Below are 113780 nucleotides of genomic sequence, written 5' to 3'. Positions count from 1 at the left end.
TGCGCGAGCACGTAGATGCCGTGGACCTGACCGAGGGCGAAGCCGAGCGGCTGGTCGTCGGAGGCATCGAACGAGGGCGCGGCGCCCGCGGCGAACCGGGCTGAACCGCGCGATATCGGATCGTACGGCGCGGTCGTTTCGCTAGCGGAGTCGCGTGCTTCGAACAGCGACGCGCCTTCCATCGGACCCGCGAGCGGATCCTTGCGGCCGAACAGCGCGTCGTAGCCGGCGAGCGGTTGCGCGACCGGCAGCGTGCCTTGCGTCATGCGCGCCTGGCGCATCCAGGTGTTGCCGGCCTGCGAACCGCTTGGCGAGCCGCCGAAGCCGCCGCGGTTGCCCGCCGAGCCGAAGCCGCCGCCCGACGGCGCATAGCCCGAGCCACCGCCCGAGCCGCCGAGGCCGGCGCCGCCGAACCCCGAACCGAACCCGCGCGCACCGCCCGCATCACCCGCAGCGCCGGCCCCGGCACCGCCCAACGGCGTCGCCCCGAACGAAGCCGGCCCGCCGCCCGACGGCGCCAGATGCGCGGCATGCCCGCCCGCGGTGGTCTCGGGCGACGCGCCCGCGTGCCGCGCGAGCGCGCGTTGCACCGCATGGAACACGAACTGGTGAATCGAACGCGAATCGCGGAAACGCACTTCGATCTTCGACGGATGCACGTTCACGTCGACACCTTCCGGCGGCAGATCGAGAAACAGCACGTACGACGGATAGCGCTCGCCGTGCAGCACGTCTTCGTAAGCGGCGCGGACCGCGTGCGTGAGCAGCTTGTCGCGCACGAAGCGGCCATTGACGAAGAAGTACTGCTGATCCGCGCGGCCGCGGCTCGCGGTCGGCAGCCCCGCGCAGCCGTACACCGCGAGCGGGCCGGCCGCTTCGTCGAGCGGCAGATGGGCGGTCGCGAACGTGTCGCCGAGAATCTTCGCGACCCGCACCGGCGGCTCGCTCGCGTTCCAGTGCTCGACGGCCTTGCCGTTGTGCAGCACCGAAATCGCGACGTCCGGGCGCGCCAGCGCGGCGCGGCGAATCTGTTCGAGGCAGTGGCCGAGTTCGGTCTGTTCGCTCTTCAGGAATTTGCGCCGCGCGGGCGTATTGAAGTACAGCTCGCGCACTTCGATCGTTGTGCCCTGGGTGCCGGCCGCGGGGCTCAGCACGCCGGTCTGCGCGTCGATGCGCACCGCGTGCGGCGCGTCGGCGGTGCGGCTCGTGATGCTCATTTCCGCGACCGATGCAATCGACGCCAGCGCCTCGCCGCGGAACCCGAGCGTGCCGACCGCTTCGAGCTCGGCGAGCGAGCGGATCTTGCTGGTCGCGTGGCGCGTGAGGGCGAGCACGAGTTCGTTTTCGGGGATCCCGCAGCCGTCGTCGGTGATCGAGATGCGTTTGACGCCGCCCTCGTCGAGCAGGACGCGCAGCGTTTGTGCGCCCGCGTCGAGCGCGTTTTCGACCAGTTCCTTGACCACCGAGGCCGGCCGCTCGACCACTTCGCCGGCGGCGATCTGGCTGATCAACTGGTCGGGAAGGGGCTGGATCGCGCGCAATGGGCGCGGTGCGGGGGCCGCCACAGGCGCCGCCGTGGGAGCCACATTCGACGCGTCTGGGAGCGCGGCCGCTGCGGCGGGGCCGGCAGGCGTTTCGGAGAATTCGGACATGGCGAAATTATAGCGATTCACCGAATTGTGCCTATCCGCACGCTTGGCGCGGCAGAATTTAAATTGCCTTAAGGCACTTTCTGTATGATGTCGCGGGCAATTTGCGGCGGTCTTTCCGTTGCCTGCCGTTGTTTCCGGACAGGCGGCGCGCCGGCCATTTTTCCACGCACCTACAGGTTTAAAAGGACATTCCTTGGATACGCTGCTTCATTTCGCCAACCTTGTCCTGCACATCGACAAGTTTCTCGGTGACTTCATTCACGTGTACGGCGCCTGGGTCTACGCGGTGCTGTTCCTGATCGTGTTCGCCGAAACCGGGCTCGTCGTCTTGCCGTTTCTGCCGGGCGATTCGCTGCTGTTCATCGGCGGCGCGTTTTGCGCGACCGGGCAGATGCATCTCGGTCTGCTGATCCTGTTGCTGCTGGTCGCGGCGATCGCGGGCAATACGACCAACTACATGATCGGTCGCGCGATCGGGCCACGCGTGTTCAATTCGCACATTCCGGTACTCGAACGTTTTCTCGATCGCGCCGCGTTGCAGAAGACCCATAACTTCTACGAAAAGCACGGCGGCAAAACCATCGTGCTCGCGCGTTTCATTCCGGTCGTGCGGACCTTCGCGCCGTTCGTCGCGGGTGCGTCGGCGATGACGTGGAGCCGCTTCCAGATGTTCAACGTGCTCGGCGCGCTGTTGTGGGTGCTGCTGCTGGTGCTGCTCGGTTACTTCTTCGGCAACATTCCGTTCATCCGTCAGTACCTGAATGTGATCGTGCTGGTCGGTATCGGCGCGGCGATCGTGCCGGTAGTGCTCGGCGCGCTGTGGAAGATGCTGCGCAAGAACGGCGCGAACGCGGGAAGCCGTTGAGGAGGATCGCGGTGCTCGTGCTGTAGAAGTGTTGAACTGTTGAACTGTGGGGCTGTGGGGCTGTGGTGCCACGGCCAGCTTAAAAAATGAAAAGGCGTCGCGAATCTCGCGACGCCTTTTCTGTTTATGGCTGCCCGTTTATCCGCTGGCGAGACTCGCGGTCTTCGCCCGAACACGGCGCGCGTGCAAGCGAACCGTCAATCGCGCGTGACCGCGCGCGGCGCGAGCGGCGTTTCCGGCGTCGGGTAGCCGGCGTCCTTGAAGGTCTGCACGATCGCGCGGTTGGTGTCGAAGTAGACCTGCCAATAGTTCTCGTTCGACGAGTACGGACGCACGCACAGCAACGGTCCTTCCGGTGTGAAGCTGAGTACTTCGATATCGGGCGCAGGGTTTTCGGCCACGTTCGGAATCTTCGCGATCGCGGCTTTCAAACGCGCGATGGCATCGGTCGGATCGACGCCGTTCGCGATCTTCGCGGTCAGCTCGACCCGCCGGAACGGCAGCACGCTGTAGTTCGAGATCGTATCGGAGAAGATCTTGTTGTTGCCGACGATGGTCGTCACGTTGTCCGGCGTGACGATCGTGGTACCGAACAGACCCAGTTCCGTGACCGTGCCGGTGACGCCCGCGGCGGTCACGAAGTCGCCGACCTTGAACGGCCGCAGCACCTGCATGAACACGCCGGCCGCGAAGTGAGCGAGCAGGCCGCCCCACGCGGTGCCGATCGCGAGGCCGAGACCGGCGAGCAGCGCGGCGAACGAAGTGGTCTGGACACCGAAGACCTGCAGGATCGCGAGAACCAGCAGCAGGTTCAGCAACGCGCCGAGGATCGATGCAAGGTAATGGGCGAGTGTCGGATCGACCCGGCCGTTGCGCGCGAGCACCTTGCGCAGCAGGCTCGAAATCAGCCCGATGACCCAGCGTCCGATGATCCACAGGGCGATTGCGCCGATGATCTTGATGCCGAGGTCGACGCCCCGGGTCATGATGAATGCACGTACGGCTTCGATATCCACGATGTTTCCTTCGTTATTGGTGATCATCAACGGATTGAACGACGGTGGTGCAATGACCGGCAACGCGTGGTCTTCGGGAGTTATAGCCGACGGCGCGCGGCTGCGCAAGGACCGTTCCTGGTCGCCGTGGCATTGATCGGGGGCGTGCGCATGCCGCCTCGCGGTCCGCGTTGCATGGAAAAAAGCGTAGGACTCCAACCGGATTGACTGTCCGCTTTAGAACCGATATGAAACGCCGATCTGCAGCGTCGGATACCACCGGTAAGGCGACACCTTGTCGCGCACCTGCTGCAAACCGGTGTTGGTGATCTGCTGACTCATCTGCGGACCCGCGGCCTGGGCAAGTGCCGGCGACAACGTGTATGAAGCTCGCGGAATGCCGTAGGCGACGCCGAGGTCGACCACCAGACCCCACCCTTTGGCGCGCGGATGCAGGCCGTAGCCGATGCCCAGATACGGCATCACGGTCGGATATTTGGCGCTCGCGGTCGCGTATTCACCCGGAAAAGCCGGCGTCGCCTTGCCATTGAACATGTACACGCCATTGGTCGGAACGGAGTTGCCGCTGATCTCGTTGTCGGTCACGCGAAAGCCGGCCGTTACGCGAAAGCCGCTGCCGGACCACGGAAACAGATCGCCGTAGAGGCCGCCCTGACGCAGCCAAAGATCGTCTTCATAGCGATTGCCGCCCACGTTGAAGTTGCGCGACAGCTTGATCGCATTGAAGTCCGCATGCACGCCGAGCCACGGCGTGATGTTGTACGCAGCGCCGACGCCGATGCCTAGCGTGCCGCCCTGCAGATAAACTTCCTGCGCATGCGAGGTCTCGATCGCGCACGCCACCCCCACTACCCAGATTACCTTTGCAGCTTTCATGGGTACCCCTTGTACGGCGGGGCACCCAGCCTGTTTCCGATTCGGGTTGCGCTCGCCTTGTAGTTGTCTCGTTCTCTCTTGTGCTTTCACGGCGCTCTGTTGGCGCTATGGGTCGATGATGCGAGCGGACGCTGTCAGCAGTCTGTGAGGTGGCGAACGAACAAAGGAGGAAGGGGCGACGCCAGTTATGGCGGAAGTGCGGAGGTTCCGGCGCGGCTTAGGTGGTCTGAGGTGGTGGCGCACGACGCGTGCGCTGTCGAGCGTTCCAGAACGGCGCGCTGCTGTCGATAGAACGGGCTACTGATTAAAAGGCCGCGTTTGAATCCGTAGTGATGGCCCGCGGGCAAAGGCGCGTCAGCGCCTCTCAAGGCGCGATCGTGTAGCGCAGGATCCGGTCGCGCCACGATTCGAGCAGCCGCGTCATCGCGGCGGCGGCCGCGTCGGCTTCGCGGCTTACGATATGCCGGCGCACCGCATCGTGCAGTTCCAGGTCTTCGCTCGGCTGGGCCGCCTGGCGCTGCATCATTTCCGACGACACGCGCAGCGCGGCCTTGATCGCATTGCCGATCGTGATGAACATGCCGTTTTGCGAGGCCGTGATGATCGCGAGATGAAACTCGAGATTCGCGTCGGCGGCCGCGCGAATGTCCGTGGCGCCATGCGGGGCTGCCGGGTCGCAGGCGGCCGCGAGTTCGAGGTAGCGCCGCTCGATGATCTGGAAGGTTTCTTCCTTGCCGTGGCGCGCGGCCAGAAAACTCGCGCGCGGCTCGAAGCAGATGCGCATTTCGAAAATGTCCTCGACGATCTTCGAGTCGAATTGCGCGTTGAGCCGCCACGCGAGCACGTCGCGGTCGAGCAGGTTCCAGTCGGAGAAAGGCAGGACACGGGTGCCTATTTTTGGCGACACCGCAATCAGCCGTTTGCCGGCTAGTTGCTTGATCGCCTCGCGCAGCGTGGTTCGACTCACGCCGTACGCGCTGCACAGCTCGCTTTCGACCGGCAGCGCGTCCCCCGGCGCGAACTCGCCCGAGACCACGCGCATGCCGATTATCTTGGCGATCTGCGTCGTGATATTGCCAACGATCGGTTCGCGCTCGAACATCACTTCCCCTTCGTAGGCATCGTGCACAAGCGTGTCCGTGCCGCGTTATCTGGCGCTCGTCACGATCACGTTCCACGAGCCCGGCTTGAGCTTAGCGCGCACGCGTTCGCCATCGACCGACACGGCCTGGTTCACTGCCGGCGCCACTGTAGTAGGCGCATCCACCGTGTTCACCGCCTTCATGTTGGGATGATACAACTCGATCGCGTGATCGAGCGTGCGTTCGCGGCCGAGTCCGCGCAACTCGATATCGAGTTCCATTTCGTCGCTCAGATGACGGTTCAGCGCGAACACGGTCGTCGTGCCGGTCGCGCGATCGTCGACCACCGCCGCGCACAGATACGCGATCTCGGGGAATGTTTCCGCTTCGTAGCTGGCCGACTGGATCACCGGTTTGAGGACGCGACCGTGGCCGAATTTCGACGCATGCGCGAACGGGTGGAAGATCGTCTGGCGCCACGCGCGGCCGCCCGGTTCGGTCATGATCGGCCCGATCACGTTGACGAGTTGCGCGAGACAGGCGGTCTTCACGCGATCGGCGTTGTTCATCATCGTGATCAATGCGCCGCCCACGACGATCGCGTCTTCGTGGTTGTAGACCTCTTCGATCAGACGCGGCGCCTCCGGCCAACCCGGCTTGCGCAGATCGTTGATCGTGCGCGCCTTGTACCAGACGTTCCATTCGTCGAACGACAGCATGATGCGCTTGGACGAATGCTTGCGCGCCGCGACGCTGTCCGCGACCGCGACGATCTCCTTGATGAACAGGTCCATCACTTCGATGTTGCCGAAGAACTCCGCGGTCGAGTCGCGGCGGTTTTCGAAGTACGTATGCAGCGAAATGAAATCGACCTGCTCGAAGCAGTGATCGAGCACGCGCTCTTCCCATACGCCGTACGTGGGCATTTCGTGGGTGGACGAACCGCACGCGGCAAGCTGGATCGTCGGGTCGACCGAGCGCATCAGCTTGGCCGTCTCGAGCGCGGCGCGGCCGTATTCCTCGGCAGTCTTGCGACAGATCTGCCACGGGCCGTCCATCTCGTTGCCGAGGCACCAGAACTTGATGTCGTGCGGTTTTTCGTAGCCGTGCTCGCGGCGCAGATCGGACAGCGCGGTGCCGGCTGGATGATTGCAGTATTCGACGAAGCGGCGCGCCTCGTCGGGCCCGCGCGTGCCGAGGTTCACGCCGTACATCGGTTCGATGTCGAGCGCGCGGCACCAGTCGATGAACTCGTTGGTGCCGAACTGATTGGTTTCGGTCGAGTACCACGCGAGGTCGAGCCGGCGCGGCCGCTGCTCGCGCGGACCGACGCCGTCTTCCCAGTTGTAGCCCGACAGGAAATTGCCGCCCGGGTAACGCACGATGGTCGGGCCGAGTTCGCGGGTGAGGTCCATCACGTCCTTGCGGTAGCCGCGCTCGTCGGCTTGCGGATGGCCGGGCTCGAAAATGCCGGTGTACACACAGCGGCCCATGTGCTCGACGAATACGCCGAACAGGCGGCGGTCGAGTTCGGAAATGACGAAGTCGCGATCGACGATGAGGCGGGAAGCGATCATGGTGTTCCTTTATTCATCCTGCAGCTGTATGAAGTGATGCGCCTGTATGAAGAAGGCCGCGCGCTTGCGCCAGCCTTTTGCGGCTTTAACGCGCGAGCAATGCGTTGGTGCGTTGTTCCGCTTCCTTCTGCACGTCGCCGACCGGTTTGCCGGTCGACAGCATGTTGCTGATCTCTTCACCGACGATCTGCTGGATCGCGAACTGGCGCGGCACCGTATTGGGCAGCGCGTAGCCGGTGCTGGAGATCTCCTTGATGGCCGGGCGATGCGGCAACGCGTTGAACGTGTCGCTCGTGATGATCGACTGGCGCGCGGGCAGGTGACCGGTGCGAGCCCAGTCGCCGTCGTGATCGGACAGGAACTTGAGGAACACGAAAGCCGCGTGGCGGGTCTTCTCGTCTTTCGCGCCGCCCTTGAGCATCACCCACGAGTGACCGTCGGCCCACACCGCCTTCTTTTGATACAGGTTCGGGAACGGCACGACGTCGTAGCCGTTGGCAAGCGCGGTGCCCGGTTTCTTCGACAGATTCGTGAAGTCCTCGATCACCCACGTGCCGCACATCAGCACGCCCGCCTTGCCGTTTTCGAATGCCTGGTTGGCCGCGCCGTAGTCGAGCCCCTGCGTGAGGTCGCCCGCTTTCGTCAGCTTGTCGTAGAGCGCGAGCGCGTTGGCGGCGGCCGGCGTATGCATGTCGATCTTCGTCGGGCCGGCGGGGAACAGCGTGCCGTTTTGTTGGTAGACCCAGGTATAGAAGGAGCGCGTTTGCGCGGCCGATTCATTGGCGATCGGCACCGCGAAGTACGGCAGCCCGGTTTTGTCCTTGAACTGTTTTGCCTGCGCGAGCAGTTCGTCCGGCGTTTTCGGCAGGATCGGCTGACCGCTCGCATCGACGAGGCCCGCCTTTTTCAGCAGATTCACGTTGATGTGCCACAGCCACGAATGCGTGTCGAACGGCAGCGCATAGGTCTTCTCGCCGAAGGTGACCGCGCGGTGCGCCTGGCCCGTGAAGTCTTTCGTGTCGACCCCGACCGATTTGAACCCGTCGTCGAGCGGTTCGACCAGGTTGCGCTTCACGTAATCGCCCAATACGGCCTCATGCATGACCGAGATGGTCGGCACGTCGCGGCTTAGAATGCGCGCGTCGAGTTGCGTGTAGTACGGCGTCCATTCGATGATCTGCGGTTTCACGACGATGTCTTCCTTGTTCGTCGCGTTGAACTGGTTGACCAGTGTCGTGATGATGCCGCACTCGCCGGACGCCTTGCTGACGTCGTTGACTTTGCCGTATTCGGCGTCGCAGGCGCCGAAGAAACGCGACAACGTGATTTCCGTTTTGGCCTGTGCGGGTGCCGCGAGGCTTGTCGCGAGGCCGAACGCAGCAAGCGCGATTGCGCGACGCACCAACGATCTGCTCATGTCTGTCTCCTGGGAAAGCCCACCGTACGCGCTGCATGCGTGTGCATGGGCGAATGTTATTGGTACTGCGAATCAAATCAGATCGGTCGACACATTGCTTGCCATGCACGTGTTCGACTCGACCGGTGTTCTGGGACGTTTCGGCCGCCGCGCGGTTAGCGCGCCGCGGTGCCGGAGACGGCCGCCACGATGTACTTCTGGAAGAACAGGTACAGCACGAAGATGGGCAGGCCGGCGAAGATCGCCTGCGCCATCAGATAACCAATGCCTTCGGACTGCGCGAAATTGCCTTGGGTGGACGCGAGCCCGATCGTCAGCGTGTACATCTCGGGCTTCGATGCGGACACCAGCGGCCACAGATAGTCGTTCCATGCGCTGAGGAACGTGAAGATCGCGAGCGTTGCCTGCGCCGGCAACGACAGCGGCAGCACGACGCGCCAGAACACCTTGAAGCGGGAAGCGTTGTCGAGCAACGCGGCTTCCTCGATCTCGATCGGCACCGCCTTGAAGTACTGCGTCATCAGATAGACGCCGAACGGCGACGCGAGACGCGGCAGGATCAGCGCGCCGTAGGTGTTGTGCCAGTCGAGCGTCGCGAACAGGTGGTGCAGCGGGATCACCAGCGCCTGCTCGGGGACCGCGAGCCCGCACAGGCAGAGCACGTACAGATAGCGCCGGCCCGGAAACTCGGTGCGCGCGAAGCCGTAACCGGCGAGCGACGCGATCACGAGCGTGAGCAGCGTCTGGCCGATCGACACGATCAGACTGTTGACGAGCCAGCCGCCGACCGCCGACGTATCGACGATGTTCGTGTAGTTCTGCAATGTGAACGGCGGCGAGAACAGCACGTCGGTGTGCTGTTCGAGAAACGCATTCGGCTTGAACGACAGGCACAGCACCCACAACAGCGGCGTGATCCACAGCAGCGCGAGCACGACTACCGCGCCGAGCATCAGGCGGTCGCCGAGGCGCCCGCTCAGCGAGCCACGCGGACGGGTTTCGAAAGCGAGCGTGCTCATGCCTTCTCCTTCTTGCGCAGCAGCAAGGCCTGCGCGACCACGCCGATCAGCATCAGCGCGAACAAAACCTGCGCCGCCGCCGCGGAATAGCCGAACGACCATTGCTTGAAGCCGGTTTCGTAGATGAATTGCACCAGCGGGCGGGTCGAGTTGTTCGGGCCGCCGTCGGTGAGCAACTGCGCCTGGCCGAACAGCTGGAACTGCAGCACCGCTTCGATGACGGCGACCAGCGCGACGGTGCGCCAGATCGACGGCAGCGTGATTTTCGTGAAGGTGCGCCAGCGGCTCGCGTTGTCGAGTGCCGCGGCTTCGTAAAGCTCCTGCGGAATCTGCTGGAGCGCGGCGAGGAACAGCATCATCGGCAGGCCCATGATCCACCAGACCGTGACGACCGCGATGGCCGGCAGCGCGGTGGCTTCGTGCATCAGAGGCATGAATTCGGGCAGGTGCAGTGCGTGGCTGATGTCGGCGAGCAGGCCGTTGCCGGGCATCATCACGAGCTTCCAGACGAGCGTAACGATTGTGACCGATAACACCGACGAGCCAAAAAACAGCGCGCGCAGCGCCGCGCCGAAGCGACCCGGACGATTGAGCACCAGCGCGAGCGCGAGACCGAGCAGCACGAACACCGGCACCGTCAGGATGACGAAATAGAACGTGTTGCGCAGCGCGCCGCGGAAGATCGGATCGAGCGTCAGATCGAGATAGTTGCGAATGCCGATGAAGTCGCTGGTGCCGGCGAGCAGATCCACGCGTTGCAGGCTGAGCCACCAGCCGAAGCACAGCGGCACAATCAGCAGCAGCACGTAGACGATCACGAACGGCAGCACGAACAATGCGTTCGACCACGGCGCGTGAAGATTGCGCCGCCAGCCCTCGCGGGTTTTCGGCAGCGGAAGCGCGAACGAGCGGTTAGAGGCCATGCCAGGCCTTGCCGGTTTCGTCGAACAGATGCAGGTGCGCGGCGTCGAGACTCATGCGGATCGTGTCGCCGGTCTCGATCTCGAGTTCCCGCGCGCGCGGCAATTCGGCGACCAGCAACTGACCGTTGGGCATGCTCACATGTGCGAGCGAACGGTCGCCGAGCCGTTCGATCACTTCCGCGCGACCGGTCAGCGGCCCGTGCGGATCGAGTAGCACGTGTTCCGCGCGCACGCCGAGCGTGAGCTTGCCTGCGGGCAGGCTCGCGCTTTCGATGGCGGTGGGCGTTTGCACGCCGTCGAACGGCAGCGCGACGATCAGCCGGCCGCCGTTGTCCCCCGCGCGTTCGATGTCGAGGAAGTTCATCGCCGGCGTGCCGATGAAGCCCGCGACGAAGCGCGTCGCGGGTCGCTTGTAGATGTCGAGCGGCGCGCCGATCTGCTCGATGCGGCCGCGGTTCATTACGACGATGCGGGTGGCGAGCGTCATCGCTTCCACCTGGTCGTGGGTGACGAACACCATCGTGGAGTGCAGGCGCTGATGGATGCGCGCGAGTTCGAGCCGCGTGCGGGTGCGCAGCGCGGCGTCGAGATTGGACAGCGGTTCGTCGAACAGGAATGCTTCGGGCTCCTTGACGACTGCGCGGCCGATCGCGACGCGTTGGCGCTGGCCGCCGGAAAGTTGGGCCGGGCGACGCTGCAGCAGCGGGCCGAGTTCGAGCATGCGGGCGGCCTCGTTGATGCGCTGGTCGACTTCACCCGCCGCGACGCCGGTGTTGCGCAGACCGAACGCCATGTTGTCGTAGACGGTCATGTGCGGATACAGCGCGTAGTGCTGAAACACCATCGCGACGCCGCGCTTGCCGGGCGGCTGTTCGTTCACGCGCCGCTCGCCGATGCTGATCTGACCGTCGCTGACGGATTCGAGCCCGGCGATCATGCGCAGTAATGTGGATTTGCCGCAGCCGGAAGGGCCGAGAAAGACGAGGAACTCACCTGAATGAATGTCGAGGTCGAGGCCGGTGATTACCTCTGTTTCGCCATACCGCTTTGTTACGCCGCTCAATCGGATGCCCGTCACGGTGCCTCCAGTGGAGTAGTCTCGTATCGCCGCATTCAGTGCGTTGATATTATGAAAAGAACACCCCTGTGACCCTTCGTGTAAACACTGACAATCCGATTCCCAGATATTGAGTTTTCCTGATTGATTGATGCGGGTGATGCAAATTGGTTCGCGCGCTTCTCGTCACGCGATGAGATGGTCGATTCGCGGGTGCGCGAAGAACCAAGGGCTGAAGGCGCTGAGGAAATGCGCGTGGCAGTGCTGCGAGGAGGGGGCTGAAGAGCTTTCCGAACGTGATGGCGCGAGGTTCGGAAATACTCTGTCGTGATGTTAAGTATCCTAACTAATCGACGAAGCTGCGCAAGCGCTCGTCATTGCCTAGGACATGATCGATCACGTTACGTTGAGGGAGTGTTTGGATTGATGAGCAGCGACATATGAAGGTCGCCCGCGCAGCGTCGATGGCCACGATGGCCTGATACGCAGCGCAGACCGACCACCTGGATCACGCGAAACCGACGCCGAAAAAACAAAGGGCCTGCGTGAGCAGGCCCTTTGTTCTACAGCAAATCTTTGGTAGGCCGTACGGGATTCGAACCTGTGACCAACGGATTAAAAGTCCGCTGCTCTACCAGCTGAGCTAACGACCCAAAAGAGAAGCGAAATTATATCGGCGGCCTTATGGCCTGTCAACCCTAGGCGGCCAACAAAGTTATCGGGATTTCACGCGCCGCCCCAGCACCTCACTACGGCAAAATCCGCTGCCCCAAAATGAAAAGCCCGGGCATTGCTACCCGGGCTTTCCAGCGAGAGGCGCGCGTGGCTATCACATCGGACACTGCGCGTTACTGCCAACAACCACCATCGACTACTTGATCTGCGACAGCTTGCTCTGCGCGGTCTGCGCGACATCGGAGCCGCCATACTGCGCGAGGATCTGCTCGAGCGTCTTCCTGGCCGCGGCCTTCTGACCTTGCTCGAGCTGATTGTTCGCGATCGCCAGCAGCGCTTCGGGCGCCCGCGGATGCTGCGGGTATTTGGCCACCACACCTTGCCAGGTCGCCGTCGAACCCTTGTAGTCGCGCAATGCATACAGCGCGTTGCCGAGCCAGTACTGCGCGGTCGGCTGATAGGGGCTCGTCGGATACTTGGAGATGAAGCTGCGGAACGACGCCGCCGCGCTCTTGAAATCGCCGCTGCGGAACTGCTGCGAAGCCGCGTTGAACGCTTCGGTTTCACCCGGCTGCACCTCGCCCTGGACGCCGTCCACCGTCTGTTGCTGCGGCTCGAATTTCTTCAGGCGCGTGTCGAGATCGGTGTAGTAGTCCTTCTGCTGCTTTTGCAGCGTCGCGAGCTGGTTCGCCATGTCCTCGTTCTGTCCGCGCAGCGTCGCGACCTGCTGGTTCAGCTGGTCAAGACGGTTGGACTGATCGAGGATCGTGCGCTGCGCGGCCGACAGCTGGCTCGACAGGCTATCGGTCTTCGAACGCAGATCGAGAATGGCCTGGCGGGCCTGATCGTCGTCGAAGATGCCCGCATGGGCGGGCACGGCCGCGAGGGCCGTGCCTGCGACGCAGGCCGCTGCGGCAAGCCGCAGCCAGGAGAAACGATGCGTCATTCGGCTCATCACACGTTGACTTACTGTTGGTACGCGAGGTCGGCGCGGCGGTTCTGTGCCCACGACGCTTCGTCATGACCGGTTGCCTGCGGCTTTTCCTTGCCGAGGCTCACGGCTTCCATTTGCGAGTCGCCCACGCCCATCAGCGACAGCGAACGACGCACCGCTTCAGCACGCTTCTGGCCGAGTGCGAGGTTGTATTCGCTGGTGCCGCGCTCGTCGGTATTGCCCTGGATCAGCACGTGACGCTGCGGGTGGCTCTTCAGGTACTGCGCGTGTTGCTGCAGCAGCGGCTGGTAGTCGTCCTTCACCGAGTAGCTGTCGAAGTCGAAGTAGATGCTGCGCTTCGCGAGCGGGCTGTTCGGATCGTTCAGCGGGTCGACATTGACCGTCGCGACGTCGTTCGGGTTCGGTTGTGCCGAGCCTGCGCCCTTGTTGGCGTTCTCGTCGAGCTTGACGCCCGAGTGACAGGCGGCCAGCGCACCGACCATCGCGACGGCGAATGCGAAACGAAGTTTGGACATCATTTGATTACTCTCCTTGTGTTATTGCATCAACGTTATTGCATAAACGGGCCCCAGGACGGTTCGCGGACGCTACCACCCTGAACGGACAGGACCTGCCGAGTACGACCATCGGTCGATACTGCGGCCAACACGCCACGGCCGTTCACCTGAGTGGCGTAAAGAATGTACTGACCGTTCGCCGCGAAGCTCGGCGATTCGTCATGTGTCGTGTCCGTCAGGCCCGTGGCGGATCCGCCTTGCAGGTCCTGGAGATACAGCTTGAAGCCACCGCCGACGCGCGAGATATAGGCAAGCTGCTTGCCGTCAGGACTCACACGCGGGCTGGTGTTGTAGCTGCCCGTAAACGTGACGCGTTGCGCGGCGCCGGCGCTCTCGCCCTGCGCCGGCATCTTGTAGATCTGCGGTGCGCCGCCGCGGTCGCTCGTGAAGTAGATCGACTGGCCGTCCGGCGAGTAGGCCGGTTCGGTGTCGATCGCGCTGCCTTGCGTGAGGCGGCGCAGACCGCTGCCGTCCGCGTTGACCGCGAAAATCTGCGTATTGCCGGTGCGCGACAGTGCGACGGCGAGCGTGCGGCCGTCCGGCGACCACGCCGGTGCGCTGTTGTTACCCTTCTGGTCCGAGACGACCGTACGACGACCGGTGGGCAGGTCGTGGATGTAGACGATCGGCTTCTTCTTTTCAAACGAAACGTACGCGACCTTGGTGCCGTCAGGCGACCACGCCGGCGAGATGATCGGCTCGGGGCTCGACAGCGCGATATGCGCGTTCTGACCGTCCGAATCCGATACCTGCAACTGATAACGGCCGCCGCTGCGAATCACGTACGACAGGCGCGTCGCGAACACGCCGCGGGTGCCCATCAGCTTCGCGTAGATGTAGTCGGCGACCTTGTGCGCGCTCATGCGCAGACCGCTTTCCGGGCTCACCAGCACGAGGCCGCCGAGGTTTTCACCCTTGACCGTGTCATACAGCTTGAAGCGCACTTCGTACTGGCCGTTCGGCAAACGGTTCACGCTGCCGGCGACGAACGCGTTGGCGCCCTTGGCCTTCCACGCGCCGAGGTCGACCGAATCGGCTTCCGACACCGGCGTCGAGCCCGCGTCGATATTAGTGAATTTGCCGCTGCGTTGCAGGTCCTGGCGCACGATCGCGCTGACCTGTTGCGGCGAGTTCGCTTCATTGGCGAAGGTCGCCGTTGCGATCGGAAACTGGGTGGATCCGACGCCCGTCACGAGGACGTTGAGTTGTGCGTTGGCGGCGCCGCCGACGGCGATCAGGCACGTTGCCACGAGTGTTCGCAGGCCTAGCTTGGTCATCAAACTCATGCTGTATGGATTCCTCAAAACGGTTTTACTCAATACTTCGCGACGACAGACAGACCGGCAAACGGCTAATTCGTTCCCACGCACCGCCGCTCCGCAAAGGGCAGCGCGGTGGCCGTCAACCGGCTGTCAGCCGGCACCTTAACCAGCCGGACGCAGCGTGATGTAGAAGCTTTCCGGCGCCTTGCCATTCACGTCGAGCGGCATCGGATCCGAACGCTGCACCGCGCGCAACGCCGCGGCATCCCAGGCGGCATTGCCGCTGCTGCGCGACACGTTAGCCCCCAGCAACGTCCCGCTCGGCGAGCAGCGCACGGCGATGACTGTTTCCAGTCCTTCCGTTTCACCGCCCCACGAGATGTTCGGCCGCACCGCCCGGCGCACCTTGTCCGCGTAACCCGGCGAAGCCGCCGTGCCACCCGAACCGCTGCCCGTGCCGCTCTTGCCGAGACCGTTGCCGGTCGAGCCCGGCGGGCCCGCCATTCCCTGCATCTGTGCGAGACGGGCGCGGCGTTCCGCGTCCAGCTGCTTTTTCGCCTGCGCGGCCGCTTCGGCTTGCGCCTTGGCCTTCGCCGCTTTTTCCGCGTCGGCCTTCTTCTGCGCTTCCGCCTGAGCCTGCTTCTGTTGCTGCTCCTGCTGAGCCTTCAGTTGCTGTTGCTTCTGCTGCTCGGCGAGTTGCTGCTGCTTTTGCTGTTCGGCGAGTTGCTGTTGCTTCAGCTTCGCGGCCTGCTGCTGCTCCTGCTGTTGCTGCTTGAGCTTGGCGGCCTTTTGCGCGGCGAGCTGGGCCGCCTGGTCGGCCGCCTGCTGTTCACGCTTGGCTTGCTCTTCCTGCTGCTCTTTCAGTTTCTGCTGACGCTGCTGCTCGGCCAGTTGCGCTTCGCGCGCCGCCTGCTGCTGTTGGCGTTTCTTTTCCTGCAGCGCGATGTCGGCCTGCTCGTCGCGCACCGGCGGGGCAGGCGCGACCGGCACCGGGGGCGGCGGCGGAGTGACAGGCCGCGGCGTCGCCACGTTCGGCACTTCGGTCCACAGTTCCGCTTCCGCGCCCTCGGGCGTGCTGTTCTGCCACTGGATGCCGTGGTACAGGAAGAACCCGAGCAGCGCGTGCATCACCAGCGCGAACAGGAACGCTCGCCCGGTGCCGCGTTCACGCGGCGGCTGAAGCGGGTATTCGGAGTTCTTGCGGATCATTGCGATTTGACGAGCAGGCCAACGCGCTTGACGCCCTGAGCCTTCAGCTCGGACATCACGTTCATCACGATTTCGTACTTCACCGTTTTATCGGCGGCGATCACGACCGGCTGATCCGGGTGCGATTCCGCCCGGTCGGCGATAAAGCTCTTCAGCTCGGCCTTCGTCATGTCTTCCTGCTGCTGCGCGCCGGCGTCGTCCTTGTACTTGACGCTCATGTTGCCGTCCGCGCGGATGTTGACCATCACGGGCGGCATCTGCTGTTGCGGCGCGGCGCCGCCGACGGTCGGCAGATTGACGATCGACGGCGCGACGAGCGGCGCGGTCACCATGAAAATCACGAGCAGCACGAGCATCACGTCGATGTACGGCACGACGTTGATGTCGGCCATTGCGCGACGCGAGCGCGAACCGCGCATGCTGGAGCGGGAGCCTGCCATCGTGGCCTCCTTACTGTGCCTGACGCTGCAGGATGTTCGAGAATTCCTCGATGAAGGTCTCGAAGCGGATTGCCAGCCGGTCGATGTCGTGCGCGTAGCGGTTGTACGCAACGACCGCCGGAATCGCGGCGAACAGGCCGATCGCGGTCGCGGTCAGCGCTTCCGCGATGCCCGGCGCGACGTTCGCGAGGGTGGCCTGCTGCACGTTGGCGAGGCCGCGGAACGCATTCATGATCCCCCACACCGTACCGAACAGACCGATATACGGGCTGACCGAACCGACCGACGCGAGGAACGCGAGGTTCGCTTCGAGCACGTCCATTTCGCGCTGGAACGCCGCGCGCATCGCACGCCGCGCGCCGTCGAGAATCGCGCCCGGATCGTTCAGGCGTTTTTCCTTGCCCTTCAGGAATTCGCGCATGCCGGATTCGAAAATCCGCTCGAGCGCGCCGATCGTGTGGCGGTTGTTCGCGGCGCTCTGATAAAGCGCCTGCAGATCGCCGCCCGACCAGAAATCACGCTCGAAGCGTTCAGTTTGCGCGCGCGCCCGGCGAATCGCAAACCACTTGCGGAAGATGAAAGTCCACGACAGCAGCGACAGCAACAGCAGCAGAGCCATGACCGCCTGGGCGAGCAGGCTTGCGTTGAGTACTAGTGAAACGATCGACAGATCTTGTGTAGTGTTCATAAAGATTCTTGTTAACGTCCCGGAAAGGGGGCGTCCGGCTGCAAGGCCGCATCAGGCTTGCCGTGGGCAAAACGGCAGCTTCGGCGACGCGCGAGGCCGAACCATGCTTTGTGTTGCGTGATCGGTACGAGTTCACCGGCCCCGTAACAACGAGCCAGGGTAATTGTGCGTTGACATGCTGCTGCCGTTCAGTCCACCCCGTGACTGACGCCCGGCCCGCGCCGCAGGGCGGCGAGAACCGGCGCGGGAATTGCCGCCGGCCGCAACGCGGCGCGGTCCACGCAACCGATCCGGATCGAGCCGGTAGCAAGCAACGTGCCTTCGCGCCACGCTTCCTGCACGAAGTCTACCGAAGCGCGGCCAAGTCGCTCGATCCGGCTGACGATTTTTACGATGTCGTCGAGACGCGCCGGCGCCCGGTAGTCGACCGCGGTGCTGCGCACGATGAAAATCGCGCCATTTTCTTCCGCGAGCCGGTGCTGGTCGACGCCGCACGCGCGCAGCCATTCGGTCCGCGCCCGTTCGAAAAATTTCAGGTAATTGGCGTAAAACACGATGCCGCCGGCATCGGTGTCTTCGTAATACACGCGGATCGGCCACGTGTACCCGATTTCCGTTTCCGGCTGACTGGTCGACATATTCATGCGGCGCATTCTACCGGAACGTATACCCTGGGGTCTGTTTCAAAGTGTGCGCCCCGTTTGGCGGGCCTGAGCGGGCATCTGGCGTGGGTAAAGCGCTGCCTGGCGGGCGCTCGCGGCATCCGGGGGCAACCAGGAACCGGCTCCCGGCAGGGCCGGTTGCGCCGGGCGGCGGTCATGACTGACCGTCATGAACCGCCGCCCGCGCCGTCAGCTTAACCGCGATGTACGGTCAAGCCGCCGAACGACTGCGCGACCGGCATCAGCTCGATCGTGTTGATGTTCACGTGGGCCGGCCGCGTCGCGATCCAGTAGATCGAATCGGCGATGTCCTCGGCCGTCAGCGGCTGGACGTTCTCGTAGACCTTCGCGGCCTTGTCGTCGTCGCCGCGATAGCGCACGTTCGAGAATTCGGTGCCGCCGCACAGGCCCGGCTCGATATCGGTCACGCGCAGCGCGGTGCCGGTGAGGTCGGCGCGCAGGTTCAGGCTGAACTGGCGCACGAACGCCTTGGTCGCGCCGTACACGTTGCCGCCCGCGTACGGCCAACGGCCGGCGACCGAGCCGAGATTGAAGATGTGCCCGCGATTGCGCTCGATCATGCCGGGCAGCAGCGCATGCGTGACCTGCACGAGGCCCGTGCAGTTGGTCTCGATCATCGTGTTCCACTCGTCGAGGCTGGCTTTGTGCGCCGGCTCGGTGCCGAGCGCGAGGCCGGCATTGTTGACGAGCACGTCGAGCGCGGCGAATTCGGCCGGCAGCGAGGCCGGCACGGCTTCGACGGCGGTGCGGTCGCGTACGTCGAGTTCATACGGCAGCAGCTTGTCGCCGAGCTCGTCGGCGAGTGCTTGCAGGCGGTCTTTGCGGCGCGCGGTGGCGACGACGCGATGGCCGCCCTTGACGAAAGCGCGGGCGATGGCGGCGCCGAAGCCTGCCGACGCCCCAGTGACGAACACGATCATTGCAGTTCCCTGGTCGGTAAACGAGAAAGGCCCCAAGCCTACTTCCAATGCGGCGCTGCGGCAAGGATACGGGAGCTGGACTTGCGGACACGGCAAGCGCCTGCAACGGGCTCGCGCGACGGTTTCAGCGCTTTCGTCCGACGTCATTGAAAGGGGTGGCGTGGCTACGCTGCAGGCCCCGCCAGCCGGCGCCGGAGCGCCCCGCCGCAGGTTGCCTATTCGAGCCTCTTCCAATACACTAACGCGCTCGACCCTGCGTGACTGGCGATAGAACCGAGTCGTCCGACTCAACCGATTCAGCATCAACCAATCGGGTTCAAGGTGGAACAACCCACCGTGAAGCGCAGGGTGCCGTTTTGCCGTTCGCCTGGGCAGCCGTGAGCCGCGCGCATTGATCTGCGCTGACGGTGGCTGGCTTGCCTCGCGTGTGCGGCGACTCTCCATTCGCCACATCAGGGCAGGCCTCGCCGCCTGCAGCGCTGCGTACCCCCTACGCAAGATTCGGCGCACGATCCGGTCAACCTGAACACACTCAACGGAACCCGTATGTTTGACAGAGCCCAAAGCACCATCGCCAACGTCGATCCTGAACTCTGGAAGGTCATCGAGCAGGAAAACCGCCGTCAGGAAGAGCACATCGAACTGATCGCGTCGGAAAACTACACGAGCCCGGCGGTGATGGCCGCGCAAGGCTCGCAGCTCACCAACAAGTACGCGGAAGGCTATCCGGGTAAGCGCTACTACGGCGGTTGCGAATACGTGGACATCGCCGAGCAACTGGCGATCGACCGCGTGAAGCAGATCTTCGGCGCGGAAGCCGCGAACGTGCAGCCGAACTCCGGCTCGCAGGCGAACCAGGGCGTGTTCTTCGCGATGCTCAAGCCGGGCGACACGATCATGGGCATGAGCCTCGCGCACGGCGGTCACCTCACGCACGGCTCGCCGGTCAACATGTCGGGCAAGTGGTTCAACGTGGTGAGCTACGGCCTGAACGAAGCCGAAGACATCGACTACGACGCAGCCGAAAAGCTCGCGCAGGAGCACAAGCCGAAGCTGATCGTGGCCGGCGCGTCGGCGTTCGCGCTGCGTATCGATTTCGAGCGGCTGTCGAAAATCGCGAAGTCGGTCGGTGCGTACTTCATGGTCGACATGGCGCACTACGCGGGCCTGATCGCCGCGGGCGTGTATCCGAATCCGGTGCCGCACGCTGACTTCGTCACCACCACCACGCACAAGAGCCTGCGCGGCCCGCGCGGCGGCGTGATCCTGATGAAGGCCGAGTTCGAGAAGCAGATCAACTCGGCGATTTTCCCGGGCATCCAGGGCGGTCCGCTGATGCACGTGATCGCCGGCAAGGCGGTTGCGTTCAAGGAAGCGCTGTCGCCGGAATTCAAAACGTATCAGCAACAGGTCGTCGAAAACGCGCGCGTGCTCGCCGAAACGCTGGTCAAGCGCGGTCTGCGCATCGTCTCGGGCCGCACCGAAAGCCACGTGATGCTGGTCGACCTGCGCGCGAAGAAGATCACCGGCAAGGCCGCTGAAGCCGCGCTCGGCGCGGCTCACATCACGGTCAACAAGAACGCGATTCCGAATGATCCGGAAAAGCCGTTCGTGACCTCGGGCATCCGTCTCGGCTCGCCGGCAATGACTACGCGCGGCTTTGGCGTGAAGGAAGCCGAGCAGGTCGGTAACCTGATCGCCGACGTGCTGGATAACCCGGAAGACGCGGCGACGATCGAGCGCGTGAAAGCGCAGGTCGCCGAGCTGACCCAGCGTTTCCCGGTCTACGGCTAAGCTGTCATGCATTGCCCGTTCTGCCGCCACGCCGATACGCAGGTCGTCGACTCGCGCGTATCCGAAGACGGCGCGACGATTCGCCGGCGCCGCCGCTGCCCGGCCTGCGACAAGCGTTTTACGACGTATGAGCGGGTCGAGCTGGCGTTGCCGTCGGTCGTCAAGAAGGACGGCACCCGCACGGAATTCGATCGCCGCAAGATCGTCGCGAGCATGCAACTGGCGCTGCGCAAGCGCCCGGTGGCGGCCGACGCGATCGAAGCGGCGGTCGTCCGTATCGAGGATCAACTTCTCGGCAGCGGCGAGCGCGAGGTGCGCAGCGAGCGGCTCGGCGAACTCGTGATGAACGAGTTGCGTGCGCTCGATACGATCGCCTACGTGCGGTTTGCTTCCGTGTACCGGCGCTTCGAAGACGTCTCCGAGTTCGAGGACGTGATCGAGGAATTCCGCCGCGCCTCCTCTCCGAAGCCTTCCCGCAAACGTTAAAGACGCGCGCGCCGCGCATCGCCCGCGCGCCGTCGGCTGCGCCGTTGCGCGCAATTCAGACGTTGTTTCCCGCATCGCCACCCCCGCTTCCGTGATCGAACATCGCGTGCATTGTTGCGTGCGATAGCGTCTGCACGCCACCTGGCCATTCGGCCGATGGCGGCTTCATTCGCAAATCGCTAGATTGACTGCATCCGTTCGAATGCTCGGGAGTGCAGATGAAATCCAATGCGATTGACCGGCCGACATACGCCGGTTTCACGCTCGTCGAAACGCTGGCCGTGATAGCGCTGCTCGCGCTGATGGCCGTGCTGGCGATGCCGTCCTTCGCTGCATGGCACGTGCGCGATCAGGTCGATGCGCGCTCGAAAGCGTTGTTGTCGACGCTCGCGTATGCGCGCAGCGAGGTACTTCGACGCGGCACGCGCGTGACGGTGTGCCGGATCGGTGCGGCGCGTTCCTGCCTCGCCGCGGGGCAGCCTTGCGCGGATGGCGTCGCCGACTGGGGCTGCGGTTGGGCGGTGTTCGCCGAGCGCGGCGGCAAGCTCTCGCTATTGCGCGCGCAAGCGCCGCTCGCGGCGGTGAGCATCACCGGCGTGCAAACCGATCTGAGCTTCACGCCGCCCGCCGGTCAACTGATCGGCGCGTTCCGCAGTTTCGAGATCGCGCCGCGCAGCCCATCCGGCGCGATGCATGGCGACCCGTGGCGACGCTGCATCCGGATCGCGGCGGGTGGGCGCGCACGCATCTCCGAGGGCGCTTGCGGAGCGGCGTCATGAAGCCAGTCTCATTGACCCCCCGGTGGCGTGCCGGTGCGCCGGTCTGCGGCGGCAATTCGCTGATCGAGGTCATGGTGGCCGTCGCGCTGATCGCGGTGACTGCGCTGGGTTTGCTAGCCGGCCAGCTGTGGACCGCCCGCGAAGCCCGCGCGATGGCGCTGCGCGAGCAAGCCGCGTGGATCGCCGATGCGGTGACCGAGGCGTTCGCGACATCTGCGACCGGCGATGCCGCGCTCGGACAGTGGCGTGCACGGGCAGCTGTACTGCTGCCGCGCGGCGAAGCTTCGATCGTGGGCAGCGGCGCGGTGACGAGCGTGCGCGTCACGTGGGCGTCGGTCCGCGACCGGCCGGCTGACGGCGAGGTGATCGACAAGCCGGAATCATGCGGCGGCGTCGAGACGCCCGCCGGGTTTTCCTGCGTTGCGTTGGCGTTCGCGCGATGAGGCGGCGGTTTGTCGCGCACGGCCATACGCTCGTCGAGTTTCTGATCGCGACGGCGCTGGGACTGCTGGTGACCGCGGGTGCCGTCTCGCTGTACACGACACAGCGGCAAGCGTTCGAGCGCGCGAGCGACGACCTGCGGATTCGCGAAGCCGGCTTGACCGCGCTGATGCTGATCGGCCAGCAATTGCAGATGGCCGGCTTCGTGCCTGCCGACGTGGTCGGCTACAACAGGCCGCCCCCGTTGTTCGGCTGCTCGGGCGGCCGCCCGACGGGCGCCGACGACAGCCTCGGCTGCACCACGTTGAACACCGGTTCGGACGGTATCGCGATCCGTTACGTCGGCGACATCGTATCGACGTGGCCGTCGTCGAGCGGGCAGGTCACCGATTGCGTCGGCCAGGCGGTGAAATCGGCCGACGCCGCACTCGGCGATCAGGGCGCGCCGGTGGTCAACCGCTATTTCGCAACGCTCAGCGGCTCGACCGGCGAGCCGGAGCTGTACTGCGAAGGCAACGGCAATCCGGGGGCGGCGCAGCCGCTGGTCGATGGCATCGAACGGGTGCGGCTGCGCTACTGGCTGGAGGGCATACCGGATGCGCTCAATGCGTCGGCCGTGTCGGCAGAGCAATGGACGCAAGTTGTCGCGGTCGATCTGTGCGTGCTCGTGCGCGGCGCGGCGCAACGGCAGCGCTCGCGCTATACAGACTGCGACGGCGTGAGCACGCTCAGCGCCGATCTGCGGACCCGACAGGCGTTTGCGCGTCGCGTTGCGGTACGTGGCAATCGCGCGGAGGTGTCGTTGTGACGGTTCTCCATGCTGCGAGCAGGTGCGGCCGCCGTCGCGGTCGTATGGAACGCATGAGCGATGCGCGGCGCGACCAGTTCATTTATTCAGGGTCGCTAAGCAACCGCCTGCGCACCCGGCCGCGGCTGCAACGCGGTGTCGTGCTACCCGTCGTGTTGTTGCTCGCGGCGATGCTGCTCACCACCTCGGCGATCTGGTTCGAAACCTCGCTAGCGTCGGCTCGCGCGGCGAGCAACGTGCGTGACTATCTGCAGGCTTTTCATGCGGCGGATTCTGCGCTGACCGTATGCGAGCGCGAAGTTCTCGCAGCGGCTAGCGATGCGAGCGCCGAGCCATTCGCGCAAGGGCAGCCGCGTCAATGGCAGCTCGAGACAGTGTTCGATGCAGGTGCCGTTACCCCGATCGCCGCGTGGCCCGGCTCATCGCGCGCGCCGCAATGCCTGATCGAACCGTGGCGTCTCGCGAATCGCACCGACGCCACCGCGTGGTTGTTGACCGCGCGCGGCTTTGGCCGCAGCAGCGAAACGCAGGTGTGGCTGCAAAGCGAACTGGCGATCGAGGACGGCGCGATCGAACGTCATTGGCGACGCGTCGCCGCGCAGCCGTTCTAGGCGATGTATCGAAGGGAGAGGCATGACGAGGTCGAACACATCCGCATTCACGCTGCTAGAACTGGTCATCGTGCTCGCGATCGCGGCCACGCTGGCCGCCTTTGCTATTCCTTCCTATCGCAGTCATATCGCGCGCGCGCATCGGATCGATGCTGCGTCCGCGTTGTATCGGGCCGCGCAATTCGTCGAGGGCGCGCCGAGCGACAGCGCGACGACGACTTTGCCCACTGGTCTCGACCAGGCGCCGCATTTCGGCACGGCCGTGTACCGGTTACGCGTACTGTCCGCGGATGATACGAATGGCGGCTATGCGATCGAAGCGACCCCTGCGCAAGACGGTCCGATGCGTGACGACGCATGCGGCACCTTTACGCTCGATGCGACGGGCTCGAGAAGCAATAGAAATGACGGGGGTGGTTCGACGCCTGCGAATAGCGAATGCTGGAACACGGGCTAGATCAACGGGCCACAACAACGCCCGTCAATACCCGCTCTGCGTAGAGTCAACCTGCTCAGCGGCGGACTGCGCGGCGGTCGCCGAAGTCGCGGAACCCGCAGCCGCCGCTCGACCGGCGGCCGCTTCGTTCTTCATCTGCTGCCAGATCCGGAACGCTTCCCAGCCAGCGAGCGCAATGCTGCCCCACTTGAGCACGGGCTTCGCGCCGGACACGACGGTGGTGCGCAGCGGCTTGGCGAGCAGCATCGATGCAATCGAGCTGACGACCGGATACTGCTTGAGCAGCGCGCCGATCGTTCCAGCGCTGAGTGCGCCCGCCTTGCCGCCCTTGCCCATGCGTACCGCGGCGAAGCCCGGAATGATGAACTTGAGCCAGCTGAAATGTGTGACCGCCTCACGCAGCTCTAAGGTGGCCTGCGCAAGTTCCACGCGCTCCACATCCGCGCGCACCAGCAGCAACTCCTTGCGCAGCGCACGCAGATGCGGCGCGCTCAAATCTTTCGACGGATAGCGCTTGTGACGGGCAGAGGTATCGGAACGAGGCTGATTCATGGCGTGTCGGCGGCAGTGGAGGTGGGACGATCAAACACGGTGTCGGGCACGACGTCAGTCGCGGCTGCGAAACGCGTCGCGGTCCTTTTCGAATTCGGCGATAGTCGCCTCGAACACGAGCGGCGCATTGCGCAAACCGCTGCGCGCTTTCAAGCCACACGCGAGGCCGGCAAGCGCATATACCGCGGTAATGCCGCCGAGCGCCTGCAAGCGGTAGGTATCCCAGAAGGCTATAGCGATCAGCGCGGTCAGCGCGATCAGTGCCATCGCGACTAGCGTCATCGCGGCGAGGCCGAGAAACAGGACACCTAACAGTCGATCTTTTTCTTCGGCGAGTTCGATGCCTACCAGTTCGAGCCGCGTCTGCAAAATCGCGAACACGGAACCGAGGATGCGGCGCAACGGACTGTGTTCTGCGCGCTGCGAGTGAGTTTCGGTCGTCATAGCTGTGAGCGTTGCGCGTGAGGAACAAATCGGCGCGCACGCGCGCCAGCGGAAGTGGACCGGCCAGACTCGCGCCGGTCCGCCCGACATGCTAATGCACCGGCCATGCCTGGCCGGTAATTACGGCGGCTTTACTTGCGATTGATCAACAAGCCGACGAGCACGCCGACACCAGCGGCGATGCCGATGGATGCCCACGGATGCTCGTGCACGTAGTCGTCGGTGGCGCGAGCGGCTTTTTTGCCTTTCTCGACCACCACGACCTGTACGTCGGCCGCCTTTTCCTTGGCCTGTTTCAGACGCGACAGCGCGGTCTCGCGCAGTTCCGAGGCGCGCTCGCCGGTAGCGCTCGCGGCCTGTTTCAGCAGGTCTTCAGCGTCCGCGAGGACGGTTTTGATATCCGACATCAATCTCTCCTTGTTGACTTCCGACATAGACAGCTCCCTCTTGGTCTCACGCTACGCGTGAATCGTAACCAAAGAAACGGCTGCTGGCGAGCACAGTACCCCGGTTGCTGCCAGCTACCGCACGAACCGTTCCCGGCGCCACCTGGCGTGGGGACGACCGTTTGAGCGCAGTCTGCTCCAGACCGGTATCGAATTGAGTTGATCTGTCCCGCAAAGTTTCGCCGAAATGGGAGAAAATTACAAAAGCGCATAAAGTACTGACGCGATATTGGTTAGGCGTATAGCGCCACCGTCGTATGCTTGATCGTTAGTGGGCGGCGCGGGCAGCGATTTGCAGGGCCGTTTGGATCATTTTTCGAATATTTGTCAAACAGTTACAAGGAGATGCACGATGAGTCTACGTCTTGGCGACGTTGCACCGGATTTCGAGCAGGACTCGAGTGTCGGACGGATCCGCTTTCACCAGTGGCTGGGCGACAGTTGGGGCGTGCTGTTCTCACATCCGGCCGACTTCACGCCGGTCTGCACGACCGAGCTCGGCCTGACCGCGAAGCTCGCGGACGAGTTCGAAAAGCGCAACGTCAAGACGATCGCGTTGTCGGTCGACAGCGCGCAGTCGCACAAGGAGTGGATCAAGGACATCAACGAGACCCAGGCGGCCAACGTCGGCTTTCCGATTCTCGCGGACATCGATCGCAAGGTGGCCGAGCTGTACGACATGATTCATCCGAACGCGAACGAGACCCTGACGGTGCGCTCTCTGTTCGTGATCGACCCGAACAAGAAGGTGCGTCTGATCATCACGTATCCGGCCAGTACCGGCCGCAACTTCGACGAAGTGCTGCGCGTGATCGACTCGCTGCAACTGACCGATCATCACTCGGTCGCGACGCCGGGCAACTGGAAGCAGGGCGATGACGTGGTGATCGTGCCGTCGTTGAAGGACGAGGAAGTGATCAAACAGAAGTTCCCGAAGGGCTACAAGGCGCTGCGTCCGTATCTGCGGATAACGCCGCAGCCGAACAGATAACGCGGCGCTTCGTGACAGGTTTGCCGTAATCCGGCGCCAGGCGCAAAAGCAGAAAAGCCGGTTCCACGGAACCGGCTTCAATGCGATGGTCACGCCAGAACGAAAACAGCCCGATCAGCGTAAGCCGATCGGGCTGTTTCATTGCGAGGCGCGACTCAGCTGCAATCGCGCCGAGGCAATCAGAAGAACGCCTGAATGCCCGTCTGCGCGCGGCCGAGGATCAGCGCGTGCACATCGTGCGTGCCCTCGTACGTATTCACGACTTCGAGATTGACCAGGTGACGCGCAATGCCGAACTCGTCCGAAATGCCGTTGCCGCCGAGCATGTCGCGCGCGAGGCGGGCGATGTCGAGCGCCTTGCCGCAGGAATTGCGCTTCATGATCGAGGTGATCTCGACGGCCGCGGTCCCTTCATCCTTCATGCGGCCGAGGCGCAGCACGCCTTGCAGCCCGAGCGTGATTTCGGTCTGCATGTCGGCGAGCTTTTTCTGAATCAGCTGGTTCGCGGCGAGCGGACGGCCGAACTGCTTGCGATCGAGCACGTACTGACGCGCAGTGTGCCAGCAGGCCTCGGCGGCGCCGAGCGCGCCCCATGCGATGCCGTAGCGCGCCGAATTAAGACAGGTGAACGGCCCGCGCAGACCGCTGACGCCCGGCATGATGTTCTCTTCCGGCACGAACACTTCGTCGAGCACGATTTCGCCTGTGATCGAAGCGCGCAGGCCGACCTTGCCGTGAATCGCGGGCGCCGATAGACCCTTCCAGCCCTTCTCGAGGATGAAGCCGCGGATCGAATCCTTGCCGTTTTCCTCGAGCTTCGCCCACACGACGAACACGTCGGCGATCGGCGAGTTGGTGATCCACATCTTCGAGCCCGACAGCGAATAGCCGCCGTCGACCTTCTTCGCGCGGGTGACCATGCTGCCCGGGTCGGAGCCGTGGTTCGGCTCGGTCAGACCGAAGCAGCCGATCCACTCGCCGCGCGCGAGCTTCGGCAGATATTTTTCCTTCTGCGCGTCCGAGCCGAATTCGTAAATCGGCACCATCACGAGCGACGACTGCACCGACATCATCGAGCGATAGCCTGAATCGACGCGCTCCACTTCACGCGCGATCAGCCCGTACGCGACGTAGTTCAAGCCGGGGCCGCCGTACTGCTCGGGGATGGTCGGGCCGAGCAGGCCGAGCTCGCCCATCTCGCGGAAGATTTCGATGTCGGTCTTTTCGTGGCGGAACGCTTCGAGCACGCGCGGCAGCAGCTTGTCCTGCGAGTAAGCCGCAGCGGCGTCGCGCACCATGCGTTCGTCTTCGGTGAGCTGCTGATCCAGCAGCAACGGGTCTTCCCAGTGAAACTGCGCGGCTACGGCCATGACGTATCTCCTGATCTCTGCTCGGAACAAGCTTGACTTGAGTTCCGCTTAGCGAAACAATGTTTTGCAAACGACGACCGAGTGTACACCGTTATGACGCCGCTAGCCACTTCCACCGAACCCCTCGACGAACGCAAATTCGTGGTTGCCCTTGCCCGCGGACTAGACCTGCTGCGCGCGTTCCGGCCGGGCGACACGTTGCTCGCCAATCGGGATTTCGTCGAACGCACGGGTTTGCCGAAGGCCACCGTGAACCGCCTCGCTTACACGCTGACGGTGCTCGGCTATCTGCGGCTCGACCAAACGCACGGCAAATATGCGCTCGACGCGGGCGTGCTGTCGCTGGGTTTTGCGCTGCTGTCGGGCAACGACACGCTGGAGCTCGCGCGCCCGCATCTGCGCAACTTTGCGCGCGAGGTCGGCGCGGCGGTGTCGCTCGGCTGCCGCGATGGGCTCGACATGATTTATCTGGAGACGATCCGAAGTGAAACCGTGCTGACGCTCGGCCTCGCATCGGGATCAAAACTGTCGATGCTGACCAGCTCGATGGGACGCGCGTATCTCGCGGTGCAACCGCCCGACGTGCGCACCGCGCTGCTCGCGGAATTGAAAAAGGCGGCCGGCAAAGCGGGGCCGTTACTGGTTGCCGACGCGCAAGCGGAGATCGCCGCGTTCGCGACCGAGCGCTGCTGCTACTCGTTTCGCGCGTGGCACGACGACGTCAACGCGGTCGCAGTGCCGTTTCGCGAGCCGCGCGACGGGCGCTGGCTGGTGCTCAGTTGCAGCGGGCCGGCGTCGTCGATGGGGGAGGACGTGTTTCGCGACAACGTGGCGCCGCGTTTGAAGGAGCTCGCGCGGCGCCTCGGCGAGCCCGGCTGAGCGCGGTGCAACGGGCTTACGCGGCCCGGTCGTGATAATGCGCGGTGAACAGCGGCCCCTGCACGAATCTCACGTCGTACTGCTGTAACGCGAGAAACTGCGCTTCATCCATCACCCGATTGAAAATCAGCGGCACCCGCAAGCGGCTCGCGTAGCCGACCAGCGGCTTGACGGTCGCGTCGCGCAGCGCGATCGCCGCATCCATCTTGATGTAGTCGAGCCGCGCGGTCTCCGATACCGACAGAATCTGCCCCGCGTTCGACAGATTGCCCGCCACCTTGAACCCATAGTGCTGATAGCTGCGCGTCAGGTAGCCGAGAAAAGTCTTGTGCGCGACCGCCGCCGCCGGCAGCTCGATCACGATGCGCGCCGGACTGAGCCCGAACGACGTCAGCACGCTCGAAAAATGCCGGCCGTGGTCGTACTTCACGCTCTTTAGCAGCCGCTCGTGCACGCGCAAAAACAGCAAACCGTGACGCTGCGCGCCGAAAAAGTTGATCGCATGCAGCGCGCGCGACATCCGGTCGAGCGCGACCAGTTGCTGATCGTCGGCGATCCGGTCGAACGGATCGAACACGTCGAACGGCGCCGAGTCGAGCCGGTGCGTGACCGCCTGAAACCCCAGTTCGTCGCCGAACCGGTCGACCCCTTCCGGGCCGCATGACAGCGACTGCGCCAGTGCGTGCACGCTGATGTCGAAGATCGGTTCATACGCGCTGGCCAGTTCGATACCGCCGAATTGCGCGAGCGCGATGCCGCTGTGTGCGCCTTGCCCCATCGCCAGATGCTCGCCCAGGAACGGGTGATGAGCGGCGCGAGCGATCAGATCGGGGATGGTCGGCGAAATCATGTGGGCGAGTGTTGGGCGACGATGAAGGCGCGGCGAGCGCGGCGACGCGGCCCGGGTTGCGTATTCCTTGATGGTAGCAGTCCGCGTCGCACGGACATTAACAAAATCCTCATAACCTTATGGGTCGAACGCTTGTAGGACGGGGCTGAGCGGGCGTCCGCGCGCATTTTGCCGGGTGCCTCCAGGGTATACGTTAGTTTCACTATTCATAACTCGTTTTACTATACGTAACTCACAGCGCAAGCTGATCAAAATTAAACCGATCCTGTCAGGGATGAGGGGACGCCCTATGAGTGCCAAACCCGCCGCGGCGTTTGCCGCCGCTAACGTGATCGAAGTCGAGCGCGTGCTCGCCGACACGCATCGCCCGGCTTTTCAGGCGATGCTGCTGGCGCTGTGCGGGCTGTGTCTGCTGATCGACGGTTTCGACGCGCAGGCGATGGGCTACGTCGCCCCCAGCGTGATCGCCGAGTGGCACGTCGCCAAGACCTCGCTCGGCCCGGTCTTCAGCGCGAGCCTGTTCGGCATGCTGATCGGCGCGACCTTGTTCTTCTCGCTGTCGATGCTGGCCACGCCGTTCGTATCGACGATTCCCGCGCTGTTTCATGCGGCCGTCGTGCCGGTGCTGTGCTCGGCGCTACTGGTGATCGCGCTCACCGGCGCGACGCGGCAACGCGGCCGCGCGAGCGGCGTGGAACTGGCCTGACAGAAAAGCTCACGTATCAATCGAGGACTTTGCGGAGAATCTGTATGGACACCTCAACACGTACCTCGGCCGCAAATTCGCGGCCGGAAATCGAACCGGGCTATCAATCCGGGTTCGCCAACGAGTTCGCGACCGAGGCGTTGCCCGGCGCGCTGCCGAGCGGCCGCAATTCGCCGCAGCGCGCGGCCTATGGTTTGTACGCCGAACAGATTTCCGGCACCGCGTTCACCGCGCCGCGTGCGCACAATCGCCGCTCGTGGCTGTACCGGATTCGGCCGGCGGCGGTGCATCGGCCGTTCACGCCGATGGCATCCGAGCGGCTCGTCGCGAACTTCGCCGAGGTTCCGCCGACTCCGCCGAACCAGCTGCGCTGGGATCCGCTGCCGATGCCGAACGTGCCGACCGATTTCATCGACGGCTGGGTGACGATGGCCGGCAACGGTTCGGCCGACGCGATGAGCGGCTGCGCGATTCATCTGTACGCGGCGAACCGCTCGATGCACGAGCGCTTCTTCTACAGCGCGGACGGCGAACTGCTGATCGTGCCGCAACAGGGGCGTCTCGCGATCGCGACCGAAATGGGCCGGCTCGACGTCGAGCCGTTCGAGATCGCGGTGATTCCGCGCGGCGTGCGCTTCGCGGTGAGCCTGCCGGACGGCAGCGCGCGCGGCTACATCTGCGAGAACTTCGGCGCGCTGCTGCGGCTGCCGGACCTCGGGCCGATCGGCTCGAACGGTCTGGCCAATCCGCGCGACTTCCTGACGCCGCACGCGGCCTATGAAGACCGCGAAGGCGCGTTCGAACTGATCGCGAAGCTGAACGGCCACCTGTGGCGCGCGGAAATCGGCCATTCGCCGCTCGACGTGGTCGCGTGGCACGGCAATTACGCGCCGTACAAATACGATCTGCGCCGCTTCAATACGATCGGCTCGATCAGCTTCGACCATCCGGATCCGTCGATCTTCCTCGTGCTGCAATCGCCGAGCGATACGCCGGGCGTCGATACGATCGACTTCGTGATCTTCCCGCCGCGCTGGCTCGCCGCCGAAGATACGTTCCGCCCGCCGTGGTTCCATCGCAATGTCGCGAGCGAGTTCATGGGCCTCGTGCACGGCGAATACGACGCGAAAGCCGAGGGCTTCGTGCCGGGCGGCGCGAGTCTGCACAACTGCATGACGGGCCACGGCCCGGACGCCGACACGTTCGAGAAAGCGTCGCACAGCGATACCTCGACGCCGAAGAAAGTCGCCGACACGATGGCCTTCATGTTCGAGACGCGCACGTTGATCAAGCCGACCCGCTTTGCGCTCGAAACCGCGCAATTGCAGGCGCATTACTACGAGTGCTGGCAGGGTCTCAAGAAGCACTTCAATCCGGAGCAGGCATGAACGCGGTGAACGATTTCCAGGCGACGCTCGATCCGTCGCGCAAAGGCTGGCTCGACTCGGCCAACGATCCGGCCAGCGATTTCCCGATCCAGAATCTGCCGTTCGGCATCTTCAGCGACCGGCGCAACGACGCGCGGCGCGTCGGTGTCGCGATCGGCGATCAGATCGTCGATCTCGCCGCGTTGCAGGCCGCCGGTCTGCTGAGCGCGCCGGGCCAGCAGGTGTTCGCCCGCGATGCGCTGAACGATTTCATCGCGCTCGGCCGCGCTGCGTGGCGCAGCGTGCGCATCCAGCTGAGTCTGCTGCTGGCGCGCGACACGCCCGCGTTGCGCGACGACGCCGCGCTGCGCGCGAAGGTGCTGGTCGCTCAGGCCGACGCGCGCCTTTATCTGCCGGTGCAGATTCCCGGTTACACCGATTTCTATTCGTCGAAGGAACACGCGACCAACGTCGGCGCGATGTTTCGCGATCCGAAGAATGCGCTGCTGCCGAACTGGACGGAGATGCCGATCGGCTACAACGGCCGGGCCTCGTCGGTGGTGGTGAGCGGCACGCCGGTGCGCCGTCCTAACGGTCAGCTGAAGCTGCCGGATCAGGAGCGGCCGGTGTTCGGCGCGTGCCGCAAGCTCGATATCGAGCTGGAGATGGGTTTTATCGTCGGCGGCGGCAATGCGCTCGGTGAACCGATCGCGAGCGCCGATGCCGAGGCGCATATCTTCGGCATGGTGCTGCTCAACGACTGGAGCGCGCGCGACATCCAGCAATGGGAATACGTACCGCTCGGCCCGTTCAACTCGAAGGGCTTCGCGACCACGATCTCGCCGTGGATCGTCACGCTCGACGCGCTCGAACCGTTCCGCGTCGCGCAGCCGCTGCAGGAGCCGCAGCCGCTCGCGTATCTGCGCCACGAAGGCGAGCACGCGTTCGACATCCATCTCGAAGTGACGCTGCGGCCGCAACATGCGCGCGAGGCGAGCACGATCACGCGCACCAACTTCAAACACATGTACTGGACGATGGCGCAGCAGCTCGCGCATCAGACGGTATCGGGCTGCAATACGCGGGTCGGCGATCTGATGGGCTCGGGGACGATCAGCGGGCCGACCGATGATTCGTTCGGCAGCCTGCTCGAACTGACGTGGAACGGCAAGAAGCCGCTCGAACTGAAAGAGGGCGGCACGCGGGCGTTTATCGAGGACGGCGATGAGCTGACGCTGACCGGATGGTGCCAGGGCGACGGCTATCGGGTCGGCTTCGGGCGCTGCGCGGGCGAGATTCTGCCGGCGCGCTCGTAAGTGCGGCAAGCAGTACGGGGAACAGGCGAGGGCCGGCATGGTGTGCCGGCCCTCTTCGTTTATGGACGCCGGGCCGCGCGCGAACTCGCGCGCCGCGTTCGTCAACCGCCGCTCAGCAGTCCGAACACCGCCACGCCCTTCGTGGTCCCCACATACACCTTGCCGTTCGCAATGGTCGGCGTGATGAACTTGTTGCCCGCGCCGAACTGATCGCGGGTGCCCATCTGATTGCTGTTGTACAGCTCGGCGAGCGTGACCGGATCGAACGCATGCAGCGCGGCGACGCTGCCGTTTTCGGCGGCCCACACGATGCCGTTCGCGCTGCCGTTCGCCGAGATGCCCGGCGTCGTGCCCGGGTACGGGAAGCTCATCGCGCTCTGCGCGGTGGGCGTCGTCGACAGCAGCGCGTTGGTTAGCGTGAATGCCTTCAGATGATCGCCGACCGAGCCGAAGTAAACGCGGCCGTTGAAATACGCGGGCATGCCGAACTCGCCGCCGACCAGTTGCGCGGCGATCTCCTGATGGATGTTGTCGCCCGAAGGATTGAATTTGCCCATCGAGTCGCGATTGACCACGTAGATGATGTTGTCCTTGCCGGCGCCGAGCGCGAGGTGCTGCACGGCGCCGCTCGCGTCGGCGAGGTCGGGCAGCACGAGCGCGCCGCCCGAGCCGAGATCGATGTCGTCGCGCGCTTCGTTGACGACGTTCGACATCGCGAAGTAGTCGGTCACGGTCAGACCGTTGGTCGTGCCGATCTTCAGGAAAGCGTTGCCGAAGTCGCTCTGGTTCGGAAAGCCGGCTGAGGTGAGCGTGGTGTCGAAGGTGCCGTTCGCATCGAGCAGATAGATCGACGAGCCGTCCGACGCCGGTCCCGCGCCGCTCATCCAGATCGCGCCGCCGAGGCCGTTCGGCGTCACGTTCAGCACGTTGTTCTGGCGCAGCGTGCCGGCGTCGTAGCCGATGATCCAGCCGGTGTAGCCGCCCTTGTCGCAGTGCGAGGTCCACGACGTGTACAGCGTGCCGCCCAGCAACAGCAGGGCCGCGCGCTCCGCGTACAGCGCCGGTGTGAACGACATCGTGCCGTTGATATTGCCGGCGCCGGTCCCGCGATAGGTCGCGGCGACTTCGGTGGGACCGTTCAGCAGTTCGGCGCCGGTCGCGAGGTCGAGCGCGTGAACCCGGTGATGGTAGCCGCCACTCGCGTCCTTCGACATCGCGACCACGTAGATCGCCCCATGCTCGCCGCGCGAACGGTCGATTACCGGCGTCGAGGTGATGCCGATCGTCGTGACGATCTGGCTGCAGCCGAGATCGTCGCTGGGCGTCTCGCCGGTGTTCAGCGTGCGCATTTGCCAGAGCGTCGCGCCGCTGTCGGCGTCGAATGCGTAGACGCTGTCGTTTTCGGTCGCGACGTACAGCACGTTGTGCGTGCCGCCCGCGATCGCCAGCGCGCCAACATAGAGCGGTTGCGCGTCGACCTTGCCGTCGACGCTGAAAAAGCCGAGCTTGCCGAACGTCGAAGAATTCACGTTCGCGGGCGTGAGGGTGGTTTCGTTCAGGTTCTGCCCGGTGCGGGCGATATCGTTGTGGTAGGTGAGCATGTCGTGCGTGGGCGATACCGTGGTGCCGCCCGACGCTGGGCCCGAGGCGGGGTTGCCGGCGTCGGTACTGCCGGTGTTGGTGCCCCCGCTGCCGGTCCCCGCGCTGCCGCTGCTGGCGCCGCCTGGCGCACTCGCTCCCGCGGCGGCGCCGCCGGCACCGCCGCCGGTGCCCGCTGCGGTCCCTGAGCCGCCTGCGCCTCCGCCGCCGCCGCCGCAGTTCGCGGCCGCGATCGCGGCGATCAGAACCGCCGCGCCTAACAGGCAGGCACGACCCAACACGCGCACAGTGACCATGACGGACTCCCGATTGCTTGCGGCGCGCGGCCGAAACTTCGCGGTTTAGCGAAACGCCGCGCGACGTGGGAGCAAGGTTAGCACCGGGCGTCTGGCGCGCAACGCCAGCCGTTAGTGTGGATTCGTCAATTGGTGGGGGCGGGTATCGGCCGGCGCCTCTCCCACCACACCGCTCCCAGAAACGCGAGCGCCGCGCACAGCAGCACGCCGACCATCGCATCGTCACCGACGCTTTTCATCAACGCGCCGGCCACCAGCGGCCCGCCGAAGCTCGCGGCACTCCACGACGCGCCGATCAGCGAACTCGCCGACACCAGCGCGACCCCGCGAAAACGCTCGCCGCACGCGACCAGCGATAGCGTATAGATCGCCCCCGCCGCCGCGCCGAGCACGAACAGCAGCGGCCAGCGCAGCCATGGCGAGCCGACCGCCCACGGCAGCAGCGGCAGCAACGCGACCACCACGATCGCGCAGCCGATATGCACCCGCTCGCGCCCGAGCCGGTCCGCGAGCCAGCCGATCGGGAACTGCATCGTCGTATCGCCGAGCAGCAGCGCCGACGCGAACAGCACAGCGACTTCGCTGGGGATGTCGTGCGCCATCGCGAACAGCGGCAGCAACGACAGCGCGATCGTATCGAACAGCGCGAAAAAGCCGGTGCCGATCACGAGCGCGGGCATTTGCGGCAACACGCGACGCCAGCCGCCGTGCTCGGCGTGCTCGTCGCTGGAGCCGTGCGGCATGCCGCGCAGCGTCGCGAGCAGCGGCAACGCGAGCAGGAAAATCGCGCCGCACAACAGGAAGCGCCCATGCGTGTAGCCGGCGATCTGGCTCACCAGCACCGGCCCCGACATCTGAAACAACGTGAAATTGGTCGCGTAGATCGCGATCACGCGACCGCGCGATGCATCGTCGGCAAGCTGGTTGACCCACGCTTCACTGATCGTGAACAGCAGCATCAGCGCCGCGCCGCACAGCACGCGCAGCAGCGCCCAGAGCCACAGATCGGTGGTGAACTGCATCAGCGCGGTCGCGCACGCGACCACCAGCACCGCGCCGACGATCACCTGGCGGCCGCCGCAGCGCGCGGCGATCCAGCCGGCGAGCGGCACGATCGCGAGACCGCCGCCGGCCTGAGCGGCGGTCAGCAGGCCGACCACGTCGGTGCCGTAGCCCGCTTGCGTGAGCGCCAACGCGGTAAGCGGCAGGGTCGCGCCGCTGCCCAGGCCGACCACGGCGACGCTCAGAATCAACGCGAGGAAATCGCGGGTGAAGATGACTTTCATCGGCGGGGATGCTACTACGGGCGAAGGGGGCGTGCATCCTGCCGAGACGGATTTTGTAATTCGACGGGCCCCTAACGACGCGCCGGCATCGTCAGACCGTCCACGCGAATCTGCGCGAGGCGCTTGTCTTCAGCAACGCCTACCGCCAGCGTCGACGCAATCCCGTACCAGGCGGACGCCGGTCCCCACGAGAAATAGAGGGTGCCGCCGCTAGGTTCGTAGAACACCTGCGGCGCATCGAGGTCTGCGGCGTGTCCGTGCGCGTCGAATTCAGCATCGATGTGCGGCGTGACTGTGGTCGGGTCCGCCAACCGGGTCCCGCATGCGATCCACTGCTCGGGATTCGTGTAAAAGTCCAGGCCGATAAGCCGGCGTTCCCGGTCGAGCAGCATCGATAGTGTGCCGGCGGTCAGAACGTAAGACGGCGCGGCAATACCGAGCTGCGCGTCCAGTTTGTCACTGAGGCGGCTTTGTGGCGGATGTGCCGGCGAGTAGTGCACCTCGCACGACACGGTCGAACTTTCTTCGTCCCAGTGCGCAGTGGCGCGGGTGCTGGTAGCGGGGGCGGTCGTATGGACGGTGACGGGCTTCATCGAATGGGTCTGTAGACGAAGTGGAGAATGGTGTGATCGCTTTCCCGCACGACGACTTCGGGTCGATAAGGCATACCGTTGCGAGTAATCGGATAGGTGTATTGAAACACGCCCCTATGCCCTGCGGGGTCGACGCTACGTTTGCCGTATTTCATCGCAAGACGAAGGATATGGACGGGAACGTGCCGCGCAGGATTTTGCATATGCGCGAGCGGAGCGGCGGCAAAACGTATCGGCTGCCGGGTCAGCGCCCTGTACCGGGTGCGCAGGCCCGACAGCGTTGTCTGGCCGATCGCGGAACCAAGGCCTCTCAGCCCCCACCTCGTGACGCTCCAGGTGCCGGCTTTCCAGATGCCTCCCACCACAAACAGTACGTCGAAAGGATCGATCAGCGGAGCTTCGAGCGGCTTTTCGCTGAGCGATTCCCGGCCGTCCAAAGAGTAGATGCGAAATACGCCGCTTATTTCGTGCTGGTATCCAATGATGCAGTCGAGCTCGTCGTCGTAAATAGGTTTGGCATCACGCGGAACGGTGGGAGGCCGCGCATCGAAAAGCCCCGTGGCGCGTGGCTGGTTTCCGCTCCAGACGAACGACGATTCGGTGGCTGTGTAAGCAAAAGGTGTGGACATCTTCGGCTGGTCTCGCTGGACGTGGGATGGATGGTGGCGGTAACGATTCTTCGTTGCTGCCTGACGCGTTCAAGCGTCGCCCTCGAGCCTGGATGTATTGATTATTGTTCGGGCAACATAACACGGCAGCCAGCGCGCCAGTGCGCCGAACCGCTGACCGCAATAGCTGTATTACCGGGGAAGCGAGAGGGCCAGCCGATGGTGGCCAGTTCCGCGGAAAGCGAGATCTGTTGCAGATCGTTTCCGTTCGCTGGCTAAAAATTACCTCAACCGGGCGCACTCCGGTCCTGCTTCCAATTGCAGGAAGCCATCACGCCTGGCCGCATCGCCGCGGCGAACACCTTGCCGCGGACCTACACGACCGCAAACAAAGGCAAATGAAGCGGTCAGACCGTCCGCCATCGCGAACAGCCCGCAATCCGCAAACTTACCCCGCCACGGCCATCCGCCTTTCCATCGACACCGACCACAGCGTCAACAACAACGCCCCAATCGAAGTCGCGACGCCGACCCACGGCAGCGTCGTCAGCGGCGCGCCGGCGCCGATCGCCATTCCGCCCAGCCATGCGCCGGTCGCGTTGCCGAGGTTGAACGCGCCCTGGTTCAGCGTCGACGCCAGATTCGGCGCGTCGCTCGCGCGATCGACGATCAGCATCTGCAGCGGCGGCACGATCGCGAACGCGAGCACGCCCCACACGAACACCGTCAGCATCGCCGGAATGCGCGCGTGCATCGTGCCGGCGAACACGCACAGGATCACCACGATCGCCATCAGGAACGCGATCAGCGACGGCATCAGCCGCCAGTCCGCGAGCTTGCCGCCGAGCGTGCTGCCGACCGTCAGGCCCAGGCCGAACAGCAGCAGCACCAGCGTGACCGCGTGCGGCGTGAAGCCGGTCACGTCTTCGAGAATCGGCGTGATGTAGGTGAACGTCGAGAACAGGCTCGCCGACGCCAGCACGCTGATGCCGAGCACCATCACCACCTGCGGGTTCTTCAGCACGCCGAATTCGCGCACGAGGCTTGCCTTCTGCATCTCGATCTTCGCGGGCAGGCACACGGCGAGCGCGAGCGATGCGAGTACGCCGATGCCGGTCACCGCCCAGAACGTCGCGCGCCAGCCGACCGCCTGCCCGAGCGCGGTGCCAAGCGGCACGCCGAGCACGTTGGCGAGCGTGAGGCCGGTGAACATCAGCGCGATCGCCTGCGCGCGCCGGTTCGGCGCGACCAGTCCCGCCGCGACCACCGAGCCGATGCCGAAGAACGCGCCGTGGCAGAACGCGGTGACGATCCGCGCGGCCATCAGCACCGCGTAGCTGGGCGCCACCGCGCACAGCAGATTGCCGACGATGAACACGCCGATCAGGCTCATCAGCGCCTTCTTGCGCGGCATGTTGGCGACCGCGATCGCGACGATCGGCGCGCCGATCGTGACGCCGAGCGCATACGCGGACACCAGCATGCCGGCGGCCGGAATCGACACCGCCAGATCGCGCGCGACGTCGGGCAGCAGCCCCATGATGACGAACTCGGTGGTACCGATTCCAAACGCGGCAACGGCGAGGGCAAGCAGGGGCAAAGGCATGGTGATGATGGGATGGTGACGCGGGAGGCGGCGCGAACCAGGGAGCGCCGGGCGGCGCGCGGACGTCGTTGAAGCGGGAGCGACAACGCCTGCGCCGGATCAGGGCAAAACAGTAGGGGATTCTACCTAACTCAAAACTGGCGTGCGGGCCGTCGCGGGGGCTGTTGTTTTTTGCGGAAAGGGACGGCTCAGTGGCCAACGCCCGCGAACAGCACGGCGACGTCGGCCGGCTCGCGCAGTGCCGACCACGCGCGTTGCGCGCTGGTGTCCACAGGGATGTCGCGGTAGATCGTAGCCATCGCCGTGCCTCCTTTCACTTCACTGATCAAACCCCGTCCCATGGCGCCCCGCGCCATCGAGAAACCGCACCGCGCCCGCCACCCCTTCCGCGAACACCGCCGCATAACCGCCCGCGCCTTCGCGCCGCAGCGCTTCGGCGAAATCGTCGAGCGCGCTGTTCTCCAGCGCCGAACGGCGGTCGGCGAGCAGCGCCGCCTGCGGCAACGCCGCGAGTTCGGCCGCCAGCTGCTCGGCCGCCGCGCGCGCGGTGCCGTGCGGCACCACCCGGTTGGCGAGGCCGAACGCGAGCGCCTCGCTGGCATCGATCGCGCGGCCGCTCAGGATCAGATCGAGCGCGCGCGACAAGCCGATCAGCCGCGGCAGCCGGACCGTGCCGCCGTCGAGCAACGGAATCCCGATGCGCCGGCAGAACACCCCGAGCACCGCGTCTTCCTCGACCACCCGCAGATCGCAGAGCGCGGCCAGCTCCAGGCCGCCGGCTACCGCATGGCCGGCGATCGCCGCGATCACCGGTTTGCTGAACGCCATCCGTGTCGGTCCCATCGGACCGGGGCCGCTGCCGTCGGCATGCACCTCGTTGCGGCGCGCGTCGTCGGCGAGCGCGGAGAGGTCCGCGCCCGCGCAAAACGTGCCGCCCGCACCGAACAGTACCGCCGCCCGCCAGCCGGGCTCCGCCTCGAAGCGGCTGAACGCGGCGCGCAACGCATCGGCCATCGGCCGGTCCACCGCGTTACGCCGCGCGGGACGATCGAGCACGATTGTTGCTATGCCTTGTTCGTCGTTCGATTCGATCCGCACGTGGTCGTTGAAATGATGGGTAGTGGTCGTCGTCATAAGTATTGAAGTTCGGTGCTCGACTGTCGTAATCCACGGTATGTCGCAGCACTTTTATGCCGCGCAATTAATCGGGGACGTTGACATGCTTCTTTCACATTCGACTCGTAGCGTTAGCGCTCTATTTTTACGCTGGCGACTGTTCGCCGGCTTGCCGAGTCTGCCTTTGTCCTTGCCCCTGCCAACTTCATCGCCGGCCGCCGCGCCGGGCTGCGCCGAAATGGTGTGGACCGTCCCGTTGCATGAGCATTCATGGTACGACCACGTGCGCCTGAAGCGCGTGTTCGTCACCGACGGCACCCGTCATCAGGTCGTGCTCGTCGATCTGCGCAAGCTGCTGCTGTGCGCGGATCGCGACAACACCGATTACGTGCTCAAGCCGGTCGCCGAATGGCACTCGGGCAAGGTGCGCGGCATTCGCGAGTTTCTCGATCCCGACAGCGCGCGCATCCCTCAGATGCCGTACGTGACGATCTCGACGCGGCGCGCGCCGGGGCTGCTTGGCTGGATCGGCATCGAGCGCGAGGGGGTGGTGTCGTTTCGCAACGGCCAGCATCGCGCGCGCTATCTGGCCGACGCGGGCGCGCGCTGGTGCCCCGTCGAGGTTCACGAGCGCGAGGCGAGCCTGCTGCGCGAGTTGTGCGGCGCGGCCGACGACGCCCGCACGGTGATTCGCGCGACCCAGCTGGGCGGCGACAGCCGCGTCTAGTAGTGCGACGGCCGGCGTGGCCGGCCGCTTGCTTTGTCCGTCATCCCGCCCGCACCACGTTGCGCGGCGTGCCCGCCTGCCACGCCGCGACGTTCGCGAGCGTGGTCTGCGCGATCTCGGTCATCGCCTCGCGCGTGAAGAACGCCTGATGCGCGGTGACGATTACGTTCGGGAACATCAACAGCCGCGCGAGCACGTCGTCCCGCAGCGGCAGATTCGAGTGATCCTCGAAGAAGATCCCGCCTTCCTCCTCGTACACGTCGAGCCCGAGGTGGCCGAGCTGGCCGTCCTTCAACGCGCCGATCAGCGCGTTCACCTCGACGAGCCCGCCGCGGCCGGTGTTGATCAGCATCGCGCCGCGCTTCATCTTCGCGAGCGCGGCGGCGTCGATCAGGTGATAGGTATCGGACAGCAGCGGGCGGGGTGCGCGCGCGGCAGGCGGCGATTTAGCGCGAGGATCAGCGTCTCCAGTGTGGCCGCAGTGACCTGATCGTTGACGAACGGACACACCACCTCGTAGCCGTGCGCGAGGACCGCGGTGTCGCTGTCGAGATTGGCTTCCAGAAAATGCAATTCGTAGCCGTGTCCGGCGTTCGCTTCCGTAAAGGTGTCGTTGTCGTATTGACGGCTGCTAAATAGCATGATGCGCATATCGGGCTCCGAAATGGCGGGTTTCGAATGTTTGGCGACGGAGGCTTTCAGAATCAAAAATCATATTGACAGCGTCATTCAACTGCAATATCGGTTGACAAGTATTCCGAATCAAAGCGCGTCGAGCGCACTTCGCATCGCGTCACGTCGCACGCTTCGAGCTTTACGCGTCAGCAGGAATCATTCGGTATCAGGCGGTTCGATACGGTTTTTCGAGCACTAGCGGCCTTGCTCTCTGCTTTATCAACCTGTTAATCGGCGGTCCTACATGATTGGCGAATTGCTGAGGTCGCAGCCGGAAATCGCATTATTTACGTGTCTTGCGATCGGCTATCTGATCGGCTCGATCAGGCTCGGGCCGATTCAGCTCGGCGGCGTGTGCGGCACGCTGATCGTCGCTCTGGTGCTCGGGCAAAGCGGCGCGCGCCTCGCGCCCGATCTGAAGAACATCGCATTCGCGCTGTTCATCTTCGCGCTCGGCTTGACCGGCGGTCCGCAGTTCTTCGCCAATATCGGCCGCGGCTGGCGCTACGGCGTGCTGTCGCTGATCGAAATCGTCGCGGTGCTCGCGCTGATCATGATCGCGGTCAGCGTGATGCGGCTCGACGCCGGCACCGCGGCGGGCTTGCTGGCGGGCGCGGCGACCGAGTCGGCGGTGATCGGCACCGCCTCCGAGGCGATCGCGCGGCTCGGTCTCGGCGATGCCGAAACGCTGCGTCTGCAGGCCAATATCGTGACCGCGTACAGCGTCAGTTATCTGTTTGGCCTGATCACGATCGTGCTGTTCACGAGCCAGTTCGCGCCGCTGCTGCTGCGCGTCAATCTGCGCGACGAGGCCGAGCGGGTGTGGCGCAAGCTCGGCGGCGCGGGCGCGTTCAGCGAAGGCCAGCGCGCGGCCGCGCCGGCGCTGGTCGGCCGCGCGCTGCGCATCACGGGCGGCGCCGGGCTCGGCGTGCGCGAGCTGGAAGAACAGTACGGCTACAACCTGACGGTCGAGCGTATCGAGCGCGCCGGCGCGAATCTGCCGGTCGAGCCGCAAGTGCGTGTCGCGGCCGGCGATCTGGTGCTGCTGGCCGGGCGCCGCGCGGCGGTCGTCGAAGCGGCGGCGCGGCTCGGCGACGAAGTGGCCGGCGGCGCGTTTGGCGAGCTGTCCGTCGAACGTGTCGATGTCGTGCTGACGCGGCCCGACGCGCACGGTATGACGGTCGCGCAACTGCGCGCGCAGGCCCAGCCGGAAAACGCGCGCGGCGTCTATATCGCGGCGGTCACGCGGCTCGAAGCGACGATTCCCGCGCTGCCCGGCACCGAACTGAACCGCGGCGACGTGCTGACGCTGGTCGGCGCGAAGGCCGATGTCGAGCGCGGCGCGAAGCGGCTCGGTTACGTGCTGCCGGCCACCGAGAAAACCGACTTCGTGTTTCTGGGCCTGGGCGTGCTGGTCGGGATGGCGATCGGGCGGCTCGGCGGCACGGTCGGCGGCGTCACGCTCGCGCTCGGCACCGGCGGCGGCTGTCTGCTGTCGGGGCTGCTGTTCGGCTGGATCCGCTCGCGCCATCCGCTGATCGGCTCGCTGCCGTCGGCGGCCGCGCAGATTCTGAAGGACTTCGGGCTCGCCACTTTCATCGCGGCGGTCGGACTGTCGGCCGGGCCGGACGCGATCAAGCTGGTGCGCGAGTACGGGCTCGCGCTGCCGCTTGCGGGAATTCTGATGGTGCTGGTGCCGGGGCTGCTGTCGTTGTGGATCGGCCACGCGTTTCTGAAGCTCGAAGCGCCGATGCTGCTCGGCGCGATCGCGGGCCAGCAGTGCAGCACGCCGGCGATCAGCGCGCTGGTCGGCGTCGCCGGCAACTCGACGCCGGTGCTCGGCTACACGATCACCTACGCGCTGTCGAACATCCTGCTGCCGCTGATGGGCCCGGTGGTGGTCGGCCTCGCCGGCAAGCTCGGCTAGTCCGGCTAGTCCGGCGCGCGGGCCGGGCCGGTTGTGCGCGAGCCGCGGCAGGCACGCAGGCATCCGGCAACTGCATAACGAAAGAAGGTGGAACTCAAGGCGGCCGCGCTACGAGCGCGCGCCGCCCCGGCTAACCGGCACTGCCAACCAATCGACGAGGGCATGATGGACTGGCTACACAGCATCTTTCACAAATCCCCCGAGATGGCGTTGTTCCTGTCGCTCGCGGCGGGCTACTTCATCGGCCAGATCAACTTCGGCAAATTCCAGCTGGGCGGGGTCGGCGGCTCGCTGCTGGCGGCGGTCGTGATCAGCCAGGCAGGCGTGACGATCGACAACGGCGTGAAGTCGGTGATGTTCGCGGTGTTCATCTACGCGGTCGGCTACGACTCCGGGCCCGGCTTCTTCAACTCGCTCAATCGCAAGACGCTGCGCGAGATCGCGATGGCGGTGTTCCTCGCGGTCAGCGCGCTGATCACCGTGGTGGTGTGCGCGAAGCTGTTCCATCTGAACAAGGGGCTCGCGGCCGGACTCGCGGGCGGCGCGCTGACCCAGTCGGCGATCATCGGCACCGCCGGCGACGCGATCGCGCGGCTCGGACTGCCGGCCGAGGAGGTCAAGTCGCTGCAGTCGGACGTCGCGATCGCGTACGCGGTGACCTACGTGTTCGGCTCGCTCGGCGCGATCATCGTGTGCGTGAACATCCTGCCGAAATTCATGGGGCAGGGCCTGCGCGAGGCGTCGCTCGAAGCGGAGCGCGAGCTATCCGCGGGCGGGCCGTCGCGCGGGCCCGGTCAGGTGCTGGCGTTGCCGGAACTGGTTGGGCGTGCTTACAAAATCGACTTCAGCGCCGGCAAGACCGTCAAGGCGGTCGAGTCGCTGCACGAGGACGGCCTGACGATCGAGCGCATCAAGCGCGGCGGCCAGCCGCTCGAGCCGGCGCCCGACGTGGTGCTGCGAGCCGACGACATCGTGCTGGTGGTGGGCCGCCGCGAGGCCGTGGTCGCGTTCGGCGCGCACGGCAACGAGGTCGGCGACGCGGAGGATTTCGGCGCGGTGATGCAAACGCGCGAAGCGGTGTTCACGCGCAAGGGAATGAATCACACGACGATCGCCGCCGCCCGCGCGATGCTCGATCGCGACCTGCGCCACGGCGTCTACGTGCAGAGCGTGTCGCGCGCCGGGCAGCCGCTACCGGTGCTGCCGGAAACCGAGTTGCAGCACGGCGACGTGATCACCTTCTACGGCTCGCCGAAAGACACCAAACGCGCGGTCGAGGCCGCCGGCTACGAGTTGCCGTACAGCAACAAGACCGACTTCATCTACATGGGCGTCGGTCTCGTGATCGGTCTGCTGATCGGGCTGATCGTCGTCAACGTGGGCGGCGTGCCGCTCACGCTCGGCTCGGGCGGCGGCTGTCTGCTCGCGGGCCTGCTGTTCGGCTGGATGCGCGGCAAGCATCCGATGTACGGCGCGATGCCGTCGGCCGCCTCGCAGTTGTTGAAGGACTTCGGGCTCGCCGCGTTCGTCGCGGTGGTCGGGCTGAACTCGGGCTTGCAGGCGGTCGTGACGGTCAAGCAGAGCGGCGTGACGATCTTCCTGCTCGGCGTGTTCGTCACGCTGTTTCCGCTGCTGCTGACGATGCTGTTCGGCCGCTACGTGCTGCGCTACAACAACGCGGCGATCCTGGCCGGCGCGCTGTCGGGCTCGCGCAGCGCGAACCCGGCCTTCGGCGGCGTGCTCGACAAGGCCGAAAGCGCGGTGCCGACCGTGCCGTTCGCGATCACCTATGCGATCGCCAACGTTGCGCTGACGCTGCTCGGCCCGCTGGTGGTCGGGCTGGTGTAAGCGTCTTTACCTCTTCATTGGAGAACCCATCATGGCAAAAGAGAAGGGCGAGAAGAAACGCCCGGACGCGGCGGCGCAGGCCGGTCTGGCCGCGCTGAGTCCGTTCGAGCTGAAGGACGAACTGATCAAGGCGGCGGGCGGCGGCGCGGTCGAGCGGCCGGCGAACGTCGCGATGCTCAATGCCGGCCGCGGCAATCCGAATTTTCTCGCGACGATCCCACGCCACGGCTTCTGGCAGCTCGGCCTGTTCGCGATGCGCGAGTCGGAGCGCTCGTTCGCATACCTGCCCGAGGGCGTCGGCGGCTTTCCGCGCCGCGACGGTCTGGAAGAGCGCTTCGACCTGTTCCTGCGCGAGAACCGCGGGGTGCCCGGCATCGACTTTTTGCGCGGCGCGGTGTCGTACGTGCGCGACCAGTTGGGGCTGTCGGCCGGCGACTTCCTGTACGAGATGTGCGAAGGCATTCTGGCGTCGAACTACCCGGTGCCCGACCGCATGCTCAAGCTGTCCGAAATCATCGTCGGCCAGTACCTGCGGCGCGAGATGATCGGCAAGCATCCGTTCGTCGGTGAATTCGACATCTTCGCGGTCGAAGGCGGCACCGCGGCGATGACCTACATCTTCAACACGCTGCGCGAGAACCATCTGATCAAGGCCGGCGACACGATCGCGCTCGGCATGCCGATCTTCACCCCGTACATCGAGATTCCGCAGTTGAACGACTATCAGCTCAAGGTCGTCAATCTCGAAGCCGATGTCGCGAAGGACTGGCAGTACTCGAAGCAGGAACTCGACAAGCTGCGCGATCCGAAGGTGAAGGCGTTCTTCCTCGTCAATCCGAGCAATCCGCCGTCGGTGCGGATCGACGACGAAAGCCTCGAATATATCGCCGACATCGTGCGGGAACGCCCCGACCTGATTCTGCTCACCGACGACGTGTACGGCACCTTCGCCGACAACTTCGTGTCGCTGTTCGCGCTCGCGCCGAAGAACACGATCCTCGTCTATTCGTATTCGAAGTATTTCGGCGCGACCGGCTGGCGCCTGGGCACGATCGCGACCCATCGCGACAACGTGCTGGACCGGCTGATCGGCGAGTTGCCGGCCGAGCAGAAGAAGCAGTTGCACCATCGCTACGAATCGATCACGACCGAGCCCGACAAGCTGAAGTTCATCGACCGGCTGGTGGCCGACAGCCGCACTGTCGCGCTCAATCACACGGCCGGTCTGTCGACACCGCAGCAGGTGCAGATGGTGCTGTTTTCGCTGTTCTCGCTGATGGACACGCCCGACGCGTACAAGAACGCGCTCAAGCGGCTGATCCGCAAGCGCAAGCAGGCGCTCTACGAAGAGGTCGGCATCTCGTTTCACGACGACGATCCGAATCAGGTGGACTACTACACGATTCTCGACATCGAGTTCCTCGGCGAGCGGGCGTTCGGGCGCAAGTTCGTCGACTGGCTCAAGGAGAACACCGAGCCGACCGAGCTGCTGTTCCGGCTTGCGCGCGAGGCGCGCGTGGTGGTGCTGCCCGGGCGCGGCTTCGGCACCCAGCATCCGTCGGGACGGGTGTCGCTCGCCAATCTGAACGAGGCCGACTACCGGCAGATCGGCCGCGCGATCCGCCGGCTGATCGAGGAATATGTCGAGCGCTTCAACGCGGCGACCGGCGAAAAGCTCGACAAGACGCGCGTGAAGTGACGCAACTGTACCGGCGGCCCGGACGGTACGGTATCGGGCGGCGCCGGTTGCATGGTACTTGCGCAATCGCGTGGTTAGGTGAATGATCGGCCGGACGGCCTCGCGGGCTTCATCGCCGCGAGGCCGTTTGTTCCTTTGCGCTCGTTCCTTTGCGTGGGTTCCTCCGCACCAGACCCTTCACCCGTACCGATCATGCCGATTTCCACCACCACGACCCTCGCTTCGTCCGTCCCCTGTCCGGTTGTCGAATCGCTCGACGCCATCCTGCCCGAAGAGCCGCTGCTGATGATGGGCGCCGGTCCCGTGCCGATTCCCGCCGCGGTCGCCAAGGCCAATGCGATCGTGATCAACCATCTGGGCAGCACGATGGCGAAGGTGGTGAACCAGGTGAAGACGATGGCGCGCTACGTGTTCCAGACCGAGTCGAAATGGGTGCTCGGCGTCGCCGGCCCCGGTTCCGCGGCGATGGAAATGGCGATTTCGAACCTCGCTTGGGAAGGCACCCGCGTGCTGTGCATCAAAAACGGCTTCTTCAGCGACCGCATGGGCGAGATGGGCCGGCGCGTCGGCGCGCGTGTGAGCACGCTCGAAGTGGCCGACCGCAGCGTCGTGAGCGTCGAGCAGGTCGCCGAAGCGATTCGCCGCGAGCGTCCCGAGATGGTCACGATGGTGCAGGGCGAAACCTCGAACACGGTGTGGAACCACCACCTGAAGGAGATCGCCGCGCTCGCGCGGGAAGCCGGCGCGCTGGTGATCGTCGACGCGGTCTGCACGCTCAGCACGATGCCGCTGGAGATGGACGCGTGGGGCATCGACGCGGTGATCACCGGCGGCCAGAAAGGCTTGTCGTCGATTCCCGGCGTGTCGCTGATCGCGTTCTCCGAGGCCGCGTGGGCGCGCGTGAAAGGGCGCACCGCTCCGAATACGCACTGGTGTCTTGACGCGTCGCTGGCCGAAAACTTCTGGCACAACGCCGGCTATCACTACACCGCGCCGGTGTCGGGCGTGCTCGCGCTGCACGAGGCGTTGCGGCTGGTCTGCGCGGAGACGCTCGAAAAACGCTTCGCGCGTCACCTGAAATGTTCGCTCGCACTGCAGCAAGGGGTCACCGCGCTCGGCCTGCAACTGTATGCGCCTGAGCATTGCCGGCTCAATTCGGTGATCGGCATCGAGATGCCCGCCGGCCCGAGTCCGGCCGAAGTCTGCGCGCATATTTCTCGGCAGCACGGCGTGGAGATCGCCGGTTCGTTCGGTCTGCCGATCGTGCGGATCGGCCAGATGGGCGAACAGTGCCGCGAGCACAACCTGTTTCGCACCGTGCACGCGCTCGGCCGCACGATGATCGACCTGGGCGTCAAGGTCGATCTGCCGGCCGGCGTCGCGGCGCTCGAACGAGGTTTATCGGAAGGCAAATAAAAACGTTTCGATCACGCGCGCCGCGGAGGCAATTTCGCGGCGCGGCTTTGTGCGTTCCAGCACTTTATAGTCGGATAAGGAAGTCGTATTCCGCCATTATCGCGTGGCGTTAATCGCGCGCTTCTCCATGCTTTTACATAACAATTAAGCATTCCTCCGAAACCCTTACGGCGTAAGGATCTGGGCCTTTTCGTCGGGATTTAACGTTTTCTTACTTTTGCTTGCCCTCTGTGCGCCGCCGCACGTATTCCGTCCCGGTGGAAACGTAGAGTAATTCACGTCGGGAGCAGCGCAATGCTCCCGCTGCGGTAATCGAAAAGCTCATGTTCGACACACGGCGCGTGGCCGAACGCGCCTGCCGCGCTCATGCAGGATTTCGCCGATACAAAAAAGCAGGAAACGCCAAAGCGCCCCCGCGAGGCGACAAAACGGGTTTCTATCCAATTCGACTTTCGATCGCGTGGTTTCTCGAAGCCTGGCTTCGAGGGATCACACACGTACGAAGCAAGGAAATCGAGACTATGGCGAGTGCATACGATGCAGAGCAATCGGCTGGGGTAATCGTTGGTGCGGAATTGAATGGACTGGGGGTCGCGCGTTCGCTAGCGCAGGCTCATGTGCCGGTTGTGGCTGTGGATACGAGAACGCGCGCGGGGACCTGGTGCCGCCATGTTCACGCGCATCAGGTGAAAAGCTTTGTCGGCAAGGTATTCGTCGACGAGATGATCGAACTGGGCAAACGCTTCGATCGTCCGCCGGTGCTGATTCTGACCGACGAAGACGCGGTTCATGCGGTGTCGGAAAACCGCGAGCTGTTGTCGCACTGGTTTCGCTTCCGCCTGCCGGTCGACGATACCGTGAAGATGCTGTCGAGCAAGGCGCGCTTTCATGAATTCGCGCAGCAGCATCACTTTCGGGTCCCGCATTCGGTGGTGCTCGACAGTCTCGGCGACATCGAGCGGCTGGCCGAATTGCGTTACCCGTGCGTGCTGAAACCGGACGACAAGCGCAACGTGCTGCGCGGCGAGAAGGACCGCGCGGTGCGCGTCGACACGCTGGCCGCGGCGCGCGCGATGGCGGTCGCGATGCTTGCGACGCCGGGCGGCATCATCGCGCAGGAATGGATCGAAGGGCCTGACAGCAACATCCATTTCACGCTGTTTTACCGCGGCAGTGGCGGGCATATGGTCAGCATGTTCACCGGCCGCAAGGTGTTGAGTTCGCCCCCGGGCACCGGCAATACCGCGATCTGCGTGGCCGCGCCCGAGGCGCGCGAGCAGCTCGAGCCGCTCACGCGCGCGTTCGCGGAACAGGCCGGTTTCGAGGGGATGGGCAGCATCGAATACAAGTGGGACGACAACTACAACGAGTTTGTGATCGTCGAGCCGACGGTCGGCCGTACGGACTGGCAGGAGGAAATCGCGACGCTCTGCGGCGTCAACATTCCGCTCGCCGCGTACCGCCATGAACTCGGTTTGCCGCAGTTGCCGGAACGTCAGAGCCGGGTGCCGGTCGCGTGGCGCGCGACCTTCACCGACCGGCCGCCGCGCGAGTTGCTGAGCGCGCAGACGAAGATCGTCGACGGCTATTTCCGTTGGAGCGATCCGTTTCCGGCCTTGCAGCACTATGTGGTAATGAACCCGCTGCGACGGATGAAGCGCAGCCTGAAAAGAGCGCTCGGAGCGCCGCAATCGCGCCAGGCAAAAGCATGACTGGAGACCAGCAATGACCGATACGATCATTATCGGTGCGGGGCCGTATGGGTTGTCGTTGGCCGCGCATCTGAAAGCTGCGGGGATCGACCATCAGATCATCGGCGAGCCGATGGGCGCGTGGCGCCACTACATGCCGCCGGGCATGATGCTGCGCTCCGAAGCGTTCGCGTCGAGTCTGCAGGCGCCGCGCAGCGGCTTCACCGTCGAGGATTACTGCCGCCTCAAAGGGCTGGCGTACAGCGCGCTCGGGATGGCGCTGCCGCTCGAAACCTTCGTCGACTACGGTCTGTGGTTCCAGGCGAATCTGGTCGGCGAGACCCAGCAGGCCGACGTGCTGTCGCTGCGTCGGGTGGACGACGAATTCCAGTTGCTGCTGACCGACGGCCGCGCGCTCACCGCGCGCAAGGTCGTGATCGCGCTCGGCCTGAAGGGCTTCGCGCAAACACCGCCGCCGCTACAAGGGCTGCCCGCGCGCTATGCGTCGCATTCGGAGCGCTACGGCAATCTCGAATGGGCGAGCGGCAAGGACATTGCGATCGTCGGCGGCGGCCAGTCGGCGCTCGGCCTGTCCGCGCTGCTGCACGAACTGGGCGCGCGCGCGCACGTGCTGATGCGCGAAGACCTCGTGGTCTGGCATGAGCGGCCGCAGGGCGGCCGCCGTTTGCTGGCGCGTCTGAAGACGCCCGACGCGGGGCTCGGGCGCGGCTGGCGCTCGCTGTTTCTGTCGGAATGCCCGGGCCTGTTCCATCGGCTCGATCCGGCCCGGCGCCGCCTGATCATGGATCACTCGTATGGCGCGTCCGGCGCGTGGTGGCTGCACGACCGGGTGGTCGACAAGGTGCGGATCTCGCATCGCACGGTGGTGAACAGCGCGGCGATCGAAAACGAACGGGTCGTGCTGGACGTGCTGAGCGACGGCAGGCAGGAGCGGGTGAGCGCGGATCACGTGATCGCCGCGACCGGTTTTCGCACCGACATGCGCCAGCACGCGTTCCTGTCGCGGGAACTGGCGGAGGCGCTGTCGACCCAGGGCGGCATGCCCGAACTCAACTCGCACTACGAAACACGCGTGAGCGGCCTGTATGTGATCGGACCGGCGTCCGCGCACAGCTTCGGGCCGGTGATGCGCTTCGTGTATGGCACCAAGCACGCGTCGCCGACGGTGGCGCGCCATCTATCCGGCTCGCTGAAGGCGGATGCGCGGCAGCGCGCGCCTGCCCGCCGTCCGCGCGCCGCTGCCGGAGCATCCAGGTGAGCAAATCCAATGCAATGGGCGCCGGGAGCAGCCCGGCGATGGGCCCGCACGACGACTATCGCCGCAGCCGCATCAAACGTTTCAAGGGGCTCGTCAAGGAACTGCTGGCGGCCCTCGTGGTGGGCTCGGGGCTAGCGTGGCTCACGCGGGTGGCGCTGTGGCGCGACCGCGTCGCGGTGCTGCTCTATCACGATCCGGATCCGGCCACGCTCGATCGCCATCTGACCTATCTGAAGACCCTGTGCGAGCTGGTGCCGCTGACCGACGTCAGTGCGCCGAGCCGCGGCCGCCGCCGCGCGGCGATCACGCTCGACGACGGCCACGCCGGCAACGCGGCGCTGCTGCCGGTGTTCATCAAGCACAACGTGCGGCCGACCATTTTTCTGTGCAGCCGCATCGTCGGGCGCAACCGCAGTCACTGGTGGCTGCATCCCGGTTCGCTGCGCGCCGGTCACGAGCAGCTCAAGCAGATGACGAACCAGCAGCGTCTCGCCGCGCTGGCCGCGCAAGGCTACCAGCAGGACGGCGACGACCGCGCGACCGGTCTGTCGCTCGAGCAGATGCAGGCGATGCGCGCGCACGTCGACTTCCAGGCGCATACCCGCTTTCATCCGATCCTGACCAAATGCAGCGACGCCGAGAGCGCGACGGAAATCATCGAAAGCCGCCATGAAATCGAGGCGATGCTGCAGCAGCCGTGCGAGCACTTCGCGTATCCGAACGGCAACTACGGCGAGCGCGAAGTCGAACTGGTGCGCCGCGCGGGCTTCACGAGCGCGCGCACCTGCGATATCGGCTGGTGCGACCAGCGCAGCGATCCGCTGCGGCTGCCCACGATCATCATCGACGACCGCGCATCGACGCTGCGCTTTGCCGCGCAGCTGAGCGGGGTCGCGTTGTTTCTGCGGTATCTGAAAGCCGGCGGGGGCTGGCGCGGCAGGTTTCCGCAGTTCTGAACAGACAGTCCGTTCGCATCACCGTCCTGGCCTTCGGGTGACGGTTGCAGGGGCATTCGACAGGAGAGCAGCATGCAGCGTTGCCGGGTACTGGTGATCAACGATTTCGTCGAGAAGGGCGGTGCGGAAGTGGTCTATCAACAATGCGCGGCGCTGTTGGCCACCCTGCCGGGCGTCGAGGTCGAACGCTTCGACGACAGCCGGTTTTGCGCGCGCTCGACCAAGCTGACCCGGTCGTGGAACACGAGCGCCGCGCGCGCGCTGGAAAAGACGCTGCTGCGTTACCGGCCGCACCGGATCATGGTGCACAACTATCACAACCTGCTGTCGCCATCGATTCTCGCGGTGCTCGCGCGGCACCAGCGCGAGCTGCGCTACCTCGTGTATCACACCTGCCACGATTACCACCTCGTGTACTACAACCCGTCGCTGCAGTACTTCGATCGCCAGGGACACCCAATCATCCTGCCGCTCGACGCGCTGCGCACCCGCGCGGTGTTCATGTTGCGGCCGACCCCGAAGGGGCTGGTGCACGATCTGATGACCAAGGCCTGGTGGCACGCGATCCGGGCGATGTATCAGCCGGCTCGCGTGTTCGACAAGATCATCTGTCCGGGCGAGTTCATGGAGGAAGCGCTGCATCGCTGCGGGATCCGCAACACGGTGCTGGTGCGCAATCCGTCCGCAGTGCCCGACGCGCTGCCGCCGGTGGTGGTCCGCGACAAGCAGCGCTTCAATATCGCGTTCGTCGGCCGCATTTCGCCGGAAAAAGGCCTGCTGCAATTTCTGCAGCTCGCGCAGGCGACCGGCTTCGAGCGGATCGGCTGTATCGGCGTGTATGGCGACGGGCCCGATCGCGCGACGATCGAGCAGCGCTACGCGCAACTGATCGAGCAGCGCAAGCTGATCCTGTTCGGCAGCATGCCGCAGCAGCAGCTGTTTCCCGCGATCCGCGAGTTCGCCGATGCGATCGTGGTGTCGTCGGTGGGCGCGGAAAACGCGCCGCTGGTCGTGATCGAAGGGGCGATGCTGGGGCTGCCGGTGCTGATTCGCGACGGCGGCGCGATGGCCAATACCGCGGAAGGGGTCGGCAACAAGATCAAGTTCCACTTCGATCCGGCCAGCCTCACGCGCGCGCTCGACGAACTGGCCGTGCATCTGGCGGACGACACGAGAAGCTACAACGTCGGCGACTATCGGCCCGCGCATTACGCGCAGCGGCTCGCGGAAATCATGCACATCGGCGAGAAACCGGCCCCTTTGGTGGCAAGCGGCCGGCCGCCGCGCTTCGCCAATAATCCGCGTCCGGCGCCATAAAAGGTATTTGCAGATGATAGGAAAAATGACGTCGATAAAACGCGCGGTATTAGCCGCCAATCGCGTCATTTTTTAGTGCGGTATTCGTCTGAAGCAAGCGGCACCGGGTAATGGCTTTTGTGTGCGCTGCCGAACGTTGAAATCAGGGTAACTCTGAATAATATGATGGCCAGAGAAAGGCGTTATTCACGCGCTGAAGCGCGAAACGTGACACGGCAATAGCAACAAGCAATAGCAATGCCGCAAGCCCGGCGCCGACCCCGGTAATGGTCGGATTAATGGCCGGGAGAAGGCCAGTGGTTATCAAAACAGTGGTATGAGCAGGTCGTGACGTTGGCGCGACGACGCGCACGGGACTCGACTGAGCGGGGAAACTTCGTCACCAAGGCCCGGCACCCAGTCGATCCCACAAAAGAGCGTGGCCGCACGAGCGGCCACGGTGAAACGGGGAAATCCGGCAGTGAGCGCTCAGCGCACGCTGTACGGATCGGAGGTCTGGGGAGACGCGTAGGTCTGGTCTGAATTCCACAAATCGTTGCTGTAAGGGTCCGCCGGGTTTTTCGTGCGGGCAGGCTGACTGACGCGTGAACGTTTCTGTTTTGGCCGGCTGTTCTGAGTTTCCGTGTAGACGTTGGGCGCCACATAACGATTCTTTTTCGCGTACGCGAAATCCGGCGCCGAGCCGTAAAGCGTAGTGGCAGTGGAGCTGGCGGCATGAGGTTTCATCGCATCGAGCTGCGACTGTTTTTCGACATAGCGCGGTGCGTAAGGCGACGAGGCAGCGGATACCGTGCTTTGCGCGAAAGCGGCTGGAGCAGTAAGCAGTACCGGAATAATTGCGGCGAGTAGTTTTTTCATTTCGGTCTCCGTAAAAAGCGTGTGAAGCGATGTTATAGGAAAACCTCCTGAAATCGCATAGGTGTTTTTGAACAAGAAGCAATTGAAGTGGCGTCAATCGCCTGGTCCGGTTCGGTTCACACGGGGTGGAGCGCACGGAGCAGGTTTAACTGGATGCGGCAACGGCAGTCGATGACGAGGCGCAGCGCCTCGCGGCGCCGGTCGGAAGTGGCAACCGTCGAGACTTAGGGAGAACGCGCATGAACCCGAGCAGTGCACCGTTCGATAGCCGGAACAACAACAGCGAACATCCGCCGGCAGGCTTCGCGAATTATCTGGATGCGCTGTACGACAATCGCAAGCTGATTGCGATCACCACCGCGGTCGCGCTCGCGCTCGGCGTCGGTTATACGATCTTCTCCCAGCCGGTATATCGCGCTGACATCCTCGTGCAGGTCGAGGAGAACGCGAACACCTCGTCCAAGAGCGTGCTCGGCGACGTGTCGGCGATGTTCGACGTGAAGACCGCGACCTCCGGCGAAGCCCAGGTGATCGGCTCGCGCATGGTGGTGGGCCGCGCGGTCGACAAGCTCAATCTGGCGATCGAAGCGACGCCGCGCTACTACCCGCTGTTCGGCAGCTGGCTCGCGCGCCATTCGGAAAGTCTGTCGACCCCCGGACCGCACGGCTACGTGTACGGCAGCGAGAGCATCAGCGTGTCGAAATTCGACGTGCCCGAGGAGCTGTTCGACAAGACGTTCGTGCTGCGCATGGGCGAAGGCTCGAGCTACGAGCTGCAATACGGCAAGCTCAGACTCGACGGCACCATCGGTCAGCCGCTCACCGCGACCACCAACTACGGCCCGATCACGCTGCTGGTCGACAAGATCGCAGCGCATCCGGGCGCGACCTTCGAATTGCGTCGCCAGTCGACGCTGACCACCACCGAAAAGCTGCGCCACGATCTGTCGATCGCCGAAAAAGGCAAGGAGTCCGACATTCTCGGCGTGTCGCTCGAAGGCAGCGATCCGAAGCGGATCAGCGCGATTCTCGAAACCATCGCGGGCGAGTACGTCAGCCAGAACGTGAAGCGCAAATCGGAAGAAGCCGAACGTTCGATCCGCTTCCTCGAAATGCAGCTGCCGGAACTGCGCCAGCAACTGTCCGATTCGGAAACCCGCTTCAACCAGTTCCGCGCGAAGCACGGCACGGTCGATCTCGGCGAGGAAGCGACCAACCTGCTGCAACTGTCGGTGCAGGCGCAGACCCGTCAGGCCGAACTCGAACAGAAGCGCAACGAATTGCTGTCGCGTTTCACGGATCAACACCCGGCTGTGCAATCGGTCAACGCGCAACTGGCCGCCGCGCGCCAGGAAGCGCAGCAGATCGCGAGCCGCACGCAATCGCTGCCGCCGCTCGAACAGAACGTGCTGCGCATGCAGCGCGACGTGCAGGTGGGCACCGAACTCGATACCACGCTGCGCAACACGCTCGAACAGCTGAAGCTGATCAAGGCGGGCAAGGCCGGCAACGTGCGGGTGGTCGACGGCGCGGTCGCGCCCGATACGCCGGTGCGGCCCAAGCCGCTTCTGATCATCACCGCGGCGCTGATGCTGGGCCTGTTCGTCGGCGTGGTGATCGCGCTGGTGCGCCAGCGTCTGTTCGACGCGATCGACGATCCGTACGAAGTCGAACTGCGCACCGGGTTGCCGGTGTTCGCGAGCGTGCCGTTCAGCCGCCAGGAAGAGAAGTTCGCCAACAGCCGCCGTCATTCGCCGTCGCAAAGTCTCGTGCTGGCCGGCGAAGCGGTGATCGATCCGGCGATCGAAAGTCTGCGGGGCTTTCGCACCGCGCTCGAATTCACGATGACCAAGGCGCGCAATCGCGTCGTGCTGGTGACCGGCCCGACGCCGGGGATCGGCAAGTCGTTCGTCGCGCTGAATCTGGCCGCGGTGATCGGCGCGACCGGCAAGCGCGTGCTGATCGTCGACGCGGACCTGCGGCGCGGTTTCCTGCACCGCCACCTGGGCGGCGATCGCGGCCCGGGTCTGTCGGATCTGATCCAGGGCACGCAGCCGGCCGAAGAGCTGATTCGCGCGACGCGCTTCCCGGGCGTCGACTTCCTGGCGAGCGGCCGGCCGGTCGCAAGCCCGAGCGACCTGCTGTCGAACCCGCGGCTCGAAGCGCTGGTGCGCCAGGTCGCCAGCAACTACGACGTCGTGCTGCTCGACGGGCCGCCGGTGCTGCTGGCTTCCGACGCGATGCGGCTGGCCTGCGTGGCGGGCACCACGTTCTTCGTCGCGCGTCAGGGCGTCACCGGGATCGGCGAATTGCGCGAGTCGGTGCGGCAGATGCAGAAGGTCGGCTTGCCGGTGCGCGGCGTGATCATGAACGGCCTGCGCATGCGGCCGGGGCGCTACAGCTACGGCTACGGACGCTATCGCCACGCGAGCTACATCTACAAGCCTTACGAGAACTGAAACCGGCGTGCCGCGCGCCGCGCGCCGGGGTATCGGCGCGGCGCACGGGCCACGGTACGCGAATCACAACAACACCGTCAGTCGAAGGGATTTAGGGGTTGCTCGGATGAAACAGCTATTCGTTACGCCTTTTCTGCCTCAGAAAAACGCGCCACAAGCTGGCCATCGTCTGGCCTACGATTACCTGACCCGGCTCGCCGCCGAGACGGAACTGGACGTGCTGATCCTGTCGCGCACGCCGGTCGCCGAAAAGGACATCGAGTTTCGCGCGAACGTGCGCAACGTGTATGTGAAACAGGTCAGCCGTTTCGACATGCTGCCGTCGCTGCTCGCCAATCCGCTGGGTTTTACGCCGCGCTTTTACTCGCGTTATACGAAATCGGTCGCCGCGTTTCTCGGCGAGCTCGTCGAGCGCAATCGCTACAGCACGGTGCGGCTCGAATTTTCGCAGTGCTTTCCGTATGCGCCGGGATTGCGTGAACGCTTCGGCGATCGCCTGCGCATCGTAATGGGCGTGCACGACGTGCAGATGCAGGTGGTGCTGCGGATCAAGAGCATCGAAGGCTGGCTGTTCGCGCGGCAGACCTTCGCGCTGGAGCAGCGCCTGCTCAAGCTCGCCGACAAGGTGCTGGTGCTGTCGCACAAGGACGCGCAACTGATCAACGGCCTCTATCCGGGCATCCGCGACGTGCAGGTGGTGCCGATTCCGCTGCCGGCTTTCCTGAAAGACGTGCGGCGCTCCGAGCAGACCGTGAAGAAAGGCAACATCCTGTTCTGGGGCGCGATGCAGCGCCGCGAGAACGAAGAGGCGTTGCTGCATTTCGTCGACTCGACCTTCCTGCCGCTGCGCCGCCGCGGCTTGGAACTGAAGCTGTTCGTGGTCGGCTCCGATCCGAGCGAGAGGGTCAAACGTCTGCATGGCGACGATATCTGCGTGACCGGCTTCGTCGATAACCCGGGCAAGTATTTCGAGTCCGCCGACATCGGCGTGGTGCCGCTCTTGTCCGGTGCCGGCGTGAAGCTGAAGACGCTCGAAATGCTCGCCGCCAAACTGCCGGTCGTGTCGACTCCGCTCGGCGCGGAAGGCGTCGAATACGACGGCAACCTGCTGAACGTCTGCGAGATCGACGCATTCGCCGACGTGATCGAGCGGCTCTACCGCGGCGGCGCGGCGAGCGTGAGCGCGCCGTCGATGGCTTACCAGGCGTGATGCGATGATTGCGACCCTCGCCTTTCTGCTTGCCGTCGTGCTGTGCGCGACCCGCGGCGTGCTCGAATTCCTGATCGGCAAGGATGCCGCGTATCTGGTGCAGGTCGGCGGCATCGTCGGACTGCTGATGTGGTACGTGTCGCCGTCGGCGATCGCCGCGTACTTCGGCAGCGAGGGACGCCGCTCGCTCGCGCTGGTGCTCGGCACGCTGTTCTCGGTGCTGCTGTCGATCGTGGTGACGCTCGCGCAGACCGGCCAGCTCGGCCTGTCCTATCTGTTCGTGTTCATCTTCACGCTGTTCGTCTATTTCTACGCGATCTCGAACTATCAGAAGCGCTTCATCCGGCCGCGCTTCGCCTATTGGGGCGTCGTGCTGATCGCGCTGATCGAGGCGGGCGTCGCGCTCGCGCAGCAGCAGAGCGTGTTTCCGATCGATCTGCCGGGCGCCACGTACGGCTTCGACAATCTGCGCGCGCCGTCGCTGACCGGCAGCTATCTGCATTACCCGCTGTTCGTCGCGATCGTCGCGTCGTTGTGCGGCGTCGACTATCTGGTGCGCAAGAGCGTGCTGTCGGGTCTTGCCTGCGCGCTGCTGAGCTTCGCGATTTTCTCGGCGCTGTCACGCAGCGGCATGCTGATCATCCTCGGCACCTTCGGCCTCGCGTTCCTGCAAGGGCCGGTGCGCTTCCTCGTCAGGAACGGCAAGCTGATCATCGCCGGCACCTTCGCGACGCTCGCGATCATGGTGTTCGGCGGCGCGCTCAGCAGTCACAACGACAGTGTCGTGAACGTCGGCACCGAGCGGATGATGGGCGCGACCAACCTGCAGTCGGAAGGCAACGACGGCCGCACCGAAGCATGGGACAAGGCTGTGCTGCTCGCGCAGCCGGTCAACCTGATCGCCGGTTCGTATTTCGGGCTGGTCACCAATTCCGCGCCCGATTCGGTCAAGCAGGAATTCGGCATCGTCGAATCGAGCGTGCTGCAACAGGTTCTCAATGTCGGCCTGATGGGCGCGCTGTTTTATTACGGCGTGCTGTTTTCGATTACCAGACTGATTAGTCGCGACAGCCGGATTTCGCTGTGCGTATGGGCGGCTTTATTTCAAACGCTGTTCTATCAGTCGATAGAAGTGGTGCCGTTTGTTTTCATCCTGATGACATTGCCGGTGTTCGATTACGTGGGCGGACCGCGTCGCAGTTGAGCACGTCGCGAACAGCCAGGCAGTGCATGTCGGATCGTTTGCAGGGGCAAACGACGTTGGGCAAGCGCGTGCGTTGCGCGCGCCGTAGGAGGCGGTGCGGTAGTGAGTAGTGGGTAGTGAGGTAGTGCGGCGGGGCAAACAAAAAGAACTGTGTTTGGGGGTTTCCACGGACACCTGATGTAAAGCAGGAGGTGGGGATGAACCTGATGGGAACGTTTAGCGTGGTGATCGTCAATTACAACACGCCAAAACTGGTTGGAAATTGTGTGCGTTCCGTACTCGAACTTTCGATTGCGGATAAGGAAGATATCGTCGTCGTGGATAACGCATCCACTGACAATTCATTTTCCTATCTGAAAGAGACTTTGCCGACGGGTGTCCGGCTCGTCAGGACGTCTATTAATCGGGGTTTCGCTGCGGGCGTGAACTTTGGGATGGTGGGGTGCATGCGCGAACTCGTGCTCGTGCTGAATCCGGATACCTATTTCGTCGATGCATCGCTCGAAAACGCGGTGACGCTGTTCAGAAACCACGCGGACGTCGGTCTCGTCGGACTCGACCTGATGTACCCGGACGGCGAGCGGCAGTTTTCCGCGCGGCGTTTCTATTCGCTGCTCGACATTCTCGGCCGGCGCTCGCCGCTCGGGCGTCTCGAAGCGTTCAAGCGCCGCATCGATAGCCACATGATGCGCGAGGCGTGGGGCGCGGGCTTGCCGTTCGAAGCCGAATGGGTGCTGGGCACGGGCTTTATCGTGCGCCGCTCGCTGTTCGGCGAGCTCGGCGGAATGGACGAGCATTTCTTTCTCTATATGGAGGACGTCGATTTCTGTGCGCGCATCTGGCAGGCGGGCTACCGGGTGCTGTGCGTGCCTGGCGCGCGGCTGACGCACGAGCATCAGCGCGCGTCGGCAGCGGGCTTTCTGAGCAAGGCGGGACGACGGCACATGAACAGCTTGTGGCGCTTCAGCCGCAAGTACCGGGTGCCGCTGTTCACGCCGCCCGGCGTGCAGGGTTTGATGCGCGGCGCGAAGGCGCGAATGCCCCCGGTGGCGTTGCCGGTCCCGGTGCAGATGCCGGTGCCGGTGGCCGTGCCGGTCGGCGTCGCGGCCGGGCGGCCGGCGGCCGCCGAGCGGGCGCAAACGGTCGAGTGACGTGGCTCGCGGTGGCGCTCATCACAAGAACGGAGTGACGCGATGGGGGTGGGGTAGATGAAGAGCCGACGACAGGCGCTCAAGACGTTCCTGCTCGGCAGCCTGGCCGGGGCCGGCGCGAGCACGGCCGAGCTGGGCTTCGCGCGCGCGGCGGGGCACGCACTGCGTGAGCGGGACCCGTTCGCGGGTCCCGGCGCGGCTGCGGACCCGGGCACCGGCGGCGTGATGCGGGTCGCCGCGAGCGTGCCCGAGCGTGGCGGCGCGGCCGAGGCGGTCGCGCCGAATTATCTGAAGACGCTCAGCGACATCGTCGCCGGGATGGAGGTGAGCGTCGCGCGCTTCGTCGAGCCGCGCAAATTCGCGGCGATCCAGCGCGGCGCGTCCGGCTACGACTGCGGCAACGACCTGCGCGCGGCGCTCGCGAGCGGCGCGCGCGGGCTCTATCTGCCGCGCGGCATCTGGCGCTACACCGGCGATCTGACCACCGCGACCGGCACGCGAATACGCGGCGACGGCGGCGGCGAATACATCGTGATCAGCGACGCCGCGTCGGGCTCGACGATTCTCGAACGCCAGGACGCGGGCGGCCCGACCTCGGCGGCATTGACGCTCGGTGTGTCGTCGTTCATCGAGCACGTGCAGGTGCGGCCCGCGCACTTCGAGCAGGTGATCTACTACCTCGCCAACTATCCGGCGCGCACCGGCAACACCGCGATCGGCATCCGCTTCGACACGTCGGCCGGCGCGCGCCGCTGCACCGCGGTCGGCTTTTCGCGCGCGGGCTTCGAACTGGGCACCACGTCGACGCTCGATCGTTGCTACGCGTACATGTGCGAGCGCGGCTTCTACGCGATCGAGCACACCGACGGCTCGCTGCTCAACTGCATCGGCATGTTCTGTCATACGGCCGGCGCCGATCTGGTGTCGAACTACTGGCAGGTGATCGGCGGACGCTACGAGTGGAACGCGCGCTACGGCGTGATTCTCGGCGCCGAATCGCTGATCGTCGGCACGGTGCTCGATCGCAACGGTTTTGCCGGCGTCTATATGAAGAACGGCAACTGGGGCAAGGTGGTGAACGGCAACTACTTCTCGCGCAACGGCGCGGCCGGCGACGGCAAGCTCGGCCGCTGGAAGTTCTCGACGCGCGGGCATCCTTCGTATCTCGAGGTGCCGCCCGGGCAGAGCTGCCACATCCAGATCGATTACCAGCAGGCCGCGACGATCGTCGGCAACCGCTACCGGCACGGCCAGGACGACGAGGACGGCGGCTGCGACGGTCCGCAGTTCATCTACGGCAGCACGACCGCGCCCGGCAGCACGCCGCTCGACGGCATCACGATTCAGGGCAATTTCGGCGACCGCGCGCACGATTCGGTGCCGGGCTTCAACAAGGCCTATCCGGGCGGCGGCGCGCTCGCGGGCGGCAAGGACAGCAACCTCGCGCACGCGCTGAATCTGGGTGTGGGCTACGAGCGCGGCGGGATTGCGAGCGCGCTGCATTGCGGCGATCAGACGGTGTCGGCGGAGACCACGCGGGTCTCGATCAACGTGTTGCGCTCGACCTCGGGCCGCGTGGTGCTGCGCGCGGCGACGCGCGGCAACGCGCTGCTCGCCGAAATCCTGTTCGCGACCGATGCGGCCGACAGCGCTTACAAGACCGTGGTCAACAATCTGATCGGCAATGCGGTCAAGAGCGCGGTATTGGCGGCAAATAACTCGGATGATCGCTACAACAGGATCGATATCGCACTGAGCGAAGCATGTTTCGTGTCTTATTCTGTGTTTTCGACCTGATTTTTGACCCGCGCACTGCGAACAGGACGGATTTGTGTCGACGAGAAACGTCATCATTGCGCTGTATTCGGTGTACGCGCTGAACTACGTATTGCCGCTGGTTACGCTGCCCTATCTGTCGCATGTGCTCGGGCCGGCGGGGCTCGGCGTGATCGGCTACGCGCAGTCGATTTCGAATATTCTGCTGGTGGTCGTCGACTTCGGCTTCGGGCTGTCGAGCGCGCGCAAGGTCGCGGTGCATATCGCCGATCCGATCAAGGTCAACCGTATTTACTGGGCGACCACGGCCGGCCGCGCGGTTCTCGCGCTCGGCTGTTCGGCGGTGCTGATCGGGTGGTCGTTCACCGCGCATATGTCGCCGCAGGAACGCGGCGCGACGCTGCTCGGCGCGCTGGTGATCTGGGGCGGCGTGCTCACGCCCGGCTGCTTCTACGAAGGCACCCAGCGCCTGCCGGTGCTGGCCGGCACGCTGCTCGCGACGCGCGTCGCTTTGCTGGTGCCGCTGTTCCTGTTCGTGAAGGACCACAACGACGTGATGCTCGCGTCCGCGCTGCAATTTGCGCCGACCTTCGTGTGCGGCGCGATCCTGACGGGCGTGCTGATCTGGAAGCGCGAGATTTTGCTGAACGTGCGGGTCGGCTGGTCCGACGTGATCGACGAGGCGAAAGAGGCGTATCACATCTTTCTCGGCTCGGCGCTCACGTCGGTCTACATGTACGCGAACGTGATCCTGCTGCGGATGATCAGCGGCCCGGGCGCGGTCGGCTATTACGTGGCGGCCGAGCGGCTCACCAATGCGCTGCGCGCGTGCACCGCGCCGGCGATTCAGGCGTTCTTTCCGAAGATCTGCGTCGCTTACGAGCGCCACGATTTCCCGTATATCCACAAGGTCAATCGCGGCTTCATGGTCGCGTTCGCGGCGTCGGCGGTGCTGCTGCTGGTCGGCTTCACGGTGCTCGGCGAATGGTTCGTCGGGCGCTTTCTCGGCGAGGCGTTCGGCGAGACGTTCCGGATCCTGCGCATCCTCGTGTTCGTGCCGGCGATCGTCGGGATGACGACCACGCACGTGATGCTGACGGTGATCGCGTCGGGCAACCAGTCGCTGCTCAAGCGCGTTTATCTGTACGGCGCGCTGTTCCATCTGGTGCAGGCGCCGGTCAGCATCTACTTCTGGGGCGGCGTGGGCACCGCGTGTTCGGTCGCGGCGACCGAGCTGTTCATGCTGATCGGCGTGTACAACCTGTCGAGCCGGATCAATCACGGCCAGATCGCGGTGCGCGCGCAGACCTCGCTCAAGCAGGACCTGGCGGCGGCCGAGCAGGATTAGGCGCGGCAGCGGCCGCGCCGCTTATTGCGCTGCGTACCGTGCCGCTTATTGCACCGCTTATTGCACCGCTTACCGCGCGGCGGACAGCCCGCTCGGCTTCGCGTTGCGCAGATACAGCACGGTCGACAGCACGGCCGCCGCGGCCGCCGCGAGCGCGGCGAACAGGAACACCGAACCGTAGCCGAATTCGCCGGCGATCCAGCCGGCCAGCGGCCCGGTAATGCCGAGCGACAGATCCAGAAACACCGAATACGCGGACAGCGCCGCGCCGCGGCTGGCGGGCGGCACGAGGCCGACCGCCTCGACGCCCAGCGCCGGGAACACCAGCGCGAAGCCGAAACCGGTCAGCGCCGCGCCGGCCAGCGCGATATGCGGCTCCGGCGCGAGCCACAACATCAGCAGACCCACGCATTCGAACGCGAACGACGCGATTGCGACACGAAAGCCGCCATAGGTCTTGATCGTGTTCGCGAACAGCAGACGCGAGCCGATGAACAGCGTGCCGAACACCGTCAGCGACAGCGCCGCGTTCGGCCAGTGCCGGGCCGCATAGAACAGCGTGATGAAGGTCGCGATCGACCCGAAGCCGGCCGAGCCGAGCGCGAGGCCGATCCCGTGCGGCAGCACGCGCGTGAACACGCTGCGGTACGACATCCGTTCGCCGTGCACCAGCGGCACCGGCGCGATCAGGCGCGCGAGGTAGTAGCCGAGCCCGGCCAGCGCGATCACCAGAATGCCGAGCGCGGTGAAGTCGATCGAGCGCGCGATCGCGACGCCGAGCGGCGCGCCGATCGCCAGCGCGCCGTAAGTGGCGATGCCGTTCCACGAAATCACCCGCGCGTTGTTCGAGGTGCCGACCCGGCCGATCCCCCACAGAATCGCGCCGGTGCCGCACAGGCTTTCGCCGCAACCGAGCACGAGGCGGCTGCACACCAGCAGCACGAGACTGAGCACCGGCCAGTGTCCGGTCAACGCGGCGAGCAGCAACAGCACGCCGCTCGCGCCGCAACCGAGCAAGCCGATCGACACCGTGCGCTTGGGCCCGAGCGTGTCGGCCGCGCGGCCGGCGAGCGGGCGCGACGCGAGCGTCGCGAGGTACTGCACGCTGATCGCGGCGCCGGCCAGCACCGCGCTATAGCCGAGGTCGCCGTGCACGTAACCGGGCAGCACCGCGAGCGGAATGCCGATCGTCAGGTAACAGATAAAGGTGAAAAAGACGACGGGAATGATCTGCAGGGTCGTCGCAAATTCGCTGCGGGAAGACGCGGAGTCGGTGGACATCGGGAAAACGAGACTTGAAATCGGCGGGAGTGCGTGATTGTCACATGGAACCGATTCCGGTGCAGGGTTTGCTTAATTATTAGTCGGATTGGAGACGCGTTGTGGCCGATTCCCGCTGTCGCGCGGCAGCATCGAGCGTGGCTTTTATTCCGCACAAAACAATTAAAAGCGGCAAAAATCCCCAGGCAACATAAGCGCGGCGACCCGTAAAACGACCCATATATTTTTTGACGCATATGTCCCCCATGCGAGCGGCGCTATGGGTTGTGTTTTTTGACGGTGATAGCTTTCAAACCATCGACGCGGCGTGTTCCGCGTGACCCCAGAACAGCCGAGAGCAACGACAGATGACCGAGCCGATCCGCTTCTATCACCGCAACGCGATCCGCGAAATCGCGGACGCGCCCGTCACCCGCACCGTGCTGCAGTATCTGCGCGAAGACGCGCACTGCACCGGCACCAAGGAAGGCTGCGCCGAAGGCGATTGCGGCGCCTGCACCGTGGTGATCGGCGAGCGCAACGCGGCGGGCGGCGTCGACTTCAAGGCGGTCAACGCGTGCATCCAGTTTCTGCCCACGCTCGACGGCCGCGCGTTGTTCACCGTCGAGGACCTGCGACAGCCGGACGGTTCGCTGCATCCGGTGCAGCAGGCGATGGTCGATTGTCACGGCTCGCAGTGCGGCTTCTGCACGCCCGGCTTCGTGATGTCGATGTGGGCGCTCTATGAAAAGCACGGCCACGAGCATAGCTGCGCGAATCGCACGGTGCCGTCGCGCGAGACGATCAGCAACGCGTTGACCGGCAACCTGTGCCGCTGCACCGGCTACCGGCCGATCGTCGAGGCGGCCGAAAAAATGTTCGACGCACCCGCGCCGAGCGCGCCGCTCGACGTGCAGGCACTGGCCGAAAAACTCGCCGCGCTGGAGCGCGGCGACACCTTCCACTACGAGCACAACGGCCAGCGCTTTGCCGCGCCGCGCACGCTCGCCGCGCTCGCCGGACTGAAACAGGCCGAACCGGCCGCGCGGATTCTCGCCGGCAGCACCGATATCGGGCTGTGGGTCACCAAGCAGATGCGCGAACTCGGCAACGTCGTCTACGTCGGGCAGATCGCCGAGCTGCGCAAGCTCGAAACCAACGACGACTGGATCGAGATCGGCGCGGGCGTGAGCGTCGAGCAAGCTTATGCGGAGATCGCGAAGCAATATCCCGAGCTGACCGAAATGTGGCAGCGCTTTGCGTCGCTGCCAATCCGCAACGCCGGCACGCTCGGCGGCAACATCGCGAACGGCTCGCCGATCGGCGATTCGATGCCGGGGCTGATCGCGCTCGGCGCGCGCGTGATCGTGCGCGGCGGCGAGATCGAGCGCGAGTTGCCGCTCGAAGACCTGTACCTCGCGTATCAGAAGAAGGACATGGCCGAGCACGAGTTCGTGGTCGGCCTGAAGGTGCCCACCCGAACGGGCGCGCGCACCAATCTGCGGTTTCGCACCTACAAGCTGTCGAAGCGCTTCGACTCGGATATCTCGGCGGTGTGCGCGGCGTTTTCCTACATCGCCGACGGCGCCGCGATCCGCGAGCCGCGCATCGCGTTCGGCGGCATGGCCGCGACGCCCAAACGCGCGCCGCAGGCCGAAGCGGTGCTGCGCGACGCCGAATGGCACGAGGCGACCGCGCGGGCCGCGATGCTCGCGCTCGGCGAGGACTACGCGCCGCTCAGCGACATGCGCGCGACCAGCGACTACCGGCTCGAAGCCGCGAAGAACACGCTGTACCGCTTCTGGCTCGAAACGCGCCCGCACAATCCGCTGCCGAAGAACCTGCTCGACGTGCGCGCGGTCGAGCCGGCCGGCGCGAGCGTCTGAGCGGCGGGCCAACGAGGATACGGAGAACTCAACGATGAACCAGCAAGCCGAACCGTTCCTGAAAGAAGTTCAGGACCTCGATGTTTTCACCCAGGTGCACGTGTCGCGTCCGCACGAGTCCGCGCATCTGCACGTGAGTGGCCGCGCCACTTACACCGACGACATCCCCGAAGTGGCCGGCACGCTGCACGCGGCGCTCGGGCTGTCGGCGAAGGCGCACGCGAAGCTCGTGTCGATCTCGCTCGACAAGGTGCGCGCGACGCCGGGCGTAGTCGCGGTGTTCACCGCCGACGATATCCCCGGCGCGAACGACGTCGGCCCGATCGTCCACGGCGACGATCCGATTCTGGCCGATGGCGTGGTCCAGTACGTCGGCCAGCCGATCTTCATCGTGGTCGCCAGCTCGCACGAGGCGGCGCGGCTCGGCGCGCGGCGCGCCGAGGTGGTCTACGAGGAGCTGCCGGCGGTGCTGACCGCGCAGCAGGCGCGCGCTGCGAACCAGTACGTGCTGCCGCCGATGAAAATCGCGCGCGGCGAGCCCGGCGCGAAGATCGCGCGCGCGGTGCATCGCGAGGCCGGCGAAATGGTGCTCGGCGGGCAGGAACAGTTCTATCTGGAAGGGCAGATCTCGTACGCGGTGCCGAAGGACGACGACGGCATGCACGTGTACTGCTCGACCCAGCATCCGACCGAAATGCAGCACCTCGTCGCGCACACGCTCGGCGTCGCTTCGCATAACGTATTGATCGAATGCCGGCGGATGGGCGGCGGCTTCGGCGGCAAGGAATCGCAGTCGGGTCTGTTCGCGTGCTGCGCGGCGCTCGCCGCATGGAAGCTGCTGCGTCCGGTCAAGCTGCGCCCGGACCGCGACGACGACATGATGGTCACCGGCAAGCGCCACGATTTTCACTACACGTACGAGGTCGGCTACGACGACGCCGGCACGATCGAAGGCGTCGCGGTGGACATGACCTCGCGCTGCGGTTTTTCCGCCGACCTGTCGGGGCCGGTGATGACCCGCGCGCTGTGCCACTTCGACAACGCGTACTGGCTCTCCGACGTATCGATCGACGGCTTCTGCGGCAAGACCAACACGCAGTCGAACACCGCGTTTCGCGGCTTCGGCGGCCCGCAGGGCGCGTTCGCGATCGAGTACATCATCGACAACGTCGCGCGTTCGGTCGGTATGGATTCGCTCGACGTGCGGCGTCGCAATCTGTACGGCAAGACCGAGCGCAACCAGACGCCGTATGGCCAGGTGGTCGAGGACAACGTGATTCACGAGCTGATCGACGAACTCGAAGCGACCAGCGACTACCGCGCGCGCCGCAAGCAGATCGACGAGTTCAACGCGAACAACGAGATCCTGAAGAAGGGCCTCGCGCTGACGCCGGTCAAGTTCGGCATCGCGTTCAACGTCACGCACTTCAACCAGGCCGGCGCGCTCGTGCATATCTACACCGACGGCTCGGTGCTGGTGAATCACGGCGGCACCGAGATGGGCCAGGGCCTGAATACCAAGGTCGCGCAGGTCGTCGCGCATGAACTGGGCGTCGGCCTGAACCGCATCCGCGTGAGCGCGACCGATACCAGCAAGGTCGCCAACACGTCGGCGACCGCCGCGTCGACCGGCTCCGATCTGAACGGCAAGGCCGCGCAGGATGCCGCGCGGCAGCTGCGCGAACGGCTCGCCGCGTTTGCCGCCGAAAAGTTCGGCGACGGCCGCGTGAATGCGCGCGACGTGCGCTTCGCGCATGACCGGGTGAGCGTCGGCGAGGCGCTCGTGCCGTTCGGCGAGGTGGTCGCCAAGGCGTATCTCGCGCGCGTGCAACTGTGGTCGGACGGCTTCTACGCGACGCCGAAGCTGTACTGGGATCAGTCGAAGCTGCAAGGGCGGCCGTTCTATTACTACTCGTATGGGGCGGCGGTGTCGGAGGTCGTGATCGATACGCTGACCGGCGAGATGCGCGTGCTGCGCGCCGATGCGTTGCACGACGTGGGCGCGTCGCTGAATCCGGCGCTCGATGTCGGCCAGGTCGAAGGCGCGTTCATCCAGGGGATGGGCTGGCTGACCACCGAGGAGCTGTGGTGGAACGAGGGCGGCAAGCTGATGACGCACGCGCCGTCCACCTACAAGATTCCGACCGTCAACGATGTGCCGCCGGTCTTCAACGTGAAGCTGTTCAAGAACCGCAACGTCGAGGACAGCATCCATCGCTCGAAGGCGACCGGCGAGCCGCCGCTGCTGCTGCCGTTCTCGGTGTTCTTCGCGGTGCGCGACGCGGTGTCGGCGGTCGGCGGGCACAAGGTCAATCCGCCGCTCAATGCGCCGGCGACCAGCGAGGAAATTCTCAAGGCGGTCGGCGCGGTGCGCTCCGCGAGCGCGGACGTGGCCGTGGCTGCGGCGCGGGTCTGACGGCAAGCGCCGAACGCTCAGGAGCGAAGCATGCAAGCACGCGTGAATGATTGTGCCGGCGGCACCGGCCGCCTCGACGACCCCGGCTTACCGGTGCGGATCGGCCGGCGTCGCGCGGGCGAGCCGCCGCGCGCGGCGCCGATGCATATCGTGCTGTTCGGCGCGGGTCACGTCGGCCATGCGCTGGTGCAACTGCTCGGCAGCCTGCCGTGCGTGGTCCAGTGGGTCGACGAGCGCGACGAGCTGTTCCCCGACGAAACGCCGCCGAACGTGCAGATCGAAGCGACCGACACGCCCGACGCAATCGTCGACGCGGCGCCGCCCGGCGCGTGGTTTCTGGTGATGACGCACAACCACGCGCTCGATTTTTCGCTGGCCGCGCGCATCATGCGGCGGCGCGACTTCAGCTACTTCGGGATGATCGGCTCGAAGACCAAGCGGGTGAAATTCGAGCGGCGCCTGGTCGAGCGCGGAGTGGAGCCCGAGCGGCTCGCGCAGATGACGTGTCCGATCGGCGTCGAGGGGATCGTCGACAAGGCGCCCGCGGCGATTGCCATTGCGGTGTGCGCGCAGTTGCTGCGGCTGCGCTACGCGCGGCAGGCGGGCGCGCCACGCGTGGTCGAGCAGGTGAGCGCCTAAATCAGCGCGCCTGCCTGCGCGGCGCCTTGCGCGCGACCAGCTCGCCCGACACCTCGGCCATCAACGCGCGCAGCCAGTCGATATCACTCGGCCGGTCCGGCTGCCGATGCCACATCTGGTAGCACTTGATACGCGGAAACGCGATCGGCGCCTCGACGACGGCGAGCGGCAGCATGCTCGCGTAGTGCAGCGCGAAGCGGCGCGTGGTCGTGAAGATCAGGTCGGTTTGCAGCAGCGTCTGCGCGACGAGGCCGAAATACGGCAGCGTCGCGACGATTCGCCGGGCCGCGTGCGCGCGCGAGAGACCGGTATCGATCGCGCCGCCGCGCGCGCCGCTGTAGTGAGCCGGCGCGAGATGCGGCGCGGCCAGATACGCGTCGCGGGTCAGCGGCGCCTGCGCGAGCGGATGATCGGCGCGCATCATGCACACGACGGTATCGGCGAACAGATCGCTGCGCTCGAAACGCGAATCGGGCTTCGGCCAGTTGCCGATCACCAGATCGAGTTCGCCCGCCTCCAGCGCGGCCGAATGATCGAGCAATGGCCCGAGTGATTCGATTTCGAGCCGCGCGTGCGGCGCCGCCTCGCGAAAGCGCGCGATCACGGTCGGCATGAAGAAGTCGTTCAGATAGTCGGGCGCGGCGATCCGGAAGGTGCGGCGCGAGCGGCCCGGGTCGAAATCGCCGTGCGGCGTCGCGACGAAATCGACGTCGCGCAGCACCCGTTGCGCGGCCGCCAGCAGCGACTCGCCGTATTCGGTCGGCACCATGCCCGCTTTGCCGCGCACGAGGATCGGATCGCCGAGCGTTTCGCGCAGCTTGCGCAGCGCGGTGCTGATCGCCGGCTGGGTCTGGTTCAGCCGCAACGCGGTTTGCGTGACGCTGCGCTCGACCAGCAGCGTGCGCAGCACGCGCACGAGCCAGATATCGAGGGAGGCGGCGGTGTCGTCCATGATCGAAGCGCGGCGGCGCGAACGGCAACGGCCGTCCGGCGCGCAGTCCGCGCGCGGGGATGCGAAGTTATAACCTTAGGCCGGTTTGCCGGCGAGCGGCATAGCGTGGACGGTATGGCGGGGATCAGCGCCGGCGCGCGCCGCCGCGCCGCCGTGCCGCCCGCGCCGCGCTGTGCCGCCTCGCTTCAGGGCTTGTCGGCGGGCTTGTCCAGACCCCACGGCAGCGAGCTGATCCGCTTGACTTCGCGCGACTCCAGCCAGTTCGGCGTACGCGCGCAGTACAGCACCATCGGCAGTGCGTCTTCGCCCCAGAACAGCTGATCGTTCAGGCGGAACGTCGGCACGCCGTACACGCCGAGATCGGCCGCGTCTTCGGTATTGCGCTGCAGTTGCGCCTTCACTTCCGGGCGCTGGATCAGCTCCGGCCCGTCCGGTTTGCCGACCCGTTCGCACAGCTCGGCGAACGCTTCATCGCTCGACGGGTCGCGCCCCTCGCGCCAGATGAAGCGGAAAATCTCGCGCACGAACTGCACGTCGCCGTTCGCGGCGGTCGCGAGCAGCAGCGGCTTCGTCGAATCGAACGGATGCGCGGGCGGCATCTTGTACGGAATGCCGAGTTGTTCCGCGCGAAACAGCGCGTGCCGGTACATGAACGTGCGCTTGGACGGCACGCTGTATGCGGAGCGCTGGCCCCAGTAGCGATACAGCTCGCTCAGCACGACCGGCGTGAACGCGAAATCGAAGCCGGGCCATTTGTCATGTTGCTCGAGCAACAGATAGGTGAACGGCGAGACGAAGTCGTAAAACCACAGCGGCTGTTTGGCGTCGATGCCAACGGTCATGAATGTCTCCCGAGAACCCGTTCCGGAGCGCGGACGACGCGTCCGCGATCCCATCAAAATTGTCATGATCTTACGCGGTGCTGCCCCGCCTTGCACCGGTCGAAATCCCCTGGTGGCGGGGCAGATGGCGTTGCTTCCGGAGCGCCCGCGCGGGCCGGCACGTCAGGGTTTGGCGCCGGCACCGGCATTAGCATCGGCATGAGCATCGGCATGAGCATCGGCATCGGCATCCGCATCCGCAGCGGCGGGCTCGCGCGCCGGCTCGTCCGCTTCGTCACGCTCGTGCGGCTCGCGCTCTTCGGTGAGCCGCCGCCGTACGAAGCCGATGTGCTCGCGCAGCACGTAGAACTGGTCCGCATACGCGAGCGGCATTTTCAGCCCGTTGACCGAGTCCTCGATCGCGTCGAGCCGCTCGATCAGCGATGCCCGCTCGGCCGCCGAATGCTCGCCGAGCGCGCTGCGCTCGATCGCGATCAGCGAGCCGTACCAGCGATAGATGCGCGACTTGACGCGCCACGCGTAGAGTCCCGGCACGACCCGCAGCGCCGGCACCAGCAGCACGATCAGCGGCACCACGATCACCAGCAGCCGGTCGGCGAGACTCGCGACCCAGAACGGCAGGATGCGGTACAGGAAGCTCTTGCCCGACTTGTAGTAACGCGCGGCGTCGTCGCTGAGAGGGAAGTCGTGCGCGGCCGGCGCGGGGAATTCGCCGGCCCGCTGCATCACCGTCGCGCCGCCGTGCACCTCGCGCGCCGCTTCGATCAACAGGTCCGACAGCGCCGGATGGAGCGAATCGCGCGCGACCAGTTCGGCGGTCGGCGCGACGATGCTGACCGACGTTGCCGGCAGATTCTTGCCGAGGTCGAGCGAGCCCATCGGGATCGTCAGCCTGGTCAGATACGGAAAGCGCCGCGTGTACGCTTCGGCCTGGGTGAAGTCGTAAAAGCGGATGTTCTGCGTGCGATACAGCTTGCCCATCACCGCCGGCTGGGCCGAATCGCCGGCCAGAAAGGCCGCGTCGATGCGCCCGGCGACCAGCGCGTCGGCCGCTTCGTCGCCCGACAGCGGCAGCAGTTTGGTCGGGCCGCCCGGCACGATGCCGTTCGACTTCAGCAGCGCGAGCGCGAGTTCGCGGGTGCCGCTGCCCTCGGCGCCGATCGCGAGGCGCTGGCCCTTGAATTGGGACAGCCATTGGACCGGCTCGCCGTGATAGAAGACCGCGAGCGGCACGTAGGCGACGCTGCCGAGCGACATCAAACCCTTGTCCTTGTCGGCCGCGTTCGGCGCGATCCCGCTTTGCACGAAGCCGACGTCGACGTCCGTCCGGCGGTCGGTCAGACGCTGGAGGTTCTCCTGCGAACCCTGCGAGCTCAGTACGTTCAGCGTGATGCGGTTGCGCGCGAGGATCGTCTTGTACTTCTGCGCGGCGTTCCAGAACGTGCTGCCGACCGGGCCGGCGCTGATCGTCAGCGTGCTCGGTGGCGCCGGCTGGATCAGCCGCACCGCGGCCCAGATCGCGACGATGCAAAGCAGCACGAGCGGGCCGAACGAGACCGCGAGGTCGCGCCACGAGATCGCGACGAAACGGGCGACGAGATGAGGAGTGCGGGGGCGGCCGGTGGCTGGCTTCATCGGATTGGCTGACGGGGACGGTCGGGCGGGCAAAGGGTGATCGAAGGGTGACCGGAAGCGCGGCAAGCGCGCGGTGCGGCAGGCGGTGGCCGCGCGGCGGCACGCGCCGCGCCCGATGGTAACCGAGATTCGCGCGAGCGCGAACCGCGCGGCCGGGCGCGGCGTCGACAAACGCGTAACAAATCGTGAGCGCCCCGATAAGCGCCCCGATAAGCGTCGCGCATGAGTGACCCGGATGAGCGCCCCGGATGAGTGACCGAGGCGAGCGTCCTATGAGCGCCCCATCAGCGCCCCGGATGAGCGCCACCAGTGAACGCTGCCGGCGCGCCACGCGTTGCGCTAAACCCTTTGCGATTCTGCGCGGGCTAGATTAAATTGTGCATCGCTGCCGCGAACCAACGTTTGCGCGGCGCTACCCCGGCGGACAAGACCGGGGCGCGTCGACGGACTTCGCGGTGTGCGGGCCGAGCCGCCCGGCGTGGCGTCGTTGCGACGCTACCCCGACGGGCGCTCCGGCAGTCAGCCTCTCCAGCTTCTTGCACAGCGTGTCACAGCCGTAGCCGGCCGTTGCAGCCGCGCGCGTTCGCGCCCGCAACGCAAGGGCCGCCCGTAGTCGTAACGAAACCGCTTGAATGTGCGGTCCAATGTGAAACCAAGGAGAAGAGAGCTATGAAGACGGTCGGTTATCTGAAAGCGCTGGGCGTGGTGGTGGCGATGGTGGCGGCGTGCAACGTGTACGCGCAGGCAAGCGACGCGGCGACCGCCGCGCCGTCGGCTGCCGCCAACGTCAAGGCCGGCAAGCGCGCGAATCACGAACTCGGCCGCAAGGTCCGCGCCGCGCTCACCAAGACCCAGGGTCTGGACGTGTCGAACATCTCCGTGCGCGCACGCGGCGGCGCGGTGACGCTGACCGGTTCGGTGCCGAGCCAGGGGCAGATCGATGCGGCTGGCGAAGCCGCGAAGGGCGTCGCCGGCGTGACGTCGGTGTCGAACAAACTGACGGTCGTGCAGCAGTAAGCAGCGCATCGCGCGTGGCGCCGGCTGGCGGCGTCGTCGCGATACCGCCCCGCGTCACCCGAAGCTCCGGCATTGCGCCGGGGCTTTTTTTTCGCCGCGAGCCTGGGGGGGGGGGGCCGCGTGCCGCGCGCCGAATGCGTCGACGCAGCCCGCCGGCGGGCGCCGCCGTGCATTTGTGCGTTGCGGCACAGAGCCGGCGCGGGGCGAGGCGTACCGTGATGACAAGGATCTGGAGTCGACATCATGGGAATTACGCAGTTTCGCTATATCGATCTGCCGATCGGCGACCGCGCCGCCTTCGAGCTGGTCTGCGCGCGCCACGGCTTCGCGCCGGTGCATTTCGAGATCAGCGCGAGCGCGCCGGCCGACGAGCCCGAGCACGAACGCGTCGTCACGGTGCGGCGCGGCGGCTGGACCCAGTCGTATCAGGACGGCCGCGGGCAGTGGATCCGCCAGTTCGAGGCGGATCTGACCTGCCGCTTCTTCAAATAGCGCGCGTCACGACATCACCAGCTTGACGCCGACCAGCGTCAGCGTGGCGGCGAGCAGGTTGCGCAGCAGCGCATCGGGCGCGCGGGTGGACAGATAGCTGCCGATCGCGATGCCCGGCAGCGAGCCCACCAGCAGCGACGCCAGCAACGACCAGTCGATCGAGCCGAGCAGCCAGTGCCCGGCGCCCGCCAGCAGCGTCAGCGGCACCGCGTGCGCGATGTCGGAACCGACGATACGGTTGGTGGGCAGCAGCGGATACAGCAGCAGCAACACCGTCACGCCGATCGCGCCCGCGCCCACCGAGGTCAACGACACCAGCACGCCGAGGATCGCGCCGGTCAGCATCGTCAGCGCGAGCGTGCGCCCCTGGCGCTGCGTGCGTTGCTTGCGGGCGGCGAACGCCGCGAGCTGCGGCCGGAAGATCAGCGCGATCGCGGTAATCAGCAGCGCGACGCCGAGCACGACCTGAATCAGCCGGCTCGCGCCCGGCGTGTCCATCCCGTAGCGGTGCAGCACGATCAGCGTGACGGTGGCGGCCGGCACGCTGCCGGCCGCCAGACGCAGCGTGATCTGCCAGTCGACCGAGCCTTTCAGCCCGTGCAGCAGCGTGCCGGTCGCCTTGGTGGCGGCCGCGTACAGCAGGTCGGTGCCGACCGCGGTGGCCGGGTGCACGTTGAACAGCAGGACGAGAATCGGCGTCATCAGCGAGCCGCCGCCGACGCCCGTCAGCCCGACCAGAAAGCCGACGAACAGGCCGGAGACGGAGTACAGCAGATCGATATGGGGAAGTGCCATTAAGCGGACAGCTGACGAGCGCAGGTGAAAGGGGTGGGCCGCGGTGACGCCGGCAAAGCCGGCGCGACGGCGCCGGGGCGGGCGCTGACGGGACGGCGCTCTCGCGGCCGCCGCGGGCCTTGCCGCCGCCGCCAACCGTACGCCGATCCGGCCGCTGCCCGCGCGGCGAAAGGCGCTATTGTCGCAAAACTGCTGCCGCAGCGTGTGCGCGGCGTTCAGCGTGGCGCTGGCGAGGCCGTGTGAGCGGGTCCGGGGAGGACTTTTAGAGCGCGCTTCATAGTGCCCTTCAGAGCGCGCGGCGGATCTCGACGACGCCGAACGCGGCCAGCGTGAGGCCGACCACCCGGTCGATCGCGACGCGCAGTTTGCTGCCGATCGCATGGCGCGCGAGCGACACCACGGTCACCAGCACGCACCACCACGCGATCGAGCCGGCGAACACGCCGCCGACGGTGGTCAGCGCGACGGCCGGCGAGAACGCGCCGCGCGGCGCGAGCGTCGTAAACAGCGCGGCGAACATGATCACGGTCTGCGGGTTGGTCAGCGTCAGCAGCAATGCGCTCGCATACGCGCGCAGCGCGCCGGCGCGGCCGATCCGCGCGAGCTTGCCGTCGCCGTTGCCGTTCGCGCCGTCGGCGGGTTCGGCGGCCGGCTTCTGCAGCAGCGTGCGCACGCCGAGGTAGAGCAGGAACAGACCGGCGAGCAGATGCAGAGGCCGGTCGTACGCGAGCATGAACTGCGAAATGCCGACGAGCCCGAGTGCCGCGATCAGTCCGTAGGCAGCGTCGCCGCTCGCGATGCCGAAGCCGATCGCGAGCCCGGCCGCGGGGCCGCCGGTCAGCGTGCGACGAATGCACAGCATGCCCATCGGGCCGACCGGCGCGGCGATCGCGAGGCCGACGCCGGCGGCGGTGAAAAACAGACTGGTGGTCGACATGAGCAGGGTCCCGGTGCTTGTTCTGGTTAGATGCGATGGCCCGCGGGATGCGGCGGCCTCGGCGCAGACGCCAGCATAGCCACGCTGAAATTCGCCGGCAAGCGCGCGCGGCGCGTGGGCGAGCCGCTTCGGCGAGCCGCTATGGAGAGCTGGAAGTCGCTACGAGTCGCTATAAGTCGTTATAAGTCGCTATAAGAGTCGCGCCGCGCTTCGTCGGTGCGCTCGAGCCGCTCCGACACGTTCGCGAGCAGCAACGCAAGCAGTACCGCGCTGATCGCCGCGAACAGGAACGCGCCGATCAACGCAGCCAGTATCAGCACGATCCATCCAACCCCGTTCATCTGTTTGGCTCCAGCGCGTTTGTGCGGCATCGTAACCCGTACCGGCATGAAGTTTATGTGCGCTTGCACGCCGGAAGGCTGTCGCCGCACGCCCAACTATCGTCATATCGTGCCAGTGGGTGGCACGAAGTATTGAGCGGGTCGCCACGGATGGCCGTATGATCGATGCGGCTAGCGAGGCTCTGGACTCCGAAGCATCGCGGCGAGAGTTGCTGCGCGCCGCGATGCAACGCTCGCGGCTAGTCGATTTCAGCAGCGCGGTGGCGGAATCGAACCTGGTTCTTACCCACACATTCCGCCATTCGCCGATCAATCGCGCATAAGCAAAACGGCTGGCGCAGCCGATGTTTCAACTCTGAAACATTAATCGCCGTTTTATTTTTCGCGGCTTTCAATAAAGGCTAATTAAATAATCTATTCACCGGGCAAGGTGTTTATATTGGATGGGGAATTGCCGCGATCCGCGGCCCGTGCCGCGCTCGTCGCCAGCACGACACGGGCCACGGCGCAGCCGCGAGCGAAAAGCGGGCCGGAGAGACTATCTCTCTCAAGGCGCTTGCGCCGGAAAGGATTCACTTGTAAGACAGCAATTCAAGGTTTTATCGAATTGCGCTGAGCACTTTTCGAGTCGGTGCACAGTGTGCGCTGGCGTACGCAATCAATTTTTAAATTGCCTTAACATTCTCGAATGCATATTCAGTCATATGCGCAATTTCGCATTAATTCATTGATATGGCGATCGCTTCGCCAACGTGCGCAATTGCACTGAACGGTCACCCAATAAAGCGTCAACATGTCCGCACTTTCGGACATGGCGGCTAAATGCTGGAAGCCGTCGCTATGATCCAGTGCACCGAGTCGGCACGCCCGGAGGCCGTAGAAGATGAAGTCGATCGTGTTCCGTTGAGAGGATGGCTATGACCTGCGCAAGTCTCGATTCCGCAATGCTGCGCTGGGTGCATGCGCCGAACAAAGGCGTGCGCCGCATTGCAATCGTGCTGTTCAACGACTGCTCGCTGCAGAGCGCGGGCGTGATCGCCGAAGTGTTTCAGGCCGCCAACGAACTCGCCGCCTCGGGCTCGGGCGCCTGGCTCTACGACGTGTCGTTTCTGTCGGTCGACGGCGGCATGGTCGGTTCGTCGTCCGGTTTGCGGGTGTGGACTGAGGGGCTCGACGCGCGTCACTACGGCGGTTTCGACGCGCTGTATGTCGCCGGCGGCAAGGGCGCGGCGCTGGCGGCGCGCGACGAGCGGCTGATCGGCTGGCTGCGGCGGGTCCGTCGCAATACCGCGATGATCCGCCCGATCGCCGAAGGACGCGCGGTGCTCGACGCGGCTTACCTGTCCGACGGCAGGGATGACGCGGAGCTGGAGCAGCCGGCGCATGGCGTGAACACGGCGGATAGGGCGGCGCATAGCGCAGCGAGTTACGCGGGCAACGGCGCAGCCAACGGTGCAGCAAACGGTGGAAAAAACGCTGGAACGAACGGTGCAACAAACGCTGGAACCAGCAGCGGAACAAACGGCGCACGCGCTCCCGAGCATGGCATCACCGAACCCGGCGATCGCCTCGAATCGATGCGCAGCGCGCTCGCGATGATCAAGCGCGATCTCGGCAACGCGACCGCGCGGATGGCGGCCGAGCGGCTGCTGGCGGATTCGTGCACGAACCTCGCGCCGCTGCTCGGCGAGGACGGCGCGATGAGTCCCGGCGACAAGGTGCGCGCGGCCGCGCGCTGGCTGCAGGAAAACTGCCAGCAGTCGATTTCGATTGCCGACGCCGCGCAGTTCGCGGCAATGAGCGAGCGCAACTTCCTGCGCCGCTTCAAGATGGAAATGGGCATTACGCCGTCGAGTTTTCTGCTGCACGAACGCCTCGCGGTCACCTGCAGCCTGTTGACCGAATCCGAATTGCCGGTCGACAAGATCGCACGCCGGACCGGCATGGGCAACGGCGACCGGCTCGCGAAAGTGTTCCGCAAGCGGATGAGGATTTCGCCGACCGAGTTCAGGATTCAAAGCCGCCGGATGGGCGGCGAGTAATCGGGCCGGAATCGCGCGCCGGAATCGCGCGCCGGGATCGTCGTTCCCCGTATCTTGCAGCACCATGAGGAATCCGAATATGTTGACGCAGAGCATCGCCAGCGCCAGATCTGTCGAGCCGAACGGCACCAGCGCCGGTGCGGCCGGCGCGCGCTGCGCGCATATCGTTCCGGTGATTCTGGCGGGCGGCTCGGGCACGCGGCTGTGGCCGGTGTCGCGAGAAAATTTTCCGAAGCAGCTGATCGACGTGGTCGGTTCGGACTCGCTGTTGCAGGCGACCGCGCGACGCCTCGACGGTTTTCCGGCGGGCTGGACCATCGATGCGTCGCCGATCGTCGTGTGCGGCGAGGAGCACCGCTTCGTGATCGCCGAGCAACTGCACGAGAACGGCATCGACGCACGGCTGATCGTCGAGCCCGCGCGCCGCGATACGGCGCCCGCGCTGACGCTGGCCGCCGCGCTCGCGAGCGCGGCCGATCCCGACTCGATCCTGATCGTGATGCCGGCCGATCACGCGATCGCCGACGTGCCCGCGTTGCAGCGCGCGCTCGGTTGCGCGGCGCGCCACGCGGCGGCCGGCGCGATCGCCACGCTCGGGGTGCCGCCGACGCGGCCCGACACCGGCTTCGGCTATATCCGCATCGGCGCGGCGCTGCCCGCGGGCGGCCATGCGATCGACGGTTTCGTCGAGAAGCCGGCCGAGGAAATCGCCGCGCAGTATCTCGCGGCCGGAACGTACTGGTGGAACAGCGGCATCTTCATCGTGCGGGCGAGCGTGTGGCTCGAAGCGCTCGCGCGGCTGCGGCCCGACATGCATGCGCCGTGCGCGAGCGCGTTCACGAACGGGCGCCAGGATGGCGCGGTGTTTCGCCCCGCGCAGGACGCGTTCCTCGACGTGCCGGCCGATTCGATCGACTACGCGGTGATGGAGCGTTTGACGGAGCCGCCCGCAGGCGTGTCGCAAAGCGGCGACAGCGCGAACGAGCCCGGTAACGCCAATGCGGCCGTCAATGCGGAGGCGAGCGCAAGCAATAACGCGAGCGACAACGCAAACGCCACCCCCGCGCTGCCCGCCGGCGTGGTGATCCCGCTCGAAGCCGGCTGGTCCGACCTCGGCTCGTGGGACGCGGTGTGGGACGCGATGGAAAAAGACCCGAACGGCAATGCCGGCCGCGGCCGGGTCGCATTCGAAGGCGCGGTGTCGTGCTACGCGCATTCGGAAGGGCGGCTGGTTGCCTGCGTCGGCACCGCCAACGTGGTGGTGGTCGAGACCGCCGACGCGGTGCTGGTGGTCGACCGCTCGCACGTGCAGGACGTCAAGGGGCTGGTGTCGCGCATCAAGGCGCAGCACGCGCCCGAGGCCGACGCGCATCGCAAGGTGCGGCGTCCGTGGGGCTTTTACGATTCGATCGATCGCGGCGAGCGCTTTCAGGTCAAGCGCATCGTCGTCACGCCCGGCGCGCAGCTGTCGCTGCAACTGCATCATCACCGCGCCGAACACTGGGTCGTGGTGCGCGGCACCGCGCTCGTCACGCGCGGCGACGAACAGTTCCTGCTCAGCGAAAACGAATCGACCTATATCCCGCTCGGCACCCGTCACCGGCTCGAAAACCCCGGCAAGGTGCCGCTCGAAATCATCGAAATCCAGTCCGGCGCCTATCTCGGCGAAGACGACATCGTGAGGTTCAACGACAACTACGGCCGCTGCCCGTAAGCAGCACGCGCGCGCCGGGTGGCGCACAGGACAGGCAACAGAGGGAAGCATCATGCGCAAGTTTCAGGATCTGCTCGCGCGAATTTTCGATGTCGCGTTGGTATTGGCGGGAGCGACCGTGGCGTCGCAGATCCGCTTCGACTACCTCGGCCAGTCGGGCTTCTACTGGGCGCTGGTGATGTTTTCGGCCGCCTTCGCGCTGGCGATCTTTCCGGCCTTCGGCGTCTACGAATCGTGGCGCGGCCGCTCGAAACTCGCGCTTGCCGGCCAGGTGTCGCTCGCGTGGCTGATCGTGCAGGCCTGCGCGCTGGTGCTGATGTATTCGCTGCACCGGATCGATATCGTGTCGCGGCTGTGGTTCTCGTACTGGACCGCGACCACCGGCGGTCTGCTGATCGCATACCGGCTGATCACCCATGCGGTGCTGGCGCGCGCACGCGGCGCCGGGATGAATCTGCATCAGGTCGCGATCGTCGGCAGCGGTTCGCAGTGCGACGTGATTTTGCGCAGGATCGAGTCGGCGCCGACCGCGGGTTTCCGCGCGACCGCGGTTTTCAATACGCGGCCGGACGATTCCACGGTGACCAGTTCGCGCGTGCCGGTGTTCGACAGCGTCGACGCGCTGGCCGACTACATCCGCACCAATGACGTACACGAGTTGTGGCTGATGCTGTCGCTGTCGGAAGAGCCGCTGATCGTCGAGCTGATCGACGAGTTCCGCGACGACCTCGTGAATATCCGCTTCATGCCGGACGTGCGCAGTCATGCGTTGTTCGAGGGCAGCGGCGTCGTCGATCTGCTCGGCGTGCCGGCGATCAACCTGGTCGCCTCGCCGCTGTCGGCCAACGCGATGCTGAAGAAGGAAATTTTCGACCGCCTGTTCGCGGCCACCGCGCTCGTCGCACTGGCGCCGCTGCTGCTTGGCATCGCATTCGCGGTGAAGCTGTCCTCGCGCGGACCGGTGCTGTTCAAACAGAAGCGCAAGGGCGCGGACGGCCGGGTGTTTACGATCTACAAGTTTCGTTCGATGCGGCTGCATACCGAAGCGAAGGGCACGCTCAGTCAGGCGACCCGCAACGACAAACGGGTCACGCGAGTGGGCGCGTTTTTGCGCCGCACGAGTCTGGACGAGCTGCCGCAGTTTTTCAACGTGTTGCGTGGGGATATGTCGGTGGTCGGACCGCGCCCCCATGCGCTCGAGCACGACGACCTCTATCAGAAAGTGGTCGCGGGCTATATCAATCGCTACCGGATCAAGCCGGGGATCACGGGCTGGGCCCAGATCAACGGCTTCCGGGGTGAAACCGACCGCATCGAGAAGATGGAACGCCGCGTGGAGCATGACCTGTACTACCTGGGTCACTGGTCGTTCGCTCTCGATATGCGGATTATCGGCGCGACGATTGTCGCCGGACTGGTGCATCGAAACGCTTACTAAGACGTGGATAACAAACGCCTCGGGGCGCTAGGAGGAAATATTATGAGCTCGCTTGGTTTTCGCACGGTAGGTCTCGCGGTTTTCGCTAGTGCGGCGCTGCTCTCGGGGTGTGGGGCTGTACCCGGACAACGGATGATCACGCCTGCGTCGCTTCAGGACACGGGCGGCGAATTCAGTACCGAAGCTGCGCAGCAAAAGCAGATTCCGATTACCGATATCAATCTGACGCTGCTCAAGCAGATGCGCGCCGACCAGCAGTCGATGCAGATGTCGCCCGATGTCGCATCGCTGTTCGGCAAGCCGGCCGTCTACAAGGTCGGCCCCGGCGACGTGCTGCAGATCGTCGTGTGGGATCACCCGGAACTGGCGGCCGCGCTCGGCCAGCCGACCACCAGCTCACGCACCGGCGACGCGATGCCGGGATTCCTGATCGACGAAAACGGCGACGTGCAGTTTCCGTATGCGGGCAATCTGCACGTAGCGGGCAAGGACGTCGCGACGATCCAGCGCGAACTGCATCAGCGTCTGAGCAAGGTCTACCAGAAGCCGGAGGTGACGGTGCGGGTCGCCTCGTTCCGTAACTCGCAGGTGACGGTGGACGGCGAAGTGCGCACGCCGGGCAGCCAGTCGGTCACCGACGTGCCGCTGTCGCTGACCAACGCGATCGGCCTGAGCGGCGGCTTTACGACGACCGCGGACCGCAGCCGGGTCGAACTGATCCGCGACGGCAAGACCTATCCGCTGAATCTCGACGACATGATCAAGCACGGCCACAACCCGTCGGATATCTATCTGCGGGCCGGCGATCTGCTGCGCGTGAATGCGCGCGAGGACAGCGGCGTCTACGTGATGGGCGAGGTCAACAAGCCTGCCACGGTGCTGCCGCTGCGCAACGGTTCGCTGACGCTGTCGCAGGCGATCTCGGACGGCGGCAGCTTCGACTCGAACACCGCCGCCGCACAGCAGCTGTTCGTGATCCGCAATTCGACCAGCGACTCGCCGCAGATCTATCACCTCGACGCGAGCTCTCCGGTCGCGATGCTGCTCGCCAATCAGTTCGAACTGCAGCCGAAGGACATCGTGTATGTCGGCCAGGGCGGTCTGGTTCGCTTCAACCGCGTGCTGAACCTGCTGTTGCCGGCGATCAACGCGGCTGTCACGGGGGTGGTCGTCGCGAAGTGACGCAAGCGTCACGGGTAACCTGAACCGCCGGGCCTTGTCGGGGAACAACATGGCAATCAACTATGACGACCGCTACGACGGTCGCTATGAAACCCGTTACGCCGACGCGGCCGGGCCGGGCAGGTTGCAACTGTCGGATTACCTGAGGACGATCGTGCGCGGCCGGCGCACGATCGTCACGGTGACCCTGCTGGCACTAGTGCTCGGCGGCGCGTATGCGTTTCTCGCGCCGCCCACTTATCGCGCGGACGTGCTGTTTCACGTCGAGGACAAGGCGGCCGGTGCGAACGGGGCGGCTAGCGGTGCGCCGCCGTCGCCCGGCGGCTCCGATACGAAATCGTCGACGGCCGCGCAGATCGAGCTGCTCAAATCGCGCCTCGTCGTCGAGGAAGCGGTGCGCGCGCTGCACCTCGACATCACGGCGACGCCGCGTCGTGTGCCGGTGGTCGGCCCGATGCTCGCGGGTCTCGTGAACGGTCGGTGGGGCTTCAGATTGCCGTCGTTCGTCGATCTGTCCGGCTTCGCGTGGGGCGACGAAAGCATCGCGGTGTCGCGCTTCGATACCACGAAGCAGATGTACGACGCAAACTTCACGCTGGTCGCGGGCGCCGACCACAGCTTCGTGCTGCGCGATCCGGGCGGCAACGCGATTCTGTCGGGCCGGGTCGGCGAAACCGTGCAGACCGATACCGCCGACGGCCCCATTACGCTGCACGTCGATCAACTGAGCGGCGCGCCGGGCACGCGCTTCCGGCTCGCGCGCGCGTCGACGCTCGGCACGGTGGACCGTCTGCAGAAGACGGTGGTCGTCGAGGAAACCGCGCCGCAATCGGGCGTGATCCGCGTGAGTCTCGAAGGCGGCGACGCCGCGTTGACCGCCGCGGTCGTCAACCACATGGCGCAGCAGTTCGTGCGCCAGGACATTGCGAACCGTTCGAGCGAAACCCAGCACACGCTGGCGTTCCTCGAACAGCAACTGCCCGGCCTGCGCAAGGAACTCGACGACGCGCAGCAGCACTACGACAAATTCCGCAACGCGCACGGCACGGTCGACCTTGGCGAGGAAAACCGCCTGCTGCTGCAACAGGTCGCGGACAACAGGAACCGTCTGCTCGATCTGCAACAGCAACGCGTGCAGATGTTGCAGCGCTTCACGCCGAACCACCCGGCGGTCGCCGCGCTCGATGCGCAGATCGCCGCATTGCAGGGCGCGCAAACCAATATCAACCGCAACGTCAGCGCGGCGCCCGACACCGAGCAGACCGTGCAGCGCCTGCGGCGCGACGTGCAGATGAAAACCGAGCAGTACAACACGCTGCTCGCGAGCGTGCAGCAACTGCGCGTGACTCAGGCGGGGCAGGTGGGCGGTGTGCGGCTCGTCGATCTGGCCGAAACGCCGGACGATCCGGTGCGGCCCAGACGCCTGCTGGTGATGCTGAGCGCGCTCGGCGGCGGGCTCGCGCTCGGCATGATGCTGACCTTCTTCAGACGTGCGGTACGCGGCGGCGTCGAACGGCCCGACGAGCTCGAAGTGATGCTCGGCGTGCCGGTGTTCGCGGCGGTGCCGCGCAGCGAGAACCAGCTGCGTTTGCAGCACAGCGTTGCGCAGCGCCGTCGCGGGCAGCACGTGCTCGCGCAGCAGGCGCCCAGCGATCTCGCGGTGGAGGGCGTGCGTAATCTGCGCACCTCGTTGCAGCTGTCGCTCGCACACGCGTCCAACAACGTCGTGATGGTCACCGGCTCGCGGCCCGATGCGGGCAAGTCGTTCCTGTCGGTGAATCTGTCGGCGCTGGTCGCGTCCGCGCAGAAGCGCACGCTGATCATCGACGGCGACATGCGGCGCGGCGACGTTCATTCGCATTTCGGCATTGCGCATCAGCCGGGACTCTCGGACGTGTTGCGCGGCGCCGATCTCGAAACGGCGATCCGCCGCGACGTGCTGCCCGGTCTGGACGTGATCCCGAAAGGCACGCTGCCGACGCATCCGGCCGAGCTGCTGATGAGCCCGCGTTTCCAGTCGATGCTCGACGAGCTGAAGCCGCGCTACGACCTCGTGATCATCGATACCCCGCCGGTGCTCGCGGTCACCGATTCGACGCTGGTCGGCAGGCACGCGGGGACCACGCTGCTGGTGGTGCGGCATGGGCGGCAGCCGCTGAACGAGATTATCGAAACCGCCAAACGGCTGCGCAATGGCGGGGTTGGATTGCGCGGCGTGCTGATGACCGATGTGCCGCAGGAAGGGGCGTTTCTCGGCTCGGGATATCAGGGCGGCAATTACGGGTATGACAGTATTGCTGGGTGAGGCGTGCGGGCTGCGCGGTGGCGTGGCTCGTGGTGTTGGTGGGGAGACGAAAGGGGGCCTTGTTAGTCACGGCTTCTTATGAGGCGGTCAGATGACCTCGATGCTAAACGGCCCGATCGGCTTGCGCTGATCGGGCCGTTGCTTTTGCTGGATTCGGTCGTTGGAGTTGGATGCCGATTTGAATCGGCGTCCTGAGTGATTCGTGATTCGTGCTTAGTGATGTTGGAACAGCTCGCGGATTCTGCTGGTCAGGGTGTCCGCGACTTCGAAGACCGGTTGCGAGGTGTGCCGTTCCGACTCGTGCGCGGCAAGTGTTGCGGTGTGCTGCATGTTGCGGCCGTGCGTATCGGCCGGCGATGCTGCGCGCTGTGATTCGGCCGTAGCGATTTCGTCGCGATGACGTCGCGGCTGGACGCTGTCCGGCGGCGCGGAGATGGTCGAGGTGAGGTGCGCCTGGGGCGTCGGTGGATTGTTTTGCGCGGCTTCCGGTTGCAGCGCGACGACCGGGTTCTCGCGATGCCGCGATGCGTCGGCGCGGCGGGCGGCATGCTGTGAGTCGATCGACTGGTTGCGCTGTGACGCGCGAGACGAGTCGCCTGGCGAGACCGATGCGCGCTTCGTGTCGGCGGCTGCGATCGACGGGCGGCGCACGGCGGTGGGAGAGGGTGCGCTTGCGTTCGTTGCCGATGTCGTTGCCGATGCCGATGCCGATGCCGATGCCAATGCGAGCGGCGGCGTGGTGGCGACTCGTGGGGTTGGCGTCGCTGGTACCGCGCGCGCGGGCGATGTCTGCGGGACGGCAGCTGCGGCGGCCGGCTGTTGCGCGACGACTGTGGGCGATGGCTGCTGGGCGGTCATTGCCAGCGGCCGTTGTTGGGGTGCGGCGGCCGGCGGATGCTGTTGGGCGACGGCAGCGGAGGCCTGCTGTTGAGCAACAATCGCAGGCGGCGTTTGTTGGACGCCAGCCACGGAGGGCCGCTGCTGCGCGGCAACGGCAGGCGTCGGCTGTTGGGCGACGATCGCCGGCGGCTGGTGCTGCGCCGCTGCGATGGGCGGTTGTTGAGGGGCAACGGTCGTCGGCGCCTGCTGAGTAGCGACAGCTGGAGGCCGCTGCTGCGCGGCAACGGCAGGCGTCGGCTGTTGGGCGACGATCGCTGGCGGCTGGTGCTGCGCTGCTGCGATGGGCGGCTGTTGAGCGGCAACGGTCGTCGGCGCCTGCTGGGTAACGACAGCGGCAGGCCGCTGCTGGGCGACGGCCGCCGCCGATGGTTGTTGGACGCCGGCCGTGGAGGGATGCTGTTGCGCGGCAACGGCGGGAGACGGCAGTTGCGCGATGACCGCGGGCGGCTGGTGCTGCGCGGAGACGGTAGGGGGCTGCTGGGCAACGACGGTAGCCGGCGACTGTTGAGCAGCGGCCGCAGACGGACCTTGCTGGACCCCGATCGCGGGCGGTCGCTGTTGCGCGATAGCGGCAGGCGGCTGCGGCTGCGGCCCGCTGACCGCAGCTGTCTGCTGTGCTGCTACTGCTGCAGGCAGCGACTGCTGAGCGACGGCTTCGGGGTGCTGCGGTGGGGCGGCCATCGCAGGCGTAGATTGTTGGGCGGCAACCGCAGCGGGCTGCTGTTGTTCGACCGCGGTGGGCGGTCGTTGAGCGGCAACGGCAGCACTCGGCTGTTGGCCGGCGGTAGCAGCGGGCTTCGGCTGCGCGACCACAACAGCCGCCGGCGGTGAGCCGGCGACAGCCGAAGACCGCTGTTGACCAGCGAGGGCCGTCGGCCTTTGCTGCTCCACATCGTTACTACCCGGCGTCGGTTTCACAGCCGGGGATAGCGCCGCCGCATCCTGCGGCCCGTGCACCGCACCGGCCACTTCGACCGGCGTAGTACCGCTAGCGTCGTTGCCGTTCCGATAAGCGAGGCCACCATACACCGCGCCGATCGCGGCGAGCACCGCCGTGGTGAGCACCAGCGAGCGCCGCAGCCGCCGGGAGCCCGGCGGCACGTAGGTATCCTCGTCGATCGAGTCGTAGCGGCTCAGTTTGGTCGGCGACGGCGTACGCGCGGCCCGGCGCGCCGGCCCAGCCGACGCTGCTTGCCACGCCTGACGGGAATCGCGCGAATCGCGTGAATGACGTGGCGCGGCGAGCGCTGTCGAGCGCGCCGCGCGGGCACGGTGCTGGCCGGGTTTGTCGAAGCTGTCGAGCGGCAGCTCGTGGCATGCGGGGCACGGCGAGAAGCGCCCGGGCAACGGTACGCCGCAGTATGCGCATTGATGAAAGAACGGCTCGTCGGAGGTCGTGTCGCGCGGCATGGCCTGCTCCCCCACTGGCGTCCGCGAGCGGCGCCATCAGAAATTATTCTCGTAACGACGCCGCCAGACGGCATCGACTGGGACTACTGGACGGCGTAACCGCGTGCCTGCATGCATGCGCCGTAGGCGGCCCAATAACGTGTCATCGGCGGCTCGGGCGCCGGCAGCGGCGGCAGGGTCACGCCCGATCCCGCGTTGGCCTGCAACGAGGTATCCGCCGCGCCGGACGCGCCGGGCGCGGCGCTGGCAGTCGTGGGGGGCGTAGCGCCTGACGCCCCCGATGCCGCAGCGATAGCCGCGTTATTCTTGACGCCAGCGCCAGCGCCAGCGCCAGCGCCAGCGCCAGCGCCAGCGCCAGCACCAGCACCAGCACCAGCACCAGCACCAGCACCAGCACCAGCGCCAGCGCCAGCGCCAGCGCCAGCACCAGCGACGGCCTCATGCGCCGGTTTCACCGCCGACGCGCCATCGGGCGCGGCCGCCGTCGGCGCGCTCGCGCCGTCCGGCGCGCTTGCCGCATACGGTAGAGGGGTAGCGGAGAAGGTACTGGGCGGCAGCGGCGGTTTGGCCGGCGCGCCCGTCGACGCGCCTTTCGCCGTCGGCGCCGGGCGCGCCGGTATCTGCGGCTCGCGAACGATATTGACCTTGCTGACGCGGCTCGCTTCCGCGTAGCACAGCGCGCTGTCGACGCCCCGTTCATACGGGCTTTGACTGCGCATCGGATAGGTGAGAGGCTGCCACGCGAACGCGGCACTGCTCGTCGCGAGGAGCGTTAGTACGGTATATGTTTTGAATGCCATCGCAGTCACTCCCGCAGCGATGTTTCGCCGTTTGTTAGTGTTGTCCTTGTGGACTTTCGATGTATGTCTGCTGGTCCACATGTCGCGCGTCGTGTTCGAGTTTCGTGTCCGGTCCATCGTCGGGCACGGACGCTTCGAGGTGCGCCGCGCTCCACGTCGCTGTCCGGCAACGCGCTGCCGGGCAGGCTATCGAAAGCTGCTTTTATGAGCGTAACACCGCGAACTGGCGACGCATCGCACCGGATCACGGGCGAAAACGCCATCGTGCTGTCCATTGAGGACATCGTGTGCAACGCGGCGCGCAAGTCCGGGGCAAGCTCCGGGGCGCCATGACGGATCGTCAGGAGTCGAAATGAAAAAGCTGCCGAATTGCCGCCGTCCGCTGTGCGCGGCCGTATTGTTGTCGGTGCTGTCGCTCGCCGTGCCGCTCACCGGTCACGCGGGCGAGGAAGACGCGAACCTGCGGGTCGAGACGGCGGGCGAGCGCGCGAGCTTCGCGCAGACGTTCTGCCAGGTGTCGCCCGAGCGGATCGGCGCATATAAGGAGCGGCTCCGCACGCGCCTGACCGACGCGACCCATTTCGACCAGCATTGGGATACCGGCTGGCGCCGCGCGGAAAACACCAACCGCCAGATGAGCGCGCTGCGCGAGCGCGACCCGGCGGAATTCGCGTCGCGCATCAAGGTCAATTGCGAACGGCTGAAGTGGATGGCGCAGAATGCGCTGCGCCCGCCGGCGCGGAAATGATCGGGTGGGGCGACGCTCTTTTGTGGCCGAAAGTGCGTCGCCCGCTCATGCGAAATCGGCTCGGGGTTTTCCCTGGGCTGCCATCCGCAGTTGCTGCCGGACCCGGCGGGACCGGCAGCTTTAGCCGGACTCACGCGGGGACGGGGCGCTTTATTCAGACCGCCGAAGTGTTGTAAATCCTTGTTTTTGCGAGACTTGGCCCGCGCCGGAAGCCCTCGTGCGGGCGTGGCCGCCGGGCGCGGTGAGGGTCAAATTGCTGCCCGCGACCGCGCCGAAATTCCGCCATTGCCCACTTCTTGAATTTGTCACTACCCGTCCATATAATTAGCACTCGCTGCACGAGAGTGCTAACAACATCGCCGGTTGGCCCCGCCAGCCGGGTCTTTCTCAGCGTTCTTCAGTCCCAATCCAAGAGAGGAGTATGTATGAACCTTCGTCCTTTGCATGATCGCGTGATCGTCAAGCGTCTGGATCAGGAAACCAGGACCGCGTCGGGCATCGTGATTCCCGAAGCTGCCGCAGAAAAGCCGGACCAAGGCGAAATCCTCGCAGTCGGCCCGGGCAAGCGTGACGACAAGGGCGCGCAGATCGCTCTCGACGTCAAGGTCGGCGACCGCGTCCTGTTCGGCAAGTACGCAGGCCAGACCGTCAAAGTCGACGGCAACGAACTGCTGGTGATGCGCGAAGAAGACATCATGGCCGTGGTGCAGAAGTAAGCGCAACGTCGCTACTTCCCCGGTTATATCTCAAGAATTCAAGGAGTTAGAAGATGGCAGCTAAAGACGTCGTATTCGGTGATTCCGCCCGTGCCAAGATGGTCGAAGGCGTGAACATTCTGGCCAACGCCGTGAAGGTCACGCTGGGTCCGAAGGGCCGCAACGTGGTCCTCGAGCGCAGCTTCGGCGGCCCGACGGTCACCAAGGACGGTGTGTCGGTCGCTAAAGAGATCGAACTGAAAGACAAGCTCCAGAACATGGGCGCGCAAATGGTCAAGGAAGTCGCTTCCAAGACCAGCGACAACGCAGGCGACGGCACGACGACCGCTACGGTTCTCGCGCAATCGATCGTCCGCGAAGGCATGAAGTACGTCGCATCGGGCATGAACCCGATGGACCTGAAGCGCGGTATCGACAAGGCTGTTGCAGCTGCGATCGAAGAGCTGCGCAAGATCAGCAAGCCGTGCACGACCAACAAGGAAATCGCTCAGGTCGGCGCGATCTCGGCGAACAGCGATTCGTCGATCGGCGATCGTATCGCTGAAGCGATGGACAAGGTCGGCAAGGAAGGCGTGATCACCGTCGAAGACGGCAAGTCGCTGCAGGACGAGCTCGACGTCGTCGAAGGTATGCAGTTTGACCGCGGCTACCTGTCGCCGTACTTCATCAACAACCCGGACAAGCAAGTTGCCGTGCTCGAGAACCCGTTCGTGCTGCTGCACGACAAGAAGGTCTCGAACATCCGTGATCTGCTGCCGGTGCTCGAGCAAGTCGCGAAGGCTGGCCGTCCGCTGCTGATCATCGCTGAAGACGTCGAAGGCGAAGCTCTGGCAACGCTGGTCGTCAACAACATCCGCGGCATCCTGAAGACCGTCGCCGTCAAGGCACCGGGCTTCGGCGATCGTCGTAAGGCGATGCTGGAAGACATCGCGATCCTGACCGGCGGTCAGGTCATCGCTGAAGAAACCGGCCTCACGCTCGAGAAGGCAACGCTGGCCGAACTGGGCCAGGCGAAGCGCATCGAAGTGGGCAAGGAAAACACCACGATCATCGACGGCGCTGGCGAAGCGGCGAACATCGAAGCTCGCGTCAAGCAAGTGCGCAAGCAGATCGAAGAAGCGACCTCGGACTACGACCGTGAAAAGCTGCAAGAGCGCGTTGCCAAGCTGGCAGGCGGCGTTGCAGTGATCAAGGTCGGTGCTGCGACCGAAGTCGAAATGAAGGAAAAGAAGGCACGTGTCGAAGACGCTCTGCACGCAACGCGCGCAGCTGTGGAAGAAGGCATCGTGGCTGGCGGCGGCGTTGCGCTGATCCGCGCACGTACGGCGATCGCCGGCCTGAAGGGCGCTAACGCCGATCAGGACGCAGGTATCAAGATCGTGCTGCGCGCGATGGAAGAGCCGCTGCGCCAGATCGTCACGAACGGCGGCGAAGAAGCCAGCGTCGTGGTGGCAGCTGTTGCTGGTGGTCAAGGCAACTACGGCTACAACGCAGCGACCGGCGAGTACGTCGACCTGGTCGACGCTGGTGTTGTGGACCCGACCAAGGTCACGCGCACCGCGCTGCAGAACGCAGCTTCGGTTGCCGGCCTGCTGCTGACGACCGACGCAGCTGTCTGCGAACTGCCGAAGGAAGACGCGCCGATGCCTGGCGGCATGCCCGGCGGCATGGGCGGCATGGGCATGGACATGTAATTCGGCTCGGGTCTCGCGGTTTCGCCTCGCGGCGCAATCGCAATCAGGACCTGGTCGGATGTCCATCCGGGAGGCGCGCGGCGACGCGTGCCTCCCAAAAGCAAAAACCCGCGTTCGCGCGGGGTTTTGCTTTTGGGGCCGACAAAAAACCTTCTCGAACTCAGGTCCCCGCTGCGCGATTGGTTCGCTGCGCCGGCCTGACGAGACCCTTGTCGCGCAGGTAGCCGACAATCCGCGCGACGCTTTCAGCCGGGCTCGAAGTGCCGGTGTCGATTTGCAGATCAGGCGCCGCCGGTGCTTCGTAGGGCGCCGATACCCCCGTAAACGAGCTGATCTCGCCAGCGCGTGCTTTCGCGTACAGCCCCTTCGGGTCGCGCGCTTCGCACGTGGCGAGCGACGCGCACACATACGTCTCGATGAATTTGTCCGCGCCGATGATCGAGCGCGCCATCTCGCGGTCGGCGCGGATCGGCGAGATCAGCGCGGCAATCACGATCAGGCCGGCGTCGTTCATCAGTTGCGCGACGTGCGCGACGCGGCGGATGTTTTCCCGACGGTCCTCGCGCTCGAAGCCGAGATCGCTGGCGAGGCCGTGCCGGACATTGTCGCCGTCGAGCACGTAGCACGCGTGGCCGAGCGCGATCAACTGCTGTTCGAGCGCGAACGCGAGCGTCGATTTGCCGGCGCCGGACAGGCCGGTCAGCCAGATCGTCGCCGGTTGCTGGCCGAGCAGGCGGGTGCGGTCCCGGGCAGGCACGGTGCTGCGAACACGTTGCAGGAGGTTCGGCGGCTGTTTCATCGTGATCAAGATGTATCAAAACCTGCATTTAAATGAAAAACCCGCCTGACAGCGGGTTTTTTTCACAGCGGCTTGCCTGAAGCAGGCTCAGCCCTCGCCTATGCGCGGCTGACCCCGATCAATGCCGCGCCTCGCCGGGCGCCGTGCCTTTGCCGGGTGCCGGCGGGGTTTCGTCGTCGTCGCTGCTGCGAGCCCAGAAGAAGCGGTCCGGCATATACGAGCCCATCCCGGGCCGGAACGCATTGCGCACCGCCTGATACAGATACTCCTGGCTCTCGCGTACCGCCTCCGCGGGCTCCTGGCCGTTGGCCAGCAACGCGGCGATCGCCGACCCGAGCGTGTCGGTCAAGCCGGTCAGCCGATGGCTCGCGCGGTCCCACGTGTCCTGGCGCAACTGGCCGTCTTCGCTGAACAGCGTGTTGACGAGCCGGTGCGAGCCGGTTTCCGTCGACAGAATGTACTCGCAGCCCTGCGACAGCAGATGCGAGATCGCCGCATCGAGGCTCGGCGCTTCGGCGTCGCCATCGGGCTGCGCCAGCGCGAGCAGCGTCGCCGCATCGGCGACCAGCAGCGTGGTTTGCGGCGCGAGCAGATCGGCGATCGCTTCGCGTAGTTCGTCGGCGGCGAGCACGTGTTCGTCGTCGAGCGTGAAATCGGGGGCGAGGATCAGCGGGATGTCGTCGTAGTCTGCGACCACTTCGGCGATCGCGCTGACCACTTCGGCACGGGTGCACGCGCCGACCTTGAACGCGGCGACCGGCATGTCCTCGAGCAGCATGCGCGCCTGGGTCGCGACGACGTCCGGGTCGAGGCCGGTGACTTCGTCGCAGTTGGCCGAGTCGCGCACGGTGTATCCCGTGAGCACGGAGACGCCGTGACAGCCCATGCTGGCAAGAGTCATCAGGTCGGCTTGCAGGCCGGACCCGCCGGTCGGGTCGGAGAGGCCGAAGGTGAGGACGATCGGAGGCGTGTCGCTGGGCATGAATTGAGTAAAAGGTGCGGTTTTCGGCGCGCGAGGCGCAATTGGCTCAATTATGCGGCCTAAACCGCGCCGGGGGCGTTTTTTCGCGCGGGCCCCGGCGCGCGCGCCGTTACGTGGCATGACGCCGCAAGCGTCGCGAAAGGCGTCCGCGGACGCCCCGCCGGAGGCCGGCGCACGCTACGATTGCGCGTTTTCGATTGCTAGGCATGGGGGCGCCAACACGGTACCATCATGGCTCCCGTTTCCACGGACTCAACGACGCGACACAAGAATGGAATATCAAAGCTGGATGTGCCTGATTTGCGGCTGGATTTACGACGAAGAAGCCGGCTTGCCGGACGAAGGCATTGCGCCGGGCACGCGCTGGGAAGACGTTCCCATCAACTGGACCTGCCCGGAGTGCGGAGCCCGCAAGGAAGACTTCGAGATGGTGCAGATCTGAAGCTTGCCGGGCCGCCGGCTTCGGCCGGCTGATCCCAGCTCCGGGTTGTGATGCAGGTTGCAGTCTGATTCTCGTTGGTTTCTCTGGTCTTTCCGGGCCGGCCGCGTTGAAGCTTGACGCCGCCGGCACCGAGTCTCATCCTGGCGGCGCGGAACATCGTTGGGCGCGCCGTGTCGCAACGGTAGTCCGTGATTGTCCTGTCGCTGGTTCGCGCGTTGGCCGAGCACTGTGCAGCGTGCGCGAAGCGACGATCCGTCAGCTTCGTGCCGCCTGCCCATGACTCTTCGATCCGCAGCACCCGTTTCCCTCGATGCCCTGCCTAACCCGCGCGGCGGTGCGGTCCGCGCCGCCGAGCTGGCGCTCGCCGAGGCGTCGCTTGCATTCGAGCGGCACGCCGAAAGCGGCGCCGCGTTGCTGCGGGCGTCCTATGCGTTGCGCACCGCCGGCTGGTTCAGCGCGCAGCGTTTCGTCGATGCGCTGGTGCGGCTGTCGCCGCTTGCCGGCGCCGAGGCGGCCGAGGCGGAAAGCGCCCGCCCGGTGTTCGGCGCGGCGCTGCACGAATTGCGCGCGGCGCTCGAGCGCCACAATCTGCGCGAGCTGAGCTGCTCGCCGACACTGTTCCATCACTACTGCGAACTGTGCGCGCAACTGGCCGACCACATGCCCGGTTCCGCGATCGGCTTCGAAGACCTCGCGCTGTGCGCGCGGCCGGTGCCGCCGGCGTCCATGCACGCGCACCCGGCCGAGCTGCTCGCGCATCTGCGGGTCCGCTACGAGCGCGCGCTGCTCCCGGTGCTGCGTTCGCAGGCGGACACCGGCAGCGCGGTCGCGCTTGCCGTCACCGATGCCGGCCTCGACGAACTCGACGCGGTGTTCGTCGAACTGGCCGGTCCCGATCCGTATGACTTCTGGCGGCTCGCGCGAGCCTGCGCGAAGGCCTTGCGCGCGCGCGGCCACGCGGCCCGCGACACCGACACCCGGCGCTTTTACGCGCGCTGCAATCTGGCGCTCGCCGATCACGCGCGCGGCATCGAGCGGGCGCCGCGCTCGCTGGTGCGCGCGACGCTCGCGCTGCTGTGGCGCGACTACGCGCTGTTCGGCGCGGCCGCGGAAGACGCCGGGCAGGTCGAGGTGCTGCGCGATTACGGGCTGACCGTCGACTGGCACGTGGCCGCCACGCAGTCGTCGGAGATGCTGTGGGAGGCGGGCGCGCAGCAGGCTCAGGCGCTGTCGTCGACACGCGAGCTAGGCGTGCTGACCGTCAACGCAAATGCTTACGAAGACTTTCTGCAGACCGCCGACGCGTCGATCCAGGCGTTGGCCGCCCATGCGCGCGCGGCCGATCAGCCGGAGAAGGCCGACCCGAGCGAAGCACTGCAGGCGGGCGATGCCGCTTACCGGCTCGGCGCCGCGGCCTGCGCGCTCGGCCTCGGTCACGTCGCTTTGCTCGCCGATGCGCTGGGGCTCGCGTGGCGGCGTCGCGCGCATGCGGGCGTCGCGACGCCGGCGGTGCGCGCGCATGTGATCGTCGGCGCGCCGCCGGCGGCGACGCTCGAACAGGCCGCAGAAGTGTTGCGCGCGACGCTGCACCAGGTCGCCGCGGGCGTCGCGCCGGCCGGCGGCGGGCAGTTGCAGGCGACGCTTGGCGCGCTCACCCGTGCGATCGAGCAGGGCGGCGCGTAAGCGCGCTTTCGAGCCTGCCCGGCGGCGGGACCCGGGCGCGGGGTACGCAGGCCGAGCGCACGTCGCAGATGCGATGCGATTCCAGATGCAACGGACCGGGTGACGACTGCCGAACCTTGCGCGGTCGCGCCGCGATGCGATGCCGGGCTCTGCCTGGCGAGGCCATTTGAAACGAGCCGCCGGGAAGCCGTCCGAGCCGTCCCGATCACCCGCTGAAGCGCAACCGCCGCACCGCGTCGAACGCGTGGTTGCGCGCGCTGTTTCCCCGCTTGATCGCGACATGGCGCGAGCCGCGCGCGTGATAGAGTGCAACCTGATCCGGCGTCGATGGCACGCGGCACGCGCATTGCAACCCCTCGCGCGGCGATGCTCAACGCAGCCCGCCATCCCGCATCGTCTTTGCTAAAATCCGAACTATGTCCAAGAGTACCGATCGCATCAATCTGACCAACCAGTTCCTGATCGCCATGCCGAACATGGCCGATCCGACGTTTTCGGGAACGGTGGTCTACCTTTGCGATCACAGTGAGCGCGGCGCGCTCGGCCTAGTGATCAACCGGCCGACCGATATCGACCTGCAGGCGCTCTTCAATCGCATCGATCTGAAGCTCGAGATCGAACCGCTTCTCCATGTCCCCGTTTACTTTGGCGGCCCGGTGCAAACCGAGCGCGGCTTCGTGCTGCACGAACCGAAAAGCGGCAGCGGCTATACGTCGTCGATGTCGGTGCCGGGCGGCCTCGAAATGACCACCTCGAAAGACGTGCTCGAAGCCGTCGCGAGCGGCACCGGTCCGGAGCGTTTTCTGCTGACGCTCGGTCATGCCGGCTGGGGCGCCGGTCAGCTCGAGGACGAAATCTCCAAGAACGGCTGGCTGACAGTCGAGGCCGATCCGAAGATCGTCTTCGACGTGCCCGCCGAAGACAGGCTCGAAGCGGCGCTCGCGCTGCTCGGCGTGTCGCTGTCGATGCTGTCCGGCGAAGCCGGCCACGCATGAGAGGGCAGGCATGAGTCAGTCGGCCGGACGTGAGGCGACGCTGCTTGCGTTCGACTACGGGGTAAAACGCATCGGCGTGGCGGTCGGCAATTCGCTGACGCGCCGCGCGCAGCCGCTCGTCGTCGTACAGAACCGCAGCAAGGACTATCGCTTCGAGGCGCTCGGCAAGCTGATCGCCGAATGGAAGCCCGACGCGCTGATCGTCGGTTTGCCGATGCATCCCGATGGCACCCCGCACGAGCGCACGCAGCTCGCGAAGCGCTTCGGCAACCAGCTGAACGGCCGCTTCAATCTGCCGGTCACATGGGTCGACGAACGTTATTCGTCGGTCGAGGCCGAGGCGGAAATCCGCGCCGGCAACGGCCGCGCCGACATGCTCGACGCGCAGGCCGCGAGCATCATCCTCCAGCAATATCTAGACGAACTTTCCGACGACCATGAGTTCCATTGACGCCGAAGCGCTGTATCGCGCGTTGCTCGACCAGATTCGCGCGGCCTACGGCGAGCGGCTCGCCGCCGCGCCCGGCAGTGCCGATGCGGTGGCGTTGGCCGGCATTCATAGCGGTGGCGCGTGGCTCGCCGAGCGTCTCGCGCGCGACCTGAGCGTGCCGGCTTTCGGCGTGGTGAACGTCGCGCTGCATCGCGACGACTACGCGAAGAAAGGCCTGCACGCTCAGGCGAGCCCGACCTCGTTGCCGTTCGCGGTCGACGGCAGCCGCATCGTGCTGGTCGACGACGTGCTGTACACCGGCCGCACGATTCGCGCGGCGCTCAACGAGCTGTACGACTACGGCCGCCCGGCCGCGGTCGAACTCGCGGTGCTCGCCGATCGCGGCGGCCGCGAACTGCCGGTGGCGGCGCGCTTCGTCGGCGGCGCGGTGGACGTGCCCGCCCACGCGACGCTGGTGCTGGCCCGCGACGACGACGGCGCCGGCGGCCAGCGGTTTTCTTTTCACACCGAAGCACGCGTCGATTGAAATTCGCGTAGCCCGCGAGCATCGCCCCCAGTGCGCGGCGACACCGATCACGTCGTAGTCCGTATTTGAAGCAGGTACACCATGAACACCGCCACCCAGGCTCCGCAGGATTCTTCCGCTAGCGCGTCCGAGCGCTTTCGTTACGGCTTCCTGAAGGGCAATCCGCAGCTCACGAAAAACGGCGAGCTCAAACATCTGTTGTCGATCGAAGGTCTGCCGAAGGCCATCGTCAACCAGATTCTCGATTCCGCTGATCAATTCGTCAGCGTCACCGACCGCGAAGTGAAGAAGGTGCCGTTGCTGCGCGGCAAGTCGGTGTTCAACCTGTTTTTCGAGAACTCGACACGCACCCGCACCACCTTTGAAATCGCGGCCACCCGCCTGTCCGCCGACGTGCTGAACCTGAACATCAACGCGTCGTCGACCAGCAAGGGCGAATCGCTGCTCGACACGATCAACAACCTGTCGGCGATGCACGCGGATCTGTTCGTCGTGCGTCATGCGTCGAGCGGCGCGCCGTATCTGATCGCGCAGCACTGTGCGCCGCACGTGCACGTGATCAACGCCGGCGACGGCCGGCACGCGCACCCCACCCAGGGGCTGCTCGACATGTACACGATCCGCCACTACAAGAAGGACTTCACGAAGCTGCGCGTGGCGATCGTCGGCGACATCCTGCACTCGCGCGTCGCGCGCTCCGACATTCATGCGCTGACCACGCTCGGCGTGCCCGAGGTGCGCGCGATCGGTCCGCGCACGCTGCTGCCGGGCGGCCTCGAACAGATGGGCGTGCGGGTGTTCCACAACCTCGACGAAGGTCTGAAGGACGTCGACGTGATTATCATGCTGCGTCTGCAGAACGAGCGCATGAGCGGCGCGCTGCTGCCGTCGTCGCAGGAATACTTCAAGAGCTGGGGCCTGACGCCCGAGCGTCTCGCGCTCGCCGCGCCCGATGCGATCGTGATGCACCCCGGTCCGATGAACCGCGGCGTCGAGATCGACTCGCAGGTCGCGGACGGCCCGCAATCGGTGATCCTGAACCAGGTGACGTTCGGGATCGCGGTGCGCATGGCGGTGATGGGCATCGTCGCGGGCAACAACGACTGATCAGGAAGCCGAAGCACCGGCTGAACCACAGGTTTAACAAAGGCAGCGCATGAAGATTCATATTCAAGGCGGCACGCTGATCGATCCGGCAGCGGGCACCGAACAGCAGCAGGACATTTTTATCGCCGACGGCAAGATCGCCGCGCTCGGCGCCGCGCCGGCCGGTTTCCAGGCCGAACACACGATCGACGCGCGCGGCCTGACGGTCGCGCCGGGTCTGGTCGACCTGTGCGCGCGGCTGCGCGAGCCGGGTTACGAGCACAAGGCGACGCTCAAATCCGAAATGGCCGCGGCGGTCGCCGGCGGCGTGACGAGCCTCGTGTGTCCGCCGGACACCGATCCGACGCTCGACGAACCGGGCCTCGTCGAAATGCTGCGCTTTCGCGCGCGCAATCTGAACCAGGCGCACGTGTATCCGCTCGGCGCGCTGACGGTCGGTTTGAAAGGGCAGGTCATCACCGAGATGGTCGAGTTGACCGAGGCGGGCTGCGTCGGCTTTTCGCAGGCCGATACGCCGATCGTCGATACCCAGGTGATGATGCGCGCGCTGCAGTACGCGAAGACTTATGGGTTCACCACGTGGCTGCGTCCGGTCGATGCGTATCTCGGCAAGAGCGGCGTCGCCGCGAGCGGCGCGCTGGCGTCGCGGCTCGGTCTGTCGGGCGTGCCGGTCGCCGCTGAAACGATCGCACTGCATACGATTTTCGAACTGGTCCGGGTGACCGGTGCGCGCGTGCATATTTCGCACGTCTCTTCGGCGGCCGGCGTCGAGCTGATGCGCGCGGCCAAGGCCGAGGGCCTGCCCGTGTCGTGCGACGTGACCGCGAACCACCTGCATCTGATCGATCTCGACATCGGTTACTTCGACGCGCAGTTCCGCCTGGACCCGCCGCTGCGTCAGCAGCGCGATCGCGAAGCGATCCGCGCGGGTCTGGTCGACGGCACGATCGACGCGATCTGCTCGGCCCACACACCGGTCGACGACGACGAAAAACTGCTGCCGTTCGCCGAGGCCACGCCGGGCGCGACCGGTCTCGAGCTGTTCCTGTCGCTGACGGTCAAATGGGCCGACGAAGCGGGCGTGCCGCTCGCCACCGCGCTGAACCGCATCACCGCGGCGCCCGCGCGGGTGCTCGGTCTCGAAGCGGCCGGCAGCGTCGCGCTCGGCGCGGTCGCCGATCTGTGCGTGTTCGATCGCCATGCGCACTGGCGCGTCGAGCCGCGCGCGCTGAAGAGCCAGGGGCACAACACGCCGTTCCTCGGCTACGAACTGCCGGCCCGCGTGCGGGCGACCGTGGTGGCGGGCCGGCTCGCGTACGAAGCACGCTGAGCCGCCGCGTTTCGGTTTCGGCCCCATCGAGGAAAGCTCCGCTCATGAAGCTCGCGTTACGCAAGGTCCGTCTCATCGCGCATCTGCTGCACGGCATGTGGACCGTCGCGACGCGTTTTCCGAACGCGAGCGCCGAGCGGCGTCACGCGCTCAATCGCGCGTGGTCGCTGAAGATGCTGCGGCTGTGCGGAATGCGGCTCGTCGTGCACAACGACGCGGCGCGGCTCGACCGCGGCGCGCTGGTGGTCGCCAATCACATCTCGTGGATCGACATCTACGTGATCAATGCGTGGCGGCCGACGCCGTTCGTGTCGAAGGCGGAGATCCGGCAGTGGCCGCTGGTCGGCTGGCTTGCGCAGCAGCTCGATACGGTGTTCATCCAGCGCGAGAAGCGCAGCGACGCGAAGCGGATCATGCACGAACTCGCGGGCCGTTTGAGCGCCGGCGAGCTGATGTGCGTGTTTCCGGAAGGCACGACATCGAACGGGCTCGCGCTGCTGCCGTTTCACGCGAATATGTTTCAGGCCGCGGTGTCGGCCGGTGTGCCGGTGCAGCCGGTGTGCATCATGTATGAAGACGCGGCGGGTAAGCAATCGACCGCGCCCGCGTATATCGACGATCTGTCGTTGTCCGATTCGCTCGACATGCTGTTGCGCGGCGGGCCGCTGACCGCTCACGTGTATGTCGGCGCGCCGCTCGCACCCGGCGCGGACCGCCGCGAGCTGGCGGCGCAGGCGCAGCAGGTGGTGGCCGGCGCGCTGTCCGATCTGCAGCGCGGCCGGGCGCCGGCAGGTTCGCTCGCACAGGAGCGCGAAGCGAACCACGCTGCGGCATCTTCCGCGGCCGGCGCGGTCGACCCGCTGATCGAGCCGGTCGATCAACCGGGCCGCTCGGCCTGAGTTCTTACTGCTGGCCTTAACGTGCCAGCAGCGCGCCAGCAGCGCACCGATCAGCAACGCGCCCAACCGGGCTTCACTCTCTTCTAGTCAATTCCCGCCGTGCGGCACCGCGCAAGCATCGCAATCGACCTGGGTCAGCGTGCGCTGCGCCGGATGCTTCGCGAGCGTCACCGCCGACAGCTTCTGGCCCCACACGCAGCCCGAATCGAGGCCGATCAGGTTCTCGCGCATCAGCAGGCCGAGCGCGGCCCAATGGCCGAACACGACGGTGACATCGGCGGTCCGGCGCGAGGGCGCGTCGAACCACGGCACGCAGCCGGCCGGCGCCGAAGCGAGTGTGCCGCTGCTGCTGAAATCCATCGTGCCGTCGGGGGTGCAAAAGCGCATGCGCGTGAGCGCGCTGCAAGTGACGCGCAGACGGTCGATACCCTTGAGCGCCGGCGTCCAGCGACTCGGCTCGTTGCCGTACAGACCCGCGAGCGTTTCCTTCCAGGTCGGCGCGCGCAGTGCGCGCTGCAATTCGTCGGCCAGTTCCAGCGTGAGCGCGACGTCCCATTGCGGCAGCACGCCCGCGTGCACCATGAGCATGCCGTGGTCGAAATGCGCGAGCGGCCGGTGGCGTACCCATTCGAGCAGATCGGCGGCGTCGGGCGCGGCGAGAATCTCGTCGATCGTGTCGCCTTTCTTCGACTTGCGAATCCCCGCCGATACCGACAACAGATGCAGATCGTGATTGCCGAGCACCGGCACCGCGCGTTCGCCGAGCGCGATCACGTCGCGCAGTGTCGCCAGCGATTCCGGCCCCCGGTTGATCAGGTCGCCGGCGAACCACAGCGGTGTGCCGGCCGGCGGCGCCGCTTTCGCGAGCAGTTGTTCGAACGGCTTGCGGCAGCCTTGCAGATCGCCGAACGCAAGAGGGGCCGGGGAAGTGGACGGGCTGGAGGCGGTGGACGGTGTCATCAAACGAAGTGGAAGCGATTCGATACTCGCGGCCACGCACGAGACGTGCCGCGGTGGGCGGTGCAGCAAGTTAGCGTGACATAATAGCCCGTTTGACGTTCGGATACCGCGCCCTCGGTTGGCACACGCCGCTTGCCGGCGAAGCATCGAGAACCGCGCGCGTTATTGCGCCACAACAAACAGGATGACTCTCGTGAACGAAGCCAGCAGCTCCTCTGTCGGAGCGCCGCAATCCTTTCGTACGCTCGTCACGGGCGCCAGCGGTTTCACCGGCCGCTATCTGGTCGACAAACTGCTCGCGCGCGGTCATACCGTGATCGAAGCGGTGTCCGGCGGCGACCAGCCCGACACGCCGACCCGCATCAGGATCGATATCACGTCGCCGGACGAATGCCGGCGCGTGCTCGACAGCGTGCGCCCCGACTACATGGTGCATCTGGCCGCGATCAGCTTCGTCGGGCACGCCGATCCGCTCGACTTCTATCGCGTCAACGTGCTCGGCACGCTGAACCTGCTCGAAGCGTGCGCGGCGATCGGCCATGTGCCGCGCAAGCTGCTGATCGCGAGCAGCGCGAACGTGTACGGCAACGTCAGCAGCGCGGCGATCGACGAGAGCTTCCCGCTCAACCCGGTCAATCACTACGCGGCCAGCAAGGCGGCGATGGAAGCGATGGTGCGCACGTGGTTCGACCGTCTGCCGGTCCTGATCGCGCGGCCGTTCAACTACACCGGCCGCGGCCAGGCGGTGAACTTCCTCGTGCCGAAGATCGTCAGCCATTTCGCGCGCCGCGCGCCGTCGATCGAACTGGGCAACATCGACATCGCACGCGACTTCTCGGACGTGCGCTACGTGGCGAGCGCATACGAGGCGCTGCTCGATGCCGACGTCGCGAGCGAGATCGTGAATGTCTGCACCGGCACCCCGTATTCGTTGCGCGAGATTCTCGCCGCGGCGAGCGAGCTGACCGGCCACGAACTCGAAGTTCAGATCAATCCCGCCTTCGTCCGCCAGACGGACGTCAAAATGCTGGCGGGCTCGCCGGCCAAATTGCACTCGCTGGTGCCGTCGGTCGAATCGATTCCTTTCACCGAGACGTTGCGCTGGATGCTGGGCGCATAACGAGGAAGGGTGCACGCGGCTGCCGAGTGTGGCTTTCGCGCCGCTAACGCTCGCAGCGGCGCCCTCTGGGGCAGCTTTCGCAATCCTTACGTCTGCATTTTCTTTCTTCCTGCGAGTCGCACTGCCCGCCGCGTCCTGCGGCGTTACGTTCGTTAAAACACTTTTAAGTGCGTTTAAAAAAGTTATTTTACTGACCGATCGCGACCGATTTTGTCAAGCTGTTTCAAGTTGTTAGGGTTCTAGTTTTTGCTCCGGGCCGCTTTATAATTGGGCCTTCTTAAAATTGGCGTCTGAGTGTCCGCTGGTTGTGCGCGGCGGCGCGACGGGTGCCAGCAAAAACGAACACCACCACCACGCGGGATGCGCGGGCCGGCACAGTCACTGCGGTCTGTCACCCATACCTGGAAGGGAATTTCATGATTCTGGTAACGGGCGGTGCCGGTTTTATCGGCGCCAATTTCGTGCTCGACTGGCTCGATGCGTCGGACGAAGCGGTACTCAACGTCGACAAGCTCACTTACGCCGGCAATCTGGGCACGCTGAAGGCGCATCAGGGCAATCCCAAACACGTGTTCGCGCGCGTCGACATCTGCGACCGCGCGGCGCTCGACGCGCTGTTCGCCGAACACAAGCCGCGCGCGGTCCTGCATTTTGCGGCCGAAAGCCACGTCGATCGCTCGATCCACGGCCCGGCCGATTTCGTGCAAACCAACGTGGTCGGCACCTTCACGCTGCTCGAAGCGACCCGCAGCTACTGGAATACGCTCGGCGAGGCCGAACGCGCGGCGTTCCGCTTCCTGCACGTATCGACCGACGAAGTGTTCGGCTCGCTGTCCGCAACCGATCCGCAATTCTCCGAGACCACCCCGTACGCGCCGAACAGCCCGTATTCGGCGACCAAGGCCGGCTCCGACCACCTCGTGCGCGCGTACCACCACACGTACGGCCTGCCGGTGCTGACGACCAACTGCTCGAACAACTACGGTCCGTACCAGTTCCCCGAAAAGCTGATCCCGCTGATGATCGCCAACGCGCTCGCGGGCAAGCCGCTGCCGGTCTACGGCGATGGCCAGAACGTGCGCGACTGGCTGTACGTAGGCGACCACTGCAGCGCGATCCGCGAAGTGCTCGCGCGCGGCACGCCCGGCGAGACGTACAACGTCGGCGGCTGGAACGAGAAGAAGAATCTCGAGGTCGTGCACACGCTGTGCGATCTGCTCGACGCGCGCCGCCCGAAGGCGGCCGGCTCGTACCGCGACCAGATCACCTATGTGACGGACCGCCCGGGCCACGACCGCCGCTATGCGATCGACGCGCGCAAGCTCGAACGTGAACTCGGCTGGAAGCCGGCGGAAACGTTCGAAACCGGTCTGGCTAAGACGGTCCAGTGGTATCTCGACAACCAGCAATGGGTCGACGAAGTCGCTTCGGGCGAATACCGGAAGTGGGTCGAGACCAACTACGCGCAACGCGCGTGAGGACACGGTAATGGCGCGCAAAGGCATTATTCTCGCGGGCGGCTCCGGCACCCGCCTGTATCCGATCACGCACGTCGTCTCCAAGCAGCTGCTGCCGGTCTACGACAAACCGATGATCTACTACCCGCTGTCCACGCTGATGGTGGCGGGCATTCGCGACGTGCTGATCATCTCGACGCCGCAGGACACGCCGCGCTTCGAGGCGATGCTCGGCGACGGCAGCCAGTGGGGGATGAATATCCAGTACGCGGTGCAGCCGTCGCCGGACGGACTCGCGCAGGCGTTCATCATCGGCCGCGAGTTCGTGAATAACGATCCGTCGGCGCTGATTCTGGGCGACAACATCTTCTACGGCCACGATCTCGCGAAGCAGCTCGAGCGCGCCGACGAGCAGCCCGATGGCGCGACCGTGTTCGCGTACCACGTGCAGGATCCGGAGCGCTACGGCGTGGTCGAGTTCGACCAGCAGTTCCGCGCGCTGTCGATCGAGGAAAAGCCCGCCAAGCCGCGCTCGAACTACGCGGTCACCGGTCTGTACTTCTACGACAAACAGGTCTGCGACATCGCCGCCGACATCAAGCCGTCGCCGCGCGGCGAACTCGAAATCACCGACGTCAATTCGCGCTACCTCGCGAACGCGGCGCTGAACGTCGAGATCATGGGCCGCGGTTATGCGTGGCTCGACACCGGCACGCACGACTCGCTGATCGAAGCCGCAACCTTCATCGCGACGCTGCAAAAGCGCCAGGGTCTGGTGGTCGCGTGTCCGGAGGAAATCGCCTACCGGCGCCAGTGGATCGACGGCGAACAGCTGCTCGCGCTGGCCAAGCCGCTCGCGAAGAACGGCTACGGCCAGTACCTGCAAAACATTCTGAAGGATCACGTCGCATGGCCATCCAGGTAACCGCAACCGCGCTGCCCGAAGTCAAGATCATCGAGCCGAAGGTGTTCGGCGATGCGCGCGGCTTCTTCTTCGAAAGCTTCAATGCGCAGGAATTCGCCGAGAAAGTCGAGTCGAATGTCGAGTTCTTGCAGGACAACCATTCGCGCTCGGCACGTGGGGTGCTGCGCGGCTTGCACTATCAGATCGAGCACGCGCAGGGCAAGCTGGTGCGGGTGGTCGAAGGCGAAGTGTTCGATGTCGCCGTCGATATCCGCAAGAGCTCGCCCAATTTCGGCAAGTGGGTCGGCGTGACGCTGTCGGTCGAGAACCATCGGCAGCTGTGGGTGCCGCCCGGCTTCGCGCATGGTTTCGTGGTGCTGTCGGAGTCCGCGCAGTTCCTCTACAAGACCACCGATTACTGGTTCCCCGAGCACGAGCGCAGCATCGTGTGGAACGATCCGGCCATTGGTATCGAATGGCCGATCGATTTCGAACCGCTGCTGGCGGCGAAGGATGCGGCGGGCAAGCAGCTCGGCGATGCCGAAGTTTATGCGTGAGGTGAGCGTGAATCCTGAGCCGACGATTCTGGTGACGGGAGTGAACGGGCAGGTCGGCTTCGAACTGCTGCGCTCGCTGCAAGGTCTGGGGCGCGTGGTGGCATGCGACCGTTCGGTCCTCGATCTGTCCGATCTGGAGCGCGTGCGCACCGTCGTGCGGGAGTTGAAGCCGTCGCTGATCGTCAATCCGGCCGCTTATACCGCGGTCGACAAGGCGGAAACCGACGTCGACGCCGCGCGTCGTCTGAATGCCGACGTGCCGCGCGTGTTCGCGGAAGAGGCGGCGGCGAGCGGCGCGGCGCTGATTCACTACTCGACCGATTACGTGTTCGACGGCACCAAAGAAGGCGCCTATGTCGAAACGGATGCGACCAATCCGCAGAACGTCTATGGGCTGACCAAGCTCGAGGGCGAGCAGGCGATCGCGGCGACCGGCTGCGCGCATCTGATTTTGCGTACCAGCTGGGTGTACGGGCGGCGCGGCAAGAACTTCCTGCTGACGATGCTCAAGCTCGGCAACGAGCGTCCCGAGTTGCGCGTGGTCGCCGATCAGATCGGCGCGCCGACGTGGTCGAAAACGATCGCGACCGCAACCGCGCACATCGCCGCGCAAGCGCTGGCGGCGCCCGACCGGACGGATTGGTGGGCGCGGCGTTCCGGCGTCTATCACTTCACGTCGGCCGGCGCGACTTCGTGGCATGGCTTCGCGGAGGCGATCTTCGCGAACGCAATGGGCGAACGCGCGCCGAAGGTCGTGCCGATTCCGGCGAGCGACTATCCGGTGCCCGCGAAGCGGCCGGCCAATTCGCGGCTGTCGCACGACAAGTTGACCGAAGCATTTGGATTGCGTTTGCCGGATTGGGCCGATGCGCTGAAGCTGTGTTTGAGTGAGTAACTTGGACCAGAATTCGTCGCGTCGGGAGCAAGCCGGTGTCGTAATCGTCTTTTATCGCCCGGACCACGATTGCGTGGCCCGGGCGAACCGGCTCGCCCAGGTATGGCCGTGCGTGGTGATCGACAATACCGAGAGCGTCAGCACGCCGGCGGCGCTTGGCCTGGATGCCCAAATCGACTATGTCGCGAACGGCGCGAACCTCGGGATTGCGACCGCGCTGAACCAGGGCATCGAACGGCTGCACGCGGCGGGCTGCACGTCGGTGTTGATGTTCGATCAGGATAGCGAACCGTCGGAGCAACTGCTGCGGGAGCTGCCCGAGACGCTCGCGGCCGAGCGGCTGCGCGACCGGCGCGTCGCGCTGATCGGGCCGGCGTACGAAGATACCCGCCTGCGTGGCGTGGCGCCGTTCGTGCGCTTCGGTTACCTGTGGCTGCGGCGGATTCCGCCCGAGGGCGTGAAGCCGATCGACGTCGACTTCCTGATTACGTCGGGCTCGTGCGTGAACCTCGACGTTTGGCGTGAGATCGGTCCGATGGACGATGGTTTGTTCATCGATTTCGTCGATCTCGAATGGTGCGCGCGGGCTCGCGCGAAGGGCTATTCGGTGCTCGGCGCGCCGGCGTTGCGGCTCGCGCATGAACTGGGCGGCGAACCGGTGAAGGTGTTCGGACGAAGCTATCCGGGGCACAGCGCGGTCCGGCATTATTATCTGTTCCGCAATGCGATCGCACTGATCCGGCGGGCCTATGTGCCCTGGAGCTGGAAGTCGACTGAACTCGTGAAGATGCCGGTCCGGCTCGTGATCTACGCGTTATTCATGCAACCTCGCCTGCTGCACCTGCGTCTGTCGTTGCTGGGGATCTGGCATGGACTGACTGGGCGCGATGGCGCACTGTGAAACGCGCACACCACCCACTTTATATATTCCATTCAAATAGACAGCTTGCATGTTGACTCTTTCACTTCTTGACCTCAAACAGAGCCTCGCGTCATGGCGGTTGTGGACGCTGCTTGGCTGGCTGGAGATTCGGCAGCGCTATGCGCGTTCGCGGGTTGGGCCGTTCTGGCTGACGATTAGTATGGGGGTGATGATCACCTCGCTCGGCGTCGTGTACGGCACGCTGTTCGGCCAGAAGATGAACGAATATCTGCCGTTTCTTGCGTCGAGCATCGTGCTGTGGGGGTTGTTTTCGCAGTCGGTGAACGAGGGAAGCGTTGCGTACATTAGCGGTGCGTCGTACATACGGCAGGTCCCTACGCCCAAGCTGATCTTCATTCTGCAGGTCATATGGCGCAATCTGATCGTCGTCGCCCATAACTTCGTCATTGTTATTGGCCTCCTTGCGATCTATGGCGTCAAAAGCTGGGAAGCGCTGCCGATGTTCATTCCCGGCTTGCTCGTATATCTGCTGAACGTGATGTGGATTGCGATGACGGTGGGCCTGTTGTCCGCACGCTTTCGTGACCTGCCGCAAATCATCAGCGCATTGCTGCAAGTCGCGTTCTACGTCACGCCAATCATTTTCCGGCCCGAGGCGCTGAACAGATTCGCGTTCATCGTCGAATGGAATCCGCTCGCCTATCTGATCGAAATCGTGCGCGCGCCGCTGATCGGGCAAATGCCGAGCATGGTGGCATGGCAAGTGACTATTGGCATGGCTGTGATCGGCTGGCCTATTGCGTTGCTGATGACTGGCCGCTATTTGAAACGTCTTCCGTACTGGGTTTGAAGAGAGCGACATGGCGTACATTGAACTTAACAACGTGACGTTGGACCTGCCGATTTTCGACGTGCAGGGTCGCTCGCTGAAGAAACAGGTGCTGCGGATGGGGCGGCGCAACCGGATTGCGGAGGGCAACGACGGTGTCATCGTCGTACGCGCTCTGGACGATCTGACCTTCCGCTTCGAGAGCGGCGATCGGGTTGGACTGATCGGCCACAATGGCGCGGGCAAGTCGACACTGCTGCGTGCGATGGCCGGCATCTATCCTCCGACGGCCGGCACGCTGTCGCGAGAGGGCAAAGTCGTGCCGTTGCTCGACATCAGTCTCGGCATGGACGACAACTCGACCGGCATGCAGAACATCCGCTTGCGCGGGCTGCTGCTCGGCATGACCGATGCGGAGATTCGCCAGAAGCAGAGCGATATCGCGGAATTCAGCGAGTTGGGTGACTATCTGGACCTGCCGGTTCGCACTTACTCGAGCGGGATGAAGATGCGACTCGCGTTCGCCGTTTCGACATCGGTCGACGCGGAGATCCTGCTTCTCGACGAAGTCATGGGTGTAGGCGATGCGTCGTTCATGCATAAGGCAGAAGCGCGCCTCCACGAACTGCGCGGTCGGGCCGAGATCGTCGTTCTCGCGATGCACTCGAACAGCGAAATTCGCAAGGTATGCAACAAGGCACTCTGGATGGAGCGCGGATGTGTGCGTGCGTTCGGCGAGGTCGAAGAAGTCGTGTCGCAGTATGCGACTGCGATGGGGGGCTGAAGCTTTGAATGGCAACGGCGGTATCGCGGGACGCTGAATCAATGAAGTTGCGTAGAGCACGTTCGTTGCTGAGCCGGCTGGTCGCGGGCGATGGATTGCGCTGGGCCGTGCGCAAAGCCTACGGGGTCTTTCGCCGCGAAGGTCTGGCAGGCCTGAAGCGACGGATCGCGTGGTTGCGCGCGGGCGCGCCTGGCACTGTCGCTCCGCAGCTCTACGCCGAATGGTTGCGCCGCTACGATCACATCGACGACGCAACTCGCGTGGCCATTCGCGCGCGCATCGCGGGCTTTGAAAATCCGCCGCGAATCTCGGTAGTGATGCCCGTCTACAATCCCGATCCCAAATGGCTGGCTGAGGCGATTGAATCCGTTCGCGGGCAGCTCTATCCGTATTGGGAACTGTGCATCGCGGACGACGTGTCGACCAATCCCGAGATCCGTCCGTTACTCGAGCGCTATGCCCATACGGACGAACGGATCAAGGTCGCGTTCCGCGAGAAAAACGGTCACATTTCCGCGGCATCGAATACCGCGCTCGAACTTGTGACGGGCGCATGGGTTGCGCTGTTCGACCACGACGACATATTGCCGGAACATGCGCTCTATTGCGTTGCTGATGCGATCGAGCGTAATCCCTCGATCCGGATGATCTACTCCGACGAAGACAAGATCGACGAAGCCGGCAAGCGCCGTGAGCCGTATTTCAAGTGTGACTGGAACCCGGATCTGTTTCTCTCGCAAAACATGTTCAGTCATCTGGGGGTGTTTCAGACCACTCTGCTGGACGAGGTGGGAGGGTTTCGCGAGGGTTACGAAGGGTCGCAAGATTATGATCTTGCGCTTCGTTGCGTCGAGCGCGCAGGCGTTGGCGCGATCCATCACATCCCTCGCGTGCTGTACCACTGGCGGGTCCACGCGCAGAGCACGGCAGCGGGCGCGGATGCAAAGCCTTATGCCGTAGTGGCCGGCGAGCGGGCGCTTAACGATCACTTCGGCAGAGTTGGAGTTCGCGGCGCGGTGGAGTTCGCAGTCAACGGATACCGTGCACGATACGCGCTTCCAGCCCCCGCGCCGCTTGTCAGCCTGGTCATTCCAATCCGAAATGAACTCGAATTGCTCAAACAGTGCCTCGCGAGCATTATCGAGAAGACCACTTACGGCAATTTCGAAATCCTTATCGTCGATGCGGGCTCAGACGAGCCCGCGACGCTGGACTATCTGGCCGCACTCGAGCGCGGCGGCAGGGCTCGGGTATTGCGCGACGACCGGCCATGCAACTTCTCCGCATGGTGCAATTCGGCTGTCGATGCGGCGAATGGCGAGATCGTCGGCTTGATCGATAGTGGTATCGAAGTACTCTCGCCTGACTGGTTGTCGGAAATGGTCAGCATCGCGTTGCAACCCGGCGTCGGCACGGTAGGCGCGAAACTGCTTTATCCGGACGGTACCGTGCAGCATGCTGGTATGACACTTGGTCTGCATGGCGTGGCCGGATCGGTTCATCAACGTATTCCTCGCAGCTCGTTTGGCTACTTCGGCCGCGCCAGCCTCATTCGAACTGTTTCCGCGGTGACGGCTGCATGCATGATCGTGCGCAAGTCGGTCTATCGAGAGGTGGCAGGGTTCGATGAGCAGGCGGCGGTGATGGCGTTCAGCGATGTCGACTTCTGCATACGTATGCAAGAAGCCGGCTATCGCAATGTGTGGACCCCATATGCGGAGTTGTTTCACCACGAGTCGTCGATTCGACACTGTGGCAGCGATTCTGCGAGACAAGCTCACTTCGATGGAGAGATCCAATACATGCAGCGGCGGTGGGGCAGTCTGTTACGGAACGACCCGTCTTATAGTCCCAATCTGACTTTGGACGAAGACAGTTTCGCTCTGGCATCGCCGCCGCGCGTGAATGCGCTTGTTTGAGGGGATACGGGGCGCGCAAACACCCCGCAAGAGCCTTTCGCACAACACTACGAGTTGGGCTGGCGCGCGTCTTCTGCGATTGCGCCGCTCAAGAAATCGAACAGCACTTTCAAAATGAAGAAAGCGGCTTGTAATTTGTTTAAGGTACGCTCAAGCGTCCTGAGGAGCATATATGAATAAAACACCGTCGGTCGCCGTGATTATTCCATTTTATAACGGTGCAAAATGGCTCGAACGGGCCGTCAAGAGTGTTGCCCAACAAACCATTGCGCCGGCGGAATTCATCGTCGTTAACGATGGCTCAAAGGCTGAAGAGCGCGCCGCGCTTGATCCTCTGGCACAAAAATACGGCTTTCGCATAATCGATAAATCGAACGGGGGGCAAGGCTCCGCGCGAAACGCTGGTGTCGCTGCGAGTACCTCCGACTATATATGCTTTCTCGATCAGGACGATTTTTACCTCGAAAATCACATTGAGATTCTCGTGGGTAATCTTCCTGAAAATGACCTCCGACTCGGCTTCGTTTATGCAGATTTACATATTGCCGACGGTGACGGTGGATTGATATTCACCAGTTCAGTGAAGGAGCACTCGCCGTCGAACCCGAAAAAGTCGTTGATCGATCTGCTGAAATCCGACATGTTCGTACTGCCGTCAGCTTCAATTATCACGCGCAAGGCATTCGAAGCGGTCGGTGGCTTCGATGAGCAGTTCATGGGCTACGAGGATGATGATCTCTTCCTGAGAATTTTCCGCAATGGCTTCACCAACTACTATGTCGACGAGCCGGTCACGGTCTGGTGCATTCATAGCGAGAGCACTTCGTACAGCATCCGCATGTGTCGCAGCAGGTTCAAGTATTTCATGAAGCTGTCGAGCCAGTTTCCCGACAACCCGGACCGAGGCCTGTTTTTTTTCCGGGACTGCATCGCGCCTCGATTTGGCCGTGCGTTCCTCTCGGATGCGTTGAAAGCGACAACGAAAAAAACCGCGGACAAACAGGAGTTGGTAGCAATTCTCAAACAGTACGCGAAGGTTTTACGGCAGAGCAGGTATGTCCGTCGCAAGCTGAAACTGAAGTTCTCGCTTGTTGCATTCGTTCTCGACTACTCGCCACCGTGGGCTATCAAGGTAATGCGCTACGCAACACTTTCGGCTGCAGTGCGGCGAAGCCTTGTGACCTGATGTTTTTTTGGATACCCGCAACCCATTGAATCCGCAGATCGAAGCGGACATTCAAGGGCGAAGCGGGCGCCGTGCCTTAAGGATTTGCGACCAAAGACGCGGTGAAACGGTCGGTCGACACGACGTCTTTGGCCAGATTCGTCGCGTGACCGCCGGCAAATTCGACGACTCTCTCTATGCGCCTTTGTTTTTCGGCTGCCATGTCGCGTACCACTCGTCGTCGAAAATCGCATTGCATAGCTTGCGATAGCAGTTATCCCAGGTGAATTCGGAGCCGGACCGCGGGCGCGGCGCAAAGCCGTTCGCGGCCCAGTCTCGCAGCGCCACGGCAAGCGTTTGGGGATCGTCTCCGGAGAAATAACACGCCTGGTCGCCTGCAATCTCGCGAAACACCGGAATGTCACGTGCAAGAACCGGTAAGCCTGCCTGAAACGCCTCGACGATCGGCAAGCCGAACCCTTCGTTGACGGATGCCATGATGAGCCCTGAGCTCGCACTGTAGAGAGCGCGCACCTCGTCATCGCTGCAGCGAGGTAGCCAATGCAACCGCTTACCCAGTTCAGGGGAGCGCCGCAACTGCTCGGAGAACTGGTCCATCTTCCAGCCCTGCTTGCCGATGATGATCAGATTTAGGTTCTCATTGGCTTCCCATAGTTTTTCGAATGCCGCAAAGACCTGCGGGTGGCCTTTGCGAGGTTCGACCGTGCCCACCATGATGACGCTGGGACGCAGCCGGGCATTGTCGAGAGCAGCGAGGGTGGCCGACGAACTTTGCCCTTTGAGATTTTCGCTGCGAAAGTCATTGCGAAAATCCGCGCCGAGATGAGCGAAGCCGATCGGTAGAGGTCTGCTTCGCAGACTGGGATCCTCGTCGAGCCAGGCCATCACATCGTCGGCAACAGACCGGGAAATGCAAACAGCAGCGTCGGCGATGCCAAGAAGACTGCCGTACCAGTTCTCTGTTACGAGCTTGACGAAATCGTCGTTGAAGTACTGAGGGCATCGCAACGGCAACAAGTCGTAGACGAGCACCACGATGCGCAGGCCGTTCAATCGCAACCGCCGTAATTCGTCAAATTCGGCTGCCGTGATGATC

101 protein-coding genes, 1 tRNA gene, 2 pseudogenes and 1 riboswitch (2 of these 105 running past the window's edge) are annotated in these 113780 nt (G+C 65.0%); of the genes and pseudogenes, 60 read left to right on the top strand and 44 right to left on the bottom strand.

The genetic code is table 11. From position 1 onward, the window contains the following. Positions 1-1652 carry the 5' portion of a DNA mismatch repair endonuclease MutL gene (gene mutL, locus LJ656_RS04835; RefSeq protein ID WP_230508133.1) on the bottom strand. Its footprint begins 529 nt before the window's first position, so the window shows 1652 of its 2181 coding nt (coding positions 1-1652); it begins with the start codon at positions 1650-1652; its stop codon lies beyond the left edge, outside the window. A 193-nt stretch (positions 1653-1845) separates the two neighbouring features. Here mutL and LJ656_RS04830 point away from each other — a divergent pair, with 193 nt between their 5' ends. Next, complete coding sequence (locus LJ656_RS04830) at positions 1846-2517, top strand: VTT domain-containing protein (RefSeq protein WP_230508132.1); 672 nt, start codon at positions 1846-1848, stop codon at positions 2515-2517. A gap of 197 nt (positions 2518-2714) precedes the next feature. Here the strand turns inward: LJ656_RS04830 and LJ656_RS04825 are convergent, their stop codons facing one another. The 17 genes from LJ656_RS04825 to ydfG form a co-directional block, all read right to left on the bottom strand. Then, positions 2715-3533 (bottom strand): mechanosensitive ion channel family protein, encoded by an 819-nt coding sequence (locus LJ656_RS04825; RefSeq protein ID WP_230508131.1) that lies wholly within the window; start codon positions 3531-3533, stop codon positions 2715-2717. A gap of 216 nt (positions 3534-3749) precedes the next feature. Further along, positions 3750-4409: a hypothetical protein gene (locus LJ656_RS04820; RefSeq protein ID WP_230508130.1), complete on the bottom strand. Its 660-nt coding sequence runs from the start codon at positions 4407-4409 to the stop codon at positions 3750-3752. Positions 4410-4773: 364 nt separating this feature from the next. Then, positions 4774-5538, bottom strand: coding sequence for a FadR/GntR family transcriptional regulator (locus tag LJ656_RS04815; RefSeq protein WP_230508129.1), 765 nt, complete (start codon positions 5536-5538; stop codon positions 4774-4776). An 18-nt stretch (positions 5539-5556) separates the two neighbouring features. Beyond that, a complete protein-coding gene (arfA, locus tag LJ656_RS04810; protein WP_230508128.1) occupies positions 5557-7068 on the bottom strand; it encodes an arabinosylfuranosidase ArfA in 1512 nt (503 codons plus the stop codon). 85 nt (positions 7069-7153) lie between these two features. Then, a complete protein-coding gene (locus tag LJ656_RS04805; RefSeq protein WP_230508127.1) occupies positions 7154-8485 on the bottom strand; it encodes an extracellular solute-binding protein in 1332 nt (443 codons plus the stop codon). 155 nt (positions 8486-8640) lie between these two features. After that, positions 8641-9504 (bottom strand): carbohydrate ABC transporter permease, encoded by an 864-nt coding sequence (locus LJ656_RS04800; protein ID WP_230508126.1) that lies wholly within the window; start codon positions 9502-9504, stop codon positions 8641-8643. Next, positions 9501-10427 (bottom strand): carbohydrate ABC transporter permease, encoded by a 927-nt coding sequence (locus LJ656_RS04795; RefSeq protein WP_230508125.1) that lies wholly within the window; start codon positions 10425-10427, stop codon positions 9501-9503. The genes LJ656_RS04800 and LJ656_RS04795 overlap by 4 nt, the downstream gene beginning before the upstream one ends. After that, positions 10417-11505 carry an ABC transporter ATP-binding protein gene (locus LJ656_RS04790; protein ID WP_230508124.1) on the bottom strand — a complete coding sequence of 363 codons (1089 nt, stop codon included), beginning with the start codon at positions 11503-11505 and terminating at the stop codon, positions 10417-10419. Before LJ656_RS04790 ends, LJ656_RS04795 begins: the two co-directional genes overlap by 11 nt. Positions 11506-12061: 556 nt before the next feature. After that, positions 12062-12137, bottom strand: a tRNA-Lys gene (locus tag LJ656_RS04785). Between the two features lie 218 nt (positions 12138-12355). Continuing rightward, positions 12356-13105, bottom strand: a complete 750-nt coding sequence (gene ybgF, locus LJ656_RS04780; protein WP_230508123.1) for a tol-pal system protein YbgF — start codon at positions 13103-13105, stop codon at positions 12356-12358. Positions 13106-13125: 20 nt separating this feature from the next. Further along, positions 13126-13632 carry a peptidoglycan-associated lipoprotein Pal gene (pal, locus tag LJ656_RS04775; protein ID WP_075295598.1) on the bottom strand — a complete coding sequence of 169 codons (507 nt, stop codon included), beginning with the start codon at positions 13630-13632 and terminating at the stop codon, positions 13126-13128. A gap of 32 nt (positions 13633-13664) precedes the next feature. Then, positions 13665-14957 (bottom strand): Tol-Pal system beta propeller repeat protein TolB, encoded by a 1293-nt coding sequence (gene tolB, locus LJ656_RS04770; protein WP_230508122.1) that lies wholly within the window; start codon positions 14955-14957, stop codon positions 13665-13667. Between the two features lie 138 nt (positions 14958-15095). After that, a complete protein-coding gene (gene tolA, locus LJ656_RS04765) occupies positions 15096-16142 on the bottom strand; it encodes a cell envelope integrity protein TolA (RefSeq protein ID WP_230508121.1) in 1047 nt (348 codons plus the stop codon). Then, entirely contained in the window at positions 16139-16582 is a 444-nt protein-coding gene (gene tolR / locus LJ656_RS04760) for a protein TolR (RefSeq protein ID WP_230508120.1), read from the bottom strand. Before tolR ends, tolA begins: the two co-directional genes overlap by 4 nt. Positions 16583-16592: 10 nt before the next feature. Continuing rightward, positions 16593-17270 carry a protein TolQ gene (gene tolQ, locus LJ656_RS04755; protein WP_007179119.1) on the bottom strand — a complete coding sequence of 226 codons (678 nt, stop codon included), beginning with the start codon at positions 17268-17270 and terminating at the stop codon, positions 16593-16595. Between the two features lie 188 nt (positions 17271-17458). Next, positions 17459-17923 carry a tol-pal system-associated acyl-CoA thioesterase gene (ybgC, locus tag LJ656_RS04750; protein ID WP_230508119.1) on the bottom strand — a complete coding sequence of 155 codons (465 nt, stop codon included), beginning with the start codon at positions 17921-17923 and terminating at the stop codon, positions 17459-17461. Positions 17924-18126: 203 nt separating this feature from the next. Beyond that, positions 18127-18873, bottom strand: a complete 747-nt coding sequence (gene ydfG, locus LJ656_RS04745) for a bifunctional NADP-dependent 3-hydroxy acid dehydrogenase/3-hydroxypropionate dehydrogenase YdfG (protein ID WP_230508118.1) — start codon at positions 18871-18873, stop codon at positions 18127-18129. A 247-nt stretch (positions 18874-19120) separates the two neighbouring features. Then, positions 19121-19253, top strand: a riboswitch (ZMP/ZTP riboswitch). A 166-nt stretch (positions 19254-19419) separates the two neighbouring features. Here ydfG and glyA point away from each other — a divergent pair. From glyA to LJ656_RS04710, 7 genes are all read left to right on the top strand, one after another. After that, positions 19420-20667: a serine hydroxymethyltransferase gene (gene glyA / locus LJ656_RS04740; protein ID WP_230508117.1), complete on the top strand. Its 1248-nt coding sequence runs from the start codon at positions 19420-19422 to the stop codon at positions 20665-20667. Between the two features lie 6 nt (positions 20668-20673). After that, a complete protein-coding gene (gene nrdR, locus LJ656_RS04735) occupies positions 20674-21153 on the top strand; it encodes a transcriptional regulator NrdR (protein WP_230508116.1) in 480 nt (159 codons plus the stop codon). A 218-nt stretch (positions 21154-21371) separates the two neighbouring features. Next, on the top strand, positions 21372-21932 hold the full coding sequence (locus LJ656_RS04730; RefSeq protein WP_230508115.1) for a GspH/FimT family pseudopilin: 561 nt from the start codon (positions 21372-21374) through the stop codon (positions 21930-21932). Then, a complete protein-coding gene (locus LJ656_RS04725) occupies positions 21929-22375 on the top strand; it encodes a type IV pilus modification PilV family protein (protein ID WP_230508114.1) in 447 nt (148 codons plus the stop codon). Before LJ656_RS04730 ends, LJ656_RS04725 begins: the two co-directional genes overlap by 4 nt. After that, positions 22372-23181 (top strand): PilW family protein, encoded by an 810-nt coding sequence (locus LJ656_RS04720; RefSeq protein WP_230508113.1) that lies wholly within the window; start codon positions 22372-22374, stop codon positions 23179-23181. Before LJ656_RS04725 ends, LJ656_RS04720 begins: the two co-directional genes overlap by 4 nt. A gap of 44 nt (positions 23182-23225) precedes the next feature. After that, positions 23226-23792, top strand: coding sequence for a pilus assembly PilX family protein (locus tag LJ656_RS04715; protein WP_329958808.1), 567 nt, complete (start codon positions 23226-23228; stop codon positions 23790-23792). Between the two features lie 22 nt (positions 23793-23814). Further along, complete coding sequence (locus LJ656_RS04710) at positions 23815-24249, top strand: type IV pilin protein (protein WP_230508112.1); 435 nt, start codon at positions 23815-23817, stop codon at positions 24247-24249. Between the two features lie 24 nt (positions 24250-24273). On the opposite strand, the gene LJ656_RS04705 is transcribed toward LJ656_RS04710, so the two are convergent. The 3 genes from LJ656_RS04705 to LJ656_RS04695 form a co-directional block, all read right to left on the bottom strand. Further along, positions 24274-24801: a DUF3318 domain-containing protein gene (locus LJ656_RS04705; RefSeq protein WP_230508111.1), complete on the bottom strand. Its 528-nt coding sequence runs from the start codon at positions 24799-24801 to the stop codon at positions 24274-24276. A gap of 54 nt (positions 24802-24855) precedes the next feature. Then, positions 24856-25245 carry a phage holin family protein gene (locus LJ656_RS04700; protein WP_230508110.1) on the bottom strand — a complete coding sequence of 130 codons (390 nt, stop codon included), beginning with the start codon at positions 25243-25245 and terminating at the stop codon, positions 24856-24858. A 131-nt stretch (positions 25246-25376) separates the two neighbouring features. After that, entirely contained in the window at positions 25377-25679 is a 303-nt protein-coding gene (locus tag LJ656_RS04695; RefSeq protein ID WP_007584918.1) for an ElaB/YgaM/YqjD family protein, read from the bottom strand. Positions 25680-26043: 364 nt separating this feature from the next. Here LJ656_RS04695 and LJ656_RS04690 point away from each other — a divergent pair, with 364 nt between their 5' ends. Then, positions 26044-26682 (top strand): peroxiredoxin, encoded by a 639-nt coding sequence (locus LJ656_RS04690; protein ID WP_230508109.1) that lies wholly within the window; start codon positions 26044-26046, stop codon positions 26680-26682. Between the two features lie 179 nt (positions 26683-26861). Here the strand turns inward: LJ656_RS04690 and LJ656_RS04685 are convergent, their stop codons facing one another. Beyond that, entirely contained in the window at positions 26862-28052 is a 1191-nt protein-coding gene (locus LJ656_RS04685) for an acyl-CoA dehydrogenase (protein WP_230508108.1), read from the bottom strand. 93 nt (positions 28053-28145) lie between these two features. Between LJ656_RS04685 and LJ656_RS04680 the strand changes: the two genes are divergently transcribed. Beyond that, positions 28146-28931: an IclR family transcriptional regulator gene (locus LJ656_RS04680; protein ID WP_230508374.1), complete on the top strand. Its 786-nt coding sequence runs from the start codon at positions 28146-28148 to the stop codon at positions 28929-28931. Between the two features lie 16 nt (positions 28932-28947). On the opposite strand, the gene LJ656_RS04675 is transcribed toward LJ656_RS04680, so the two are convergent. Continuing rightward, on the bottom strand, positions 28948-29781 hold the full coding sequence (locus LJ656_RS04675; protein ID WP_230508107.1) for an EAL domain-containing protein: 834 nt from the start codon (positions 29779-29781) through the stop codon (positions 28948-28950). A 289-nt stretch (positions 29782-30070) separates the two neighbouring features. Between LJ656_RS04675 and LJ656_RS04670 the strand changes: the two are divergent. The 3 genes and pseudogenes from LJ656_RS04670 to fahA form a co-directional block, all read left to right on the top strand. Beyond that, positions 30071-30382, top strand: a pseudogene (locus LJ656_RS04670) (aromatic acid/H+ symport family MFS transporter); the annotation flags it as partial. A gap of 149 nt (positions 30383-30531) precedes the next feature. Then, complete coding sequence (gene hmgA / locus LJ656_RS04665; protein ID WP_230508106.1) at positions 30532-31875, top strand: homogentisate 1,2-dioxygenase; 1344 nt, start codon at positions 30532-30534, stop codon at positions 31873-31875. Further along, positions 31872-33170 carry a fumarylacetoacetase gene (gene fahA, locus LJ656_RS04660; RefSeq protein ID WP_230508105.1) on the top strand — a complete coding sequence of 433 codons (1299 nt, stop codon included), beginning with the start codon at positions 31872-31874 and terminating at the stop codon, positions 33168-33170. The genes hmgA and fahA overlap by 4 nt, the downstream gene beginning before the upstream one ends. 101 nt (positions 33171-33271) lie before the next feature. Here the strand turns inward: fahA and LJ656_RS04655 are convergent, their stop codons facing one another. From LJ656_RS04655 to LJ656_RS04630, 6 genes are all read right to left on the bottom strand, one after another. Continuing rightward, positions 33272-35065 (bottom strand): PQQ-binding-like beta-propeller repeat protein, encoded by a 1794-nt coding sequence (locus tag LJ656_RS04655; protein ID WP_230508104.1) that lies wholly within the window; start codon positions 35063-35065, stop codon positions 33272-33274. Positions 35066-35190: 125 nt separating this feature from the next. Then, positions 35191-36351, bottom strand: coding sequence for an MFS transporter (locus LJ656_RS04650; protein WP_230508103.1), 1161 nt, complete (start codon positions 36349-36351; stop codon positions 35191-35193). Between the two features lie 71 nt (positions 36352-36422). After that, a complete protein-coding gene (locus LJ656_RS04645) occupies positions 36423-36944 on the bottom strand; it encodes a hypothetical protein (RefSeq protein ID WP_230508102.1) in 522 nt (173 codons plus the stop codon). Continuing rightward, on the bottom strand, positions 36941-37573 hold the full coding sequence (locus LJ656_RS04640; protein WP_230508101.1) for a hypothetical protein: 633 nt from the start codon (positions 37571-37573) through the stop codon (positions 36941-36943). Before LJ656_RS04640 ends, LJ656_RS04645 begins: the two co-directional genes overlap by 4 nt. Before the next feature lie 427 nt (positions 37574-38000). Then, positions 38001-39158 carry an MFS transporter gene (locus LJ656_RS04635; protein ID WP_230508100.1) on the bottom strand — a complete coding sequence of 386 codons (1158 nt, stop codon included), beginning with the start codon at positions 39156-39158 and terminating at the stop codon, positions 38001-38003. A 318-nt stretch (positions 39159-39476) separates the two neighbouring features. Then, entirely contained in the window at positions 39477-40292 is an 816-nt protein-coding gene (locus LJ656_RS04630; RefSeq protein ID WP_230508099.1) for a crotonase/enoyl-CoA hydratase family protein, read from the bottom strand. An 85-nt stretch (positions 40293-40377) separates the two neighbouring features. Here LJ656_RS04630 and LJ656_RS04625 point away from each other — a divergent pair, with 85 nt between their 5' ends. Continuing rightward, the gene (locus tag LJ656_RS04625) at positions 40378-41001 is read left to right on the top strand and encodes a plasmid fertility inhibition factor family protein (protein WP_230508098.1); all 624 of its coding nucleotides are present in this window, start codon (positions 40378-40380) and stop codon (positions 40999-41001) included. 40 nt (positions 41002-41041) lie between these two features. On the opposite strand, the pseudogene LJ656_RS04620 reads toward LJ656_RS04625, so the two are convergent. After that, positions 41042-41652: pseudogene (locus LJ656_RS04620) on the bottom strand (NAD(P)-dependent oxidoreductase). A 268-nt stretch (positions 41653-41920) separates the two neighbouring features. On the opposite strand from LJ656_RS04620, the gene aspT (LJ656_RS04615) reads away from it, so the two are divergent. The 8 genes from aspT (LJ656_RS04615) to LJ656_RS04580 all read left to right on the top strand — a co-directional run bounded on the left by aspT (LJ656_RS04615) (position 41921) and on the right by LJ656_RS04580 (position 53809). Beyond that, positions 41921-43603, top strand: a complete 1683-nt coding sequence (gene aspT, locus LJ656_RS04615; protein WP_230508097.1) for an aspartate-alanine antiporter — start codon at positions 41921-41923, stop codon at positions 43601-43603. A gap of 165 nt (positions 43604-43768) precedes the next feature. Next, positions 43769-45451 carry an aspartate-alanine antiporter gene (gene aspT / locus LJ656_RS04610; protein WP_230508373.1) on the top strand — a complete coding sequence of 561 codons (1683 nt, stop codon included), beginning with the start codon at positions 43769-43771 and terminating at the stop codon, positions 45449-45451. A gap of 31 nt (positions 45452-45482) precedes the next feature. Beyond that, the gene (locus tag LJ656_RS04605; RefSeq protein WP_230508096.1) at positions 45483-47150 is read left to right on the top strand and encodes a bifunctional aspartate transaminase/aspartate 4-decarboxylase; all 1668 of its coding nucleotides are present in this window, start codon (positions 45483-45485) and stop codon (positions 47148-47150) included. 192 nt (positions 47151-47342) lie between these two features. After that, positions 47343-48566, top strand: coding sequence for a pyridoxal-phosphate-dependent aminotransferase family protein (locus LJ656_RS04600; RefSeq protein WP_230508095.1), 1224 nt, complete (start codon positions 47343-47345; stop codon positions 48564-48566). Between the two features lie 521 nt (positions 48567-49087). Next, entirely contained in the window at positions 49088-50278 is a 1191-nt protein-coding gene (locus LJ656_RS04595) for a carboxylate--amine ligase (protein ID WP_268998501.1), read from the top strand. Between the two features lie 13 nt (positions 50279-50291). Further along, a complete protein-coding gene (locus LJ656_RS04590; protein WP_230508093.1) occupies positions 50292-51536 on the top strand; it encodes an NAD(P)-binding domain-containing protein in 1245 nt (414 codons plus the stop codon). A gap of 71 nt (positions 51537-51607) precedes the next feature. After that, entirely contained in the window at positions 51608-52492 is an 885-nt protein-coding gene (locus LJ656_RS04585; protein ID WP_230508372.1) for a polysaccharide deacetylase family protein, read from the top strand. Positions 52493-52564: 72 nt separating this feature from the next. Continuing rightward, entirely contained in the window at positions 52565-53809 is a 1245-nt protein-coding gene (locus LJ656_RS04580; protein ID WP_230508092.1) for a glycosyltransferase, read from the top strand. A gap of 468 nt (positions 53810-54277) precedes the next feature. Here the strand turns inward: LJ656_RS04580 and LJ656_RS04575 are convergent, their stop codons facing one another. Beyond that, complete coding sequence (locus tag LJ656_RS04575) at positions 54278-54667, bottom strand: hypothetical protein (protein WP_230508091.1); 390 nt, start codon at positions 54665-54667, stop codon at positions 54278-54280. 239 nt (positions 54668-54906) lie between these two features. Between LJ656_RS04575 and LJ656_RS04570 the strand changes: the two genes are divergently transcribed. The 6 genes from LJ656_RS04570 (at position 54907) to LJ656_RS04545 (ending at position 63815) form a co-directional block, all read left to right on the top strand. Further along, a complete protein-coding gene (locus LJ656_RS04570; RefSeq protein WP_230508090.1) occupies positions 54907-57126 on the top strand; it encodes a GNVR domain-containing protein in 2220 nt (739 codons plus the stop codon). Positions 57127-57232: 106 nt separating this feature from the next. Then, positions 57233-58336, top strand: a complete 1104-nt coding sequence (locus tag LJ656_RS04565; protein WP_230508089.1) for a glycosyltransferase — start codon at positions 57233-57235, stop codon at positions 58334-58336. A gap of 4 nt (positions 58337-58340) precedes the next feature. Next, positions 58341-59540, top strand: coding sequence for a hypothetical protein (locus LJ656_RS04560; RefSeq protein WP_230508088.1), 1200 nt, complete (start codon positions 58341-58343; stop codon positions 59538-59540). 197 nt (positions 59541-59737) lie between these two features. Then, positions 59738-60691 (top strand): glycosyltransferase family 2 protein, encoded by a 954-nt coding sequence (locus tag LJ656_RS04555; protein ID WP_329958807.1) that lies wholly within the window; start codon positions 59738-59740, stop codon positions 60689-60691. A gap of 57 nt (positions 60692-60748) precedes the next feature. Further along, positions 60749-62488, top strand: a complete 1740-nt coding sequence (locus LJ656_RS04550; RefSeq protein ID WP_230508087.1) for a hypothetical protein — start codon at positions 60749-60751, stop codon at positions 62486-62488. 34 nt (positions 62489-62522) lie between these two features. After that, positions 62523-63815: an oligosaccharide flippase family protein gene (locus LJ656_RS04545; RefSeq protein ID WP_230508086.1), complete on the top strand. Its 1293-nt coding sequence runs from the start codon at positions 62523-62525 to the stop codon at positions 63813-63815. A 69-nt stretch (positions 63816-63884) separates the two neighbouring features. Here LJ656_RS04545 and LJ656_RS04540 read toward each other — a convergent pair whose 3' ends face one another. Then, positions 63885-65096 carry an MFS transporter gene (locus LJ656_RS04540; RefSeq protein ID WP_230508085.1) on the bottom strand — a complete coding sequence of 404 codons (1212 nt, stop codon included), beginning with the start codon at positions 65094-65096 and terminating at the stop codon, positions 63885-63887. Positions 65097-65443: 347 nt separating this feature from the next. On the opposite strand from LJ656_RS04540, the gene xdhA reads away from it, so the two are divergent. Genes xdhA through xdhC form a run of 3 tightly spaced genes read left to right on the top strand, consistent with a single transcriptional unit; the run spans position 65444 to position 70016 of the window. After that, complete coding sequence (gene xdhA / locus LJ656_RS04535) at positions 65444-66961, top strand: xanthine dehydrogenase small subunit (protein ID WP_230508084.1); 1518 nt, start codon at positions 65444-65446, stop codon at positions 66959-66961. 34 nt (positions 66962-66995) lie between these two features. Then, the gene (xdhB, locus tag LJ656_RS04530) at positions 66996-69377 is read left to right on the top strand and encodes a xanthine dehydrogenase molybdopterin binding subunit (protein WP_230508083.1); all 2382 of its coding nucleotides are present in this window, start codon (positions 66996-66998) and stop codon (positions 69375-69377) included. A 30-nt stretch (positions 69378-69407) separates the two neighbouring features. Next, a complete protein-coding gene (gene xdhC / locus LJ656_RS04525) occupies positions 69408-70016 on the top strand; it encodes a xanthine dehydrogenase accessory protein XdhC (RefSeq protein WP_230508082.1) in 609 nt (202 codons plus the stop codon). Between the two features lies 1 nt (position 70017). On the opposite strand, the gene LJ656_RS04520 is transcribed toward xdhC, so the two are convergent. The 3 genes from LJ656_RS04520 to LJ656_RS04510 form a co-directional block, all read right to left on the bottom strand. After that, positions 70018-70968: a LysR family transcriptional regulator gene (locus LJ656_RS04520; protein ID WP_230508081.1), complete on the bottom strand. Its 951-nt coding sequence runs from the start codon at positions 70966-70968 to the stop codon at positions 70018-70020. 185 nt (positions 70969-71153) lie between these two features. Beyond that, positions 71154-71810 carry a 2-hydroxychromene-2-carboxylate isomerase gene (locus LJ656_RS04515; protein ID WP_230508080.1) on the bottom strand — a complete coding sequence of 219 codons (657 nt, stop codon included), beginning with the start codon at positions 71808-71810 and terminating at the stop codon, positions 71154-71156. Between the two features lie 162 nt (positions 71811-71972). Continuing rightward, a complete protein-coding gene (locus LJ656_RS04510; RefSeq protein ID WP_230508079.1) occupies positions 71973-73445 on the bottom strand; it encodes a TAXI family TRAP transporter solute-binding subunit in 1473 nt (490 codons plus the stop codon). A 669-nt stretch (positions 73446-74114) separates the two neighbouring features. Here LJ656_RS04510 and LJ656_RS04505 point away from each other — a divergent pair. Continuing rightward, the gene (locus tag LJ656_RS04505; RefSeq protein WP_230508078.1) at positions 74115-74462 is read left to right on the top strand and encodes a BON domain-containing protein; all 348 of its coding nucleotides are present in this window, start codon (positions 74115-74117) and stop codon (positions 74460-74462) included. Between the two features lie 243 nt (positions 74463-74705). After that, positions 74706-74954 (top strand): hypothetical protein, encoded by a 249-nt coding sequence (locus LJ656_RS04500; protein WP_230508077.1) that lies wholly within the window; start codon positions 74706-74708, stop codon positions 74952-74954. A 6-nt stretch (positions 74955-74960) separates the two neighbouring features. On the opposite strand, the gene LJ656_RS04495 is transcribed toward LJ656_RS04500, so the two are convergent. The 3 genes from LJ656_RS04495 to LJ656_RS04485 form a co-directional block, all read right to left on the bottom strand. Further along, positions 74961-75749, bottom strand: coding sequence for a sulfite exporter TauE/SafE family protein (locus LJ656_RS04495; RefSeq protein WP_230508076.1), 789 nt, complete (start codon positions 75747-75749; stop codon positions 74961-74963). Positions 75750-76035: 286 nt separating this feature from the next. Then, the gene (locus LJ656_RS04490) at positions 76036-76686 is read right to left on the bottom strand and encodes a LysE family translocator (RefSeq protein ID WP_230508075.1); all 651 of its coding nucleotides are present in this window, start codon (positions 76684-76686) and stop codon (positions 76036-76038) included. Positions 76687-76865: 179 nt separating this feature from the next. After that, on the bottom strand, positions 76866-77027 hold the full coding sequence (locus tag LJ656_RS04485; RefSeq protein ID WP_230508074.1) for a hypothetical protein: 162 nt from the start codon (positions 77025-77027) through the stop codon (positions 76866-76868). A 158-nt stretch (positions 77028-77185) separates the two neighbouring features. Here LJ656_RS04485 and LJ656_RS04480 point away from each other — a divergent pair, with 158 nt between their 5' ends. The 6 genes from LJ656_RS04480 to LJ656_RS04455 all read left to right on the top strand — a co-directional run bounded on the left by LJ656_RS04480 (position 77186) and on the right by LJ656_RS04455 (position 85708). Further along, on the top strand, positions 77186-77350 hold the full coding sequence (locus LJ656_RS04480) for a hypothetical protein (RefSeq protein ID WP_230508073.1): 165 nt from the start codon (positions 77186-77188) through the stop codon (positions 77348-77350). A 594-nt stretch (positions 77351-77944) separates the two neighbouring features. Continuing rightward, positions 77945-79069 carry a helix-turn-helix domain-containing protein gene (locus tag LJ656_RS04475; RefSeq protein ID WP_230508072.1) on the top strand — a complete coding sequence of 375 codons (1125 nt, stop codon included), beginning with the start codon at positions 77945-77947 and terminating at the stop codon, positions 79067-79069. 79 nt (positions 79070-79148) lie between these two features. After that, a complete protein-coding gene (locus LJ656_RS04470; protein ID WP_230508071.1) occupies positions 79149-80783 on the top strand; it encodes a sugar phosphate nucleotidyltransferase in 1635 nt (544 codons plus the stop codon). Between the two features lie 52 nt (positions 80784-80835). Then, positions 80836-82221 (top strand): undecaprenyl-phosphate glucose phosphotransferase, encoded by a 1386-nt coding sequence (locus LJ656_RS04465; protein WP_230508070.1) that lies wholly within the window; start codon positions 80836-80838, stop codon positions 82219-82221. Positions 82222-82263: 42 nt separating this feature from the next. Continuing rightward, a complete protein-coding gene (locus LJ656_RS04460; protein ID WP_230508069.1) occupies positions 82264-83403 on the top strand; it encodes a polysaccharide biosynthesis/export family protein in 1140 nt (379 codons plus the stop codon). A 49-nt stretch (positions 83404-83452) separates the two neighbouring features. Continuing rightward, on the top strand, positions 83453-85708 hold the full coding sequence (locus LJ656_RS04455) for a polysaccharide biosynthesis tyrosine autokinase (protein ID WP_230508068.1): 2256 nt from the start codon (positions 83453-83455) through the stop codon (positions 85706-85708). Positions 85709-85921: 213 nt separating this feature from the next. Here the strand turns inward: LJ656_RS04455 and LJ656_RS04450 are convergent, their stop codons facing one another. Both LJ656_RS04450 and LJ656_RS04445 read right to left on the bottom strand, forming a co-directional pair. After that, entirely contained in the window at positions 85922-88018 is a 2097-nt protein-coding gene (locus LJ656_RS04450) for a hypothetical protein (protein WP_230508067.1), read from the bottom strand. Between the two features lie 83 nt (positions 88019-88101). Then, positions 88102-88818, bottom strand: coding sequence for a hypothetical protein (locus LJ656_RS04445; protein ID WP_230508066.1), 717 nt, complete (start codon positions 88816-88818; stop codon positions 88102-88104). A 352-nt stretch (positions 88819-89170) separates the two neighbouring features. On the opposite strand from LJ656_RS04445, the gene LJ656_RS04440 reads away from it, so the two are divergent. The 3 genes from LJ656_RS04440 (at position 89171) to groL (ending at position 91976) form a co-directional block, all read left to right on the top strand. After that, complete coding sequence (locus tag LJ656_RS04440; protein ID WP_230508065.1) at positions 89171-89566, top strand: hypothetical protein; 396 nt, start codon at positions 89171-89173, stop codon at positions 89564-89566. A 425-nt stretch (positions 89567-89991) separates the two neighbouring features. Then, entirely contained in the window at positions 89992-90282 is a 291-nt protein-coding gene (gene groES, locus LJ656_RS04435; protein ID WP_075295722.1) for a co-chaperone GroES, read from the top strand. A gap of 53 nt (positions 90283-90335) precedes the next feature. After that, positions 90336-91976 (top strand): chaperonin GroEL, encoded by a 1641-nt coding sequence (gene groL / locus LJ656_RS04430; protein ID WP_230508064.1) that lies wholly within the window; start codon positions 90336-90338, stop codon positions 91974-91976. A 160-nt stretch (positions 91977-92136) separates the two neighbouring features. Here the strand turns inward: groL and cysC are convergent, their stop codons facing one another. Both cysC and LJ656_RS04420 read right to left on the bottom strand, forming a co-directional pair. Then, positions 92137-92775 (bottom strand): adenylyl-sulfate kinase, encoded by a 639-nt coding sequence (gene cysC / locus LJ656_RS04425; protein WP_230508370.1) that lies wholly within the window; start codon positions 92773-92775, stop codon positions 92137-92139. 118 nt (positions 92776-92893) lie between these two features. Next, positions 92894-93757: a hydroxymethylpyrimidine/phosphomethylpyrimidine kinase gene (locus LJ656_RS04420; RefSeq protein ID WP_230508063.1), complete on the bottom strand. Its 864-nt coding sequence runs from the start codon at positions 93755-93757 to the stop codon at positions 92894-92896. Between the two features lie 271 nt (positions 93758-94028). Here LJ656_RS04420 and LJ656_RS04415 point away from each other — a divergent pair, with 271 nt between their 5' ends. From LJ656_RS04415 to LJ656_RS04380, 8 genes are all read left to right on the top strand, one after another. Continuing rightward, a complete protein-coding gene (locus LJ656_RS04415) occupies positions 94029-94199 on the top strand; it encodes a rubredoxin (protein WP_006047743.1) in 171 nt (56 codons plus the stop codon). A 276-nt stretch (positions 94200-94475) separates the two neighbouring features. Further along, complete coding sequence (locus tag LJ656_RS04410) at positions 94476-95882, top strand: FimL-related protein (RefSeq protein ID WP_230508062.1); 1407 nt, start codon at positions 94476-94478, stop codon at positions 95880-95882. Positions 95883-96298: 416 nt separating this feature from the next. Continuing rightward, a complete protein-coding gene (locus LJ656_RS04405) occupies positions 96299-96877 on the top strand; it encodes a YqgE/AlgH family protein (RefSeq protein WP_230508061.1) in 579 nt (192 codons plus the stop codon). A gap of 10 nt (positions 96878-96887) precedes the next feature. Further along, a complete protein-coding gene (gene ruvX / locus LJ656_RS04400; protein ID WP_230508060.1) occupies positions 96888-97328 on the top strand; it encodes a Holliday junction resolvase RuvX in 441 nt (146 codons plus the stop codon). After that, on the top strand, positions 97315-97854 hold the full coding sequence (gene pyrR / locus LJ656_RS04395) for a bifunctional pyr operon transcriptional regulator/uracil phosphoribosyltransferase PyrR (RefSeq protein WP_230508059.1): 540 nt from the start codon (positions 97315-97317) through the stop codon (positions 97852-97854). Before ruvX ends, pyrR begins: the two co-directional genes overlap by 14 nt. 81 nt (positions 97855-97935) lie before the next feature. Next, positions 97936-98961: an aspartate carbamoyltransferase catalytic subunit gene (locus LJ656_RS04390; RefSeq protein ID WP_230508058.1), complete on the top strand. Its 1026-nt coding sequence runs from the start codon at positions 97936-97938 to the stop codon at positions 98959-98961. 49 nt (positions 98962-99010) lie between these two features. Continuing rightward, positions 99011-100291 (top strand): dihydroorotase, encoded by a 1281-nt coding sequence (locus tag LJ656_RS04385; protein ID WP_230508057.1) that lies wholly within the window; start codon positions 99011-99013, stop codon positions 100289-100291. A gap of 44 nt (positions 100292-100335) precedes the next feature. Continuing rightward, positions 100336-101190: a lysophospholipid acyltransferase family protein gene (locus LJ656_RS04380; RefSeq protein ID WP_230508056.1), complete on the top strand. Its 855-nt coding sequence runs from the start codon at positions 100336-100338 to the stop codon at positions 101188-101190. A gap of 87 nt (positions 101191-101277) precedes the next feature. Here LJ656_RS04380 and LJ656_RS04375 read toward each other — a convergent pair whose 3' ends face one another. Next, the gene (locus LJ656_RS04375) at positions 101278-102150 is read right to left on the bottom strand and encodes a symmetrical bis(5'-nucleosyl)-tetraphosphatase (protein ID WP_230508055.1); all 873 of its coding nucleotides are present in this window, start codon (positions 102148-102150) and stop codon (positions 101278-101280) included. Positions 102151-102334: 184 nt separating this feature from the next. Between LJ656_RS04375 and LJ656_RS04370 the strand changes: the two genes are divergently transcribed. The 10 genes from LJ656_RS04370 (at position 102335) to LJ656_RS04325 (ending at position 112684) form a co-directional block, all read left to right on the top strand. Further along, positions 102335-103270, top strand: coding sequence for a GDP-mannose 4,6-dehydratase (locus LJ656_RS04370; protein ID WP_230508054.1), 936 nt, complete (start codon positions 102335-102337; stop codon positions 103268-103270). Positions 103271-103686: 416 nt separating this feature from the next. Beyond that, positions 103687-104748: a dTDP-glucose 4,6-dehydratase gene (gene rfbB, locus LJ656_RS04365; RefSeq protein WP_230508053.1), complete on the top strand. Its 1062-nt coding sequence runs from the start codon at positions 103687-103689 to the stop codon at positions 104746-104748. Positions 104749-104758: 10 nt separating this feature from the next. After that, on the top strand, positions 104759-105652 hold the full coding sequence (gene rfbA / locus LJ656_RS04360) for a glucose-1-phosphate thymidylyltransferase RfbA (protein WP_230508052.1): 894 nt from the start codon (positions 104759-104761) through the stop codon (positions 105650-105652). Next, positions 105637-106188, top strand: coding sequence for a dTDP-4-dehydrorhamnose 3,5-epimerase (gene rfbC / locus LJ656_RS04355; RefSeq protein ID WP_075295752.1), 552 nt, complete (start codon positions 105637-105639; stop codon positions 106186-106188). The genes rfbA and rfbC overlap by 16 nt, the downstream gene beginning before the upstream one ends. Further along, complete coding sequence (gene rfbD / locus LJ656_RS04350; RefSeq protein ID WP_230508369.1) at positions 106181-107083, top strand: dTDP-4-dehydrorhamnose reductase; 903 nt, start codon at positions 106181-106183, stop codon at positions 107081-107083. The genes rfbC and rfbD overlap by 8 nt, the downstream gene beginning before the upstream one ends. Beyond that, the gene (locus LJ656_RS04345; RefSeq protein WP_230508051.1) at positions 107076-107984 is read left to right on the top strand and encodes a glycosyltransferase family 2 protein; all 909 of its coding nucleotides are present in this window, start codon (positions 107076-107078) and stop codon (positions 107982-107984) included. The genes rfbD and LJ656_RS04345 overlap by 8 nt, the downstream gene beginning before the upstream one ends. Before the next feature lie 49 nt (positions 107985-108033). Beyond that, positions 108034-108816 (top strand): ABC transporter permease, encoded by a 783-nt coding sequence (locus LJ656_RS04340; RefSeq protein WP_230508050.1) that lies wholly within the window; start codon positions 108034-108036, stop codon positions 108814-108816. A 10-nt stretch (positions 108817-108826) separates the two neighbouring features. Continuing rightward, positions 108827-109579: an ABC transporter ATP-binding protein gene (locus tag LJ656_RS04335; RefSeq protein ID WP_230508049.1), complete on the top strand. Its 753-nt coding sequence runs from the start codon at positions 108827-108829 to the stop codon at positions 109577-109579. Between the two features lie 41 nt (positions 109580-109620). Beyond that, positions 109621-111498: a glycosyltransferase family 2 protein gene (locus LJ656_RS04330; RefSeq protein WP_230508368.1), complete on the top strand. Its 1878-nt coding sequence runs from the start codon at positions 109621-109623 to the stop codon at positions 111496-111498. Between the two features lie 172 nt (positions 111499-111670). Next, entirely contained in the window at positions 111671-112684 is a 1014-nt protein-coding gene (locus LJ656_RS04325) for a glycosyltransferase family 2 protein (RefSeq protein WP_230508048.1), read from the top strand. A 174-nt stretch (positions 112685-112858) separates the two neighbouring features. Here the strand turns inward: LJ656_RS04325 and LJ656_RS04320 are convergent, their stop codons facing one another. Beyond that, positions 112859-113780, bottom strand: partial view of a glycosyltransferase family 4 protein gene (locus tag LJ656_RS04320; protein ID WP_230508047.1) — the 3' end only. Its footprint extends 2276 nt past the window's final position; the window shows 922 of its 3198 coding nt (coding positions 2277-3198); its start codon lies beyond the right edge, outside the window; its stop codon occupies positions 112859-112861.

The sequence above is a fragment of the Paraburkholderia sejongensis genome (assembly GCF_020880815.1).
Lineage (GTDB): Bacteria > Pseudomonadota > Gammaproteobacteria > Burkholderiales > Burkholderiaceae > Paraburkholderia > Paraburkholderia sejongensis.
The sequence above is the reverse complement of the archived record's forward strand: the minus strand, read 5'-3'. Positions and strand labels throughout refer to the sequence as shown.

What these genes read in the sequence shown, in the direction of transcription:
- LJ656_RS04820 (WP_230508130.1), bottom strand. Translation starts at nt 4,409, where the DNA reads ATGAAAGCTGCAAAGGTAATCTGGGTAGTGGGGGTGGCGTGCGCGATC.
- arfA (WP_230508128.1), bottom strand. Translation starts at nt 7,068, where the DNA reads ATGATCGCTTCCCGCCTCATCGTCGATCGCGACTTCGTCATTTCCGAA.
- LJ656_RS04805 (WP_230508127.1), bottom strand. Translation starts at nt 8,485, where the DNA reads ATGAGCAGATCGTTGGTGCGTCGCGCAATCGCGCTTGCTGCGTTCGGC.
- LJ656_RS04800 (WP_230508126.1), bottom strand. Translation starts at nt 9,504, where the DNA reads ATGAGCACGCTCGCTTTCGAAACCCGTCCGCGTGGCTCGCTGAGCGGG.
- LJ656_RS04795 (WP_230508125.1), bottom strand. Translation starts at nt 10,427, where the DNA reads ATGGCCTCTAACCGCTCGTTCGCGCTTCCGCTGCCGAAAACCCGCGAG.
- ybgF (WP_230508123.1), bottom strand. Translation starts at nt 13,105, where the DNA reads ATGACGCATCGTTTCTCCTGGCTGCGGCTTGCCGCAGCGGCCTGCGTC.
- pal (WP_075295598.1), bottom strand. Translation starts at nt 13,632, where the DNA reads ATGATGTCCAAACTTCGTTTCGCATTCGCCGTCGCGATGGTCGGTGCG.
- tolB (WP_230508122.1), bottom strand. Translation starts at nt 14,957, where the DNA reads ATGAGTTTGATGACCAAGCTAGGCCTGCGAACACTCGTGGCAACGTGC.
- tolA (WP_230508121.1), bottom strand. Translation starts at nt 16,142, where the DNA reads ATGATCCGCAAGAACTCCGAATACCCGCTTCAGCCGCCGCGTGAACGC.
- tolR (WP_230508120.1), bottom strand. Translation starts at nt 16,582, where the DNA reads ATGGCAGGCTCCCGCTCCAGCATGCGCGGTTCGCGCTCGCGTCGCGCA.
- tolQ (WP_007179119.1), bottom strand. Translation starts at nt 17,270, where the DNA reads ATGAACACTACACAAGATCTGTCGATCGTTTCACTAGTACTCAACGCA.
- ybgC (WP_230508119.1), bottom strand. Translation starts at nt 17,923, where the DNA reads ATGCGCCGCATGAATATGTCGACCAGTCAGCCGGAAACGGAAATCGGG.
- ydfG (WP_230508118.1), bottom strand. Translation starts at nt 18,873, where the DNA reads ATGATCGTGTTCGTCACTGGGGCGTCGGCAGGCTTCGGCGCCGCCATC.
- glyA (WP_230508117.1), top strand. Translation starts at nt 19,420, where the DNA reads ATGTTTGACAGAGCCCAAAGCACCATCGCCAACGTCGATCCTGAACTC.
- nrdR (WP_230508116.1), top strand. Translation starts at nt 20,674, where the DNA reads ATGCATTGCCCGTTCTGCCGCCACGCCGATACGCAGGTCGTCGACTCG.
- LJ656_RS04730 (WP_230508115.1), top strand. Translation starts at nt 21,372, where the DNA reads ATGAAATCCAATGCGATTGACCGGCCGACATACGCCGGTTTCACGCTC.
- LJ656_RS04725 (WP_230508114.1), top strand. Translation starts at nt 21,929, where the DNA reads ATGAAGCCAGTCTCATTGACCCCCCGGTGGCGTGCCGGTGCGCCGGTC.
- LJ656_RS04720 (WP_230508113.1), top strand. Translation starts at nt 22,372, where the DNA reads ATGAGGCGGCGGTTTGTCGCGCACGGCCATACGCTCGTCGAGTTTCTG.
- LJ656_RS04715 (WP_329958808.1), top strand. Translation starts at nt 23,226, where the DNA reads ATGGAACGCATGAGCGATGCGCGGCGCGACCAGTTCATTTATTCAGGG.
- LJ656_RS04710 (WP_230508112.1), top strand. Translation starts at nt 23,815, where the DNA reads ATGACGAGGTCGAACACATCCGCATTCACGCTGCTAGAACTGGTCATC.
- LJ656_RS04705 (WP_230508111.1), bottom strand. Translation starts at nt 24,801, where the DNA reads ATGAATCAGCCTCGTTCCGATACCTCTGCCCGTCACAAGCGCTATCCG.
- LJ656_RS04700 (WP_230508110.1), bottom strand. Translation starts at nt 25,245, where the DNA reads ATGACGACCGAAACTCACTCGCAGCGCGCAGAACACAGTCCGTTGCGC.
- LJ656_RS04695 (WP_007584918.1), bottom strand. Translation starts at nt 25,679, where the DNA reads ATGTCGGAAGTCAACAAGGAGAGATTGATGTCGGATATCAAAACCGTC.
- LJ656_RS04690 (WP_230508109.1), top strand. Translation starts at nt 26,044, where the DNA reads ATGAGTCTACGTCTTGGCGACGTTGCACCGGATTTCGAGCAGGACTCG.
- LJ656_RS04685 (WP_230508108.1), bottom strand. Translation starts at nt 28,052, where the DNA reads ATGGCCGTAGCCGCGCAGTTTCACTGGGAAGACCCGTTGCTGCTGGAT.
- LJ656_RS04680 (WP_230508374.1), top strand. Translation starts at nt 28,146, where the DNA reads ATGACGCCGCTAGCCACTTCCACCGAACCCCTCGACGAACGCAAATTC.
- LJ656_RS04675 (WP_230508107.1), bottom strand. Translation starts at nt 29,781, where the DNA reads ATGATTTCGCCGACCATCCCCGATCTGATCGCTCGCGCCGCTCATCAC.
- hmgA (WP_230508106.1), top strand. Translation starts at nt 30,532, where the DNA reads ATGGACACCTCAACACGTACCTCGGCCGCAAATTCGCGGCCGGAAATC.
- fahA (WP_230508105.1), top strand. Translation starts at nt 31,872, where the DNA reads ATGAACGCGGTGAACGATTTCCAGGCGACGCTCGATCCGTCGCGCAAA.
- LJ656_RS04655 (WP_230508104.1), bottom strand. Translation starts at nt 35,065, where the DNA reads ATGGTCACTGTGCGCGTGTTGGGTCGTGCCTGCCTGTTAGGCGCGGCG.
- LJ656_RS04650 (WP_230508103.1), bottom strand. Translation starts at nt 36,351, where the DNA reads ATGAAAGTCATCTTCACCCGCGATTTCCTCGCGTTGATTCTGAGCGTC.
- LJ656_RS04645 (WP_230508102.1), bottom strand. Translation starts at nt 36,944, where the DNA reads ATGAAGCCCGTCACCGTCCATACGACCGCCCCCGCTACCAGCACCCGC.
- LJ656_RS04640 (WP_230508101.1), bottom strand. Translation starts at nt 37,573, where the DNA reads ATGTCCACACCTTTTGCTTACACAGCCACCGAATCGTCGTTCGTCTGG.
- LJ656_RS04635 (WP_230508100.1), bottom strand. Translation starts at nt 39,158, where the DNA reads ATGCCTTTGCCCCTGCTTGCCCTCGCCGTTGCCGCGTTTGGAATCGGT.
- LJ656_RS04630 (WP_230508099.1), bottom strand. Translation starts at nt 40,292, where the DNA reads ATGACGACGACCACTACCCATCATTTCAACGACCACGTGCGGATCGAA.
- LJ656_RS04625 (WP_230508098.1), top strand. Translation starts at nt 40,378, where the DNA reads ATGCTTCTTTCACATTCGACTCGTAGCGTTAGCGCTCTATTTTTACGC.
- aspT (WP_230508097.1), top strand. Translation starts at nt 41,921, where the DNA reads ATGATTGGCGAATTGCTGAGGTCGCAGCCGGAAATCGCATTATTTACG.
- aspT (WP_230508373.1), top strand. Translation starts at nt 43,769, where the DNA reads ATGGACTGGCTACACAGCATCTTTCACAAATCCCCCGAGATGGCGTTG.
- LJ656_RS04605 (WP_230508096.1), top strand. Translation starts at nt 45,483, where the DNA reads ATGGCAAAAGAGAAGGGCGAGAAGAAACGCCCGGACGCGGCGGCGCAG.
- LJ656_RS04600 (WP_230508095.1), top strand. Translation starts at nt 47,343, where the DNA reads ATGCCGATTTCCACCACCACGACCCTCGCTTCGTCCGTCCCCTGTCCG.
- LJ656_RS04595 (WP_268998501.1), top strand. Translation starts at nt 49,088, where the DNA reads ATGGCGAGTGCATACGATGCAGAGCAATCGGCTGGGGTAATCGTTGGT.
- LJ656_RS04590 (WP_230508093.1), top strand. Translation starts at nt 50,292, where the DNA reads ATGACCGATACGATCATTATCGGTGCGGGGCCGTATGGGTTGTCGTTG.
- LJ656_RS04580 (WP_230508092.1), top strand. Translation starts at nt 52,565, where the DNA reads ATGCAGCGTTGCCGGGTACTGGTGATCAACGATTTCGTCGAGAAGGGC.
- LJ656_RS04575 (WP_230508091.1), bottom strand. Translation starts at nt 54,667, where the DNA reads ATGAAAAAACTACTCGCCGCAATTATTCCGGTACTGCTTACTGCTCCA.
- LJ656_RS04570 (WP_230508090.1), top strand. Translation starts at nt 54,907, where the DNA reads ATGAACCCGAGCAGTGCACCGTTCGATAGCCGGAACAACAACAGCGAA.
- LJ656_RS04565 (WP_230508089.1), top strand. Translation starts at nt 57,233, where the DNA reads ATGAAACAGCTATTCGTTACGCCTTTTCTGCCTCAGAAAAACGCGCCA.
- LJ656_RS04560 (WP_230508088.1), top strand. Translation starts at nt 58,341, where the DNA reads ATGATTGCGACCCTCGCCTTTCTGCTTGCCGTCGTGCTGTGCGCGACC.
- LJ656_RS04555 (WP_329958807.1), top strand. Translation starts at nt 59,738, where the DNA reads ATGAACCTGATGGGAACGTTTAGCGTGGTGATCGTCAATTACAACACG.
- LJ656_RS04550 (WP_230508087.1), top strand. Translation starts at nt 60,749, where the DNA reads ATGAAGAGCCGACGACAGGCGCTCAAGACGTTCCTGCTCGGCAGCCTG.
- LJ656_RS04540 (WP_230508085.1), bottom strand. Translation starts at nt 65,096, where the DNA reads ATGTCCACCGACTCCGCGTCTTCCCGCAGCGAATTTGCGACGACCCTG.
- xdhA (WP_230508084.1), top strand. Translation starts at nt 65,444, where the DNA reads ATGACCGAGCCGATCCGCTTCTATCACCGCAACGCGATCCGCGAAATC.
- xdhB (WP_230508083.1), top strand. Translation starts at nt 66,996, where the DNA reads ATGAACCAGCAAGCCGAACCGTTCCTGAAAGAAGTTCAGGACCTCGAT.
- xdhC (WP_230508082.1), top strand. Translation starts at nt 69,408, where the DNA reads ATGCAAGCACGCGTGAATGATTGTGCCGGCGGCACCGGCCGCCTCGAC.
- LJ656_RS04520 (WP_230508081.1), bottom strand. Translation starts at nt 70,968, where the DNA reads ATGGACGACACCGCCGCCTCCCTCGATATCTGGCTCGTGCGCGTGCTG.
- LJ656_RS04515 (WP_230508080.1), bottom strand. Translation starts at nt 71,810, where the DNA reads ATGACCGTTGGCATCGACGCCAAACAGCCGCTGTGGTTTTACGACTTC.
- LJ656_RS04510 (WP_230508079.1), bottom strand. Translation starts at nt 73,445, where the DNA reads ATGAAGCCAGCCACCGGCCGCCCCCGCACTCCTCATCTCGTCGCCCGT.
- LJ656_RS04505 (WP_230508078.1), top strand. Translation starts at nt 74,115, where the DNA reads ATGAAGACGGTCGGTTATCTGAAAGCGCTGGGCGTGGTGGTGGCGATG.
- LJ656_RS04500 (WP_230508077.1), top strand. Translation starts at nt 74,706, where the DNA reads ATGGGAATTACGCAGTTTCGCTATATCGATCTGCCGATCGGCGACCGC.
- LJ656_RS04495 (WP_230508076.1), bottom strand. Translation starts at nt 75,749, where the DNA reads ATGGCACTTCCCCATATCGATCTGCTGTACTCCGTCTCCGGCCTGTTC.
- LJ656_RS04490 (WP_230508075.1), bottom strand. Translation starts at nt 76,686, where the DNA reads ATGTCGACCACCAGTCTGTTTTTCACCGCCGCCGGCGTCGGCCTCGCG.
- LJ656_RS04485 (WP_230508074.1), bottom strand. Translation starts at nt 77,027, where the DNA reads ATGAACGGGGTTGGATGGATCGTGCTGATACTGGCTGCGTTGATCGGC.
- LJ656_RS04480 (WP_230508073.1), top strand. Translation starts at nt 77,186, where the DNA reads ATGATCGATGCGGCTAGCGAGGCTCTGGACTCCGAAGCATCGCGGCGA.
- LJ656_RS04475 (WP_230508072.1), top strand. Translation starts at nt 77,945, where the DNA reads ATGACCTGCGCAAGTCTCGATTCCGCAATGCTGCGCTGGGTGCATGCG.
- LJ656_RS04470 (WP_230508071.1), top strand. Translation starts at nt 79,149, where the DNA reads ATGTTGACGCAGAGCATCGCCAGCGCCAGATCTGTCGAGCCGAACGGC.
- LJ656_RS04465 (WP_230508070.1), top strand. Translation starts at nt 80,836, where the DNA reads ATGCGCAAGTTTCAGGATCTGCTCGCGCGAATTTTCGATGTCGCGTTG.
- LJ656_RS04460 (WP_230508069.1), top strand. Translation starts at nt 82,264, where the DNA reads ATGAGCTCGCTTGGTTTTCGCACGGTAGGTCTCGCGGTTTTCGCTAGT.
- LJ656_RS04455 (WP_230508068.1), top strand. Translation starts at nt 83,453, where the DNA reads ATGGCAATCAACTATGACGACCGCTACGACGGTCGCTATGAAACCCGT.
- LJ656_RS04450 (WP_230508067.1), bottom strand. Translation starts at nt 88,018, where the DNA reads ATGCCGCGCGACACGACCTCCGACGAGCCGTTCTTTCATCAATGCGCA.
- LJ656_RS04445 (WP_230508066.1), bottom strand. Translation starts at nt 88,818, where the DNA reads ATGGCATTCAAAACATATACCGTACTAACGCTCCTCGCGACGAGCAGT.
- LJ656_RS04440 (WP_230508065.1), top strand. Translation starts at nt 89,171, where the DNA reads ATGAAAAAGCTGCCGAATTGCCGCCGTCCGCTGTGCGCGGCCGTATTG.
- groES (WP_075295722.1), top strand. Translation starts at nt 89,992, where the DNA reads ATGAACCTTCGTCCTTTGCATGATCGCGTGATCGTCAAGCGTCTGGAT.
- groL (WP_230508064.1), top strand. Translation starts at nt 90,336, where the DNA reads ATGGCAGCTAAAGACGTCGTATTCGGTGATTCCGCCCGTGCCAAGATG.
- cysC (WP_230508370.1), bottom strand. Translation starts at nt 92,775, where the DNA reads ATGAAACAGCCGCCGAACCTCCTGCAACGTGTTCGCAGCACCGTGCCT.
- LJ656_RS04420 (WP_230508063.1), bottom strand. Translation starts at nt 93,757, where the DNA reads ATGCCCAGCGACACGCCTCCGATCGTCCTCACCTTCGGCCTCTCCGAC.
- LJ656_RS04415 (WP_006047743.1), top strand. Translation starts at nt 94,029, where the DNA reads ATGGAATATCAAAGCTGGATGTGCCTGATTTGCGGCTGGATTTACGAC.
- LJ656_RS04410 (WP_230508062.1), top strand. Translation starts at nt 94,476, where the DNA reads ATGACTCTTCGATCCGCAGCACCCGTTTCCCTCGATGCCCTGCCTAAC.
- LJ656_RS04405 (WP_230508061.1), top strand. Translation starts at nt 96,299, where the DNA reads ATGTCCAAGAGTACCGATCGCATCAATCTGACCAACCAGTTCCTGATC.
- ruvX (WP_230508060.1), top strand. Translation starts at nt 96,888, where the DNA reads ATGAGTCAGTCGGCCGGACGTGAGGCGACGCTGCTTGCGTTCGACTAC.
- pyrR (WP_230508059.1), top strand. Translation starts at nt 97,315, where the DNA reads ATGAGTTCCATTGACGCCGAAGCGCTGTATCGCGCGTTGCTCGACCAG.
- LJ656_RS04390 (WP_230508058.1), top strand. Translation starts at nt 97,936, where the DNA reads ATGAACACCGCCACCCAGGCTCCGCAGGATTCTTCCGCTAGCGCGTCC.
- LJ656_RS04385 (WP_230508057.1), top strand. Translation starts at nt 99,011, where the DNA reads ATGAAGATTCATATTCAAGGCGGCACGCTGATCGATCCGGCAGCGGGC.
- LJ656_RS04380 (WP_230508056.1), top strand. Translation starts at nt 100,336, where the DNA reads ATGAAGCTCGCGTTACGCAAGGTCCGTCTCATCGCGCATCTGCTGCAC.
- LJ656_RS04375 (WP_230508055.1), bottom strand. Translation starts at nt 102,150, where the DNA reads ATGACACCGTCCACCGCCTCCAGCCCGTCCACTTCCCCGGCCCCTCTT.
- LJ656_RS04370 (WP_230508054.1), top strand. Translation starts at nt 102,335, where the DNA reads ATGACTCTCGTGAACGAAGCCAGCAGCTCCTCTGTCGGAGCGCCGCAA.
- rfbB (WP_230508053.1), top strand. Translation starts at nt 103,687, where the DNA reads ATGATTCTGGTAACGGGCGGTGCCGGTTTTATCGGCGCCAATTTCGTG.
- rfbA (WP_230508052.1), top strand. Translation starts at nt 104,759, where the DNA reads ATGGCGCGCAAAGGCATTATTCTCGCGGGCGGCTCCGGCACCCGCCTG.
- rfbC (WP_075295752.1), top strand. Translation starts at nt 105,637, where the DNA reads ATGGCCATCCAGGTAACCGCAACCGCGCTGCCCGAAGTCAAGATCATC.
- rfbD (WP_230508369.1), top strand. Translation starts at nt 106,181, where the DNA reads ATGCGTGAGGTGAGCGTGAATCCTGAGCCGACGATTCTGGTGACGGGA.
- LJ656_RS04340 (WP_230508050.1), top strand. Translation starts at nt 108,034, where the DNA reads ATGTTGACTCTTTCACTTCTTGACCTCAAACAGAGCCTCGCGTCATGG.
- LJ656_RS04335 (WP_230508049.1), top strand. Translation starts at nt 108,827, where the DNA reads ATGGCGTACATTGAACTTAACAACGTGACGTTGGACCTGCCGATTTTC.
- LJ656_RS04330 (WP_230508368.1), top strand. Translation starts at nt 109,621, where the DNA reads ATGAAGTTGCGTAGAGCACGTTCGTTGCTGAGCCGGCTGGTCGCGGGC.
- LJ656_RS04325 (WP_230508048.1), top strand. Translation starts at nt 111,671, where the DNA reads ATGAATAAAACACCGTCGGTCGCCGTGATTATTCCATTTTATAACGGT.